Source organism: Fibrobacter sp. UWOV1 (genome assembly GCF_900142495.1).
Classification (GTDB): domain Bacteria; phylum Fibrobacterota; class Fibrobacteria; order Fibrobacterales; family Fibrobacteraceae; genus Fibrobacter.
This window is the reverse complement of sequence record NZ_FRBA01000005.1, coordinates 1-115,343: the sequence shown is the minus strand read 5'-3', so window position 1 is coordinate 115,343 and position 115,343 is coordinate 1. Positions and strand designations below refer to the sequence as shown.

General features: G+C 49.5%; 91 protein-coding genes, 2 tRNA genes and 1 pseudogene (1 of these 94 running past the window's edge). 72 read left to right on the top strand and 22 right to left on the bottom strand.

Annotated elements, in window-relative coordinates:
* Together BUC02_RS15685 and BUC02_RS08730 are read right to left on the bottom strand one after the other, a co-directional pair.
* Positions 1-1,100, bottom strand: partial view of an FISUMP domain-containing protein gene (locus BUC02_RS15685; protein ID WP_083564520.1) — the 5' portion only. The gene continues 16 nt to the left of window position 1, outside the view; 1,100 of the gene's 1,116 nt are visible here — the first part of the coding sequence; it begins with the start codon at positions 1,098-1,100; its stop codon lies beyond the left edge, outside the window.
* Positions 1,101-1,135: 35 nt separating this feature from the next.
* Positions 1,136-1,438: a hypothetical protein gene (locus BUC02_RS08730; RefSeq protein WP_073321431.1), complete on the bottom strand. Its 303-nt coding sequence runs from the start codon at positions 1,436-1,438 to the stop codon at positions 1,136-1,138.
* 180 nt (positions 1,439-1,618) lie between these two features.
* On the opposite strand from BUC02_RS08730, the gene BUC02_RS08725 reads away from it, so the two are divergent.
* The 6 genes from BUC02_RS08725 (at position 1,619) to BUC02_RS08700 (ending at position 5,892) form a co-directional block, all read left to right on the top strand.
* Entirely contained in the window at positions 1,619-2,200 is a 582-nt protein-coding gene (locus BUC02_RS08725) for an ATP-dependent Clp protease proteolytic subunit (RefSeq protein WP_073056695.1), read from the top strand.
* 21 nt (positions 2,201-2,221) lie between these two features.
* Entirely contained in the window at positions 2,222-3,142 is a 921-nt protein-coding gene (gene ftsY / locus BUC02_RS08720) for a signal recognition particle-docking protein FtsY (protein ID WP_073321429.1), read from the top strand.
* A 12-nt stretch (positions 3,143-3,154) separates the two neighbouring features.
* Positions 3,155-3,640 carry a hypothetical protein gene (locus BUC02_RS08715; protein ID WP_073321427.1) on the top strand — a complete coding sequence of 162 codons (486 nt, stop codon included), beginning with the start codon at positions 3,155-3,157 and terminating at the stop codon, positions 3,638-3,640.
* Positions 3,637-4,134 carry a thioredoxin family protein gene (locus tag BUC02_RS08710; protein WP_254794163.1) on the top strand — a complete coding sequence of 166 codons (498 nt, stop codon included), beginning with the start codon at positions 3,637-3,639 and terminating at the stop codon, positions 4,132-4,134. Before BUC02_RS08715 ends, BUC02_RS08710 begins: the two co-directional genes overlap by 4 nt.
* Complete coding sequence (locus tag BUC02_RS08705) at positions 4,131-5,282, top strand: glycosyltransferase family 2 protein (protein WP_073321425.1); 1,152 nt, start codon at positions 4,131-4,133, stop codon at positions 5,280-5,282. Before BUC02_RS08710 ends, BUC02_RS08705 begins: the two co-directional genes overlap by 4 nt.
* A 151-nt stretch (positions 5,283-5,433) precedes the next feature.
* On the top strand, positions 5,434-5,892 hold the full coding sequence (locus tag BUC02_RS08700; protein WP_073321423.1) for a hypothetical protein: 459 nt from the start codon (positions 5,434-5,436) through the stop codon (positions 5,890-5,892).
* A gap of 68 nt (positions 5,893-5,960) precedes the next feature.
* On the opposite strand, the gene BUC02_RS08695 is transcribed toward BUC02_RS08700, so the two are convergent.
* The gene (locus tag BUC02_RS08695; RefSeq protein ID WP_073321421.1) at positions 5,961-7,172 is read right to left on the bottom strand and encodes a hypothetical protein; all 1,212 of its coding nucleotides are present in this window, start codon (positions 7,170-7,172) and stop codon (positions 5,961-5,963) included.
* Between the two features lie 48 nt (positions 7,173-7,220).
* Positions 7,221-10,397 (bottom strand): transglycosylase domain-containing protein, encoded by a 3,177-nt coding sequence (locus tag BUC02_RS08690; protein WP_254794162.1) that lies wholly within the window; start codon positions 10,395-10,397, stop codon positions 7,221-7,223.
* Positions 10,398-10,615: 218 nt separating this feature from the next.
* Between BUC02_RS08690 and BUC02_RS08685 the strand changes: the two genes are divergently transcribed.
* The 3 genes from BUC02_RS08685 (at position 10,616) to BUC02_RS15680 (ending at position 12,409) form a co-directional block, all read left to right on the top strand.
* Positions 10,616-10,704 (top strand) — tRNA-Ser (locus BUC02_RS08685).
* Positions 10,705-10,914: 210 nt separating this feature from the next.
* The gene (locus BUC02_RS08680; RefSeq protein WP_073321415.1) at positions 10,915-11,751 is read left to right on the top strand and encodes a TIGR02147 family protein; all 837 of its coding nucleotides are present in this window, start codon (positions 10,915-10,917) and stop codon (positions 11,749-11,751) included.
* The gene (locus BUC02_RS15680; protein ID WP_139261083.1) at positions 11,741-12,409 is read left to right on the top strand and encodes a hypothetical protein; all 669 of its coding nucleotides are present in this window, start codon (positions 11,741-11,743) and stop codon (positions 12,407-12,409) included. The genes BUC02_RS08680 and BUC02_RS15680 overlap by 11 nt, the downstream gene beginning before the upstream one ends.
* Here BUC02_RS15680 and BUC02_RS16185 read toward each other — a convergent pair.
* The gene (locus tag BUC02_RS16185; protein ID WP_073321409.1) at positions 12,335-12,997 is read right to left on the bottom strand and encodes a hypothetical protein; all 663 of its coding nucleotides are present in this window, start codon (positions 12,995-12,997) and stop codon (positions 12,335-12,337) included. The two genes, BUC02_RS15680 and BUC02_RS16185, sit on opposite strands and share 75 nt — an antisense overlap.
* On the opposite strand from BUC02_RS16185, the gene BUC02_RS16180 reads away from it, so the two are divergent.
* The gene (locus BUC02_RS16180) at positions 12,969-13,724 is read left to right on the top strand and encodes an FISUMP domain-containing protein (protein WP_073321406.1); all 756 of its coding nucleotides are present in this window, start codon (positions 12,969-12,971) and stop codon (positions 13,722-13,724) included. The two genes, BUC02_RS16185 and BUC02_RS16180, sit on opposite strands and share 29 nt — an antisense overlap.
* Before the next feature lie 124 nt (positions 13,725-13,848).
* Here the strand turns inward: BUC02_RS16180 and BUC02_RS16175 are convergent, their stop codons facing one another.
* A complete protein-coding gene (locus BUC02_RS16175; protein WP_073321403.1) occupies positions 13,849-14,283 on the bottom strand; it encodes a hypothetical protein in 435 nt (144 codons plus the stop codon).
* A gap of 22 nt (positions 14,284-14,305) precedes the next feature.
* On the opposite strand from BUC02_RS16175, the gene BUC02_RS16170 reads away from it, so the two are divergent.
* From BUC02_RS16170 to BUC02_RS08615, 9 genes are all read left to right on the top strand, one after another.
* Positions 14,306-15,049, top strand: coding sequence for an FISUMP domain-containing protein (locus tag BUC02_RS16170; RefSeq protein WP_175549825.1), 744 nt, complete (start codon positions 14,306-14,308; stop codon positions 15,047-15,049).
* 584 nt (positions 15,050-15,633) lie between these two features.
* Positions 15,634-16,938, top strand: a complete 1,305-nt coding sequence (locus tag BUC02_RS08650) for an ATP-binding protein (protein ID WP_073321397.1) — start codon at positions 15,634-15,636, stop codon at positions 16,936-16,938.
* Positions 16,939-17,143: 205 nt separating this feature from the next.
* Positions 17,144-17,485 carry a hypothetical protein gene (locus tag BUC02_RS08645; protein ID WP_072798295.1) on the top strand — a complete coding sequence of 114 codons (342 nt, stop codon included), beginning with the start codon at positions 17,144-17,146 and terminating at the stop codon, positions 17,483-17,485.
* Between the two features lie 80 nt (positions 17,486-17,565).
* A complete protein-coding gene (locus tag BUC02_RS08640; protein WP_073321394.1) occupies positions 17,566-18,582 on the top strand; it encodes a glycosyltransferase family protein in 1,017 nt (338 codons plus the stop codon).
* Positions 18,583-18,584: 2 nt separating this feature from the next.
* Positions 18,585-19,748 carry a glycosyltransferase gene (locus BUC02_RS08635; protein WP_073321391.1) on the top strand — a complete coding sequence of 388 codons (1,164 nt, stop codon included), beginning with the start codon at positions 18,585-18,587 and terminating at the stop codon, positions 19,746-19,748.
* A 47-nt stretch (positions 19,749-19,795) separates the two neighbouring features.
* Positions 19,796-21,814 (top strand): LTA synthase family protein, encoded by a 2,019-nt coding sequence (locus BUC02_RS08630; RefSeq protein WP_254794161.1) that lies wholly within the window; start codon positions 19,796-19,798, stop codon positions 21,812-21,814.
* 36 nt (positions 21,815-21,850) lie between these two features.
* Positions 21,851-23,287: an oligosaccharide flippase family protein gene (locus BUC02_RS08625; RefSeq protein WP_073321387.1), complete on the top strand. Its 1,437-nt coding sequence runs from the start codon at positions 21,851-21,853 to the stop codon at positions 23,285-23,287.
* Between the two features lie 6 nt (positions 23,288-23,293).
* Positions 23,294-24,124: a glycosyltransferase family 32 protein gene (locus BUC02_RS08620; RefSeq protein WP_073321384.1), complete on the top strand. Its 831-nt coding sequence runs from the start codon at positions 23,294-23,296 to the stop codon at positions 24,122-24,124.
* Positions 24,125-24,149: 25 nt separating this feature from the next.
* On the top strand, positions 24,150-26,792 hold the full coding sequence (locus tag BUC02_RS08615) for an efflux RND transporter permease subunit (RefSeq protein WP_073321381.1): 2,643 nt from the start codon (positions 24,150-24,152) through the stop codon (positions 26,790-26,792).
* A gap of 149 nt (positions 26,793-26,941) precedes the next feature.
* Here the strand turns inward: BUC02_RS08615 and BUC02_RS08610 are convergent, their stop codons facing one another.
* The gene (locus BUC02_RS08610) at positions 26,942-28,975 is read right to left on the bottom strand and encodes an LTA synthase family protein (RefSeq protein WP_073321378.1); all 2,034 of its coding nucleotides are present in this window, start codon (positions 28,973-28,975) and stop codon (positions 26,942-26,944) included.
* A gap of 39 nt (positions 28,976-29,014) precedes the next feature.
* Between BUC02_RS08610 and lptC the strand changes: the two genes are divergently transcribed.
* From lptC to BUC02_RS08570, 8 genes are all read left to right on the top strand, one after another.
* Positions 29,015-29,878 carry an LPS export ABC transporter periplasmic protein LptC gene (gene lptC, locus BUC02_RS08605; RefSeq protein ID WP_254794159.1) on the top strand — a complete coding sequence of 288 codons (864 nt, stop codon included), beginning with the start codon at positions 29,015-29,017 and terminating at the stop codon, positions 29,876-29,878.
* The gene (locus tag BUC02_RS08600; protein ID WP_073321375.1) at positions 29,875-31,164 is read left to right on the top strand and encodes a hypothetical protein; all 1,290 of its coding nucleotides are present in this window, start codon (positions 29,875-29,877) and stop codon (positions 31,162-31,164) included. Before lptC ends, BUC02_RS08600 begins: the two co-directional genes overlap by 4 nt.
* A gap of 11 nt (positions 31,165-31,175) precedes the next feature.
* Complete coding sequence (gene lptB / locus BUC02_RS08595; RefSeq protein ID WP_073321372.1) at positions 31,176-31,913, top strand: LPS export ABC transporter ATP-binding protein; 738 nt, start codon at positions 31,176-31,178, stop codon at positions 31,911-31,913.
* Between the two features lie 2 nt (positions 31,914-31,915).
* Positions 31,916-33,541 carry an RNA polymerase factor sigma-54 gene (gene rpoN / locus BUC02_RS08590; protein WP_073321369.1) on the top strand — a complete coding sequence of 542 codons (1,626 nt, stop codon included), beginning with the start codon at positions 31,916-31,918 and terminating at the stop codon, positions 33,539-33,541.
* A 178-nt stretch (positions 33,542-33,719) separates the two neighbouring features.
* Entirely contained in the window at positions 33,720-34,037 is a 318-nt protein-coding gene (hpf, locus tag BUC02_RS08585) for a ribosome hibernation-promoting factor, HPF/YfiA family (protein WP_072979834.1), read from the top strand.
* 12 nt (positions 34,038-34,049) lie between these two features.
* A complete protein-coding gene (gene hprK / locus BUC02_RS08580) occupies positions 34,050-35,081 on the top strand; it encodes an HPr(Ser) kinase/phosphatase (protein WP_073321366.1) in 1,032 nt (343 codons plus the stop codon).
* Positions 35,074-35,991 (top strand): MlaD family protein, encoded by a 918-nt coding sequence (locus BUC02_RS08575; RefSeq protein WP_073321363.1) that lies wholly within the window; start codon positions 35,074-35,076, stop codon positions 35,989-35,991. The genes hprK and BUC02_RS08575 overlap by 8 nt, the downstream gene beginning before the upstream one ends.
* An 84-nt stretch (positions 35,992-36,075) precedes the next feature.
* A complete protein-coding gene (locus BUC02_RS08570; RefSeq protein WP_073321360.1) occupies positions 36,076-36,546 on the top strand; it encodes a TraR/DksA family transcriptional regulator in 471 nt (156 codons plus the stop codon).
* 108 nt (positions 36,547-36,654) lie between these two features.
* Here BUC02_RS08570 and BUC02_RS08565 read toward each other — a convergent pair whose 3' ends face one another.
* Positions 36,655-37,728, bottom strand: a complete 1,074-nt coding sequence (locus BUC02_RS08565; protein ID WP_073321358.1) for a glycoside hydrolase family 5 protein — start codon at positions 37,726-37,728, stop codon at positions 36,655-36,657.
* Between the two features lie 35 nt (positions 37,729-37,763).
* Entirely contained in the window at positions 37,764-38,054 is a 291-nt protein-coding gene (locus tag BUC02_RS08560) for a hypothetical protein (RefSeq protein WP_072798334.1), read from the bottom strand.
* 86 nt (positions 38,055-38,140) lie between these two features.
* Between BUC02_RS08560 and BUC02_RS08555 the strand changes: the two genes are divergently transcribed.
* Both BUC02_RS08555 and BUC02_RS08550 read left to right on the top strand, forming a co-directional pair.
* Positions 38,141-38,956 (top strand): menaquinone biosynthetic enzyme MqnA/MqnD family protein, encoded by an 816-nt coding sequence (locus BUC02_RS08555; RefSeq protein WP_073321355.1) that lies wholly within the window; start codon positions 38,141-38,143, stop codon positions 38,954-38,956.
* Positions 38,957-39,019: 63 nt separating this feature from the next.
* The gene (locus BUC02_RS08550; RefSeq protein WP_073321755.1) at positions 39,020-39,883 is read left to right on the top strand and encodes a GGDEF domain-containing response regulator; all 864 of its coding nucleotides are present in this window, start codon (positions 39,020-39,022) and stop codon (positions 39,881-39,883) included.
* Positions 39,884-40,123: 240 nt separating this feature from the next.
* On the opposite strand, the gene BUC02_RS08545 is transcribed toward BUC02_RS08550, so the two are convergent.
* The 4 genes from BUC02_RS08545 to BUC02_RS08530 form a co-directional block, all read right to left on the bottom strand.
* Entirely contained in the window at positions 40,124-40,753 is a 630-nt protein-coding gene (locus BUC02_RS08545) for a bifunctional 4-hydroxy-2-oxoglutarate aldolase/2-dehydro-3-deoxy-phosphogluconate aldolase (RefSeq protein ID WP_073321352.1), read from the bottom strand.
* 161 nt (positions 40,754-40,914) lie between these two features.
* Positions 40,915-44,112, bottom strand: a complete 3,198-nt coding sequence (locus tag BUC02_RS08540; protein WP_083564513.1) for a glycoside hydrolase family 9 protein — start codon at positions 44,110-44,112, stop codon at positions 40,915-40,917.
* 87 nt (positions 44,113-44,199) lie between these two features.
* Positions 44,200-45,405: an ABC transporter permease gene (locus BUC02_RS08535; RefSeq protein WP_073321347.1), complete on the bottom strand. Its 1,206-nt coding sequence runs from the start codon at positions 45,403-45,405 to the stop codon at positions 44,200-44,202.
* Positions 45,406-45,557: 152 nt separating this feature from the next.
* Complete coding sequence (locus BUC02_RS08530; protein ID WP_073321344.1) at positions 45,558-46,307, bottom strand: ABC transporter ATP-binding protein; 750 nt, start codon at positions 46,305-46,307, stop codon at positions 45,558-45,560.
* 150 nt (positions 46,308-46,457) lie between these two features.
* On the opposite strand from BUC02_RS08530, the gene BUC02_RS16670 reads away from it, so the two are divergent.
* Positions 46,458-48,824, top strand: coding sequence for an OmpA family protein (locus BUC02_RS16670; RefSeq protein ID WP_073321341.1), 2,367 nt, complete (start codon positions 46,458-46,460; stop codon positions 48,822-48,824).
* Positions 48,825-49,087: 263 nt separating this feature from the next.
* Here the strand turns inward: BUC02_RS16670 and BUC02_RS08520 are convergent, their stop codons facing one another.
* Complete coding sequence (locus tag BUC02_RS08520; RefSeq protein ID WP_073321338.1) at positions 49,088-49,498, bottom strand: GtrA family protein; 411 nt, start codon at positions 49,496-49,498, stop codon at positions 49,088-49,090.
* Positions 49,499-49,687: 189 nt separating this feature from the next.
* On the opposite strand from BUC02_RS08520, the gene BUC02_RS08515 reads away from it, so the two are divergent.
* The 11 genes from BUC02_RS08515 to BUC02_RS08465 all read left to right on the top strand — a co-directional run bounded on the left by BUC02_RS08515 (position 49,688) and on the right by BUC02_RS08465 (position 70,053).
* Positions 49,688-51,175 carry an acetyl-CoA hydrolase/transferase C-terminal domain-containing protein gene (locus BUC02_RS08515; protein WP_073321335.1) on the top strand — a complete coding sequence of 496 codons (1,488 nt, stop codon included), beginning with the start codon at positions 49,688-49,690 and terminating at the stop codon, positions 51,173-51,175.
* A 140-nt stretch (positions 51,176-51,315) separates the two neighbouring features.
* Positions 51,316-53,715: a histidine phosphatase family protein gene (locus BUC02_RS08510; protein ID WP_073321332.1), complete on the top strand. Its 2,400-nt coding sequence runs from the start codon at positions 51,316-51,318 to the stop codon at positions 53,713-53,715.
* 7 nt (positions 53,716-53,722) lie between these two features.
* The gene (locus BUC02_RS08505; protein WP_139261081.1) at positions 53,723-55,333 is read left to right on the top strand and encodes a histidine phosphatase family protein; all 1,611 of its coding nucleotides are present in this window, start codon (positions 53,723-53,725) and stop codon (positions 55,331-55,333) included.
* Between the two features lie 92 nt (positions 55,334-55,425).
* Positions 55,426-56,274 (top strand): hypothetical protein, encoded by an 849-nt coding sequence (locus BUC02_RS08500; RefSeq protein WP_073321326.1) that lies wholly within the window; start codon positions 55,426-55,428, stop codon positions 56,272-56,274.
* Between the two features lie 47 nt (positions 56,275-56,321).
* Positions 56,322-56,681 (top strand): biotin/lipoyl-containing protein, encoded by a 360-nt coding sequence (locus BUC02_RS08495; RefSeq protein WP_073321322.1) that lies wholly within the window; start codon positions 56,322-56,324, stop codon positions 56,679-56,681.
* A 13-nt stretch (positions 56,682-56,694) separates the two neighbouring features.
* Positions 56,695-57,855 carry a sodium ion-translocating decarboxylase subunit beta gene (locus tag BUC02_RS08490; protein ID WP_073056321.1) on the top strand — a complete coding sequence of 387 codons (1,161 nt, stop codon included), beginning with the start codon at positions 56,695-56,697 and terminating at the stop codon, positions 57,853-57,855.
* Positions 57,856-58,017: 162 nt separating this feature from the next.
* Positions 58,018-63,909 (top strand): GLUG motif-containing protein, encoded by a 5,892-nt coding sequence (locus BUC02_RS08485; RefSeq protein ID WP_073321319.1) that lies wholly within the window; start codon positions 58,018-58,020, stop codon positions 63,907-63,909.
* A gap of 196 nt (positions 63,910-64,105) precedes the next feature.
* Positions 64,106-64,960 (top strand): TIGR02147 family protein, encoded by an 855-nt coding sequence (locus BUC02_RS08480; protein ID WP_083564511.1) that lies wholly within the window; start codon positions 64,106-64,108, stop codon positions 64,958-64,960.
* Position 64,961: 1 nt separating this feature from the next.
* Positions 64,962-66,701 carry an FISUMP domain-containing protein gene (locus BUC02_RS08475; RefSeq protein ID WP_073321316.1) on the top strand — a complete coding sequence of 580 codons (1,740 nt, stop codon included), beginning with the start codon at positions 64,962-64,964 and terminating at the stop codon, positions 66,699-66,701.
* Positions 66,702-66,952: 251 nt separating this feature from the next.
* The gene (locus BUC02_RS08470) at positions 66,953-67,810 is read left to right on the top strand and encodes a TIGR02147 family protein (protein WP_073321313.1); all 858 of its coding nucleotides are present in this window, start codon (positions 66,953-66,955) and stop codon (positions 67,808-67,810) included.
* Complete coding sequence (locus tag BUC02_RS08465) at positions 67,807-70,053, top strand: fibrobacter succinogenes major paralogous domain-containing protein (protein WP_073321311.1); 2,247 nt, start codon at positions 67,807-67,809, stop codon at positions 70,051-70,053. The genes BUC02_RS08470 and BUC02_RS08465 overlap by 4 nt, the downstream gene beginning before the upstream one ends.
* 67 nt (positions 70,054-70,120) lie before the next feature.
* On the opposite strand, the gene BUC02_RS08460 is transcribed toward BUC02_RS08465, so the two are convergent.
* Positions 70,121-71,239: an AAA family ATPase gene (locus tag BUC02_RS08460; protein ID WP_073321749.1), complete on the bottom strand. Its 1,119-nt coding sequence runs from the start codon at positions 71,237-71,239 to the stop codon at positions 70,121-70,123.
* Positions 71,240-71,449: 210 nt separating this feature from the next.
* Here BUC02_RS08460 and BUC02_RS08455 point away from each other — a divergent pair, with 210 nt between their 5' ends.
* From BUC02_RS08455 to BUC02_RS08445, 3 genes are all read left to right on the top strand, one after another.
* Positions 71,450-72,313 carry a TIGR02147 family protein gene (locus BUC02_RS08455; RefSeq protein ID WP_073321308.1) on the top strand — a complete coding sequence of 288 codons (864 nt, stop codon included), beginning with the start codon at positions 71,450-71,452 and terminating at the stop codon, positions 72,311-72,313.
* Positions 72,303-74,087, top strand: coding sequence for a hypothetical protein (locus tag BUC02_RS08450; protein WP_073321305.1), 1,785 nt, complete (start codon positions 72,303-72,305; stop codon positions 74,085-74,087). The genes BUC02_RS08455 and BUC02_RS08450 overlap by 11 nt, the downstream gene beginning before the upstream one ends.
* Before the next feature lie 219 nt (positions 74,088-74,306).
* Positions 74,307-75,863, top strand: coding sequence for a hypothetical protein (locus BUC02_RS08445; RefSeq protein WP_073321302.1), 1,557 nt, complete (start codon positions 74,307-74,309; stop codon positions 75,861-75,863).
* 62 nt (positions 75,864-75,925) lie between these two features.
* Here BUC02_RS08445 and BUC02_RS08440 read toward each other — a convergent pair.
* A tRNA-His gene (locus BUC02_RS08440) sits at positions 75,926-75,999 on the bottom strand.
* Positions 76,000-76,080: 81 nt separating this feature from the next.
* Positions 76,081-76,446: a hypothetical protein gene (locus tag BUC02_RS08435; protein WP_073056119.1), complete on the bottom strand. Its 366-nt coding sequence runs from the start codon at positions 76,444-76,446 to the stop codon at positions 76,081-76,083.
* A 130-nt stretch (positions 76,447-76,576) separates the two neighbouring features.
* Between BUC02_RS08435 and BUC02_RS08430 the strand changes: the two genes are divergently transcribed.
* Complete coding sequence (locus BUC02_RS08430) at positions 76,577-77,524, top strand: ComEC/Rec2 family competence protein (protein ID WP_139261080.1); 948 nt, start codon at positions 76,577-76,579, stop codon at positions 77,522-77,524.
* Between the two features lie 387 nt (positions 77,525-77,911).
* Complete coding sequence (locus BUC02_RS08425; RefSeq protein WP_139261079.1) at positions 77,912-78,745, top strand: PDDEXK family nuclease; 834 nt, start codon at positions 77,912-77,914, stop codon at positions 78,743-78,745.
* A 24-nt stretch (positions 78,746-78,769) separates the two neighbouring features.
* Here the strand turns inward: BUC02_RS08425 and BUC02_RS08420 are convergent, their stop codons facing one another.
* Entirely contained in the window at positions 78,770-79,531 is a 762-nt protein-coding gene (locus tag BUC02_RS08420) for an acyl-[acyl-carrier-protein] thioesterase (protein ID WP_073321296.1), read from the bottom strand.
* Between the two features lie 50 nt (positions 79,532-79,581).
* Here BUC02_RS08420 and aroA point away from each other — a divergent pair, with 50 nt between their 5' ends.
* Genes aroA through dacB form a run of 3 tightly spaced genes read left to right on the top strand, consistent with a single transcriptional unit; the run spans position 79,582 to position 84,659 of the window.
* Positions 79,582-80,913, top strand: coding sequence for a 3-phosphoshikimate 1-carboxyvinyltransferase (aroA, locus tag BUC02_RS08415; RefSeq protein ID WP_073321742.1), 1,332 nt, complete (start codon positions 79,582-79,584; stop codon positions 80,911-80,913).
* A 34-nt stretch (positions 80,914-80,947) separates the two neighbouring features.
* Positions 80,948-82,519 carry an extracellular solute-binding protein gene (locus BUC02_RS08410; protein ID WP_073321294.1) on the top strand — a complete coding sequence of 524 codons (1,572 nt, stop codon included), beginning with the start codon at positions 80,948-80,950 and terminating at the stop codon, positions 82,517-82,519.
* 4 nt (positions 82,520-82,523) lie between these two features.
* The gene (gene dacB, locus BUC02_RS08405; protein WP_073321291.1) at positions 82,524-84,659 is read left to right on the top strand and encodes a D-alanyl-D-alanine carboxypeptidase/D-alanyl-D-alanine endopeptidase; all 2,136 of its coding nucleotides are present in this window, start codon (positions 82,524-82,526) and stop codon (positions 84,657-84,659) included.
* A 231-nt stretch (positions 84,660-84,890) separates the two neighbouring features.
* Here dacB and BUC02_RS08400 read toward each other — a convergent pair whose 3' ends face one another.
* Positions 84,891-85,361 carry a hypothetical protein gene (locus BUC02_RS08400; RefSeq protein WP_073321288.1) on the bottom strand — a complete coding sequence of 157 codons (471 nt, stop codon included), beginning with the start codon at positions 85,359-85,361 and terminating at the stop codon, positions 84,891-84,893.
* 55 nt (positions 85,362-85,416) lie between these two features.
* Here BUC02_RS08400 and dxr point away from each other — a divergent pair, with 55 nt between their 5' ends.
* From dxr to BUC02_RS16165, 8 genes are all read left to right on the top strand, one after another.
* Positions 85,417-86,565 carry a 1-deoxy-D-xylulose-5-phosphate reductoisomerase gene (dxr, locus tag BUC02_RS08395; RefSeq protein ID WP_073321285.1) on the top strand — a complete coding sequence of 383 codons (1,149 nt, stop codon included), beginning with the start codon at positions 85,417-85,419 and terminating at the stop codon, positions 86,563-86,565.
* Between the two features lie 104 nt (positions 86,566-86,669).
* Positions 86,670-87,935, top strand: coding sequence for an alpha/beta hydrolase (locus BUC02_RS08390; RefSeq protein ID WP_254794158.1), 1,266 nt, complete (start codon positions 86,670-86,672; stop codon positions 87,933-87,935).
* A 100-nt stretch (positions 87,936-88,035) separates the two neighbouring features.
* The gene (locus tag BUC02_RS08385; RefSeq protein ID WP_073321282.1) at positions 88,036-89,871 is read left to right on the top strand and encodes a glycoside hydrolase family 9 protein; all 1,836 of its coding nucleotides are present in this window, start codon (positions 88,036-88,038) and stop codon (positions 89,869-89,871) included.
* A gap of 139 nt (positions 89,872-90,010) precedes the next feature.
* Positions 90,011-92,959 (top strand): glycoside hydrolase family 44 protein, encoded by a 2,949-nt coding sequence (locus tag BUC02_RS08380; RefSeq protein ID WP_073321279.1) that lies wholly within the window; start codon positions 90,011-90,013, stop codon positions 92,957-92,959.
* Positions 92,960-93,107: 148 nt separating this feature from the next.
* Positions 93,108-95,093, top strand: a complete 1,986-nt coding sequence (locus tag BUC02_RS08375; RefSeq protein ID WP_073321276.1) for a glycoside hydrolase family 9 protein — start codon at positions 93,108-93,110, stop codon at positions 95,091-95,093.
* Positions 95,094-95,173: 80 nt separating this feature from the next.
* Complete coding sequence (gene rseP / locus BUC02_RS08370) at positions 95,174-96,553, top strand: RIP metalloprotease RseP (RefSeq protein WP_073321273.1); 1,380 nt, start codon at positions 95,174-95,176, stop codon at positions 96,551-96,553.
* A 36-nt stretch (positions 96,554-96,589) separates the two neighbouring features.
* The gene (locus tag BUC02_RS08365) at positions 96,590-96,955 is read left to right on the top strand and encodes an ACT domain-containing protein (protein ID WP_073321739.1); all 366 of its coding nucleotides are present in this window, start codon (positions 96,590-96,592) and stop codon (positions 96,953-96,955) included.
* Between the two features lie 37 nt (positions 96,956-96,992).
* Complete coding sequence (locus tag BUC02_RS16165; protein ID WP_175549824.1) at positions 96,993-97,130, top strand: hypothetical protein; 138 nt, start codon at positions 96,993-96,995, stop codon at positions 97,128-97,130.
* Positions 97,131-97,139: 9 nt separating this feature from the next.
* Here BUC02_RS16165 and BUC02_RS08360 read toward each other — a convergent pair whose 3' ends face one another.
* Positions 97,140-97,853: a hypothetical protein gene (locus BUC02_RS08360; RefSeq protein ID WP_139261078.1), complete on the bottom strand. Its 714-nt coding sequence runs from the start codon at positions 97,851-97,853 to the stop codon at positions 97,140-97,142.
* 82 nt (positions 97,854-97,935) lie between these two features.
* Here BUC02_RS08360 and BUC02_RS16415 point away from each other — a divergent pair, with 82 nt between their 5' ends.
* From BUC02_RS16415 to BUC02_RS08345, 4 genes are all read left to right on the top strand, one after another.
* On the top strand, positions 97,936-98,112 hold the full coding sequence (locus BUC02_RS16415; RefSeq protein ID WP_170930537.1) for a hypothetical protein: 177 nt from the start codon (positions 97,936-97,938) through the stop codon (positions 98,110-98,112).
* Between the two features lie 239 nt (positions 98,113-98,351).
* Positions 98,352-98,948: a zinc ribbon domain-containing protein gene (locus BUC02_RS08355; protein ID WP_073321267.1), complete on the top strand. Its 597-nt coding sequence runs from the start codon at positions 98,352-98,354 to the stop codon at positions 98,946-98,948.
* A 130-nt stretch (positions 98,949-99,078) separates the two neighbouring features.
* Positions 99,079-100,044 (top strand): Fic family protein, encoded by a 966-nt coding sequence (locus tag BUC02_RS08350; RefSeq protein ID WP_073321264.1) that lies wholly within the window; start codon positions 99,079-99,081, stop codon positions 100,042-100,044.
* 63 nt (positions 100,045-100,107) lie between these two features.
* The gene (locus BUC02_RS08345; RefSeq protein ID WP_073321261.1) at positions 100,108-101,439 is read left to right on the top strand and encodes a T9SS type A sorting domain-containing protein; all 1,332 of its coding nucleotides are present in this window, start codon (positions 100,108-100,110) and stop codon (positions 101,437-101,439) included.
* A gap of 30 nt (positions 101,440-101,469) precedes the next feature.
* Here BUC02_RS08345 and BUC02_RS08340 read toward each other — a convergent pair whose 3' ends face one another.
* The gene (locus BUC02_RS08340) at positions 101,470-101,715 is read right to left on the bottom strand and encodes a TIGR03905 family TSCPD domain-containing protein (RefSeq protein ID WP_073321258.1); all 246 of its coding nucleotides are present in this window, start codon (positions 101,713-101,715) and stop codon (positions 101,470-101,472) included.
* Between the two features lie 165 nt (positions 101,716-101,880).
* Between BUC02_RS08340 and BUC02_RS08335 the strand changes: the two genes are divergently transcribed.
* Complete coding sequence (locus BUC02_RS08335; RefSeq protein WP_073321256.1) at positions 101,881-102,486, top strand: DUF1349 domain-containing protein; 606 nt, start codon at positions 101,881-101,883, stop codon at positions 102,484-102,486.
* Between the two features lie 45 nt (positions 102,487-102,531).
* Here the strand turns inward: BUC02_RS08335 and BUC02_RS08330 are convergent, their stop codons facing one another.
* On the bottom strand, positions 102,532-103,617 hold the full coding sequence (locus tag BUC02_RS08330) for an ORF6N domain-containing protein (protein WP_073321736.1): 1,086 nt from the start codon (positions 103,615-103,617) through the stop codon (positions 102,532-102,534).
* A 415-nt stretch (positions 103,618-104,032) separates the two neighbouring features.
* On the opposite strand from BUC02_RS08330, the gene BUC02_RS08325 reads away from it, so the two are divergent.
* The 10 genes and pseudogenes from BUC02_RS08325 to BUC02_RS16160 all read left to right on the top strand — a co-directional run bounded on the left by BUC02_RS08325 (position 104,033) and on the right by BUC02_RS16160 (position 115,137).
* A complete protein-coding gene (locus tag BUC02_RS08325) occupies positions 104,033-106,720 on the top strand; it encodes a type I restriction endonuclease subunit R (RefSeq protein ID WP_073321253.1) in 2,688 nt (895 codons plus the stop codon).
* 9 nt (positions 106,721-106,729) lie between these two features.
* Complete coding sequence (locus BUC02_RS08320; RefSeq protein WP_073321250.1) at positions 106,730-107,686, top strand: DUF4062 domain-containing protein; 957 nt, start codon at positions 106,730-106,732, stop codon at positions 107,684-107,686.
* A gap of 12 nt (positions 107,687-107,698) precedes the next feature.
* Positions 107,699-108,820, top strand: coding sequence for a restriction endonuclease subunit S (locus BUC02_RS08315; RefSeq protein WP_073321247.1), 1,122 nt, complete (start codon positions 107,699-107,701; stop codon positions 108,818-108,820).
* Between the two features lie 10 nt (positions 108,821-108,830).
* On the top strand, positions 108,831-109,640 hold the full coding sequence (locus BUC02_RS08310) for a hypothetical protein (protein WP_139261077.1): 810 nt from the start codon (positions 108,831-108,833) through the stop codon (positions 109,638-109,640).
* 5 nt (positions 109,641-109,645) lie between these two features.
* On the top strand, positions 109,646-111,133 hold the full coding sequence (locus tag BUC02_RS08305) for a class I SAM-dependent DNA methyltransferase (RefSeq protein WP_073321242.1): 1,488 nt from the start codon (positions 109,646-109,648) through the stop codon (positions 111,131-111,133).
* 3 nt (positions 111,134-111,136) lie between these two features.
* Positions 111,137-111,955: a hypothetical protein gene (locus BUC02_RS08300; protein ID WP_073321239.1), complete on the top strand. Its 819-nt coding sequence runs from the start codon at positions 111,137-111,139 to the stop codon at positions 111,953-111,955.
* 41 nt (positions 111,956-111,996) lie between these two features.
* On the top strand, positions 111,997-112,746 hold the full coding sequence (locus tag BUC02_RS08295; protein ID WP_139261076.1) for a PIN domain-containing protein: 750 nt from the start codon (positions 111,997-111,999) through the stop codon (positions 112,744-112,746).
* A 158-nt stretch (positions 112,747-112,904) separates the two neighbouring features.
* The gene (locus BUC02_RS08290; RefSeq protein WP_073321233.1) at positions 112,905-113,966 is read left to right on the top strand and encodes a hypothetical protein; all 1,062 of its coding nucleotides are present in this window, start codon (positions 112,905-112,907) and stop codon (positions 113,964-113,966) included.
* A 186-nt stretch (positions 113,967-114,152) separates the two neighbouring features.
* Positions 114,153-114,991 (top strand): annotated as a pseudogene (dinD, locus tag BUC02_RS08285) (DNA damage-inducible protein D).
* Complete coding sequence (locus BUC02_RS16160; RefSeq protein ID WP_173346789.1) at positions 114,988-115,137, top strand: hypothetical protein; 150 nt, start codon at positions 114,988-114,990, stop codon at positions 115,135-115,137. The pseudogene dinD and the gene BUC02_RS16160 overlap by 4 nt, the downstream one beginning before the upstream one ends.
* The last annotated feature ends 206 nt before the right edge of the window (positions 115,138-115,343 follow it).

Sequence of the window (115,343 nt, the reverse complement as noted above, 5' to 3'; positions counted from 1 at the left end):
TCGCCTTCATCCATTACGCAACGGACGTAAAGGAACCCATATTTTGAGCTCGCTGAAGAAGTACTGAAACCATTGATCATAAACGCACCGCCCATTTTAGGTTTTTCTTTAAATTCATGGGCCATCCAAAACATGCTGTTTTGAGAATCATACGTTCCATCCCCATAAGGCAAGACAGACATTCCACTGGAATTCGTATTTTTTACATCCTTCCATACGGCACGAGACAACATAGTATAACTAGCATCGATTCCTCGTGGAAAAGCAAAATGTTTCCATTCGGTTTCGTTCATCACATGCCAACCTTCCGGACACACTCCCTGCACCTTGGCATCGTCGCCAAGTTTAACATTGCATTTTGAGTTATCAGCAACACCGACACTATCACACACTTTAGGAAGCCCCAAAGCCTCACTCCAAGTATAAAGTCCACCAAAATAATTGTCACAATACCAAGGATCATCGTTGTAACAACGTTTTTCCACTTTTGAATCGTCAAAAACAGTCGTTGTACTATCGATTATCGTATCAGCGTAATTCAGATTCTGAGTCATCACCGTAAAAGAATCAATGACAGTAGTGTTGCCACTTTGGACCTCCATATAGTATTGAACCGTCTTGTAAACCTTTCCATCACGAGGATCTTTAAAAGAACCATAAGTCACAGCCGGATTAAATACGCTATCCATGTTCGGATAAACCTTGGGTTTTACAACATTCACAGTAGAATCAAGAACCCATTCATTATCGTGGCAACGATAATAAAACACATTTAACCCCATTTCACTTATAACAGTATCACCTTCTTCACATTGTTTAAACAGAATAGCAGAACTGCTGCTAGAATTCCGCGCGCTACTACTCGACTCGACCACCGACGAGCTACTATTCTTTCCACTTACGGAGCTAGAAGAATTTTTTTCTGATACCGAGGAACTGGATTTTTTAGAATCTTTCTGAGAAGACGAGGATGCAGAACCATTGTCGTCATTGCTACTCGACGAGATTTCACCGATTGGATCGGGAGCGGAGCTACTTGATTCATCGCCACATGCTGCGAGCAGGGCTAAAAGAGACAATAACGCAAAAATCTTTTTCATGGAAGACCTCCTAGAATCCGAAAATTAGAAAAGTATTAATCTAGTTTTGTCGCAAGGTTCATCAGAGTTGCGAAATTGAGCTTGTTGCTCCTTGCGAATGCAAGAAAATCCTTTTCCTCTTTTGTGACGCGAATCTGAAATTTCAGCGGAGAGGCGAATTTCGTTTTTCTGCCCGCGTTTTCGCGCGCACCGCCGTGCCCGAACTTTTTTTCGTAAAGGGCAATGCCCGATTTTTTCAGATATTCTTTTTCCGAGATAATCTTTTCATCTGCAGCGACATCCGATTCTTTTTTCTTGAATACGAATCCTTCGGAATCTTTCACATAAACATACGGCATCTAAACCTCCTTCAATCGCTTTATGAATAATCTAATTTTAAAGTTTGAATTTGTCAACATATTCAAGTTTTGCGCCGGAATCATAAGCAAATCCTTTAAAATCCTTGCTTTACAAATGGGTGCGAAAAGACGATAATATATTGAATTTTCTAAATTATACCCGAACAAAAAGGATTTATTATGGCAGATTGCAACGAAAAGAAAGAGAACGCCCCTTCCGAGATCATGAAGAAGGCTGAAGAATTCCTTGCCTCTAAGCGTAAGATTTTCTTGTGGGGCGGTGTCGACGACGAAAGCGCCGAACGCATTGTGAAGGAACTTTTGTACCTGGATTCCTTGAACCACGACGACATCTATTTCTTCATCAACAGCCCGGGTGGCGTGATTTCTAGCGGCCTTGCCATTTACGACTGCATGAACGCTATCCAGAGCGACGTGGTCACGGTTTGCTGCGGTCAGGCAGCCTCCATGGGTGCGGTACTTTTGACTTCGGGTGCAAAGGGCAAGCGTTATGCATGGCCGAACGCCCGCATCATGATTCACCAGCCGCTCATTCACGGTGAAATTGTCGCCCCGGCAAGCGACATCCAGATTCAGGCCGAAGAAATGCTCCGTATCCGCAACATTACGGGCAAGATTCTTGCCGAAACATCTGGCCACACCATGGAAGAAATCGACCGCGACACCGAACGCGACAACTTTATGAGTGCCGAAGAGGCCAAGGCCTACGGCCTGGTCGACAAGGTCGAAAGCATCGTTTAACGATTTTACGGAAATTTTCGAATGGGACTTTTTTCTGCCATTAAGAGTGGCCTTGCCAAGACCCGCGACGCCTTGATGGGCGAACTCAAGGGTATTGTCGGTGCAGGCAAAATTACAGACGACACTCTTGAGGAACTCGAAGAACACTTGATCAAGGCCGACGTGGGTGTCGAAGCGGCGTTCCTGTTGACCGATGCGCTTCGTGAACAGGCGCTAGGCAAGTCGCTCACAACCGAACAGGTGCTAGGCATTATGCGTAGCGAAGCGGAACGCCTCTTGAAGGACCCGCCGCCGTTTGAACTCAAGGGCAAACCGCATGTGGTGCTTGTGATTGGCGTGAACGGCGCCGGCAAAACGACCACGATCGGTAAGCTTGCCGCACGCCTTAAAGACGAGGGCAAGAAGGTGATGATTGCGGCCTGCGACACGTTCCGTGCTGCGGCCATCGACCAGCTTGAAACCTGGGCGCAGCGTAGCGGTGCCGAATTCGTGAAGCACCAGGAAGGTTCTGACCCTGCGGCTGTGGCGTTCGATGCCTGCAATGCTGCAGTGGCCCGCGGCTGCGACGTGGTATTGATCGATACCGCCGGCCGTCTGCACAACAAAGACTACTTGATGGAAGAACTCAAGAAGATTGTCCGCGTGATCAAGAAGGTGAGTCCCGACATGCCGCACGACATGTGGCTCGTGATCGACGGCAATACCGGACAGAACACCATCAATCAGACGAAAATTTTCAACCAGAGTTTCCCGCTCACCGGCCTTGTGGTGACCAAGCTCGACGGTACGGCCCGTGGCGGCGCCGTGCTCTCGATTGCAAGCTCGCTCCAGATTCCTATCCGCTGGATTGGCATGGGCGAACGCATCGACCAGCTGGTTCCTTTCAGCAAGGCCGAATACGTGGAAGGCCTTTTCGAAAACGCTCTGGAAGAAAAGGAATAGTAACGGGACCTTATGAAGTTTAGCGAAAAAGAAGCAAACATCATAGTGGCCCCCGATCATGTCATGCCGGGCTTGTCCCGGCATCTCCTTTACGTTTTGATTTCTTTTGCGCTTTGTGGAAGTCTCTTCGGCTGTAGCGGCGAGGTTACGGTCGACCAGAAGTTCGTAGACTTGTTTGTCGAACTGCGCGTGGCCGAGATTACTTATGGCAAGGATTCCCCGATGGGTCGCCTGGTGCGCCAAGACGCTTTGAAGGCGGCGGGCTATACCCGCGAACAGTTCCTCGCCAAGACAGACGAAATCCTGAATGACGAGCGCCAGTGGGTGCCGTTCCAGAAGGCAGTAAATGCCCGCATCGATTCTCTGCTGACACCTCCGCAGGCCGCGACAGTAGATGCAAAAGAGGCTCTTCAAAAGGGTAATGGTCCAAAGGCGCGCCTGCCGAAGATTCCGGCGCCGCAAAACCAGATGCCCGCCCACAAGGGAGGTGTACATTGATTTTTCGCTTGTTGATGCTTGTAGCACTTTGCGTGTCGGTTACTTTTGCTGCCCCTCTGAACGATGCGGTGCCTGCCAAGAAGGCTGCTAAAAAGTCCATGGTACATTGGATGGGCTACAATGAAGCGCTTGAAAAGGCGAAGACGGGGCCGAAGCTGATTTTTGTGGATTTGTATGCGGACTGGTGCATTCCCTGCCGCGTGATGGATGCGAACGTGTACAGCGACCCCACGGTGGCCTCGCTTTTGAATACGCGTTTTTATGCCGTTAAGCTCAATGCCGACTCGCAAGATTCCATTGTGTGCGACGGTCAAAAGAAAACGGTGCAACGCTGCTATTTTGATGTATGGGAACTGAACGCGCTTCCGGCTTTTGTGCTTGTCGCCCCGAAGGGCATGAGCATTTTGACGGTGACCGATTCCATGTCACCGCAAGAGCTGCAATACATGCTGTACCAGTTTCTTGAAAAAGAGAAGGAGTGGATGTCTCGATGAACGAACAATTCCTTTTTTACGCTCAAATCGTTTTCTGGGTGATGATTTTTTTGCTAGTACATTGCTACTTGCTGTTCCCGATGACGCTCCCGTTCGTGAGTGAAATCTTTAAGCGCCGTAAGTCTCCAGAACAAGGTGACGTTGAACTGCCAACGGTGTCGATTCTGATTTCGGCCTACAACGAGGAGGCTGTAATTGAACGCAAAATCCAGAACATTCTAGAAATTGATTACCCCAAGGACAAGCTAGAAGTCTTGATCGGTGACGACGGCTCTGCCGACAAGACCGCCGAAATCGTTGCCCGCTATGCCGATAAGGGAATTACGCTGGTCAAGGCGCCCAAGAATGCGGGCAAGGCTGCCATGCTGAACCGCCTGAACAAAATTGCAAAGAACGACATCTTACTCTTCTGCGATGCAAACACGATGTTCTTCCCGAATGTGGTGCGCAAGCTCGTGATTCCGTTCCAGGACAAGAAAATCGGTTGCGCATGCGGTCACTTGATTCTGTCGGACAAGAGCGGTTCTACGCTGGGTCGCGGTGAAAGTTCCTACTGGGATTTGGAATCCGAAATCAAAAAGTTCGAAGGCATTCTTGACATGTTGATCGGCGGTAATGGCGCCCTCTATGCAATACGTCGCGAACTGTATACGGAACTGCCGGTCAAGAAGAGCGTCATGGACGACTTCTTCGTGACGACCAAGGTTCTTGAAAAAGGCTATTACTGCACGTTTGTGACAAGTGCTATCGGTACCGAGCAGACTTCCAAGGAATCGAGCGGTGAATTCCGCCGCAAGGTGCGTATCGGCCGCGCGAATTTTAATTTTTTGTTCTCTTACTTGCCGCTGTTGAATCCGCTGCATCCGTTGCTTGCTTACTTGTTCTTCTCGCACAAGATTCTGCGCTGGTTCTCGCCGCACATCTTGATTTTGCTGTTTGTCGCCAACGCTTGCCTGCTCACGAGCGGACTCTTCTACCAGATTTTCTTTGGCGTGATGACGCTTTCGCTGTTGGTGGCCGGTTTCAAGATTGTCCCGAGCGGTTACTACTTCCTTTCGATGAACTACGCCATGCTTAAAGGTTTCTTTATGGCCTTCAAGCCTGAAAAGAGCGGCGGTTGGGCCCGCGAAACCCGCAGCGACGAGTGATTTTAGTAGGAGGTAGACCGTAGTCGGTTAGAAGTGTCATTCTGAGCTATACGAAACTAAGAACTTTAGTTCTCAAGTTGAGTTATGCCCTTTGGGTAGTAGTGCAACGAAGTCGAAGAATCTTTAGTGAATTTTGAGTTATATTGTAGATATGAAAAAGATTTTCTCTGCTATTCTGTTTGCTTTTGCGTTTGCCGCGGTACCGGCAAGTGCCTTTACCATGGATGTGCAGGGTGGTGTCGTCAATCATGTGAGCGAAATCGGCAAGTTCAACTTGAACGTTTTCGGCCACTTTTGGTATCCCATTGACCAGATGCTCTTTTTCGGCATCGGCTCGGGCTATCAAGAAATCGACAACGTGAGCTTGATTCCGGTTTCGGGCAGTGTGTGGGTTCGCTTGCCCATCGGTAGCACGGCGCTCCCGGTAGCAACCGGTGACTGGGGCTATCTCTTTGGCTCGAACCATCAGATGTTCTGGCGTGCCGGCGGCGGCTTTGACATCAAGAACGGCGACTATTCGTCAATTATGTTGATGGGCGGCTACCAGTTCCTTGATCACGAAGGCAAAGGCTACGCCTACGTGCAAGCCGGCATATTAGTAGAATTGTAAAAACAATGTGCAATGACTGATGTGAAATGTGTAATTACTCATTTCACATCTCACATCCCACATCTGATTTACTTCCCTAATTCTTGTTCCAGGAACTTCTTGTTCTCTTCGACTTTCTGCTTCTGCGGATTGTCCGGATATTCTGTCAGGCACTTGTCCAGCGGGGCGATTGCTTCGTTCAACAGCTTTTTCTTCTTGGCCGCATCTTTTTGCTTTTGGGCCTTGGCGAATACCTGACTCGTTGTCTTGCGTTGCTTGGTGCAGAAGTTGTCTGCAAGCTTTGTGTAAAGCTCGTTGGCCTCTTTGCGTAGCTTGCTCGCCCTCAGTTTCATCAGAAGCTCCTTGGCTTCGTTGAACTTTTCTTTTTGCAAGAGCGTGTCGGCTTTGGCAAGAGCCTGTGCCGGGTCATGAGATTCCCAGTACTTAGCGGCTTCAGCATCGTTTGCTTGCGCAAGTTCGCGAATGTGGTCGATAAGCGCTTGAATATGGAGGTCGTTTTCAAAGTCGCGGTAACGCATCTGGAACGTGAGAGCCTGCTTTTCTGCTTCGGCAAATTGCGCCTGGTTGTCGGCTAGGTCCTTGATGGCGGCGTATTCTTTCTTTGCCTTGGAGAGCGTATTCTTGTAGGCAACCCCCTTCTGTGCCTTTGCCCACTGGGTCAGCGAATCGCCCGGAGCAAGAGCAATCAAACTATCGGCGGTTTCTGCTACAAGGTCGTAGTCGGAATTTGCACGGTTCATGTTTTGAATCTGGAATACCATCGGCTCAAAGGCTTTGGCCTTTTCGGCGCGAATTTTTCCGAATTCATTCAACATGGAATCGGCTTTAGATTCCCATTGTTCCCATAAGGGCTTGATTACACGGAAACGTTCCAGGTAAGCGCTTGCAGAATCGGTGTAGCCGGCGTTGTACAAGGTGTTGGCGTAATCAAAAATGCTCTGGACAATCGCGGGGATTGCGGTGTAGGGGTCTGCGATCGCGGCTGCCGTTTTGCTATTGCTAGCTGCGGGTTCGTGTTCCGGTGCCGTCGGAATGTTTTCCGGGGTGGCCAGGCGGTAGCCGTCGAGAGCCTGCGAATTGAAAATCGCGCCCGATGGGGAGCCCGGTTCCTGCGTGTTCAGATGCGATGTGTCGCTTGACAGCGTGCTGGGCTGCTCTTGCTCAGAAGAAGCGTTTGCAGAAACGTTAGTCGGTTCTGTTTCGGGAGCGGGTGCATTGCCCACGCAAGCCGTCAGTGCAAAAGCACTTGCTGATAACAAACTAAAAAACTTGATTCTCATTTTATTTTCTTCTTTCGCTAAGTTTTGCCGACTACTAACTGCTAACTATCAATCCGCTTCGATAGGCACAAAGGCGCTCTTGCTATCAAAGCCTTCAGGCAAATCCCAGTCGTCATCCTTGGGCATGGCGGCAGCCTTCGGCTGGGCCGGTTGTGCGGGCTGTGCGGGCACGGCCACGGCGGCGCCTTCCGAGGTAGTGCCTTCGGCAGGAGCACTCGGGGCGGCGCCGGCTACATTGGCAGAATCTGCGGGCGCGGCAGGTGCGGCGGCCGGCATGGGCAAACTGACCATGATTCCGTTTTCGGCGGCGGTTTCTGCAGCTGCGGCGTGTACCTGCGGCGGCGTGAATCCCGGAACCTCAATCCACGGGAGCGGGCGGCCTTGTTCGGCGCTACCGCCTGCGATAATGCTTCCGGTCATCGGGTCAACCGTCAGCTGGCCGCGTTCATTCGGGAGTATTAGCGGAACTTCGCCCGCGGCAAGCATCGAAATATCGAGGAAGTCAATCTTTTCAGGCAGTCCCAAAATATCGATTTCTTTCTTCGCAAAGTCTGCCCACTGCGGAAGGCCGCCGCTCGCGCCTGCAATACGCGTGCGGCCCGATTTCAGCGGCTTGTTGTCGTCAAAGCCCACGTAGCTGCCGATGGCAATCACGGAATCAGTAGAAATGCCGTTCTTCTCGTTCACGTAAGTCGGGAGTACACCGAGGAACGCCACGTTGCGGTAATCGTTGGTGGTACCGGTCTTACCGAGGGCGGGGTAGCGCAGCGTAATCGCTTTATCCGGCGAGGTCACCGTAATGTGGGTGTACTGGCTGCGGGCAGTACCGTTTACGAACACGGAATGCAACATCACTGCCATCTGCGAGGTAATCGTGTCGCCGAGCACCACCTTGCTTTCGCTCTTGTTTTTAAAGATCACCTTGCCGTCGCGGTTCTTGATTTCTTTAATGAAACACGGATCTGTCCAGTCGCCGTCTAGGCACTTGAACACCTTGCCGGTTAAAAGCGTCTGGTAGGCGGTAGAAATTTCGGCGAGCGTAATGTCGTTCACGCCGAGCGGCATACTGAACACTTTCTGCAACTTCTGCTTGATGCCGATTTCCTTGGCAAAACGTGCGTATTCGGCGAAGGCCAAGGAGCGTCTGTAGTCGGGCCAGTAACGTAGGTGTTCGGCATCCAGGTAATCCACTTCGCTGTCCACCGGCTCGATCATGGTCGAAAGGCGTTTCATGTCGGCAAGCGTAAAGTGGTTGAGCAATACCACGGAATCCAGCGGCGGGAGCACAATCGTCGGGTCAAGTTCTTGTGCCTGGCGTTCGCGCAAGATTTCGGAATAGCGTTTGTAGTTGTGCTTGATGAATCCGAGAGTTTTCGCATCTTTCTTGGACTGCTTCACGGCGATATCGTTAAAGGTTCCGTAGCGCAGGTTCAGCACATCGCGGGCCTTGTCGTCCTTTCCTTCGAGTCTGTAGCGTTCGGCAAGAGCGTCGCGTGCCTTGGTGAATTCGATTTCGCGCTTGGTGTCTTCTTTCAAAATCAGGCCGTACTTGTCACGCAGGCGTTCAAAGAACTTCTTGGTATCTTCGTCTTCGTGGCGGGCCATATCGTTCACGGCTGCAATGTCGTTGAATTCTTCGAGCGAAAGCTTGTCGAGCAAGTGCTCCAGAAGCCAAATACTTGCAATGTTTTCAGAACGTGTTGCAGACCAGGCAATGCTTACAACATCACCCTTGTTCTTGTGGTCCGGACGCGGAAAATAGAACTGATTGGTGAACTGGAAAACGTTGAAGTCGTTTTCAAGCATGTCCAGGTAATTCCAGTGGTACTTGAGGGCGAGTGCATAAAGAATTGGTTTCCAGCTAGAACCCAACTGGCGCACAGCCTTAAAGCTACGGTCGAATCCGGTGTTGTGGAATCCGCCCTGGCTTGCAATCACGTTGCCGTTCTGGATAGCGAACAGGGCGCCTTGCAGTACAGGTTCCGTTTCAATCTGGCAAGGGGCAAAGCCGTCTACAAGCTTATCGTCCATGATGCTCACCAAGAGGATTGCTCCCTTCTTGAGCTGTGGCGCCAGAATCTTGTTCACGTCGCCACCGGCCTTTTTCGCGAAGTCCTTGACCGATGCTTCAGAAACCATGCCCTTGAGCTGGCCGAAGCTGAGCGTCAATGCCTTGAGGCCACCCTGGTCGTCGACCATGATGCTGTCGACAGTGCCGTACAGGTAGTCGCCCTTGCGTGCGGTTTGGGCGCGGTTTGCAAACTGGGCCTTCGGAAGTACAAAACCACCGAGCTGCATCTGGAGCCCGCTGATGTTTGCCTGCAAAGCGGTCTTGGCTGCGTCCTGGCTGCGGGCGTCTACAGTCGTTGTAATCGATAGCTGAGCCTTGCGCCAGTCTTCGATACCTTCGGCTTCAAACTTTTTCTGGAAGAATTCGCCGTCCAGCTTTTCTTCGATGCGTTCAAGCATAGTGCTCACGCTAAAGCGGAAGTTGCCGTGGTTGAATTCCAGCGGCTTCGCCAGCGCTTCGCTCATTTCTTCTTCAGAAATGTATTTCTCTTCGACCATGCGGCCAAGCACGTATTCCAGGCGTTCCTTGCCGCGGGCGAGTGCTTTTTCGCGACGTTCGGCGCTACGTTGAATAAACGGGTCGTAGTTGAACGGGCCCTTTACCGAGCCTGCAATAAAGGCGCATTCGGCAAGCGTCAGGTCCTTGAGTTCCTTGTTAAAGAAGTACTGGGCTGCAATAGCGACCCCTTTACCGGTGCCCGAAACGTGGAACTGGTTCAAGTAGAATTCCAGAATGTCTTCTTTGCTAAAGTGCTTTTCCATGCGGAGCGCGTTAATGAGCTCCTTGCCCTTTTCCTTGATGCTGCGTTCTTCGCGACCGAAAATGTTTTTTACGGCCTGCTGGGTAAGGGTTGAACCGCCTTGGCGCATGTGGCCACTCTTGAGGTTCGAAATCATGGCGCGGGTAAAGCCGTAAATGCTGAATCCGGAGTGCGTCCAGTAGCCGGCGTCTTCGGCGGCAATCAGGGCGTTCACGATGTTTGCCGGAATGTCGCCGTAAGGCACGTACACGCGGTGGTTTGCGTCAAAGAAGGCGCCCAAAAGTTCTTCACCGTCATTATAATAGACGCGGGTTTCGCCCGAAAGCACTTGCAGAATGGTGGCGCGGTTGAATTGATTGTCGGGGTCCTGTGTCGGGAGTATCTTGAAGACCACGATATAGGCGGGAATGCAACAAATGAGGCCGACTAAAGCGAAAGCGGCCACGATTTTGAACAATTTGGAGAAGAGACGCATGTATAAAATTTAGAAAATTTGGTTTTTTGCTCCATGTAATGTAAAAAAAAGTGCCATTTTGGGGCTAAATTTGCCATTTTTGCGTCTTTACCCTTGAAAAATTACCGAATTTTATCTAAAATTTGTGTCCCCAAGATGGGAAGATGGCCGAGCTGGCCGAAGGCGCGTCCCTGCTAAGGACGTATAGGACTTAATCCTATCGCGAGTTCGAATCTCGCTCTTCCCGCTGCAAAGACCCTCTGGAGCAATCCAGGGGGTCTTTTGCTTTCCTAAAGTCAGGGGTGGTCACGAATAAGCTCCTTTAGGTGTATTCAAATCGTATTCAAATTTATGAAATTTAGAAAATGGTGTAAAAAACTTGTTTAATTGTAAAAAAAAAACGCTTTTTGTATCAAATTTATTGACATTGGGGAGCCTGTTGTATAGATTTAGACTTATGGCTCCTATTTTGCAATATCAAGATTTTCGTCGTTATCTACAAGACTTTTACGACTGGAAAAAGCGTACTTCGGCTTTTTCGTGGCGTGATTATTCGAAAATGGCGGGGTTTACCTCGCCGGTGTTCATGAAACAGGTTTGCGAGGGTAAGGCAAATCTCGGAAAGAAAGCGACCGTCAAGGTGGCTGATGCGTTTAAATTTACGGGGATCGAACGGGATTACTTTTTCAATATGGTCTTGTATGCACAGGCGAAGACCGATGACAAGAAACGTTTCGCTTATGCCGAAATGCAGTCAATCGCAAAGGCCAGTAAAGTAAACCTCATCGGGGCAGAGGCGTACAAGTATTATGATTCCTGGGTGCACCCGGTCGTACGTGAGTTGGCGCCTGCCATGCCGGGGGCTATGCCAAAAGAAATTGCGGGCAAGTGCGTTCATGAAGTTTCTGCGAAAGAGGTAAAGGACTCCATCGACTTTCAGGTTCATGCGGGAATCCTCAAAAAGACGGATGACGGCAATTATTCGCAGACAGATAAGCTGCTGGGTGGCGACACGCAGTCGATGTCTTTGGCCGTGCGTTCCATGAACAGGCAAATGGCCTCCTTTGCGGTAGATGCACTTGACCGTTTTGCTGCGGATGAACGCTATGTTGCGGGTGTTACCATGGGCGTTTCTAATGATGCCATTGCAAAAGTTGTCGAAGTCCTGAAAAAGTGCCGCGAGCAGGTTCTAGAAATTGTTGCGAACGATGACAAGGTAGATCAGGTGTTACGCCTGAATTTGCAACTGTTCCCTTTGACTCAAAAAATAGAAGGTGTGGGCGATGAAAAGTAAAATGTTTGGAAATGTTACGCTTTGGCTTGCTTTGTGCGGCACCTTGTTGGAACTTGCCGCATGTTCCGAAAAATCTACGGCGGGTGCAACTGTAGATGATAATTCTGTGGCAGAAATTTCTGCGGATGAAAAGCTGATTCTAGAACATCAAGTTGATTCTGTCAAGAACTTTGTTGATGGCATACCGGCAGATATTGACGATTATGAAAGGGATACTACCAGGTTCTGGTTCGAGATTAGGTTCAGCGGCGAACGGGAAAATTATTTCGCTTATGAAGAAGATAACCCTTATTCTTATTGCGATGTCAGTATATATCCATCGGAATATGGGGTAAAGGCGATAGGGTATATTCCGAATGGAATCGTTGGTTATGTTCAAACATTCTTCCTTACGGCTGATAGCGAAGGTGTCGCCTACCACGAAAAGCTAGACGGATCCTACTATGACGAGTATTCCTGCGAAAAATATTATGCTGATTTTGAGAAAAACTGCAATGCAGAAGGCTGGACGTTGTCCCGCCATTTGGTAAAATGTCAAGAATCCCCAGAACTGCATTTGACCTGTTCGTCTTCTGGAGAACGATTAACGGAAAGTCCAAAAGCTGTTTTGGAACGCTATGCAAAAAAAATGAAAAACTGGTACTTGGAGAATCGGTAAAATGAAAGCAATGCCACTTGTTAGATTCATTGGTCCAATTTTTTTGTTAGCCCTTTTCCTGTCGTCTTGCGGAGACGATGGGTCTGGCGTGTCTAATTCGGTGACAGTCGAAGAGTCGTCCAGCTCGATAAAGAACGAAGGTTCCTCTAGTTCAACCAAAACAGATGAATCTTCGAGTTCAAAAATACCTGATGAGTCGTCTAGTTCTGACAAACCCGTAGAATCTAGTAGCAGTATGGCGAAATCATCTTCATCAGGAATCAGCTCATCCAGTGTAAAATTGGCAGAATCTTCTTCATCGGAGATGAGTTCATCAAGTATAAAGCCGGAAGAATCGTCCTCGTCGGTAGAAAGCTCATCTAGCGTAAAACCTACAGAATCCTCGTCGTCGGAAAAGAGTTCGTCAAGCGCAAGGCCGGCTGAATCGTCTTCCTCGACAAAGGAGAGTTCGTCAAGCGCAAGGCCGGCTGAATCGTCTTCCTCGACAAAGGAGAGTTCTTCCAGTGTAAAATCGGGAGCGTATTCATCTTCAACGGAAAAGAACTCTTCCTGTTCCAAGTTGGAAGAATCGTCGTCTTCGACTAACAATGATCACTCATCCAGTTCTATTGTTTATTCTTCTTTTGAAGAGAGTAGTTCCTCAAATTATGATGAGAATAGTTCTAGTAGCTCTATTGGATGTATTTATGGAGAACCTATACACGATACACGAGATGAAAAAGATTATAAGACCGTGAAGATTGGAAATCAAGAATGGATGGCGGAGAATTTGAATTATAATTATAAAAAGGGAAAAACGGGCTCGTCTCGAAGTGTTTGTTTTGATGGGGAAAATGCTAATTGCGATGAGTACGGTCAACTTTATCCATGGACCGTAGCAATTGATTCCATTTTCTTGGATAGTGCTTATGGTATAAAATGTGGCTTTAATGAAAAAAATTGTTCATTGCCTTCAAAATGGAAAGGTGTGTGCCCAGAAGGATGGCACATTCCAACTAGAGCTGAATGGGATACTTTAACTTTGTTTGTTGAAAAAATTGGCAAGGCCCCCAAAATGCTAAAAAGTACTGAAAAATGGGTAGGAGAGAAAGAAGATACCAAGGGAATAGACGCAGTCTGCTTTTCTGCAATACCTGCGGGCAATAGGCAAAGTTATGAATACTATGGCTTAGGTAATAACACCAGATTTTGGACGGCAGATTTTCACAAGCCGGATGCTGCTTATAGGATAAGTATGTCTAGCAAAACAAATGATTATACTGTAGCATACGATGTTACTTATAATGCATACTCTGTTCGTTGTATAAAGGATTAATTATTTATCCAAGAGGAAAGAACATGGCAGATATAGATCAAACTGAAGACTTGGAAAATGGAGCCGTTGCGACGCCGCTATCTAAACCATATGAAAAAATAAAATGCAACATCACAATGAAAGATTAAAGCAAAAACAACAATTTATTAAGGATAAGTAAGATGACTACCCATATCCACCTCTCCCGTCCGAGCCGTTTCTCGGCTTTCAAGACAATCATCCTCTGCCTGCTGGCAGGGGCTACGTGCATGTCGTTTGTTGGGTGTGGTGGTGATACGGAATCTTCGACGAGTCCCGTAGACGAAATCACGTCGAGCACTTCCAATGAGGTTGTCGAGAGTAGCGATGGATCCGCCTTGTTATTGACATCCAGCAGCGAGAGCGAATCTTCGTCGAGCGAAAAGGCAATCGACGTCAGTTCTTCCAGCGACGGAAAAAACTCGTCGAGTTCCGGGAACGTTGAGTCTAGCAGTAGCGACAAGGGCGAAAAGTCGTCATCGAGCGAGGGGGCGGCTGGCAGCAGTTCGGCGAAGGTTGAAGATTCTTCAAGTTCTGCCAAGGTGGATGAATCATCGAGTTCGGTGAAAAGCGCAGAATCATCCAGTTCCGTAAAGGTTGAGGAATCTTCTAGTTCTGAAAAGAACGAGATATCCTCCAGTTCCGAGAAACCTGTAGAATCCAGCAGCAGCGAAAAGGTTGAGGAAAGCTCTTCAAGCGAAAAATCGAGTAGTTCCGCAGGAATTCCTTCAAAACTCTACGATTGTGAAATATATAAGTGTGTTACCACAACACACCTTAATCCAAATATTGACTATGGCGAATATTTGGATGTACGAGATTCTCAAGTGTACAGAACTGTGCAAATTGGAGAACAAGTTTGGATGGCTCAAAATCTAAATTGGAATACTAAGGGTAGTTACTGTTTGGCAAATGATTCATTAAACTGTAAGTCAAAAGGACATATGTATCCTTGGTCAATTGCGCAAAGCGCATGCCCAGATGGATGGCACCTACCGGATACAGCAGATTTTGCGTATCTAAAATTTTATGTAAAACAAAATAATGGTGGAATTGGGGTTGGAACAAGTTTAAAAAAAGGTGCTAATGATATTTTTGGTTTCTCGAGTTTAGTAAATGGAGGGTACCAAACAGGATCTAACGGACAATTTTCTGAGTCCGATAAAATGTTTTATTGGACAAACTCCGAAGACGCAGACAATAAAATATATGCACATGTTCGTTATTTGAAAAATTCATCAGAAAATTTATGCTACGAAACATTTAGAAAAACCTGGAGTCTTTCGGTTCGTTGCATCAAGGATTGAAAGAAGTTTAATTGATGTCAAAAAATATCCTTTTCTGGCCTGATGTTTACAAGGAACGGAATGTCAATAAATAGCCGCATAAGCGCCACCTGATTTCACACGGAGCGAATCTTGACAAAGACTCGCTCTTTTTTATGCCAAGACAAAGCGACGGCGAATGCCTGGCCACTAAGCAGTTATGACTCTTTCTCGGGTAGAAATGGAGATGCCCGATCAAGTCGGGCATGACAAATTAGTGGCAAAACAGTTAGCCCTAAGGCGGAGGAAAATGTGTCGTTGAGCGAACATTAGAGGCCGAAGGCCGAATCCATGTGAGCGAGACGAGCTCATTTCTGGAGCCGTGGGCTGCCTGATGTTGGGTTTTTAAGGGCAGAGCCCTTAGGCGAGGGGGTGGAGAGCAACGGAGTGCGAACCAGGGGGAAGCTTCCCCCGTTGTAAATCCAGGTGCACTAGAGTTCTGGAAATTGGGGCAGGAATATGTCCGGACTGTGTTTTCGTGCCAAAAACGCAAGTTTAACACAAAAAGTCCTATGAAAAATGTAATTGCAGTTGCAAAAGTCCTACGACTTTTGTATATTAAAGGCATGGAACGCGAATTTTTGAAAGATTTGGTCACCTGGAAAAACAGTAAACGCCGGAAACCCCTGCTTCTGACGGGCGTCCGCCAATGCGGCAAGACCCATACCTTAAAGGAATTCGGAGCAAAATACTTCGATAATGTATGCTATATCAACTTTGAGTCCAGCGCCAAGTTCGCTGCCATTTTCGATTACGACTTTGATGTAGAGAGGATTGTCCGGGAACTTGAACTGCTTACGCAAAGCAAAATTGAGGCTGGCAAGACGCTTCTGATTTTTGATGAAATTCAGGAAGCTCCGCGAGCAATCACTTCCTTGAAATATTTCTGCGAGAACAAGCGGGAACTCCATGTGACATGTGCGGGCTCTTTGCTCGGCGTTGCACTCCGCCGCGAAAATATCTCGTTCCCTGTCGGGAAAGTTAACCGCATGCAAATGTATCCGATGAATTTCAGGGAATTTTTGACTGCTTGTGGTGAAGAAAAATACATCGAACTTTTTGCCAAATGGCCTACCGATCGAACGCTTCCCGAAGTCTATGCAAAACCCATGGAACGCCTGCTGAAAGAATATCTTGTTGTAGGCGGAATGCCCGAAGCGGTAAACGAGTATGCAACCTCCAAGAACTTTGAAACCGTGGGCGAAATCCAGGATGAAATTCTTGCGGACTATGCGGACGATTTTTCGAAACATGCTCCTGTAAATGAAATTGAAAAAATCCGTATGATATGGGATTCTGTGCCCAAGCAACTTGCCAAGGAAAACAACAAGTTCATGTTTTCACATGTAAAGGACGGCAAAAGGGCGCACGAGCTGGAGGCCGCATTACAGTGGCTCAAGAATGCCGGGCTTATTCATTTGGTTGAACTTGTGCAGAATGCGGAGGTTCCCTTGTCTGCAAATTCGGATGCGACGAATTTCAAGGTGTACCTTTCGGACATCGGTCTGTTGGGTCGCAGACTTTCGCTGGGCTACAAGGACATTTTGATGGACGACACGCCCAATACGAACAAGGGTGCTGTTACAGAAAACTATGTTTTGAACGAACTGCTCTGTATGCAAAAGAACCCGTATTATTGGCGCTCGGGAAACAGCGCGGAACTTGATTTTCTCTTTGAGAATGACGGGAAAGTGGTACCTGTCGAAGTCAAGGCGGCGACAAACACGCAGGCGAAGAGCTATAAGCAGTTCTGCAAGAAATTTGCGCCGGCAAAGGGCTACAAACTTTCGCTCAAGAACCTCGCTGTAAATGATTGCGAAGGATGCTCAACGGTAAGTTTGCCGCTTTATCTGCTTTGGACGATCCGTTAATTTTGAAAGGATGAGGTGTGTTTTATGAAAATCATATATAGTGCTCTGAATTGATGAATAACTCTTAAATTATGCGAATCTGTGCCAAATATTCGCTATAATCTCAAAAAAATCCGAAAAAAAGACCACTTTAGGTCATTTTTTACTTGATTTTTCTATTTTCAGAATGGATATTATAGGAAAAGATTTTTCAAGGAGCTTAAAAATGAAAGCATCAAGTTTTTTTGCTGGTCTTGCCTTGGGCGCTGTTGCTGCTATTGCCGCCTCTAAAAAACTCAAGGCCATGTGCGACGACGAAGATGATTCTTGCGACAACGATGCCGCTCTCAAGGATGCCGAGGACACCGTCCAGAGCCTGCGCAACTCTGCCGACAGCTTGCTGAACGATCTCAAGACCCAGACCGAAGCCAAGCAGACTTACGCTGCCCAGTGCGAAGATCTTAAGGACCAGCTTGCAAAGAAAGACGCCGAAATCAACAACTTGAAGAATGTCTGCGACAAGCAGGCCGGCGAAATCAGCAAGCTCGAAGCCGCCCAGGCAGGCTAATTAACCGCCAGATTTTGCAATTTATCCGATTTCCGGCAAGGGAATCGGAGTTTTTCTTATAATAAAGGTATATTTGACCCATGACAAAGTACCTTTTTGTTCTGACGAGTTCCCCGAAGGATTTTTTCTGCGAACAGACGCTGGTGGCGATTGCGTCGCTCCGTGTCCATAACCCGGGCGCCTTTGTGACGCTCCTGACTGACGACAAGACGGCGGCGACTCTCACTGGCCCGCGCGCGGTCCTTAAAGACGCGGTCGACGAACTTAAGGTACTGACCCTCGACGAAAAGTTTACGCCCATGCTGCGTTCTCGCTACCTCAAGACGGTCATGCGCAATGTGGTCGACGGCGATTTCCTTTACATGGATTCCGACATTGCGATTGTGGGCGACCTCTCGATTCCCGAAGAATGGAAGGGCGGCATTTACGCGGTGCTTGACTTCCACACGAACCTCTCGAAGGCGATTAACCGCAAGAAGGTTTTGAACAACGCGAAGATGATGGGCTTCTCGCCGATTCTGAACGACGAAATCTTTAACGGGGGAGTGATGTATGCAGCAGACACTCCCGAAGCCCGCAAATTTTTTGAGACTTGGCACGAACTCTGGCTCTATTGCGTGTCCAAGAATTTCCCGTACGATATGGCAAGCCTCGCCGAGACGAACTTCAAGTTCAACTACATTACGCAAAAAATGCCCGGCGGTTGGAACTGCCAGCTGGCCTACGGTAACCGCTTCTTGCCCACGGCAAAGGTGCTGCACTTCTTCGGTTCGCGAATCATCGATACCCGCGGCCACAAGGTGCCTGCCAGCATGGACCTGTTCTTGCCCAAGATTTTGCGCAAGGACTTCTACACGAACCTGAAGAACATTCCGGTAAAAGTCAACGCCGACAAGAGCATTACGATTAACGAGTACTACGACGATGTGATTGCCCACGCCAAGGAAGAATTTGAATTCCAGACCCGTAAGGTGGGGGCGGCGGGCGCCTACATTATTCGCAGCTACGCCTTCGCCAAATCGCTCGCCTGGATTTATAAGAATGTATCGTTCCTCGTGTTCCCCTTGAGAGTGCTCGGAAAAATCCTCGGGAGGTAACGATGAACCTGCTTTTCAATCTGGTTGCGGTTCAGCCGATTCACAGTGCCAAGTTCCATGGCGGTGGCTCTTACGGCGAAGTGATTTTCTGGGCGCTGGTCAAGCGCGGCGTGCAGTTCAGCTGCGCCTACGATAGCCACAAGTATCTGGACCCGATGATTCTCGATGCCTGCAAGACGCAGAACATTCCGCTGTTCGACATCAACGAAAAAACGCCGCAGCAGATTATCGACGAAAACCAGATTGACACCTTTTACACCCCGCTTTATTCGCTCGAAAAAAAGTGGGATATTAATGTGAAGGATTTCGTGTTTACCTGGCACGGCGTGCGTGCACTTGAAATGCAGTACAGCTGGGCCGGTGTCGGTTTCGCCAAGAAACTCGGACAGAAGTTCGAAGCGCTGGTGCGTTACCGCGAAAGTTGGAAAAAGTACTTCTACAAGCCCAAGTACCAGGCGCTCGCGGCCCGCATGGCCGAAGGCAAAGCCCGTACCATTACAGTGAGCGAACACAGCCGCGCCTCGATCAAGTCGTTCTTCCCGGAACTTCTGGATTTGGAAATTCCGGTATTTTACAGCCCCATGACGGCATACGAACCTGAAGGATTCTTGCCGCCGGGAGTGGCTGCGAAAAAGTATTTCTTGCTCACGAGCGGTGCCCGCTGGGAAAAGAATAACCTGCGTGCGGCCAAGGCTTTCGATGAACTGGTCGGCATGTATCAGTCGCAGGGCAAACCGTTTGATTTCAAGATGGTCATTACCGGGGCGGCAAACCCCAAGGCCTATTTGCGCCACCTCAAGCATAAAGACCGCTTTGTGCTGCTCGGCTATGTCGAAAATAGGGAACTGGAATTCTTGCACCAGAACGCCTACGCTTTTGTATTCCCGAGCCTGAACGAAGGCTTTGGTTACCCGCCGGTGCAGTCCATGCGATACGGCGTGCCTGTGGCGGCAAGCGGTACGACATCGATTCCCGAGGTCTGCGGCGATGCGGTGCTGTACTTCGACCCGTATTCCGTAAGCGAAATCAAGAACCGCTTGGTGCAATTGCTTGATTCTAAGATTTATGAAGAGTATGCGGCCCGCGCGCCCAAGCGCTATCTTGAAGTGCATACCCGCCAGAATGAAGACCTTGAACATACCATTGATTTTATTTTAAAGCGTTAACCCAATGTCCTCCCGGCCTTGTGCCGGGATCTCCTTTGTTTGTAAAGATGAGTCTGCTTAATAAATTGAAGAACCTTCTGAAAAATCCTTACCTTGCGATGGCGCTTGTGGCCCTGGTGGTGCAGAGCGTACTGTTGATTTTCTTCTATAGCTTGCCTGATCCGCTCGGGCTCTCGATGTCCGAAATGTTCGAGGGCAAAACCCTCTGGCAGATTTTCATGGCTTTCGGTGCGGTGCTTGCGATGGCTGGCCTCTTCGGCTTTGCGCGCGCTCCGCGCGGTCTTGCGATTTTTTACGGGCTCTACTTTTTTGCCGCGGTAGCGGACTACGATGTTTTCCGCTTTTCGCACCAGCGTCTTTCTTTCTCTTTCTTGCGCACGTATTTCCATATTTCAAACATCACCGATGCCACGACGGTTTCGACTCTCGGTGGCGACATGCTCGGGACGGTGCTTTGGGTAGCGATGGTAGTCCTCTGCCTTGCGGGCGCAATTGCATTTGTAACCGTCTACTCGCTTAGGCTCCGTAAACAGCGCCGTACGCTCGTGCTTAGCAATCAGGGTGGCGCCTGGAAGAGCGCCTCCCGTAAAATTCCGGGAGCGATGTTCGCCATTGGCATGGCTCTCTCGCTCGTGCCGCTCGTGCTGTTCCTTACGGGCACTCGCGGCTGGATCGAAATCCCCGTGACGCACACGAAAGTGGACATGCGCTTTACGCTCGGCAAGCACACGCTGACGGCGCCAATTCTGCATATTGCGGCGGTAGAAACTTTTGAATTCATACACGACAACGCCAAAATCACCGAAGAATTGGTGAGTGATTTGGATGCCTTCTTGCCGAAGGATTTTGCGGCAGGCCGCAAGAATTCCCTTGAACTTCCGATGTACCGGAACGCTCCTACGCACGAATACAAGGCGAAAAAAACGTACAACATCGTGTTCATTATGGGCGAGTCGTTCAAGGGCCGTATCTTTAACAAGATGCTCGAAGGCGATACAGCCGTCGCGCCGAATATCTGGAAACTTGCAAACGGCGGCTACTATGAAAAAGATTCCGCCGGCAATTCGCTAGGTGGCGGTCTCTGGTTCAAGCATGCCTTTAGCGGTGGTTACCCCACGGTACGCGGCACTATGGCGACCTACATGGGGTTCCCCTCGCACCCGAACCGCGATGTGCCGAGTTTTTATGCTGCAAACAAGTTCAAGGGCTGGCCTGAATTTTTGACAAACTATCAGCGCGCGTATGCAACGGTTTCGAACCCGATTTTTGACCATACGCTGCCCTTTATCGAAAAGTTCTTCGAAAAAGATTGGCACTTGATTGGTGAAGAAAAAAGCGAAGGCACTGCCGACAGCTTGGGTGCAAGCCTCGCTATCGATGTGCTTGCCAAAATGCCGACCGATAAACCTTGGCAGATTTCTTTCAACACCATTGCGTCGCACATACCGTTCTACGGCTATCCCAGTGATTTTGCTGAAAAGCCTGACGACGCCATGGTTCGTTACCGCAATGCCGTTCGCTATACCGACAAGCAACTCGGCCGATTCTTCGATTCGCTTTCCAAGCGTCCCGATTTCAAGAATACGGTAGTCATTGTCTTGGGCGACCACGACACCCCTGTAGATTCTATCGATTACTGGGTGCCGCAACCGCTTGGCCTTTCGGCATCGCAGATCTTTATCGGAATTTTCTCGGCAGATTCCGCCTTGTTTAACGGACTTACCGTTCGCGAAGATGTGGCATCGCAGCTTGATTTGGGCCCGACGATTTTTGATATTGCGCAGGTGCGTGAACCGAACCATTTCTGGGGTTATGACTTGCTCGCGCAGGAACGCCCTGCAAGTCAACCGTCGGTGTTCTTCTCGCAAAACGCGTACTACTTGGGCTTCCGTGACCATGTGCTTACGGGCGGCCTCGAAAACGAAGATGTTTACCGAGCAGGTGTCGGCGGCGAAAGCCCTTATGCAATCACGACCGATGCAAATGATCTTGCGTGGAAAAAGAAAGCGGTGGGTGCTGCAAAAGTCGTGCGCTCTGTGCTGCGAAATGATATTATGATGCCTTAGTAAATTAGGTCCCAATTTTCTATATTGCGAGTAATTATGAGTAATCTGGAAGCAGACAGCAAGTTTTTAAAGAAGGCCGTGATTATCAACGTGGTGGGGGCGGTCCTCAAGGTTTGCGGCCCGCTTTTGACTTTTTTGATGGCGCGTGTTTTTGGCGCCGCTGAATTTGGCATTTTTGTCTCTGCGCAAACGCTTCTCTTGACCATTGCCCACTCGGCAACGCTTGGGCTTGATAAGGGCCTGTATTGGTACCTCCCGCAAAACAAGCTGAATGGCCGCCCGGCTTATGACGGCATCATGAATTCCTTCTGGGTGTCGGCACTGATTGCGCTTTTCTGCTCACTCGTGATTTTTGTGGGTTCCTTTACGCCCTATATTTCCAAGGAACTGCCTTGGTATGGTATTTCGCTTTTGTTCTACGTGGGCACATTTGTCTTTAGCACTGCTTCCGAAGGCAATCGCCGTCCACAAAACGCCGTGTTCGTAAATTCCTTCCTTACGGTAACGCTTGCCCCGGGAGTGTCGATTGCGCTACACTTCCTGGATATTCCCCATGCGCTTCCGTTGGGCTTGTTTGTAGGCCAGATGGCTGGATTCATTGTGCATTTTGTGCTGGTGCGCCGTCAGTTCCCCGACATGCCGCTTCACCCGGCCTTGCGCGTGCCCATGGTTCTTTTGAAGTATTCGCTTCCGCTGGGCTTTGGTGAATTCGTCGCTTCGTTCTTGATTCGTTCTGCCCTCTGGATGGTCATGCTGTTCCTTGGTCCCGAAAAGGCGGGCGCCTTCGGTATCATGGTGACGATTTCGAATGCTCTCCAGACGATTCACGTGGGCTTTACACCGATTTTGACTCCGGTTGTTGCCGGCATGGAAAAACAGCGCTTGAGCACGGACTTGAAATTCGTCTATAGCTATTGCGTGTTCATGGTGACGCTGATCCAACTTTTGATCGGTTTCTTTATCGTCTTGTTCCCGAGCGAAATCCTGAGCATTGCGGGTAAGGACTTTATCGTGCAGCCCGAAGCTTTGGGTATTTTGCTCTTGGTGCACTTGGGTACCGGATTTGGCGGACTTTCCGTACTTGTTTTGAAGGGTATGGGCAAAAGCCTTTACACGTTGATTATGGATACGATTTCCCTTGGCTTGACGCTTGGGATGGGCTATCTGTTGATTCCGAGATTCGGCCTTGTGGGGGCGGCGCTTGCCATGCTGAGCTCTACGCTGTTCTCTGCAATCGTCAATAACGGTTACCTTTACAAAATGGGCTTTAGGCTTTATTCGTCCAAGCTTATTTCGCAGGTGCTTTGGATTGTGGCCCTGGTTGCATTCTATATTGCCGTGAATACAGGGAAGTTGCCCATGGTGTTATGGCAAAAGATTGTCGCATATTTGGTGATTGTGGGCCTGCTTGGCCTTTACTGGAAACTCGTAAAGAAGTATTTTTCTGTAAGCGCTATTTCAAACAAAAAGTAAAAGACTATGATTCCCAAGAAAATTCATTACATTTGGCTTTCTAACGATCCGCTGCCGAAGCTTCCTCAGCTGTGTATTGAAAGCTGGAAACGTCATTGTCCGGATTACGAAATTATCCATTGGGACATGGCCAAGTGCGAACAGATTATCAAGAACGTTCCGTTCGTCCGCGAAGCGGTTGAACTCCGTAAGTGGGCTTTCGCAAGCGACTACATTCGCCTTTATGCGATTTCAACAGAGGGCGGTATCTACTTGGACAGCGATGTTTACCTGTACCAGAGTTTTGACAGGTTCCTCGACCACCGCTACTTTACGAATATCGAGTTTACGACTCATTTCAAGAGAAATAAATCTTGGAAAAAGTTGAACGAAGACGGCACCAAAAAGAACAAGGACGAAATTCCTTTGCCGGGCCTTGCTTTCCAGGCTGCTATTTTCGGTGGCGAAGCGAATCACCCGTTCTTAAAGAAGTGCATGTCGTACTACGAAAATCAGAAATTCGTTTTGCCGAACGGTAAACTGAATATCGAAAATATCGCTCCGTTTGTTTATGCGCACATGGCAATGGACTTTGGCTTTGTCTATAAGAACCAGATGCAGAACTTGAAAGACGATATGGCCATTTACCCGAGCAAGATATTCTTGCCCAGTTGCGACGATGTCGATTACAAACCCGTGGCCATTCATGTTACCAGCGGAAGCTGGCGACCGCTGTCCCACAGAATCGGGCGCTTCTTTAGGCGCTTGCCGATTATCATCCAAAAGTCTTTCAAGCCCAAGCAGACGATTGATGATGTCTTGAATAGTTACGAATCTAAAAAAGCAATAGAATTCTAATACACCTTTTTATTGAAATCCTGATATGGCTACAAAAAAGACGATTCCCGAAAGATTTTCCAATTGGTACATTCCGCTGATTTGCAGGCACCAGTACAAGGCACTTGCGTTTTACCTGATTTTGGCGCTACTTTTTGCGATTCCCATTTTATTCAAGCCGGGACTCAAGCTAGATGCCGACCTTTCGCACCTGCTGCCCGAGGGCACCCCGAGCGTGAAGGCGCTCGAGGAATCGTACCAGCGTTTCGGTTCCACCGACAAGTTCATGATCGCAATCCAGAGCGAAGACTTGAACTTGGTGGTGGCCCTGCAAGATTCTATTGCCGAATACATCCACAAGAATTGGGAAGGCGATTTCGTTTCGACTCAGGTCGATAACGACAACCAGTTCTTCAAGGATAATGCATTGCTTTACTTGCCGGTAAAGCATTTGGAAAATATCCGCGACAATCTGGAAGACTTGCAACTTGAAATTGGCCGCAAGAACGGCCCGCTTGTTGTGGATTTGCTGGGCGACGCCTTGACCGATTCGACAAGCGCAGGGGTTGACAGCGCCGCGTCTGCAGAAAATGCTCCCGCGAAAAAGAAACGCGTGTGGTTTGATGAAAACTTGCCGCAGGAATTGGGTCTCCCTGACGAAGCGGTGAGTGCCTTTGACGCATTCTTCAAGAAATCCAAGGGCGACACAATCGATGCGAAGGCCGCCTCGAACGAAGAGGTGGAATGGGATTCCAAGTCGACGATTCCTTCTGAACTCAAGAACCGCCTGGTCGGTTCGCCGCGCCCCGACAGCACTGGCAAGATTCTCTATAACGGCGTGGTGAACGCGAAGCTTATCAAGCCCTCTACCGACTATGAATTTGTGACGCATATCTTGGCCCGCACCGATTCCTTGCTTGCCTATTTCAGCAGCAAGACGTACCCGGTGCCGACCCGCTTTACGGTGGAAGGCACCTACGAGGGCCTCAAGGAAGTGGATGAAGTGGCCAACGATTCCGTTTTCTCCTTCGCCATCAGCCTGGTGCTTATCATCTTCCTCACCATATTCTTCTTCAGGAGCGTAAAGGGCCCGATTCTGGTGACTGCTTCGGTGCTGTACGCCTGCCTCCCGACGCTTGCGTTTACGGCTCTCTTCTACGGCAAGCTGAACCCCTTCACAGTGTTTGTGGCCTCCATCATCTTGGGCATCGGTATCGACTACTCGATTCATATCCTAGGCACTTCGCAGAAACTATTGCACAAGTACGCGACCTTAGAAGAAGTGCTGGAACATGCCCAGAGGAAAATGCTCAAGCCCTTCATTCTCGCAAGTTTCACGACAATTGCTGCTTTCTTGACTCTTCTCGCTGCGCACTTCCGTGGGTTCTATGAGTTCGGCGTGGTGGCCTCCGTAGGCGTATTCTTCAGCATGCTTACCTCTGTGCTTGTGCTCCCAGTCTTTATCAAGTGCATGGGTGGTATCCCGAAGGCTCCGGAAAATTCCCTGTTGCCCAAGTCCTGGGACGAGGCGAAAATCCTCAAGTTCTTCAAGTATGTGGCCTTTGCGAGCTTTGCGCTTGGTGCAGTTTCCATTTGGTTTGCACAGGATGTGGACTTCGAACACAACCTCCGTAACCTGCGTCGCGTCTCGACGAACGTATCGGCCTCGAAGAACAAGATTTCTACGAAGGTGACGCGTGCTACAGGTAAGGCGGTAACGTCGACACCGGCAGCCGTGATGGGAAGCAAGCCCGAACAGCTCGACAAACTCTACGATACATTGATGGTGCGCCTGCACGTGGAACACGATTCCACCCTCGGCAGTTTCCTTACGCTCAAGAGTTTCGTTCCGCCAAAAGATTCCCAGGAAGCCCGCCTCGAAATCATCGAAGAAATCCGCGACCTTGTAGAGGCCCGCGTGTTTGATCGTGCCGAGGGCGAAGATTCCGTGAATATTGCGAACCTGCGCAAGCTATCCTCTGTAGAGAAAACCTTTACCGCCGAAGATGTCCCGAGCTGGACTCTTGACCTGTTGCGAGAAAAGGACGGCAGCTATGGGAAAATCGGCTTTATCTACGGTGACTTCCCGAGCTGGGACGCCCACGCGTTGCACCGATTCCAGGAACGCTACGGCCATTGGAACTTTGACGGCGAAGACCTGCGCACCTTCTCTTCGCAGTTCATCCTCTCTGACGTGATTGATTCAGTAAAGCAGGATAGTTTCCGCTTGGCTCTGGTCATTATCCTCGTGATTTTCGGCACGCTGGTCATTTCTTTCCGCAAGCCGAAACTCTTCTTGGCAGGCTGCATTTCCTTTGGCATGGGAACACTCCTCACCCTCGGGCTTCTCGGGTTCCTCACCGACATGTTTGAATTCGGCAAGATCAGCATCTACAACGTGATTGTAATCCCGATGGCGCTCGGTATCGGAATCGACTCCACGATTCACATGATTACCTCGTGGATGAGCGACAAGAATCTGACGCTCCGTCAACTGATGGATACCACCGGCCGTAACGTGATGGCAAGTTCCACCACGACCATCGCGGGCTTTGTCGGGTTCCTGTTCACGACGCACCGCGGCCTGAAGGGCATCGGCGACCTCGCTTGCATCAGCATCGCGATGTTCCTCATTACGAGCATCATCTTTACGATGTATTTGTGCGGCACCTGGCTCAAGAAGAAATAGTCAAAGCCATAAGCATCGTCTAGCTGCGTTCTCGACCCACTCGCCGTATTTTTATACGGCTTCGGGGTCTGCGGCCTTGCTATACTCGCTTCTGACTTTGACTGTAGTTAAATTGTACAGCTTCGGTCCTGCGGCATCGCGTTTAGAATTTAAAGCCCGCGTTCGAGCGAGTAATCCGAAATCTTTAGCAATGTATCGAGGGTCGCGCTTAAGAATTTCTCCTTGGCGCGGCCTTCTTCATTTTGCAATTTGCCGGTGAGTTCGTTTTCTTGACGCAGGTCGCCGTCGGCAAAGATATGCGTTTCGTCCTGGGCGGGGTACTTCGCGATAAATCGGTAACCGTCAAGCCCGATGGCGGCATAACCCGAATACGCCCCGAGGGAAAGGCCTGCGAGTGGTTCCGGCACGGAATCGGCCATATGTTCGCGCAGCAAGTTGTGTCCCATGAAAATGTTGGGCACGGCAAATCCCGCAAGTTCAAGCACCGTGGGCGCAACGTCAATCTGCGCGGCAGGTGTCGTGTCACGGACGGCGTCAAGCCCCTTCCCGTGAATAAAGAACGGAATCCAGCTCACGTTCGAAAATCCGCCGCCATTCATGGTAGAAACGCCGTTTTCGCCCAGGGGGAATCCGTGGTCGGCCATGATGATTACGTAGGTGTTCTTGTACCATTCCTCGTTTTCGATCGAATGGAAGAATCGGGCGATTTGCCTGTCGGCGTAATTCATGGTCACGTTGATGCGCTCCTGCAACGGACGGTTCTTTTGCTCGTCGGTCATGCCCGCGGCAAAGTTGAACGGGTAATGGTTGGAACGCGTCATGAGGGTCGCGAGAAATGGCTTTCCTTCCTTGGAGAGTGTGTCGCGCACGTATTCGATCGCATGGTCAATAAAGGTGGAGTCGTCTTCACGTTCGCGGTTATAATGTTCGGCGGTGTACCACTTGGACATCCAAACGCCCAGATTATCCCAGGCGGGGTCGGCGGCAGACATGTAATGCGTGCTGTAGCCGTTTGTAGTCAAGACTTGCACAAAACTCGGGATGGTTACGTGGGCTAAATCAGTGGCTTGGGCCAAGCGGGAATGGTGCGGAATGCCGATGTGCGTCGAAAGCACGCCGCCCGTGGTCGGCACGCCGCTGGTATGCATGCGCATCCACACGTGGGAATGGGCGGCGAGCGAATCCATGAACGGAGTGGGCGAGGGCTGGAGTTGCGGATTCATGTAGCCGGTATTCCAACCGCGCTGCGATTCCATGAGCACCAATATAAAATTCGGCTGCATTTCGCGCTGGGCTTTGAGCTTTTCGCTTTGGAGTAGGGCCTGCATCGGTTCGCGATAGAGCGGCAGGTGGTTGCCTGAGTCGCTGTCCGTAAAGGTCCAATCGGAATCGCCTTCGATTTTTTGCCACAAATTCTGGTAAGCGGTGCGGTAATTGCCAAGCTCGGCATCCGTGAGGCCAACGATTTTCTTTGCAACAAACAAGTCATTATAGATTAGCGAAACAACCGGACGGAGCTTTGTCATGCGGGCGTTTCCAGTCCAGATAAAGTAAACAAACAGGTATGAGGCGATGTAGAAAATGAGCATCGCGATGACGGATTTCTTGACGTAGAATCCGTCACTGGGGCGGTACCACTTGCAAAGTAATCTGTAAACGCCGTAAGTCAGCGGGAGCATGAGCGCGAGCACTACAAACTGCAAGTACGGTACGGACAAATCGTTCGCTACGTAATCGTAGAAAACAATGATAGACGAAGTGTCTTTATAGGTGTCGACAAGTCCAAAAGTCAGGTGGCCGCCCAGGAAACGCTGGGTTTCGTTGTCGAGTAAGGTCAAAAGCAGAATCGCAGTGTGAAAAACGGCATAGAGTACAGTGGTGATTTTCACGACGACTGCTTTGAGTGTCGCCTTGCCGGCTGTAATGCGGTAAACAATGCCGCCCAGAATCAGGAACACCACGAGGGCGTTCACAATCCACAGAAAATCGATGCACACCGCATGGAAAATGAACCAGTCCGGCTTACTTACAAACGGGAATCCGTAGGGGTTGCTGCGGAATAAAAGCAGCACGCGCAAGATAATATGAGTGACCCACGCCGCAAGTGAAATCAGCACCAGTTTCTGAAAGGGGGCAACGCTTGCCGCCACTTTCTTCAAAAAGCCGAGAATAGTAAGTTTCATGTGTTTAAAATAGAAAAACAAATTATGTATATTTGGCCTATGATTCTTCAAAAGTGGGCGTTGATACCTTTATTGCTGACCGGTCTCATTGTGACCGCTTGCGAAGAAATTGAAGAAGAAAAGCCCTGGCTGCAGGTAGAGCGCCCCGAAATGCTTTTTACTGACACCACCCTCATGGATAGTTACGACAAGGGTGTGCTGGCCTGGAAACTCAAAACAGCCTATTTGGAACGCTGGAGCGACAAGGAAGTCGTGTTTGTGCGCCCGGTGCTGGTAGATATTTACGATTCTCTCGGAGAACGTACTGCTTTTTTGCGAGCTGATTCTGGCCGCATGGATTTGAAGTTTACTTACGTGTATGCCTACGGCCATGTTTACGCCCTTACGCCTAAGGGCGCCTCGGTGCGCTCGGACTCCTTGATTTGGAACAAGGGAGACAACCAGGTGACCACCGAAAGCTACGTACGCGTGGTGAGTGAAGAAGGCGACGTGTTACAGGGCCGCGGCTTTGTGAGCGACGCTCACATGGACAACTGGCGCATTCTTTCGGATGTGACAGGCATCTTTCAAGATGCAGCCCGCCGTTTAAAAGAAGAAGACAAGAACCAGGCCAAAGAAATCGAAACCCGCGACAGCGTGGAGGCGGCAAATCCCGCGCCCACTCCAACTCAGGCGGCTCCTACTCCGACGAATTCTCCTATAAATTCTGCGCCTGCTGCAAAGTCTGCTCCTAGCACGGCTCCTGCTTCGAGTTCGGCGACGCAGCCTGCTGAAAAGCCTGCAGAATCGGATTCCTTGAAGAAGGCGGCCACAAAGGCCGCTACCAAGATGGAAATGGACTTGTTCAAAAAGATCAAGAACCGGGGTGAACGCGCCAAAGCAAAGCAGAGGGATGCCGAATGATTTTGCGCCTTTTACCTCTGTTGCTTGCCGCACTGCTTGCGACAAGTGCCGCTGCGCAGACTTCGCCCTTGATCATGAAACATGCCGACAGCCTTGCTGTCGCCCGCAAGCGCGGAACGCTCTTGCTGCAAGGGCGAGTGCATTTCATTCACGACAGCATCCAGTTCCGCACCCAGCGCGCCTTCTGGAACAAGAATGACGAAAGCGTGCAGTGCAACGGCGGCTTCCTCTTTACGCACCCTTCGGGCTACATTAAGGCGGTAAACGGCTTGTACCGCAAAAAAGTCGGAATCGCGACCGCTTCGAGCGATGTACACGCCGGCGACTCGGCAAACTCCTACCTGTTCACGGGCGAATATCTGGAATATGACCGAGAAAACGAAATCCTTACCATGCCGCAAAAGCCCAAGCTTTACCAGTACGAAAAAATGAAAAGCGGCAAAATCGATACGGTGACGATTTCGGCCAAGCGCATTATCTACAACAAGAAAGATTCCTTCGCTCAAGCTTTTGATTCGGTAAAGGTCACGCAGAACGACATGGTCGTCACTTGCGATACGGGCTATTTCGACCGCAAGAACAACTGGCTCAGCATGAAGGGCCACCCGACTTGCGACATGAAGAATTACCACCTTACGGGCGATTCCATTTTCTTGGTGCTGGATTCTGCGGGCAAGTCTCTCAAGTCGGCACTCGTGATTCGCAATGCCCACGGCGTGCAGCAAGAAGATCCCAAGCGGGGCGCCCCCGGCAGTGTGACCGAAGCTTTTGGCGATACCCTTTACGCGCAATTCAATAACGACAAAATCGAGCGCCTTTACGTGAATCTGAACGCCCGCGGATTCTTCTACGAAACAGACCTCAAGGATTACCGCAACTTGATGGACGGCGATCGCCTAGACCTGTATTTCAATCAAGGGAAGATGGACAAGGCGGTGGTGTCGGGCAAGGCTCAGAGTACGTATTTCTACGTGAAAAAGGACCGCTCCGTTTCGGGCAAGAACGAAGCCGCCGGCGATACCATTCACATTCTGTTCGACGCTCAAAAGAACGCGGTCAAGTCGCTTAAACTCTTGGGCAGCGCAACCATGGCAAGCGGTCGCTACATTGACATGGAAAAGACGGAACGCCTCAAGAGAGAGGCTGAGGCTGCCAAGGCGGCAAATAAGGATATTGACAAAAAGAACGAATCCGACGATAATAAAAAAGCCGGTAACTTAAAAAGCAAATTGGATATAATGCGAAAAGCCCGTGAAAAGGCAATCGCACCGCCGAAAGATTTGTAAATTGGGAGAGTATGAAGAATCTTGTTAGTACCATACGCACGGAACACCTGAGAAAGGTCTATGGCGGTCGCCAAGTGGTGAGCGACGTGTCCATTCGCGTGTCGCAGGGCGAAATTGTCGGACTCCTCGGCCCTAACGGTGCCGGCAAGACGACTTCGTTCTACATGATCGTGGGCATGGTACGCCCGGAGTCCGGACACATTTTCCTCGATGACATCGAGATGACGGACAAGCCAATGTACAAGCGTGCGCGCCTCGGCATCGGTTACTTGCCGCAAGAAGCTTCGATTTTCCGCAAGCTCAGCGTCGAAGACAACATTATGGCAATTCTTGAAACGCAGAACATGAAGCGTTCCGAACGTAAGCGCCGCCTCGAAGAATTGCTTGAAGAATTCAAGATTACGCATATTCGCAAAACCAAGTCCATGAGCTGCTCGGGCGGTGAACGTCGCCGTCTGGAAATTGCTCGCGCCCTCGCAAGCGACCCCTCGTTCTTGCTGCTCGACGAACCGTTTGCAGGCATTGACCCGATTGCCGTGGCCGATATCCAGTCCATCATTTCGGGGCTCAAGGACCGCGGCATGGGTGTGCTCATTACCGACCACAATGTGCGCGAAACGCTTTCGATTACTGACCGCGCCTATATTATGTACAAGAGCCAGGTGTTGACAGAGGGCTCTTCGGAATATTTGGCGAACGACCCCGAAGCCCGCCGCATATACTTAGGAGATTCCTTCAGTTTAGGATAAATATGGATATCGGACTGCAAATAGGTACAAATCAACGACTGGAGCAAAATCTTTCGCCCCAGCTGAGGCAATTTGTAACCATTCTGCAGAAGAATTCCTTGGAACTCGATACTGCCATCAAAGAAGAACTGGAAAGCAATCCTCTGCTGGAACTCGATGACGCCGCTCCAATGGAAGAGCGCGAAGTCCACGAAGACGAACTTCCGGATTCCGGAGCCGAACTGCGCGAAGTCAAAGACGATTTTGACGACTACGATTCGGGCGACTATTCTAGCCTCGAAGACAGTGCCATGGGCGACAGCAGCCTTTTGGACGGTAGCAACGATATCAATTACGAACAGTACTTGAAAGACGGCTCCATGAACGAAGATGCGCCTTTCAAGGACTTGAATGTGGGTAACGATTCCGATGACGAATGGGACCGCCCCATTAAAGATCGTGGCAAAAGCCTGCAAGACCAGTTGCGCGACCAGCTTTCGCTTTGGTCGGGCACCCGCGAACAGCTGGAACAGCTTGCACAAAGCAATTGCTCCGAAAAGAAATTCCGTTCGCTGGTGGAATATCTGATCGATTCTCTCGACGAAAACGGCTTTTTGCAAGAAGTATCTGCCGAGGTGGCTCCGGTGCGCTTGTCGAGCGACCCTTACATCAACGAAATTGAATCCATGCTCCGTAACGAAGTCCCGCTAGAGGAATGTTCCTTGCCGGTGCGCGAGGCGGTGCATGTGCTGCAGGGCTTTAACCCGCGTGGAATTGGGGCCCGCAACCAGCGCGAATGCTTTTTGATTCAGGCTTATGCGCTCCCGCAATTTCCGCCGCTCGGCATCAAGATTCTCGAAGAATGCTACGACGATTTGCTTGCGCTCCGTTATGCAAAAATCGGAAAGTCCTTGGGCGTTTCGACCGAAGACGTGCAGCGTGCCGTTGCAAGCTTTGCAAAACTCAACCCGCATCCGGGTTTCCAACTTTCAAATTCTCGCGTGCAGACCGTTGCCGCCGATCTCAAGGTGATCGACAAGCATGGTCGCATGGAAGTCGAATCCGTGCGTTCTTCGATGCAAAAACGCTTGCGCGTAAACCAGACTTACAAGGCGATTCTCGACGACAAGGGAGCCTCCAAGTCCGATAAGGAATACGTGCGCACGCACCTCTTTAAGGCTGTCGAATTTATCAAGGCGCTCGATAACCGCTACACGACTATGGAACTCGTGATGCGGGCGATTTTCAAACGCCAAAAGGATTTCTTTACCAAGGGGCCAGCGTTCCTTAAGCCCATGGTGCAGCAAGACATTGCCGACGACATCAAGCGCGACGTGAGCACCGTGAACCGCTCGGTCAACGGTAAGTATGTCGACACGCCCTACGGCATTTTCGAACTCAAGCAGTTCTTTACTTCGGGTGTCAAGCAAGATTCCTCGCCCGATGGCGAAGAACTCAGCTCCGCAACCATCCTGGATGCCATCAAAAAACTCGTGGACGAAGAGGACAAGAAGAAGCCTCTTTCGGACCAGGCCATTGCAGACAAACTGATGGAACAGGGAATCAAGGTAGCGCGCCGTACGGTGGCAAAATACCGCGAAGAAGAGCTGCATTTATTGCCCGCCAGCAAACGTAAAAAACTTATATAATAGGCGGTTTTAGCTCCAAAAAGCCGAATTTTTGGCCATTATTCCAATTTGGAATAACTTTTTTTGAAAATTTTTGAAAAACCCTTTGTTTTTGAACAAAAAAAGATGTATATACTCTAGACGTAGAGCAAAAAGCTCTGCAATACATACGAAAACCCTTTTTAAGGAGGTTAATATTATGGATATTCAGTTCTCTGCTCGTCACTTTAATGCTTCTGCCGGACTCCAGGATCGTATTCAAGAAGAAATGGACAAATTAGCTCGATTCTATCCGAATATCACCAGTGCCTCCGTTATCCTTGACCATGAAGTTGAACATCAGCGCCATTGCGAAATTACTGTGAACATTACCGGCTCCCAGGTTGTAGCCTCCGCCGACGAAGAAAACATGGGCAAGGCAGTTGATGTAACCCTTGAACGCATCAAGGTGCAGCTCAAGAAGGCAAACGACAAGCAGAACGATCACCGTGCCCAGCCTGTTTCCGAAGTTGTATAACCGGTTGCAATCGTGGCTGAGTCTAGATTAAAAGACATAAAGATCCTGCACCGGGAACGTCTCCTGGTGCGGGACTTTTTTTTGCATTACGGCAGGGACCTGCAAATGGCCTGCCATTCTCCGGAATCTGCTTTGGACGCCCCTATTGCCGAAAGCGGTATTCACCGCCCGGGCCTTGCCATGGCAGGTTACACCAAGGTTTACAGTTCGCAGCAGATCCAGGTAGTCGGGCACACGGAATGGAACTACTTGGAATCGATTGGCCCCGAAGGCCGTGCGAAAGTCTTTGAGAATTTGTCTGTATTCAAGGCCCCGATGTGGGTGGTAACGCATTCGCAGATGCCGCACCCCGAACTCAAGGCCATGTGTGACCGCTTGAACATCCCGCTGTTCTCGACCACGCTTCACACGTATGAATTCAACAAGATCGCCCAGCGTATTCTTGAAGAATTCTTTGCTCCACATGCCATTATTCACGGAAGCCTGGTCGACGTCTATGGCGTCGGTATGCTTTATGTGGGCGACAGCAACGTGGGTAAGTCCGAATGCGTACTGGACCTCGTGGAAAGCGGACACCGCATGGTGGCCGACGACGTGGTCCACATCAGTAACGTGGGCCGTGCCATTATCGGACGTCCGGACCCCTTGATCAAGCACCACATGGAAATCCGCGGCGTGGGCATCCTCGATATCCGCTCCATGTTCGGTATTCATGCCATCCGCAAGGCAAAAAAGATCGAAACCATCGTAGAACTGCAACAATGGCAGCGCGACGGCGGTTACGACCGCACAGGCTTGAACGAGCAGGAAGAAGAGGTCATGGGGGTCAGAATCCCCAAAGTCGTGATTCCTGTGGCTCCTGGCAAGAACCTGACCGTGATTTCCGAGGTCATTGCCATGAATACCTTGATGAAATATAACGGTCAGAACGTGGCTCAGGACTTCAATGAGTCCCTAATGCAAAAGATTAAGGCCAAGGCCAAGGGCGAGTATGTCGATGATTTGTTAGATTTCGACAATCAAAACTGGTCTTACTATGAATAGGGTCACAAGACGCATTAAAGAGAACCTTTTTCCGTTTATCGTGTTCGCCATTATCGTGGCGTCATGTTCTGCGGCATGGTTCTTTTTCCATCCGTCTAGTCCGTTCCATGAACGTTATACCTTCGTGGTGTCTTACGATGCTATCGGTACGCTTTCTCCGGGGAACTTGGTTAAGGTGCGCGGTATTCCGTGCGGCCAGATTACCAAGGTGCAGCTGACCGACGATGCTGTCTTTGTGACGGTCGAAGTCCTTGCGGAAACAATCATTCCCAAGAACTCCGAGTTCCGCCTGATTACCGCAGGCCTGATGGGTGAACGCGAAATGTGCGTGCTTACGGGCGATTCCAAGGAACTTGTTCACCAGGGAGATACGCTGATTGGTCATTTTGATCAGGGTATGAGCGGTTTTGGCAAAAAGGTGGGCGCCATTATGGCGGACCTTGCCGAACTGAAGGATTCTGCCCGCTCGGTCATGGATTCTCTTTCGAACGGCCAGGCCGGCGAACAGCTGGATCGCGTTTCCAAAAAGGCCAAGAACGTTGTCCGCAAGACCAAGGTGAACGTGAACAGCTGGAAAACTCAGGTCGATTCGCTCCTGGATGAATGCGATCACAGCCTGGGTAATGCCCAGGCGGCCCTGGAGGCTATTGCCCAAACCGGTGCTGCCAAGGTTCACGACCTGGGAAGCCTGGTCGACCGTACCCGCAAACTGCTGGAAACGGTCAAGGCCCTCAAGGAACAGTCCACCTCCGTTTTGGGCAAACTTACGCAAGACGACAATACCGCCGGTTTGATTATTGGTCCGGATTCCCCGTTCAACAAGGGGTTGGATAAGCTGCTTCAGGACGTCGATGCCCTGCTGAATGACATCAAAAAGAGCGGTTTGAATATTAATATTGATATTTTCTAAAAAAAGTTTACCCTTTTCGCGAAAAAAAAGTTATTTATCACTTTATCGGTACAAACGAGTATAATCGCAACCAAGGAGAAAACCATGGCTGAAAAGAAACCTGTAAAAATGAGCGATGCTGACCTCAAGTTTTTTGAGGATATGTTGATTGAAAAACGTAGGCAGATTGTAACGGCGCAGACCGATTTTGACAAGACCGAAACGTTCAAGAATCAGGCGCAGGCGGGTGAAGGTGGCGAATCGAACAGTGCCGACCTAGCAACCGACTATAACGCTCTCGAAACGAACTTCTCCTTGGCTGCCCGCGAAGGCAAGTATCTGGTTTACCTCGAAGAAGCTCTCAAGCGCATCAAGAAGGGGACTTTCGGTATTTGCAAGGTTTGCGGCGAACTGATTCCGAAGGCCCGCCTGATTGCCGTGCCTACGGCCACCAAGTGCGTGAACTGCAAGGAAGAAACCAAGCGCAAGGAAAAGGAAGACAGCCGTCTTGAAATGGCGCGTATGCTTGCCGAAGCCCAGCGCCGCGAAATGCAGAAGCGCACCGCCGGAAAGTAATTCGGATTTCGGAATTCAGAGTTATTAAAAAAGCACCCAAACATTGTTTGGGTGCAATTCTTTTTTTTCCGAATTCCGAATTCCGAAATCCGAATTCTGAATTCGGGCTTACCCCTTGGCGAGCAGTTCCATGAGTTCACTGTCGAGGCGGTCGGCGTTGTCGTACTGCTTTAAGTTCTGGTGCAGCGATTCGCCCTTGGATACAAGGCCGAAGTCCAGGTTCTTGTAGTTCCAGTAGCTGTAGCCCACGTCGGCGTCGCGGAGTATTTCCATGAAGTCGCGCATCCAGGCGAGCTGGTATTTGCGGGCGACTTGCACGTATACGCCGAATTCATTGCAGGCGACGGGCAGGTCGTATTTTGCGCGGAAGTCGAGTGCGTTCTGGATGCTTTCTTGCAGGCGAGCCTTGTCCCACTTGCCGAATTCCACGTTGAGGCGGGTGGTGGCACCGGCCTCGGGAGCGGCGTAGTCGCCTGGCCACGGGCGTTCAATCTTGAAGAACGGATCGTTGATCCAGGCGGCACCCTGGTGCGTAAAGGTCACCGGGGTGTAGGTATGAAAGCTGTAGATGGCGTTGTCGTCGTCCATCGGGGTCAGGTACTTGAATTCGTGGGCGCTGTTCCACTTGTTGCTGCCGACCACGATCGTGTTCTTGGGAGCGTGCTTGCGGATTGCCCAGAAAATTTCATCTTTTACTTTGTCCCAAACCAGGGAGTCGGCCGCAGCGGGCTCGTTCAGGAGCTCCATCATCACGCGGGACTCGCCGCTGTAACGTTCGGCCATAAACGACCAGACCTTGGCGGTATCCTTGCGGGCGTCGGCACTTACAAAGAATGGCTGCTCCTGGTAAGAGCCGAGGTGAAAGTCGTGGCCCGGGCACTTGTGCAGGTCAAGAATCACGTACAGGTCATTTGCCAGAATGTCCTTGATGGCCTTGTCCAGCAGAGCGAAAACTTCTTCTTTAGGCTTGATCGTTCCTTCGTCGAACAAGTTGAAGTAGTCCACCGGCAGGCGCACGTGGTTGAACCCCGCACCGCGGATGCGCTTGAAATCGCTGTCCCCAAGGAATGTCTTGATGTGTTCAATGATCCCGGGAAACCCTACGGGATCTTTTTCCTGGATGCAGTCTACCTGACTGAACCATCCACCCAAATTCACTCCCCGCAGTCTTTCATTGATCATTGTATCATCCCTGTGTGCGAAAAGGCTGAATTGCCTTACTCGTTAACAATTGTCAGGTCTTCTTCGGCGATGTTCAAGCTCATGATCACTTCCATGTCATCCGGAAGATCCTTGAAATCAACAACCAGGCCGACCTTCTTCGATTCGTCCTTCTGCTTTTCGAACAGGACGACATCAAAAATCTTCATTCTTACCACCGCCTCTTGTGTGACGGGGATTTCCACAGTCATGCCCTTGCTAATTGGGCCTTCAACAATCTTGCCCTTGAACACCAGAGACGTCTGGTCGTCGCCGAGCGAGGTCTTCTTTACATGAAATACAGCCATTATACCTTAGCCATTTTTCGGTTATTCTTTGGTTATTTTATTTTTCGACCCTGTTGTAGGTCGTGGTGAAAAATTAACTTTTTTACATGGCTTTACGAGTTGGACGAATCCCTTTTTTGGTCTGTGCGCCGTTTTTTCATGACTTCCTTGGACGAGAGTCTGAATTTAGCGACGTGGAATTTGTGGATGGCCCTCCGAGTGCGCATTGTGCAGGGCTTAAGAATGGGTCAATCCATTTGTCTCCGGCGTCGTCGATTACGTTTGCGCAAAAGCCGGGAGCCTTTGTGCTTGCTCCTGATATTTGTACCTCGTGTTCGTTCGAGGTCCGCTCGGTAAAGCTTTTCTCCAAGGTGCCTATTGAAGATTTGTCACACAAGACGGTGTGCCTTACGGCGCAAAGCATGACGTCTATCAACCTGCTCAAAATCTTGCTGCAAGAACGGTTCGGTCTTTCGCCCGAATACAAGTCCGCGCCTTACGCCGCAAGCGATGACGCGTGCTTGCTGATTGGTGACCAGGCGCTCGAAGAAAACGAACGCCACCGCTTTGCTTACGATTACGACCTGGGCGCGCTTTGGCAGGACTGGCAACACGTGCCGTTTGTCTTTGGCGCATGGATTATTGCAAAGAGCGCTCTCGAACCTGGTTTAGAACAAACTTTACTCCGCTACCTGCAGGCGACTCGCGAAAGCATTGGACGGTTTCGCGAGAACCCTTCGAAATGCCTTGACCGTTGGCTTGCCCGGTACCCCGTCGATTTGCCGCGGACGGTCGTAGAAAACTACTATTCGGCGCTGGATTACAGCTTTACCGATGAACGCAAACGCTCGCTTTCGCTGTTTTTTGAGCATGCGGCCGCCTTGGGACTTATTAAACGGGTGCCTACCCTAGAGTTTTTGTAGACAAAGTCAAAAAACAATATTAATTTAAGGGAATCCCAAGGTTGTTTAATGGGAGGTTTTTCTATGGTTGAAGAAAAAATTCTTGTTGTTGACGACAATGAAGATATCCTGGACAAGACCAAGGATCTCTTGCAACGTGTCGGCTATAGCGTTGAATGCTGCAATTCCGGAAAAGACGCTCTGGATTACTTGAGCGAAAACAAGGTGGACTTGGTACTCTTGGACATCAACATGCCGAAGATGAACGGCTTCGATGTCTGCCTGCGTATTCGCCAACGCCATGCCCTTGACGACCTTCCGGTGATATTCCTGACGAACCGCGAAGATTCCGACAGCGTGACCAAGGGCTTCCAGGCGGGCGCGTCGGACTTTGTGAGCAAGAGTGCCATTGCCGAAATCTTGCTTGCCCGCGTGAATGTGCATATTCGCTTGGCCCGATCGTTGCGCAACCTCCGCGATATTTCTTTGACCGACGACATGACGGGTTGCTTTAACCGCCGTCATGGTATGTTCTCGCTGCGCGAATGGTTCTCGCGTTCCAAGCGTTACGGAACCCAGTTCGCCATTATTTATTTTGACTTGAATGGCCTGAAGGAAACGAACGACCGCTATGGCCATCAGGCGGGTGACTTGCTTTTGCGCTCTGTCTCGACATCAATCAAGGATATCTTGCGTGAAACCGACCAACTCTTTAGAATGGGCGGCGACGAATTCATGGTCATTTGCCCCGAAACAGATGTAAAGGGTGCCTTCGTTTGTGCAGAACGCATGGAGAAGATTGTTTCCGAAATCAAGATTGTCGATAAGCAGGCGTCCTTCGCTTACGGCGTTGCCCATTCCAGCGAAGACTACAAGGAAGTTGACGACATGCTGCACAGCGCCGACGTTTCCATGTACAAGATGAAACAGGAAATGCGTAAGAAGTGATGAGTGATGTGAGATGAGAAATGTGAAATGAGTAATTAAACATCACACATTACACATCCCACATTGTATGAGTGTCATCCTGAGCTATACGAAACTAAGAACTTTAGTTCTCAAGTTGAGTTATCCTCTTTGGGGAGAGTGAAACGAGTCGAAGGATCTAAAAAAATCCTGCTTAAAAGCAGGATTTTTTTGTTGTTTGATTTTCGTGCCTGAGTCATGCTGAACTTGGTTCAGCATCAGCTATTGAATGGACTTCAGAAGTTTCTTCAGGCGTTCGGCAATGGTTGCCCAGTCGCCTGCGGCCATAAGCTTCGGGTCGTAAATGCTTGCCCCGAACGAAAGCAGGTTTGCGCCGGCCTTCAAGTAGCTTGCGGCGTTCTCCGGGTTCACGCCGCCGCATGCCATCAGTGGAATGTCGCGGAACGGCCCGCGGAGAGCCTTGATGTATTCGGGCCCGCCCACGCAGTTTACCGGGAAAATCTTTACGGCGGTGGCGCCCAGGTCGAATGCCTTTTGCACTTCGGTGGGTGTCAGCGCGCCCGGAATAATCGGGATGCGAGCCGTGGCAGACAGGCGGATGATTTCGTTGCGCGTATTGGGCGTCACGATAAATTCGGCGCCAGCGGCAATGGCCTTCTCTAAATCGATGCCGTGGCGGACTGTGCCTGCACCTACGGCAATGCCGTGAGGCTTTGCCGCGGCCTTGAGGGCTGCAATAATCGATTCGGCGCTTGCGGTGTTCATGGTGACTTCGATTGCCTTGAGTCCGCATTCAACGGCGGTCTTGACGCAAGCTTCTTCTGCACCACGGGGAATGTCGCGGAGAATGCCCACGACCGGCATCGGTTGTAAAAATTCTAGCAGTTCCATGCCTATAGTATAGTAAAAGTAGGCAGTAGACAGTAGACGGTAGGAAGTAGACGGTAGGAAGTAGACAGTAGGAAGTAGACAGTAGGCAGTAGACTGTAAAATAAAAATGTAAAAGAAAAGCGCCCTTTCGGGCGCTGATTCTTTTAGTTCCGAACTCCGAATTATTTCACCTTGATGCTTTGGGTTGCAAGCGTCTTGCCGTTTTGTACGACTCTTGCAATCAGGGCGCCGCGGTGCGGAAGCTTGGCGAGGTTCACTTCGGCGCGGGTTCCGTAGAAGTCCTGGGCCATCAGCTGGTTGCCGAGCATGTCAAAGATCTTCACGGTCTTGGAGCCCTGTGCACTTGCTAGCACATAGAGCTTGCTCTTGTTCACCTGCATGCGAGCCTTGGCAATGGTTGTCTTCGGCGCAACAAAGCCTACGCGGTCGCTGGTGGTGTTGCCCGGACCGTAACCCCACAGGAGTTTGCCCTTGCTGCGGATAACGATGTACGGATCTTGAGGTGCCTGCTGAATATCGCCCTGATCCTTGTCCCATTCGGGAGCGCCGTCGTAAGCCGGGGCGTCCTTGGTTTCGGAGTGGGCGGTAAAACTCCAACTGTCAGTGACCTTGACCTTGGAGGGCGTGAGAAGTACTTCGCATTTGCCATCGACCTTGGTTCCAGAAGAAATTCCGATGTCAAGACGAAGCCTGCCGCCAAGGCCGATGGTGCCGATGCTGATGGCCTGCTCCCAGGTGTAGGTCTTTTTGTCTTTGTTGTAGGTGTCGTCGACCTTTTTCGGTGTACTCATGTTCTTTGTCATTGTTGTTATTGCGTCAGAACAAGGCTTGTCGAATCCTCCCATGTCCATGTCGTATGCTCGACAGATGTCAACAAGGAACATAGCTCCGCAAGCGTCAACATCTTCTTCGGTTGCATCAAAGTAAATGTAGGCTACAACGCTGTCAGCATCTTCAAGGGTTTCGTTATAGAAGTTGATGCTGAAATAATCCGTGCTGTCGGTCCAGAAATAATGGTATGCCGTTGCGTAAACTTCGTTGGAGAAGGGTGAGGTTTCCGTGGTCTTGCAGTTGTCGCACTTCTTTTCGTAGTAGTCGTTGCCGCCGTTGCTTACAAAGGTAAGGGCCGAAAGAAGTGTTGCGGAGGAATAAAGGCAAGTTTCTGATTTTTCCCAGTCTTTCCAACTCGTTTCGTTTTCTGGAACCAACGAGCTTGAATCGCCAGGAACAGTCCCACCAAAAAGGGCTCCTACGGGGCAATTATACTTGTAGTTAAAACCCGGAGTGTTCTTACCTTCGGGGTTAGAAGCACGGTGATGCGGGTGGGCGTCGTTCTTATCGCCAATGCCGTATACGAACGAAACGTCCCACGGATTCACGCCGAGCATGTAGTTCAGCTGGTTGATGCCGAGCTGGCGCATTTCGCTTGCCTTGAGGCCCGTACTTGCCATGGCCGGAAGCGTGACGCCCTGCTTTTCGATATCGGCGGCCACGTCGGCGTATGCCAAAACTTCAAAGATGTTTCCGGCTTGATAATGGTTGAAATTCCATTTCTGGTCGGTAAACATGGTGTACCAAGTGGGATTGTAGCTGACGGTGTTTTGTGTCCAGCTGATGTCCCCTTTGGGAAGAACGATGGAACCGGTCCCTGTGCCGCTTACATCGCCAAGGTTGGCAATCATGTCGGCAAGGCAGTCTTCGATGGCCGCGAGACGTTCATCTTCGGTAAGTCCATATTCAGATGTCGCCTTGGTCTTGTCGGCAAGAATTAACTTGTACAGAGCGTACAGCGCGAAACTATGGGCGTTTGCCCAGTTGGTGTTCTTTGGGTTTTTAAGCATGCCACTCGCATCGGCAGCGAACCAACCGCCACCAAAGAAGCCTGCGCCGTCGATGATTCGTTGACCTTTGAAAAGTTCCGTCGTGCGGATCATATCGTCGGCGTAATCCTTCTTGCCTGTAGCGTAAAGGAGGGCCACCGAGGCAAGCGCCAAGTCATCAAGGTATTCGTGGTTGTTGTTGTAGGCGGGAGTATCGAAGAAAGCCTTGTTGTTCTTGAAAGTCTTGCCTTGGGCCAAGTCCTTGGCAAAGGCGTACATCTTTTCGGCAACCACCAAGCAACTGTCTGCAAATTTCTTGTCGTACTTGGCGTAGTCCTTGGAGAGAATGGCGAGACCCGCGGCAATATCACTCGAGATGTTGGAGCCGAGTTCGCCAAGTCGGACCGTGCGTTCGGTAGGACCTCCGCGATGTTTGGCATTCACGTAATCCTGAGCTTCGGGGCGTCCCCACCAGCCGTGATCACTGCCGAAGCTGCCCACGGAAACGGGCATGTCGTCAACGACGCCCTTTGCAAATTCGTACGCTTTCAGGAAGAAGTCAGCACCATGCTTGGCCTCGCGCAAGACATCGGGCACGCCGTCGGTCTTGACAAATTCACCCTGATTGTAATCGTAGTGGTCCACGTCTTTACCGGGGTTGGTAGCATGCATCACGGCAAGGGTCATGAAGGCGTACGCCATGGTCTGCGATTCCTTCAGGTGATCGCCGCAATCGTACCAGCCACCAGCAAGGGAACCTGCCCTAGATGCGTCAAAGGAAGAGGTAGTATCTCCTGCCGTAGTAATCGCGCCGCCGCCGTCTTTGGTATGGCTCGGACCATGGAACCAGGATTCGGAGTTGCCGCTGCGCTGGATTCCGAAGAACTTGAGCGTGGCATCCTTTGCCATGGTGTAAACGTCGTCGCTCACAATGAAGGTGCTGGAAACTTCGTCACCGACCTTGATGCGCAGGCGCTTTTCGGTAGGTACGTTCTGCGGGATTTTGCCGACAAAGATATTGCCTTCAGGTCCGGTGATTTCGACCTTGTAACGCTTCAGGTCGTTTGTAGCGGCATCTGTACCAGCAATAATGGTCCAGTCGCTCTTGGTGGCCGTTTCGGTTGCGGTGAATGTTCCGGTTATCTTGGTGCTGAGCGACTTGCCGTCTGCATCCACGATTTCGAATTCAGTTGCCTTGCTGCCTACGAAGTAGAACTGGCGTTCCGTGTCGCTCTTGAGGTAGCCCGCCTGGTTCACGCGGATCGGCGAAATCTTGGTGTTGATGGCATCAAAGTAGGCCTGGTCCAGGGTGTCGGGCATCATCGCCCCCGCCTTAAAGCTTGCGGGCGTTGCGGGAATATTCAGAACGCCAATCTTCTTGGTGACCGTCGTGTCAAAGTTTTCGAACACCTTCGCGTCCCAGCTCAAGGGCCAGGTCGGGCGAATCAGGTCGTATGGCGTGGTAGCGGCAAAAGCTGCAGATGCAGAAAGAGCGGCCAAGGTAGAGGCTATAACCCCTGTCGACTTTTTAAGATGCATATCATTCTCCGGTTATACGGAAGAAATATAGCATCCCTCGTTTTTTTTGCAAGTAAAATGTAAGTTTTTTGTGACCTGTATTACATATTATTCGAATCGTAGCGCTTCGATGGGGTCCAGGCGACTAGCCTTACGGGCCGGGTACCATCCAAAGAACACGCCAGTAGCAAAACATACGCCAAAGCTCACGATAACGCTCGTGATGGACACGCTCATGGGCCAGTTCATGGCAATCTTGACCGTCTCGGAAGCGGCAATGCCAAGGGCGATCCCGATGGCGCCGCCAAGCAGGCTGATGATGACCGATTCAAAAAGGAACTGCAACAGAATGTCGCGGCCGCGTGCACCGATAGCCATACGCAGGCCGATTTCCTTGGTGCGTTCGGTCACCGACACGTACATAATGTTCATGATACCGATGCCGCCTACAAACAAACTAATTCCTGCAATCGCGGTCAGCACCAGCGAGAGCATGTCCGAGGTACTGGTGACCATCTGGATCATTTCTTCTTGGGTAAAAACGCGGAAGGGGTCGGTGGGCTTTGTCCAGCTGCGGCGTTCTTTGAGGATTCCCATGATTTCTTCGGTGGCTTGCGCCGCGTAGCCCTCGCCAATAGAATTCGCGTAAATCTGGCGGATGTTCGTGGTGGCGTTGAATCGCTTCATCACCGTCTGGTAGGGTGTAAAAATCACGTCGTCGTTGTCTTGCCCGAAATCGCCGGAGCCTTTCGCCTTTAGGGTACCGATGACCTTGAGCGGAATGCTCTTGTAGCGGATAGTTTTGCCGATGGGGTCGCCTTCGGGGAACAGGTTTTTCACGACAGTTTGGCCAATCACGCAGACTTTGGCCATGCGGTCTGCCTGGTCGTCGAACATGACGCCGTCTTCGATTTCGTAGTTGCGGATTTTCAGGTAGTCGGCCGATACGCCGCTCAAGGCCGTGGGGGAGTTGTTGTTGCCTACAATGGCCTGCCCGCCTACGGTTATCATGGGCGAGACTCCGTTAATGTAGGTGGCGTTTTCGCGGATAGCGATGACGTCGGCTTCTTCGAGCGATTCGGTGGATTCCATCTGCACGCCGCCGCGACGGTCGCGGTTCGGCATGATGATGATGGCGTTCGTGCCCATGGCGGTCATCTGTTCCTTGATCGATTTTTTGGAACCTTCGCCCATGGCGACCATGGTGATGACTGCCGCGACACCGATCACGATGCCGAGCACCGAAAGGAAGGTGCGCATGCGGTTACGCAACAAGGCGCGGAGGGAAATTTTTATGAGAGTTAGTGGGGACATAGACAGTAGGAAGTTAGAAGTAGACAGTAGGAAGTGGTTAGGTATGAGGTGTGAGGTCGGTCGCTACGCTCCCTTTGAGGTATGGGGCTCTTTTTTGAAATGCTCAGAGCGCAAAGCGCGACCTCGTTGCTCAAAGCACCGTAGGTGCGACCTCATTCCTCAAACTCCTCCGGGGGAGGGAGCGCTTCGAAGGCGGCTTTGGCGTCTTGCACGGTTTCGTTCTTGACGTCTTTTTTAAGGAGGCCGTCGCGTAGTGTAATGGTGCGCCCGCTAAAGGTCGCGATGTCGGGTTCATGCGTCACGAAGGCGATGGTTTTTCCTTGGCGGTTCAGCTCCTGGAAAATCATCATGATTTCGTAACTGGTGCGCGTGTCCAGGTTTCCGGTGGCTTCGTCGGCGAGGATAATCACTGGGTCATTTACGAGCGCGCGGGCGATGGCGACTCGCTGTTGCTGGCCGCCCGAAAGCTGGTTGGGCAAATGGTTCATGCGGCTTTCGAGTCCGACCATCTTTAATGCCTCGATAGCGCGGCGGTGGCGTTCCGCTGCCGAAATTTTGGAATTGTACAAAAGCGGGAGTTCTACGTTTTCGATGGCCGTGGTACGGCTGAGCAAGTTGTAACTCTGGAACACGAATCCAAGTTTCTGGCTGCGGATGCGGGCGAGGGCATCGCGCTTCAGTTTTTCGGTGTGTTCCCCGTCCAGAATGTACTGTCCGGAGGTCGGTTTGTCCATGCAACCCAGAATGTTCAGCATGGTCGACTTGCCCGAACCGCTGGTACCCATGATGGTCACGAATTCACCGGGATAGATGTCAAAAGAAACTCCACGCAGCGCGTGGACCGTTTCTTCGCCCATTTTAAAGTCACGGCGGATATTTTGTATGGATAAAATCGGGTTCATAAGCGCTATTTTGATGCCTAATATAAACTTTTGGTTGCATTGCGCAAATTTTGTACGCGTTTTCGGGTGTGAGCGGCGTCACATTGGGCCCTGCTATAGCAAAAATACTACATTGAGGACAAAATGTAATAAAGACATGCGAGGGATACAATGAAAAAAATCATTGCTTTGTCACTAGTCGCTGGCGGTCTTGCCTTTGCCCAGTCCGGGCTTCAGGGTGGAACTTCCGGTATACATCAACACAACGCTTACACGTTGGGTCAGTGGGGTATCGAACTCGGTACGGGCGGCGATATCTCTACGGACTCTTGGTCCCAGTCCCGTGGCGGCGTGGTCAATCAGGGTTCGCAGGAACGCTTGTTCCATAGGAATGCAGGTTCTCTTAGCGGTAATGTTCACGCTGCAATTGGTCTGAAGGATTTCATCGACCTCGGTGTGGCTCTCCCGCTGTACTATGACCATGCCAACTTGAAGGGCGATGGCGAAGGCGATCTCTGGAAAGCTAGCCGTGGCGACCTGAACGTTTGGTTGAAGGCCGGCCTCATTGGTGACTCCAAGAGCTTCTTTGGCCTCGCTATCCAGGGTGATGTCTATTTCCCGACCGGTGATGAAAACGTGGGCGTCCGTCCGCGTCATGCCTGGTACTTGAATGACGATGGTGGCAATACCAACCCGTATACCTCTGGTGGATTTAACTATGCTGGAACCGTGGTGCTCTCCTTGAACTTCGGCGCACTTGGTGTACCGGTCTTGTGGAACACCCATGCAAGCTTCGTTTATGCCGACAAGGGAACCAATACCTTGGTTTATGGCACGGGCTTGAACGTGATGCCGACCGACTGGATGGACATCTTCGTTGAATACTCCGGCGAAATGCGTATCGAAGAAGGTTCATACCGTCGCGACCCGATGGACGACCCGATGCTCCTGACTCCAGGTTTCCGTTTCCATCTGCCGTGGCACATCGACTTCGCTTTGGGTGCAGACATTGCCTTCCGCACTCTTGCTAACCTCGGTTACGACATTGACGAAGAAATGAAGAATGTCAGGGAACACACCATCCATCACGACAACACGACTGGCCCGGTTAGCTACGGCTATGCTCCGACCCCGACTGTCGCTGTGACTGCAGCCCTCACCTGGCGCTTTGGCGGCAACGTCAAGGATGTGCAGACCGACGGCGATGGCGATGGCGTACCGGATGCCAAGGACCAGTGCGAAAAGACTCCGGCCGGCGCAGTGGTTGATAGCCTCGGTTGCCCGCAGGATTCCGACAAGGATGGCATTTTTGATGGCCTTGACAAGTGCCCGAACACTCGCGGTGGCGCAAGCGTTGATTCTCTCGGTTGCGAACCGGACTTCGACAAGGATGGCGTTCCTGATGCTCTCGACAAGTGCCCGAACACCGCCGAAGGCGTGAAGACTGACTCTGTCGGTTGCCCGCAGGATACCGACAAGGACGGCGTGTACGACGGTCTCGACAAGTGCGAAAATACGCCTGCGGGTCTTCCGGTCGACGAAACGGGTTGTCCGGCTGATGCTGACAAGGACGGCGTTGCCGACGCATTCGACAAGTGCCCGAACACTGCTGCTGGCCTCGCTGTTGACACCCTCGGCTGCCCGGCTGACGCCGACAAGGATGGCGTGCCCGATGCTATGGACAAGTGCCCGAACACCAGCGAAGGGGCCCAGGTGAATGCTGAAGGTTGCGAAGGCGACTTCGATGGCGACGGTATTCCGGATGCCAAGGACCAGTGCCCGAACACCAAGCAGGGCGTGGCTGTTGATTCTACGGGTTGCCCGGCTGACGCCGACAAGGATGGCGTGCCTGACGCTCTCGACAAGTGCCCGGATACGAAGGCCGGCTTGAATGTTGACAATACCGGTTGCCCGCTCGACTTCGACAAGGACGGCGTGCCTGATGGTATTGACCAGTGCCCGAATACTCAGCAGGGCGTGCCTGTTGATTCTCTGGGTTGCGCTGCTGACGCTGACAAGGATGGTGTTTACGACGGTCTTGACAAGTGCCCGGATACTCCGAAGGGTGCTGCCGTTGACACCGCTGGCTGCCCGGTCGACAGCGACAAGGACGGCGTGGCTGACTTCCTCGATAAGTGCCCGAACACCCTCGAAGGCGTGCGTATCGACAAGAAGGGTTGCCCGCTCAACAAGGCTGAAGACTTGGAACAGTTGAAGAAGGGTATTAACTTCCAGAGTGGCTCCAAGAAGCTCACCAAGGCAAGTTACAAGACCCTGAACAACATCGTGAAGCTCATGAAGAAGTTCAGCACCGCTAACATCGAAGTCCAGGGTCATACCGACAATACGGGCTCCGAAGAAACCAACAAGCAGATTTCTCAGGATCGTGCCCAGGTGGTGGTGGATTACTTCATCCAGAACGGTATTTCTTCTGACCGCGTTCGCGCCGTGGGCTTCGGCTCCGACAAGCCGATTGCCGACAACAAGACGAAGAAGGGCCGCTCCAAGAACCGCCGTGTTGAACTCGTACCGTTCTAATCGGAATTCTTGAAAAAAAGTGCAGCTCCGCTGCAAAAAAAGGGTCGCCGCAAAGGCACCCTTTTTTTGTATGAATAAAACCAACACCGAAATTAAAATTTCCTTTAACTCCGAATTCTGAATTATCACAACTCCGAACTCTGAACTCCGAATTCTGAATTATCTCAACTCCGAACTCTGAATTCCGAATTATCGTAACTCCGAACTCCGAACTCTGAATTCCGAATTATCGTAACTCCGAACTCTGAACTCTGAATTCCGAATTACCTAAACACCCACTTCTTATACAGCGTAAAGCTTGCAACGACGTACACGCCGTTCGCGACAATGTTTGCAAAAAAGCCGGGTTTCATGAATTGCGAAATGAAGTCGGTAAACGGTTTGCACCAGGCGGTGTTCAAAACGTAGACGGAGGCTTCGAGCGTGACAAAGTTCAAGGCGTAGGCCGCAAGGAACACGATAATGAATCGGATGACTTCGGTGCGTTTTTTGTTATGGCTCTTGAAATTCCAGATGCGGTTCATCAAGTAGCTGTTGATGGCGCCGAAAATGAACCCGAGAAAATTCGAAAGTTCCAGGTTCCAGTCGAGCATCTGGTGCATTATCCAGACCGAGGCGAGGGTAATGAGCGTGTTCATGACGCCAATCAAGTTGTATTTGATAAAATGCTTCACGTGGAAAAATATACAATTCGGATTTCGGATTTCGGAATTCGGAAGTGACAAAATCTCTGAATTTTGAATTTCGAATTCGGAAGTGACAAAATCTCTGAATTTCGGATTTCGGAATTCGGAAATGATAAAATCTCTGAATTCTGAATTCCGAATTCTGAACTAAGATGTCTTTTTATCTAATTTTATCGTATGAATTGGTTTGATTCTAAAAAGTGCTCGGCGGTCGATGCCGCGGCAATGATTAACGATGGTGATGTGTTGGGAGTGTCCGGTTTTACCTTGGCGGGTTACCCCAAAGAGGTTCCGACGGCTTTGGCTGCACGTGCCGAAAAGTTGCATGCCGAGGGTAAGCCTTTCAAGGTGACGCTTTTTTCGGGCGCGTCGACTGGCGACAGCTGCGACGGGGCTTTAGCCCGGGCGCAGGCGGTGTCGCTTAGAATGCCTTACCAGAGCAATCCGAGCTTGCGCAAGGCGATTAACGCGGGTCAAATCAAGTATATCGATGCCCACCTCGGCAAGATGGGCTACCTGGTGCGTACGGGCGCTGTGCCTGCGCCGACGGTCGCGATCATCGAAGTCTCGGCCATATTGAGCGACGGTCGCGTATGCCTTTCGACCTCGGGCGGAAACTCGGTGACCTACCTTGAGATGGCGCCCAAGATCATTCTGGAATTGAATACGCGCCTGGGCGATTCCTTCATGGGAATTCACGATACCGCGCTCCCGGAACTTCCGCCGCATGCAAAACCGCTCCCCATCTATAGCGCCGGCGACCGTGTGGGTTCTGAATTCGTGAAAATTGACCCGAGCAAGGTGATTGCCGTTGTCGAAACATCTCGCCTCGACGAAGTGAATCCGTTCGTAGAACCCGATGCCGTCTCCAGAAACATCGGCGAACGCATTTTGGATTTTATTTGCCATGAAGAAAGCAAAGGCCGCCTCCCCAAGGGAATGGCCTTCCAGAGCGGCGTAGGCAAGGTGGCAAACGCAGTCCTTAGCGCCATGTCCGACGATAGTCGCCTTGGAACAATCGACCTTTATACCGAAGTCATTCAAGAAGCTGTGTTCCCGCTTTTAAAGAAGGGCAAACTCGGCGTCGCTTCGGGCACGGCTCTTACTTTGTCTGAAAACGCACAGAAAGAATTTGTGGAAAACGCCGCCGAATGGAAAAAGCATTTGGTACTTCGCCAGCAAGAAGTGAGCAACAGTCCCGACGTGATTCGCCGCGTGGGTGTGATTTCGATGAACACGGCGCTCGAAGCCGACATCTTCGGTAACGTGAACAGCAGCCTTGTTACGGGCTCTGCCATGATGAACGGAATCGGTGGCGCGGCAGACTTTGCCCGCAACTGTTACCTTGGCATTTTCTTGACGCCCTCGGTCGCCAAGGACGGCGCCATCAGTTCGATTGTGCCTTACGTGAGCCATGTGGACCAGACGGATCACGATACCATGATTTTCGTGACGGAACAGGGTCTTGCCGACTTGCGTGGGCTTGCTGCCGAAGAACGCGCCCGCTTGATTATCAAGAATTGCGCGCACCCGGATTTCCGCGAACCGCTCACCGATTTCTTGGAATATAGCCTCAAACATGCGAAGGGCTTGCACATGCCCCTGGCCTTGGAAAGGGCTTTCGAAATGCATTCGAGGTTCCTCGAAACCGGGAAAATGCGCTAAAAAGTTCCGTTTTTGCAGTTTTTCCGTGATTAGACGCTTTGCCCTCGCGCAGGTGGGGGCGATTGGCAGATTCTATTGGCTTTTTCGTTGAAAAGAAAGTAGTTTCTTATTATATTGCGAATAGTTTTTAGGATCGACGAATGAATCGCCTGTTTTGGATTATAGTCTCTGTATGGTTCGCCTTCTCTATGCAGGCGTGTTCCGGTAGTTCGTCTTCTTCGAACGAGGAAGTTGACCCTGACGAAATTGGAGACGAATACGGTGATGACGATGATGATGGCGATGGCCACAGAGGTCGTTCAAGCGGTTCCCGCTGGGAAAAGCGTTCCAGTGGCGTTGTGCAGAAAGATTCTTTAGGCCGCCCGATTTCGAGTGCGGCAGACCCGGATAAACCGGGCGAACCCGGATCAACGACATCTAGTTCTTCGACAGGGCCCGTTATTGGTGTTGAAGAACCGGTTATTGAAGACACCACAGCCGTGGTCGATGTGGAAGCCTTGCCGGAATGTACCGCCCAGAGCGAGGGTGAATCCTTCTTGGTCAAGAGCGAAAATATTCTGTATTTCTGCCTAGCGGGTGAGTGGGTTCCTTCTGAAGAAGTCTCCCAGAGTACGGGTATTTCTTGCCGCGATGGCAAGATGTACACGGGAGCCGAAGACGAAGATGACAGTGGCTCGAGCACGGGCGGAAGCACCTCGCCTTGGGGAAACTTTGGCGGAGGTAACTCCGTTAATACGGCCGCTGTCGATACGGCTGAACCGCGTATAGTGGGCGCACACTTGGTGGGTGTCGCTGAAAAAGGGCCGTTCCGCTACGGTACATCCATTAAGCTGATCGAGCTTGACAGTACGCAACATCTGGCTGATTCCAAGCGTACCCACAAGACTTGTATTTTGAATGGCGATGGCAACTACAGCTTTGATAGCGTAGACTACGTGTCGCCCTATTTGCGCGTGAAGGCGAACGGTTATTACCGCAGTGAACTGACGGGCGGACTTTCTCCCAAGCCGGTGACACTCGAAGCCGTGGTCGACGTGACTGAAAAAGATACGGTGAATGTGAATATTCTGACCCACATGGAAGCGGGTCGCGTGCTCAAGCTTGTAGAAAACAGCGGCAACAACCAGCCGATCCGTAAGGTCAAGGCTCAGGCGCTGCGCGAAATTCTTTCGAGTTTCGAAATCCAGTGGGACAAGTCTTCCGGCTCCGGCAGCACCGGTGGCGGCTTTGGCGGCTGGAATTTTGGTGGACAGCAACAGCAGCAGCTCACGACCGATGGCCGTTTTGCCGAAGATATTGGACTCTTTGACGGCGACGAATACAGTGGCGCCTTGCTTGCTATTTCTATCATGATGCAGCGCAAGGGCTCGGGCTCCGAGATGACTTCTTATGCCGCAGGCATTGCTGACCGCATTAAGGGTAACGGCAACTGGGACGACAACAACGCCAAGGCAGACCTTGCCGACTGGCTCATGGTGCTCGATACCAGCGGTTCTTACGCGACGATTCGCAACAACATTGCCAGCTGGAATATGGGCGAGGTGCCGGCCTTTGAAAAGCACTTGAAGCGCTTCTGGTCCAGGGCCTATAACTTTGGCGATTGCGGAACTCACAATGCCGATACGGTCAAGTGCATTACGAACAGCTTGAGTGCCTATTTTTGCGGGGGTGGCTACGATCAGCCTGGCCCGACGGTTCGCTTTATTTGCGATGCCCAAACGCATGAATGGCGCGCCGCTACCGCTGTCGAAAAAGACACCTACGGCTACGGCAAGGGCGAATACCCGGGCCAAATCAAGAACGGCCGTGTCGATAAAGAAAAGTATTATGTCTACGATGACGCAACCAAGAAGTGGCGTGTCGCTACAAGTGACGACATCCAGGAATTCGAAGATCTCGAAGACGTGTACAAGAGCCTGCAGCCGGGCGAAAAGGTCATCTTCTTCTTGCGCCATGCCAAGCGTAGCGACGATACCGGCAAGAAGGGGCATTTGACCGATGACGGTAAGACCCAGTCGCAGGATGTGGGCGCCAAGCTGAAGGGCGAAGACATTTATTTTGCAAACTCGACCTACACTCGAAGCATGGAAACCTGTGAAAATATTGCTAAGGGTGCCGGGGCTAGCTATTCTGAAAATACGATTGAAGCGCTTGATGGCGAATGGTACGTGAAGGACAACAGCAAACTCGAACAGTACAAGAGCAACAATGGCGGCGGCTGGGTCGTGGCTTCTGAATATGCGTACAAGGGCTCGTACTCTGATGCGTTCTACGACCTTCAAAATTACAGCGAAAACTTTATTACCGAAATTATCAAGCCTGAATTTGCGAACGTGAAAAAAGTGGGTGTGTTCATTTCGCACGACATGTTTGTGGTTCCGCTGACGGCGTACTTCACCGACAAGAAGGTGAACCTGCGCTACTTTGATACCAAGCAATGGATCAACTACCTTGCGGGCCTTGCAATCATCATGGGGAAAGACGGAACCATTCGTTATGTTCCGGTGAGGGGACTAGATTCCGGAACCATGACGATGTAGGTCGCGTATGAGAAAAAAATGGTGTGTGGAATGTTTGGGTGCTGCCCTGGCAGCAGCCCTGTTCTTGTTTGGATGCAGTGCAGAAAATAATGGCGGTGTTGCAAATGGTGGCGAATCTGCAAACGGGGACCCAGCAGAGGTAAAGCCCGATACTCAGGCGGTTCAAGTGGTCGAACCGATTGATGCGCCGCTCTATGTCTTTGAAATTCTAGAAGAACGTATCGCCGCGGCTGATTCTACCGATTCGGTCAAGGTGGCCCATATAGTGGATCTTTTGGCGCGCCCCCGTGTAGAGCAGCACTTGATGAACCATGTTCCGTTAGATTCTGCCGTGGAACGCGCGAAGTACGAAACGCTTGCGGCCTTTGGTGTAGATTCCCTGCAGTATGCGATGGATTCTAACGCCGTGCTGCTTGCCATTGCGGCAATGATGCAGAACCGCTTGAGTAAAGAAGAATCGCAGAATTTTATTGGCTCTTTGGGCGAAGACCTGAAGGGCGATGGCGTATGGAATGACCCTAACTGGAAAATCCAGGTCGCCGACTGGATTGTAGGGCTCGATAGCAACTGGCGCTACGGCGAAATTCGGAACAACGTAACGTCGGCCTACGGCGGGAACGTACCGAACTTCGAAAGTTACATGCGCGGCTTTATTCCGCTCGCTTACGCCTTTGAACCTTGCACCGATGCAAATGCAGGAACGGTCGTTCATGTGAACCAGGGCCAGAGCGCTTATTTTGCAAATGATTATGAAACGTCGGACCATTCGGCGGTACGCTTTATTTGCGATGCGAATGGATTCCAGTGGCGCCTTGCGCAACCTATGGAAAAAGATACGGTAGGCTTTGGCCCGGGCGAATACGACAAGGAAATCCGCGAAGGCCGCGTCATCCATGACAACTATTACATTTTCGATACAGGCGCCTGGCGACTTGCTACCCCGCAAGAGGCCGATGGCTTTACCGACTTGGTCGAAGTCTATGCGAACTTGGCTGCCGACGAAAAGGCCGTGTTCATTATCCGCCACAGTGAACGCACCGGCGAGACAGGCGCAAAGGGCCACTTGACTGACAACGGAAAAAAGTACGCCCAGGATTTGGGAAAGCGCCTTGCTGCCGTGAATCAGGAAAAATTCTACTTCGGCTATTCGGGTTACACCCGCACTCAGGAAACCTGCGAAAACATTGCCGCGGGTTATGGTCAGTCGAAATACGATTTAGAAGTGCTTGCCGGGCTCGATGGCGATTGGTACATGAAAGACAGCTTGAAATTTGAAAGCTATTCGAACTCCGATGGCGGCGGCTGGGTCGTGTGTTCCAAGTATGCCTTTTTAGGGGCTTACCCGGATGTGTTCTATGATTTGGAAACGCGAAGCGAAGAATTGCTGCAGAATGAAATTTTGGCGAATTTGGGCAAAATGAAGCGGGTGAACTTCCTGGTTACGCATGACTATCTGGTGGTCCCGCTGCTTGCCTATGTAACGAACGGGCACGCGAATGTGCGTTTTTACGAAAAATGGAAATGGGTGAATTACATGGCCGGCGTGGCCATGATTATCTCCGCGGACGGCTCGGTGCGATATATTCCCGTAAAAGGCCTCGAAACCGGGGTGATGTAGCTTTCGGCGGCACTAACCAAGCGCCGCTTTTTCTAAATTTTCACCGCTGATTTTTACAAAACAGAAACCCAAAAGAATGGATTGAATCCAATATGAACGAAACACAGACCAATGCACCCGAAGCTCAGGTGGCTCCCGCCGCTCCGGCCCAGGATGTGCAGCAGCCGGCTCTCGTTGCACCGCAACCTGAAGCAAAGGTGAAGGGCAAGTTCGACGAACAGCTCGGACTCATGCTCCCCTCCGATGCCGCCCAGGTTCAGGAGCAGCTTTCTATGCCGGGTATGAATGACGACATGGTTTACAAGATCGTGGAAACCCACGCTGGTAACCATTCGGTTCTCTATAAGACCTACGATCAGGCAGTCCTTGCACGCGACGTTCGCGATTCTATCGAAAACGCCGGCGGCCACAAGGTGTTGCCCATCGCCAAGGCCAAGCTGGGCTCGACCTACTGCAAGGGCGAATTTTCGACCGAACAGGGTTGTAAGGGCGACTCCGACACCTTCGGTATCGGCTCCCTGATCGAATTCCAGGCAACCGGTCTTATCGTGGTGATGGTGGTTATCGTGGGCCTCACGGTGCTCTGCTACCTCATGAACTTCATCATGGCCAAGCTCGGCCTCAACAAGGACAAGGCTCCGGCACCTGCAGTTAAGGCTGCCCCGGCCGCCGCTCCCGCCGCTGCAGCACCCAAGACCATCGGTCCTGCCCACTGCGACTGGGATCCGAACGCAAAGAGCGTCCATCCGGGCTTCACCAACAAGCAGCTCCAGGCTTTCCTCGGCATTGCCGCCGTGGCAGCCCTCGAAGAACACCCGGGCATGAGCAACGACCAGTTCCTCGCCCTCGTGACCGCAGCGGCGACCCAGGCTATCGGTCAGCCCTGCCGCGTGACTGCTTACAGAAACATCAACTCTCCTGCTTGGACGATCGTCAAGTAAGGTAAACTTTTAAAACTCAACAGGCTTTTAAGCCAGGAAATATCAAAATGAAGAAAACCGTCCGTATCAGTTTCGAAGGCAAGACCTACGATGTCGAAGTAGAAGTTCTTGATTCCAATGCCGCCGTTGCCGCCGCTCCTGCTGCAGCCCCCGCTGCCGCTCCGGCTCCTGCCGCCGCTCCTGCTGTTGCCGGTGGCACCGAAGTCAAGAGCCCGCTCGCTGGCTCCGTGTTCAAACTGAAGGTCAAGGTCGGCGACACCGTTGCTGCCAACCAGGAAGTGGCTATCATCGAAGCTCTCAAGATGGAAAACCCGGTCGTCGCTCCGTGCGCCGGCACCGTGAACTCCATTGCCGTCAAGGAAACCGACACTGTCGTCGACGGCCAGACTCTCATGACCATCGCCTAAGAGGTACAGATAAATGAGTTCTCTTTTAAATTCGGTCGTTGAGTTCGCAGGCGACACCGGATTCGCATACGTCACCCCTTCGATGATCGTGATGTGGATCGTGAGTTTCGTCCTGATGTACTTGGCGATTGTCAAAAAGTACGAGCCGCTGCTGCTCTTGCCGATTTCGCTCGGCGCACTGGCGGTGAACATCCCGAGTGCGGGATTCTACGATGGTGGCTGGAGCATCGAAGGTATGTTTACCCCGACGGCCGGTCTCTATTACTACATCAGCCAGGGTATCCACCTGGAACTCTTCCCGCCCATCATCTTCTTGGGCGTGGGTGCCATGACGGACTTCGGACCGCTTATCGCTAACCCGCGTACACTGCTCCTCGGCGGTGGCGCTCAGTTCGGCGTGTTTGCGACCATGTTCTGCGCCGTGGCATTCGGTGGCTTTACTCTCGGTGAAGCAGCCTCTATCGGTATCATCGGCGGTGCCGACGGTCCGACCTCCATCTTTACTGCAAACAAACTAGCAAAGCACCTCATCGGACCTATCGCCGTGGCAGCTTACACTTACATGGCCCTCGTTCCGCTGATCCAGCCGCCTATCATGCGCCTCATGACCAACGACAAGGAACGCAAGATCCGTATGAAGGCTCTGCGCAAGGTGTCCAAGGCTGAACGCATCGTGTTTGCCGTGATGGTGATGATCGTGTGCATCCTCGTGGTGCCCGATGCTTCTGCTCTTATCATCATGCTCATGCTCGGTAACATCTTCAAGGAAGCCGGCGTTGTCGAACGCCTGGTGAAGACCTCTTCCAACGAACTCATGAATATCGTGACTATCTTCCTCGGTACTTCCGTGGGTCTCACGATGTCTGCCGACATCTTCCTCCGTCCGCAGACTCTCATGATTATCGCTATGGGTGTGGTGGCCTTCGGTTTCTCGACCGCTGCAGGCCTCTTCCTTGCCAAGATCATGAATAAGTGCACTCCCAACAACCCTGTGAACCCGCTCATCGGTTCTGCTGGCGTGTCCGCCGTGCCGATGGCTGCCCGTGTTTCCCAGGTGGAAGGTGCCAAGTATGACCCGCAGAACTTCCTCTTGATGCACGCCATGGGCCCGAACGTGGCCGGCGTGATCGGTACCGCAGTCTGCGCCGGTTACATGATTTCCAGACTCTCGTAGTCAGAGTGTCATCCTGAGCGAAACGCCGTAAGGCGTGGAGTCGAAGGAACTAAAACAGAATATAAGGGAAACCCTCGGCAATCGCCGGGGGTTCCTTTTTATAGGGCATTGTATTACGGGCGGGATTAATGTATATTTTTGTTAAAATAAGCGAGGAGAATTATGAAATTTAGGTTTGTTGTTTCGGCCGTATTGTCGTTGCTTGCGATTCAGTCTTTTGCCGCAAAAGGCACCATGGTGGGTGACGGTTCTGCAGAAAAACCCTTCCTGATTGAAGACTATGAAGACTTGAAGGCGATAGGTACAGGCGCCTATCTGTATTCTTCGGATTATGCTTTGGCAAAGGACATCGATGCCTCGGCTTCCGCCCATGAGATGTGTGATGGGGGCTCCTGCAATGGCTTTATCACAATCGGTAAGAATAAGGATGCCTCTGGCAGCACTTATTTTAAGGGCAATATCGATGGGCGAAACCACACAATTAGCGATTTGAATATTTGGCTTCCTTGCGAAGACGATATAGGCTTTATTTCGGTTTTGGATGGAAAAATTGCTAATCTGAAATTTGAACGCCTTAATGTAACGGGACGCGTTTCTCAATCGAGATATGTGGGCGGTGTTGTGGCATTGCTTCATGGTTCTATTGAAAATGTGCATGTGACTAACGGCTTTGTTCAAGGCCAACTTAATGTGGGTGGTATTGCTGGTAGAATTTATGGGAGCTCGGTCCTGAAAAATGCATCGTTCCAAGGTGAAGTCGTTGGCGATAAGCATGTCGGTGGGCTTGTTGGACAATCTAATGGAAATATCCTTAGTGTTTCTGCTTCGGTGAATATCAAGGCTACAGGTTATGATATCGGTGGAATTGTTGGCTACATAGAAAATTCCAGCTTCGTTAGGAGTGCTTTTTCGAGAGGAACGATTGTTGGCGAAGCGGCGAGCGTTGGCGGTATCGTCGGATCATCTGACAGGGGCTATGTTTTAGAGTGTGTTTCGATGATGGACCTGATGCATTCGCACCTTGGTAAACTTGAGTCTGATATCGGTGGAATTGTCGGTGAAAATTCGGGCAAAATTGAACAGTCTTATTTTATAGGAAATGTAGAAGGATTGTGGAATGTTGGTGGTGTTGCTGGATCAAACGATGATACGCTGAGAAATGTCTATGCGATAGGTAATGTAAAAGGTGATAGTGCTGTTGGCGGCTTGGTGGGTGAAAATTCGGAATATATAGAAAACAGCTACACGGCAAGTATTGTTCATGGAGGCATCACTGTTGGAGGCCTTGTCGGTAATAATTATGGAGAGACGGAATATTCTTACTGGGATACCGAAATTTCGGGGCTCGACACGAGTGCTGGCGGCATAGGACTTACGACGTCCCAAATGATGACTTTCTCGTCTTTTTCGGGTTGGGATACTCTAGGCTACAAGGAATATGAATATATCCAAAAGGACCCTTGCGATGGAATTGTTTTGGATAGTGGCTGGTGCTATCGAGCAACAGATGGATTGGTCCATTATTGGAGTATTGACGAAGGCAAGTCTTTCCCCTATTTGACTGTCACTCCGCATGTGACAAAAGCGCTTGTTCCGATTGCAACTCCGACTGCTGTGGCAAAATGGCAAGAGTCTCCGAAGGTGGCCTCGCTCTTAGAAGTAAATGGCAAACTGGTGGGCGAATGGCTTGATTGGATAAAGACGAATGATTCGAAGGATTCTCTTTATTATGGTTACCGAATCGGTATGATGAATGGTAGTGATACCATTTGGGGGACATCGAGTTACGTGGCCGTACCGAATAAGATTGAAATTTCGACTCTTGATGAACTTAAGAAGATTGGTTATGATCCCGCCTATCCGTTGGCAGGAAATTACGAACTGACGGCCGATATCAATGGCTTGGGCTCCGATTTTAAACCCATTGGCGATAGTGTCCATGTGTTCTCTGGCTCGTTTGATGGTAAAAATCACACCATCAAGAATATGCAGATTGGTAGTACCTATCGAGATTTTTCCGGCTTGTTCGGCTATGCGGAAAAAGCGGTCATTAAAAATTTAAAGCTTTTGAATATGAAGATAGTTGGTGATTGGTATGTTGGCGCCTTGGCTGGTGCTGTGAACTATTCCCTTGTAGAAAACGTGGTCTCGCTTGATGGTGATATTCAAGGATCAATGAATGTGGGCGGCTTAATCGGTAAGGCCGGCGGAAGCGAAATCAATATTGTAGGTACCACGGGTAAAGTGAAGGGTGAAGAAGAAGTGGGCGGCTTGATCGGCTCCACGGGTTCAATGATCACGAATGCGTTCTCGGTCAATGTTGTTAAAGGTTTTGAAGATGTTGGTGGGGCCGTTGGTTACTATACGGGCTCGCTCTCGTTTATCAAAAATGTGTATTCGGCAAGCCTTCTCAAAGGTCGAAACGATGTCAAGGGCTTGGTGGGGTACCCTCACTTGAATGCGCTGACGAATTGCTACTTCGACAGCACTATTACAGGACATTCTAGTGAAGAAGGCAGAACCACTGCCGAAATGTTGATGAAGAATACATATGAAGGGTTTGACTTTGAATCAGTTTGGAATATTCAGGAAGGCGTTTCTTACCCGTACTTCAAGGGTATGGACCCGATTTTGCCGGGAACGCTTATAGATGACGGCTCTGTTAATGTGCTTGCCGGCGCTGGCACAGAAATGCGCCCCTATAAGATTAGCAGTTACCATGATTTGAAATATATCGGAAAATATGAATACACGACAGACCTTTACTATATGCTGACGTCAAATATTGATGCGAGTGACTCCCGTAGGGAATCCTGCAATGGCGATGGCACGATCTGTAAGGGCTTTGAACCGATACAAAACTTCAAAGGCGTATTTATCGGCAACAAGAAGAAGATTTCGTATTTGTGGATTTCCCGCGAATCAGAAGACAATGTCGGTTTGTTCGGCTCGCTTGCGTCAACAGCCAAGGTTTCGGGTTTGGTTGTGGAATCGGTTAACATTCGCGGAAAGGACCATGTGGGTGTCATTGCAGGTGAAGATGCCGGAGCTACCTTGGATAGCATCTACGTGGCCGGAAACATTGCTGCCAATGATTATGTAGGTAGCATTGTCGGTTCCAAGACTTCGGGCTCCATTGCGCATAGCGCATCGAAGGGCTCTGTTGCAGGTAATGAGTTTGTCGGGGGTATTGCAGGCTCGATAAATAAGGCTACAGTTTCTGACTGCTATTCTATGGATACGGTGTCGGGCAAGTCGGATGTCGGCGGTCTTTTCGGCTTGGCAAAGTCTGCTGCGGTGAGCAATTCTTATGCCGCGGGCGATATCAAGGCCACTTCTAAATTGGGTGGCTTGGCTGGCGAAGCCTCTGCTTCGACATTTACCTCGGTGTATTACGACAGCTTGTTCTGGGGCGTGAACGTGACTGCTGCGGGCAATCTTCGCACAACGCAACAGATGGTCAATCCCGAAAATTACAAGAACTGGGATTTCAAAAACACTTGGCAAATTGCCGCAGATACGAGCTACCCCTATTTGAAATGGATTGGCGTTAAGACTACTCCGGATCTCTATCGTGATTCTTCAATGTTGCGTATGGCGGGTTCCGGAACTGAAAGCGATCCGTTCTTGATTAAAACATATGGGGACCTGAAGTCAATCGGTTTTGGAAAGTATAAACTTTCTGCAGTGTATCGCCTGAAAAATGATATCGATGCTTCTGTATCCAAGAATGAGGTCCTTCGATACGGTAAGGGCTACGGATTCAAGCCGATTTGCAAAGTATGGTCGGTTCCGTCAAATATTGTAACCGATGGCAGATTTGAAATGGATGATTCGGGGGTGTTTACCGGAAAAATTCATGGCGGTGGTCATTCCATCAAGGGTCTTCGCATAGATTACAATGCAAACTATACGGCCTTGGTTGATTCATTGGGTGAATCTGCTGTAATAGACAGCTTGACTCTGACAGACTTTACGGGATCTTCCAAACACCTTGCATCGATTGCTATCGGCTCTCTTGGCTTGGTAAGGAATGTTTCTGTTAAAGGTTCGTTGAAGGCTGAAGGAAGTGCGGTTGGCCTCGTTTATAACAATTACGGTAAAATCGAAAACAGTTCTTTTGAAGGTAGTGTTCTTGGGCTTGAATCGAGCTATAAAGGCGAAAATGCTGGGTTGGTGTTCTTGAATAAGGGCTCCATCAAGAACGCTCGCGTTGATGTTGAAGTGACAAGCCTTCAAGGTGGCGCCGGCGCCGTTATTCAAAATAATGAAGGAGCTGTTATCGAAAATGTGCTTGTGAATGCCAAGATGACTATTGGTGGAAAGTATTCTGGAGGCGTTGTCTCGAAAAATTATGGGGAATTGGCAGCTTGTTCCGCTTCTGTGAATATTGTGTCGAAGGGCTCCTATGTTGGCGGGCTTATTGGGTATAATGCCATGACGGACCTTAAGAATTTGGGGGTCTCAGGGCGTGTTGAGGGTGACCAGTATGTAGGAGGCTTGCTTGGCTACAACTACTCGGGAAATCTTTCGAATTTGCATGCTTCTGTAGATGTTACTGGTAGGCAGTTTGTGGGTGGCTTGATAGGCTATGGCAGGGATCATCTGGGTGATACGATTTCGTATTCCTACGCGACAGGAAATGTGACGGGAACGGAGTTTGACTCCAACAAGGTTGGACTTAATTTTTCCGATGAAAACTCTGTTGGCGGATTCATTGGTGGAACAAGTTATGTGCGTATCCATGATTGCCATGCGACAGGAAACGTCAAAAATGGTAGCGGTTTTGTCGGGTCGACTACGGCCGTGATTTGGGATTGCTATGCTGAAGGTGACGTTACGAATGGTGCCGGTTTTGTAGGCTATTTATCTACGAATGGAATAAGAAATTGCCATGCAAGTGGAACTGTCCATAATGGATCTGGCTTTATTTTGGATATGTGGGGCAGTTCCGAAATTGATATGTGCTATGCAACAGGTGATGTATATATTGATGCCGAAGAAAGTGTCTTTAGAGGAGCTGGATTTGGCGAGTTCAATTATGGAACCATTACAAGGAGTTTCGCCACGGGCAATGTGTATGTCACGGGTGAAAAATTTAGGGACCAGATGACGACTCAGGCCGGCTTTATTGCGGAGAATTATGGTGATATCAACCGATGCTTTGCGCTTGGCAATATAGAAGGCGGTGATTCGGCGGGAGCCTTTGTTGGAGGAAACTACAACTTGGTGCGAAATTCCTACGCGCTAGGAAAAGTGAAGAGAGTCTTTTCGAATGACACGACTCCGATTGAGGGGCTCCTTGTTGGATGGAATGAAGCCGATGTCTTGGTTTCTTATGCGGTTGGCTCGGCTATGAATAATGCCGGTGACAAGAAAGAACTTTCTGATGCGGAAATGCGTAAACGGGAATCGTTCGATGGCTTCAATTTCAATACGATATGGTATATCAAGGAAGGCGAAAGTTACCCGATGCTACGTGAAATGCCCAATGTTCCGTATGTGGGCAAGGTTAGCCTGAATTACGGCAAGGGCGGTATTACGGCAAAGCATGTCGTCGGAGAGTTGCTCAAGGGGGCAATCGTGGCGGATACTTCGTATGCCTTGGTTATTGAAGTGGATTCCGCGAGCAAGGCTCTGCTCGATTCGCTTGAAAAACTGGGCAAGAATGCTGGTGGCGAGTATGTTGTCGATTTCCGAGTCGGTGTTGCTATCGTGGGCGATACGCTCTGGAGCAGGACAGCCAGCGTTGAACTCACCATTGAAAAAACGACGGGTGCCCGCGTTCGCAATGTCGTGGTGATGCATTCGCTCGGTGCTGCGTTCCGCGACGCTCATGTGGCTCTCCACTTCGGAATTCCTGACGCGGGTGCGGTAAAGTTCTTGCTCATGGATATGCAGGGCCGTATCGTGAAGGCCTTTGACCTGGGACGCCGTGCAGCGGGAGAGTATTTCGAAACTGTCGCTGCCGAGGGAATCGTTCGCGGTCGCTATATCGGTGTGCTGCAGGTGAATGGCCGTGTGACAGACAAGGTAATGCTGCTGAAAAAATAAAGCGCAACCTTTGAAAGAGAATTGAAGGCTCTCGCAAAATGCGGGGGCCTTTTTGTTTTATAGATGGATCTATTTTGTTTTATGAAATTGAAATTTCTTTAGATTGATTTTAAAACTGTCGAAATTTGCTAAAATTCGCCATTTTTGTTTTAACAAAAATGTTGCACGGCCGCCCGCATAAATCTATCTTATAGTCATGATGAAATCAGTTATTGAATACAAAGACTATCGTGAGTACGTACTCGACTACTACCGCGAACGCAAGCGCACGTCGGCTTTTACCTGGCGCGAGTTTGCAAAGATTGCTGGTTTCGCATCGGGTTCATACTTGAAGCTTGTTTGCGATGGCAAGACAAGGCTTCGGGAGGAAGGAGCAAAGAAGACGGCCTTGGCAATGGGGTTGCTGGGGTTTGAGTTCGACTACTTCGTCTTGATGGTTCGATACGAAAGCGCAAAGACGGACCGGGAAAAGAAAAAGTGTTTCGAAGAAATGGAAGCATTGAGTTCGGCACACCATGTGAAAATTCTCGGCAGTGAAATGTACACGTTCTATGAAACGTGGAAACATTCCGTGGTCCGTGAGCTGGCGGTTGCCATGCCGGGCGCAAAACCGCACGAAATCGCGAAGGCTTGCAGGCTGCCTATATCGGCTGCCGACGTGAGCAACAGTTTGCGTTTCCTTTTGAATGCGGGATTCTTGACTGTGGATGCGAAGGGCCATTACCAGCAGACGAATCGTTCTCTCACCACGGGGCGCCTGAAGGTTGTCTCGGTGGCGGTGCATTCGTTGCTGCGCCAGATGGGCGAATTCGCGCTCGAGGCTTTGGACAAGTTGCCTATTTCGGAGCGCCACTTTAGCGGCGTTACCATGGGCATGACTGCCGAAAGCTACGAGAAGGTCATCGAGGAACTCACGGAGTGCCGCAAGCGCATCGTGTCGATTGTCTCGGCTGACAAAAAGGTGGAAAAAGTTTGCCGCTTGAACATGCAGCTTTTCCCGCTATCTGAAAATTTAAATTGTGACCCGACTGATTTGGGTAAAGGAGCTTGAAATGATTCACTTTCTTGACGAGAAGAAAACGGGGCTTGTCTTGGCGCTTGCTTTGGGCGCGTTGCTCACGGCATGCTCCAATATGGAAACCTCTGGTACGAGCGAAGAAGCGGAAGGCATTATCGCCATTTCGGACAAGAAGATTGTCGGCGTGTCGCAGAAGGGTCCTTTTGTAAAGGGTTCTGAAGTGACCCTTAGGGAAACTTCGAAAGACGGAAGTTTTGAACCTACAGGCAGGGAATTTACCACCAAGACTGTCAGCGACAAGGGCGATTTCAAGTTTGACAATATCGATTTGGAAAGCCAGTACGCGCTTCTTTCTGTAGAGGGGCACTATGAGCGTGAATACACGGGTGAGGCATCTAGCTGCCCGATGCGTCTCGATGCCGTATCTGATTTGGAAAAACGCGAAACGGTAAACATCAACCTCTTGACTCATTTTGAATACAAGCGTGTCCTGAATTTGGTCAAAGAAGGCAAGTCTTTCGCCGAAGCCAAGAAACAGGCTGCAAAGGAAGTCCTCGGCGCATTCGGTGTCAAGATTGATATATCTTCTGCAGAAGACTTGAATATCTACAATTCAACAGATGGTGATAGAACTCTCTACAATATCAGCCGAATCATCGACGAGCAGCCGGAATGGAATGCTTGGCGCGACTGGTATAATGCTGTAGATGATCTCGATTGCTCCAAGTTGCAAGAATACATTGACGGATATGCCAACGATTTCGCAGACGACGGCGTTCTCGCGGATTCGATCATGCAGTTCCTTGCTGGCGAAGGCTATAGCTCTGCCAAGGAATGGAGCAACATGATGGATGTAGACGAAGATGATATCAAGAGAAAGGACGAGGCTAATCCGGATGATCTCAGTATCCGTTTCTTGAAAAGCGAATACGACTTTGGCATTCTGGTGTTCCTGAATTACATGGACCTTGAACTCTGTACTGCCGACCTTTGGGGCGAATACAGAAAGTTCGATAAGGCTATCGATATTGACGGTAATCATCTTGAATCGGGCTACTTCCTTTGCAATGGGTATTATTGGGATTTGCAGACAAAGGGATATATCGATTCTCTCAAGATTCCGGTTGATCACAAAACGGGAACTATGACCGACCCGCGCGACGGACATAAGTACAAGACCGTGAGCTTTGAATACGAAGGGAAAAAGTATGAATGGATGGCCGAAGAACTCAAGTATGAATCTGATGGACTCTATACTTGGACGGAAGCCATGCAAATTGATAACAAGTACATGACGGATGTCGTTGACGACAGCTTAATCGGTGAAACTCACCAGGGAGTTTGTCCTGAAGGTTGGCATGTGTCCAGTACCGAGGATTGGAGAGCCTTGGTGGATTATGTCGGCGACGTTAAAAACTTGCTTAACGAAAACTGGAGAACTTCTGATATAGACGCGGCCTTTGGAAAAGATTTGATTGGCGTGTACTACAACAAGTTTGATTTTAACCTTATGCCGGTGGATACGGTGTACTTGGAAGTCTATTACCATTCTTACAAGCAAGGTTCTTACCGTATAAGCGTGCCGGATGAAGACGAGGCTGCTTACTATCAGCTCTTGCTTGAAATAATTGATGATGAAGAAGAACGCGAAGAAATTGAAAGTTATCTTACTCCGACGCCGATAGGTGACTATTATGTGGAAGTCTCTCCCTACGATTATCGTGTTGAAGAAGAACCGCTAAAAGAAGCTTACGTGCGTTGCGTGAAGAACTAGGACAGACAAAGTGAAACACATTTGATTCCCTCAAAATTTGGACCCAGGAGTGTATGGGCTGGGGGATGGTTAGGGAAGAATCCTGCGGAATGATCTGCAGGATTTTTTTGTGTTCTAGGGCATGTTCCTAGAATATGAAATCATGTTCTAAAAATACTTAATTTTTGTGAATTTAATAGAAATTGGTAAAATTTAGCTAAAAATGCTAATTTTATATTCTATTTAGACCAAATGAATCTATATTTGTAGTCATGAAGGAGATCATAGAATATACGGATTACCGTAAGTATATCCGGGACTACTACGAAGAACGCAAGCGCAGTTCTGTGTTTTCGTGGCAGAAGTTTGCCCTGGATGCCGGATTTTCGTCGGCGGTGTTCCTGCAGTATGTCTGCGAAGGGAAAAAGAATTTGAGCGTCGGCTCGGCGGGCTCGGTGGCAAATGCCATGGGGCTTGTCGGTTTCGAGTACGAATACTTTGTCTTGATGGTATCTTATGCGCATGCAAAGAGCAACGAGGCTAAAAAGGCTGCGTTCGAGGAGCGTTGTGCGCTGGCGAATGCTCACAAGGTTCGTGTGCTGGGTGACGAAGAATTCAAGTATTTCAAGTCCTGGAAAAATTCCGTAATCCGTGAGTTGGCGCCGCACATGCCCGGCGCAAAGCCGTTGGAAATTGCCCATGCCTGCAAGCCGAAGATTTCGGCGGCAGAAGTTTCCGAAACGCTCGATTTTTTGGTGAAGGCGAAACTCCTGAAGAAGGACAGGAGTGGAAACTACCAGCAAACGGACAAGACGATTAAAATGGCGCCTGTGGAGGCCGTGCCGCTGGCGGCTCGCGATTTGCAGCGCCAGATGGGTGAATTTGCCCTTAAGTCCATTGATTTGCCGATTTCGGAACGTATGATGTCGGGTTATACGCTTGGGCTTACGCGTCGTGCGTACGAACGCATCAAAAAAGAGACGGAAGATTATTTCCGCCGTGTGGTGGCGATTGCAACAGAGGACGATGAAACGGAACAGGTCTACCGCCTGAATGTGCAATTGTTCCCGCTGAGTGAACGACTTGAACCTAAAAACGAGACGATGAATAAAAAGGGAGAAACGAAATGAGGAGAGAGAAGAATCGCAATTTAGGGACGCGCCTGGTGTCGATTTGTGCGCTTGCGTCTATGGCATTCTTGGCTGCATGTTCCAGTTCCGACGACAAGAGTGTTGCCGGCGGCGCTTCGGGGGATGCGGGCATTATCGCCGTCACAGACTGGGAAGTTGCGGGCGTGTCGCAGAAGGGTCCGTTCGTCACGGGTTCTGCCGTGACTGTGCAGGAACTTGACGGTATCACGCTCAAGCAGACGGGCAAGAGCTTCAAGGGCACCATCAAGAGCGACAAGGGCGACTTTGCCATCAAGGACATCAATCTGGAATCGCAGTACGCGATCCTCGAGGCCTCGGGCTACTACCGCGACGAGATTTCGGGCAAGAAATCCGCAGCTCCGGTGACACTCCGTGCACTGACCGACCTCAAGGACAGAAAGCACGTGAACATCAACCTGCTCACGCACCTGGAATACGAACGCGTGATGTACCTCGTGACCGAGAAGAAAAAGTCTATTGCCGAAGCGAAGGAACAGGCCGAAAAGGAAGTGCTCGCGACGTTCGGGATCGAGGGCGACTTCGCGGAATCCGAAGATTTGAACATCTTCGAGACGGGCGACGGAAATGCGGCTCTGCTTGCGATAAGCGTGCTCTTGCAGAGCGATGTCGACGTGGCCGGGCTTACCGAACGCATGGGCGAATTCAGCATATCGCTTGCGGAAGGCGGCAGCTGGGACGATGCCGACGCGAAGACGGCAATCGCGGACTGGGCCTGCGATGTGGATTTGAAGGGCTCGCTTTCGAAGGTGCGCAAGAACGTGGAAGGTTGGAAGTACGCCGATACCGTGCCCGCATTCGAAAAATACGTGACGAACTTTTGGTGGGACAATTACGGCCTTGGCGTTTGCAATACGAAGCGCGAAAACGAAACCAAGCGCAACATAAACAAACTCAGCAATCTGTACAACGAATACTTTGTCTGTGAAAAGGGCCGCTGGATCATTCCGGGTGATGATGCAAAATCTTCCAGTTCTGTGGAATCGCCGAACTCGTCGTCCAGTTCCGAAAATCCGCCTAGCAGTTCGTCCATCGATTCGGGAGAACCTGTTTTCGGTGAATTGACGGATGCCCGCGATGGTCGTGTCTACAAGACTGTGAAGCTCGGGTCGCAGGAATGGATGGCGGAAAACCTGAACTATGCCGCCGAAGGCAGTCTCTGCTACGAAAATGACGAAAAGAATTGCGAAAAATATGGCCGCCTCTATAACTGGGAAGTTGCCTTGGATACATCGAACAGGGGATGTGGCGACAACTTCTCCGGGTGCAGGCTCCGTAGCGATTTCCATCCCCGTGAAGGAATATGCCCCGATGGCTGGCACGTGCCGGAACACGCAGAATGGGACACGCTGTTTGCGTATGCCGATGCCCATGGCGAAGGCGAAAGCGCCGCGGATGCTTTGCAGGCGTATTACCGGGACGATTATCTCGAGAAAACTTATTCCTCGGATCGCTTCGGCTTCAATGTGGTCCCTGCGGGCGTGTTTAATGGCAATGAATTTTCGGGGCTTGGAACTTCGACGGAATTCTGGACGGCCTCGATAGAAACGACGGATTGGCTGAGCTATATTTCGATTACTCCTTCGACAATCCATTTCGTCAAGGGTTCCGGATCCAATGTGTATATGACGCATATCAGCCATGCCGTTTCCGTCCGCTGTGTCAAGGGACAGGGCGGGAAAAGGAATGGCTATGATTTTGATGCCCCGCGATATGAAGTGGACTTACCGGAAGAAGTCGACTTTATTCAGGATTATGTTTCAGATAAGCGGCGTGTATCGTGGAATGATGATTCGCTTATGACATTCTGGTGTGTCCGTCATATAACGGACTCTGAGGATGTTCTAATGAAAAATTGGGACTATTCGACGTATGTATCCGTTTCAAAAGAGAATGCTGCCAAGGATAGCCTTGAACCGTTCAAGGACATACTTTTGGAAAATGGTTTTGCCTACAAGAGATTGGATTCAGTCAGCCAGCAAACTTACAACGGAGGGAATGACATTTTCTTTATTAATCAGGTGGCGACAAGTGATTCAAAGGTTCGTCGCGAATATTATGAAAAGGAAACCGCTAAGGCGAGGTACATAATTGTGGTTCTTGTTGGAGCGAATATTGCTAATGCGAATATCATGGGCGAGGCGACAATTTATAGGTATGGTTACTCTATAGAAGTTCATACTTATTATAAGCAAAAATCGTAATGTAGGTAATAGGGCCTCGCTAGGAGTGAAAAGATGCCTCGTTAGAAAACTAGCGAGGTTTTTCTGCTTAAAGCGTCTCCATCCAGCGGGACATGAATACGTTGTACACGCTGTAGCTTTTCCCGCTTAAGTCGCTTTGCTCTAGCAGCAGTTCCTTTTCGACAAGGGCAGTGAGAATTTTCTTTGCGGTGGCCGCGTTTCCGATTTTGTATTTCATCAAGAAATCTGCTGCGGTCGGCTTTTTGACTTCGCCTTCTTTGGCGACTGCGACGAGGTATTTCCACTGTTTCTCGGTAATCAGATTGCGACGCTCTATGAAGTTTGTTGTTTCGAACCGAAGAATTCTGGATGCGACGTTTTTTACATCTTCTAACGTAATCCTTTGGGATGAATCCGCAAAAACCTGGTTGCAGACGAATTGAGTGTAATAAGTGTGCCGTTTTGTCCAACCCAAGATAAAATCGACGGCGTCGTCGTCAATGGATTTGCCTGCCTTTTTGAAGAGACCTGTAATAAATGCCTTGTATTTATCTGCATCTATACGGTTGATATAGATTGTTCTTGAACTTTCATAAAAAGGTTTCTTTGCGTTGGTAAACATGTCTGCCATTAAATGTTTTTTGCTTCCGCAGAAAATGAATTTTACATGGTGTAATTGTTGGATGTATGTCCGCAGTAGGGCTTCGGTATTTGTTTCTTTGAATTCTCTTATTTGTTGAAATTCGTCAATAGCAAAAATGATTTGCGTTTCTTGTTTTTCAAGAAAATCAAAAATGGATTTTAGTGTAGGATGTTTTTGTGAGTCTGTTTGGAATGAAAGCGAAACCTGTGGGCTACCGGAAATGGGATCGTAACTGAGTGTGGGCCTTGCGTTTTTAAGGGCGTTGAAGAATTTTTTTATTATGGACTCGCTTGTTACGGCATTAACGATTGCTTCGGAAAGAATCTTGAGAAAATCATCTAGGTTTTGAGCTGAGAAAATATCTGCATATATGCAGGTGCATTTTTTCTCGCGGAGGTCTTCAAATGTTCTGAAAATTAGGCCTGTTTTTCCGTAACGTCTAGGCGAAATGAGTGTCACGTTGGAGCCATTCGTTAAGAGAGAGACGATTTCTTTGAGCTCCTGTTCGCGGTCGCAGAACAGTTCCTTTGATGTGTAGGGCTCTAGCAAAAACGGGTTTTTCACGATGACCTCACTATACTTTTGGTAATATACCTTTAGTAATATACTAAAAGTATAGTGAAATGTCAATAGGATGGCGGTCCCGTGTTCCAGGAATACAGGTTGTGTTCTTGAAAATGCTGAAATTTTAAAAATTTTGCAGAATTAGTAAAATTTGAATAAAAATAGCGAATTTGTATCCCAATGCTAACAAATTAGACTATATTTGTAACCATGAAGGAGATTATAGAATACACAGATTACCGCAAGTTCATTCAGGACTATTACGATGAACGTAAGCGTACTTCGGCGTTTACCTGGCGAGACTTCGCTCGAGATGCGGGGTTTTCGTCGGCGGTTTATCTGAAGTATGTCTGCGAGGGGAAGAAGAACCTGAGCGTAGGGGCTGCAGGTTCCGTAGCGAGTGCTATGGGGTTGGTGGGGTTTGAACACACGTACTTTGTGCTGATGGTTTCGTACGCGCATGCGAAGGGGGACGAGGCGAAACGGGCCGCGTTCGAGGAACGCTGTGCGCTTGCGAATGCTCACAAGGTGCGTGTGCTAGGGGTCGAAGAGTTCAATTATTTTAAATCGTGGAAAAACGTGGTGCTGCGAGAACTTGCGCCAAATATGCCCGGCGCAAAGCCGCTCGAAATGGCTCATGCGATAAAGCCCGCGATTACCGCTGCCGAAGTCACGGAGACGCTCGACTTTTTGGTGCGGGCAAAGCTCTTGAAAAAAGACAAAAACGGAAATTACCAGCAGACGGACAAGGCGATTTCGATGGGCTCTGTAGACGCCGTGCCTGTGGCTGCCCGCGATTTGCAGCGCCAGATGGGCGAATTCGCCGTAAAGGCAATCAATTTACCGCTTTCGGAACGCGACATGTCGGGCCTTACCATGGGCCTCACCCGTAAATCTTACGAACGTATTCGTAAGGAACTCGCAGATTGCCGCCGCCGAATTATCGCGATTGCCTCGGAAGACGACGAGACGGAACAGGTTTACCGATTGAATTTGCAACTGTTCCCGCTGAGTGAACCTTTGGCAAAAGAAAGCAAGACTTCAGTTAAGAAGGAAGGAGACAATGAAAAATAACTTGTGCAAGACGGCCAAGAAAAACTTGGCCTTTGCTTCTGCATTTATAGGCATGTCGCTCTTTGCTGCATGCTCCAGTACCGATGACAAGGGCGTTGCAGGCGGCGTCTCGGAAGATGCCGGCTTTGTGGCCGATGTGGAGGGCGTTGCCCAGAAGGGCCCGTTCTTGAAGGGGACTGCCGTGACGGTGCGCGGTGTCGACTGTAAGACGCTGGAATTTACGGATCAGTTTTTTGAAAGTTCGATCAAGAGCGACAAGGGCGACTTTGCTTTCGATAGCATTGCTCTCGATGCGTCTTGCGCGGTTATTGAAGTTTCGGGTAAGTACTTGAACGAAGTCTCGGGCAAAAAGACGAAGAATGAATTGACGCTGCGTGCGCTGACCGACCTCAAGGATCGCGATAACGTGAACGTCAACTTGCTCACGAACCTGGCATACGAACGCGTGATGCACCTCGTGAAAGAAAAGAACAAGTCCTTGGCCAAGGCAAAGACCCAGGCCGAAAGCGAAGTGCTTGCCGCCTTCGATATCAAGGGCGACTTTGAAGAATTCGAAAACCTGAATATCTTTGAGTCGGGCGACGGTAACGCCGCACTCTTGGCGGTAAGCGTCATGATGCAGGGCGACACCGATGCGGACGGACTTGCAAAGCGCCTCGACAAGTTTGACGATTCCTTTGCCGAAAGCGGCAAGTGGAAAGATTCTACGACCAAGGCCGAAATTGCTGAATGGGCCGCCTCTGTCGCCGCAGACGGCAAGCTTGATTCCATTCGCAAGAATATCGAAAGCTTGAACGACGGCGAGAATGTGGCCGCATTCGAAAAGTACATTCCTGTCGTCATCCCCGATACGGCCGAAGAAGAATCTTCTTCTAGCGATGAATCTTCGTCTTCTGTCGAAGTGTCGTCTTCCAGCGACGTCATTACAAGTTCCGAAAGCGAGCCTAAGATTGACTCCACGAAGCAATCGAGCAGCAGTAAGCAGGATTCGCGCGACAGCGTTGTAACTTCTAGCAGCAGCGGGGCCGTTGCCGATACGGTGCTGTCTAGTTCTGCAAAGGCGGATAGTTCCGCGAAGGCGGATTCCCTGGAGCGCGATACGATTAGATCCTCGAGCTCTTTTGTAGAGGATACTTCGAAAACGGATATACAGGATTCCGTAAAAAGAGATTCCTCGGTTTATGATTCGATTGATCCTGCAATTTACAGGATGATCGATTCCATAAGGTCCACCAGGCGAGAACCGTCGAACCCTGTTTCTGTAAAGGATTCTGCAGCTTGCGCTGATGAAGACTTTCCTTGGGAATTGGAAAACTTGTTAGGAAACAGCGTGGAAAGATTGGCCCTTCGTTGCGATGAAGATACCATTGTCGTCAATTGGAGAATCCGCCACACGACTAAAGAATATGAGGATACTCTTCTTAGAAACTATGTGTTGGCGGCGGACGAAGATCAAGAAGCGACCGACAGCCTGACCAGATTTAGAGAGGAATGGCTGGATACTACTTACGGGTACGTAGCCGTTCGCAACTTTGAATACAGCAGAAATGACCTGATGGAATTCTTGTGGGGCTATTCATATACGGATGTGGATGCGGACATCTCTCGGATTGGTGATAAGGTTCGTGTTTACTATTACTCGAAAAGGTTGAAGAATTTTGTATATACGGTTGTCGCTTACCCGATGACGGAAGTGATAATGGAAACTAGTAGTGTGCGCACAATACGTTATGGATTTATTCTGGATGTATACAGCTACTACATAACAAAGTAATTTCTCCTCACTCTCAAAAAAGCGGCCCTGCCAGAAATGGCAGGGTTTTTTGTATTCCTGGAATACTTGCTTTGTATTCTAGATTATTAAATTTTTAGTATTTTCTATAAAAACTGTAAAATTTGAAGAAAAACGCTAATTTTGTGTTCCAATAGCTTAAAATCTACCTATATTTGTAAGTGTGAGGGATGTGAAAAACACTCCAACAAAGAAGGGAAAATGAAAAAGAAAAACAAATGGTATGAAGTTCTTGGCGTGGGCCTGTTGTCTGTTTCGGCAATGTACCTCTGCACGTCTCTGGTGGTAACGGGCTGCTCCAGCGAAAGCAGCAGTGTTGCCGGGGAAGACTTGGAAGAATATATCGAGGACGTGGAATCCGGCGGCGACGAGGGCGCTTCTTCGTCTTCGGTTGCAAGCAAAGATAAAAAAGGGAAGTCTTCGAGTTCCGAAGAAGTTGCAATATCGTCAAGCTCCGAAAAAGCGGATTCTTCTAGTGTCGAAGAATATGCAATTAAGAATATGACTTTAACTGGCGTAGCGCAGAAAGGCCCGTTCGTTGAATCTATAGTCGAATACAGGGAACTTAATTGCAAAACGTTAAGAATAACAAGCAATGGGTATGTTTATAAAGGTAGTGTGGAAAATGGAGTGTATAATCTTGAAAATCTCAACACGATTTCTCCATGTATTGAAATCAGTGTATGGGGCAAATATCTAGATGAACATACTGGGAAAAAGTCGAACAAAGACATTCGACTACACGCCTTTGTTAATTTGGAAAAACGTAGCACCGTGAATATTAACGTGTTTACGCAGCTTGAATACGACCGCATAATGTATCTTGTGGAAGAAAAGAAAATGCCTGTGGCAGAAGCAAGGGCTCTGGCGAAAAAGGAGATCCTTGCGCTGTTTGATATTAAAGACGATGTCGGTGATTTTGCTGATTTGGATATCCTTAAGCCTGGAGATGGCAACGCAGCACTTCTGGCTGCAAGTGTGCTCTTGTCGGCACAGACCAATTTAGACAAGAAAGCTTATCTTACTTATAGCATAGACTCGTTGGGGGATTCTTATGCTAAAACGGGTGAGTGGGATAACGAAATGAAAACCAAAATTGCCAATTGGGCTAAATCAGCCAAGGCAAACGGTCAACTGGAAACGATTCGCAAAAATGTGGCCGCGTGGAAAAACGTAGAAGCGGTTCCCGAGTTCGAAAAATATGTAGAATCATTTGGCGAAAAATACTCCAACCCAGAAAATGAGGAATCTTCAAAGGAGTCATCTCATCCGAAGGAATGGCACGAACTTCATGACCTTGTTTACCATTATGTTCTAGAAGAAAATACTCCTGAAACCTTGGATAAAGGATGTTGCAAAGGAATTGATCGAGAAGATGAAGAAACGAATTTAGAAGAATACTTGATGGATCTAGATGCCTTTAAAGCAGAATATAATTTTGATGACAAAAGTAATATGAGTGACATAGCTCGTTTGGGGAGTTCCAAAGTGAGGAATGATGCTAGAATATGGGATGGCGATGAATGGGACGATCCTCGATATCCGAACGTTCATTATGAAGTCTGGCTAGACACGACGTGTGTAGGGGAAGCATACGAGTATGATTCGGATAAGATTAGTGCTGTTGCAGGATATATGATTCGATATACTGTTGGGGTGGCTCCGGATGTTGAAGTACATACTGTTCTTATAGAGTTCCACATCAAGCTCAATGCGCTTGATATACCCTACATTCCCCCGAAGAAAGAAGACGACTAAAGCTCTTTTGTCTCCTCACTAAAAAAAAGAACCCCGCTAGGAAACTAGCGAGGTTTTTTAAGGGTGGGTGACCGGACTCGAACCGACAACATCCAGAATCACAATCTGGGACTCTAACCAATTGAGCTACACCCACCATGATTGTGAGCCCAAATATAAAAAAGCCACCCCGATTTTCAAGGGTGGCGGTCCAATTTTTTACGAAAAAGCCCGATTTTTAGTCGTTTTTCAGTTTGGAAATGATACGCAGGTAGTTTGCGCGCTTGAAATCGTTGCGGTGTTCTTCGCAGAAACGGGGGTAAATGTACTGCTTCGGGAACACGCGGATAGTGAACATCTCGTTGCAGCCTTCGAGGCAGCACTTGAAGGTGAGGTCCATGGATTCCGTGTAGTTGTGGCGGAAGATGATGTTCTTGGACTCGATGTTGTCCACGTCCTTCTTCTGCTTCTGGCGCTGCTTGATGTCGCGGTGCAATTCGCAGTACTTGGCGATCGGGTGGCCCCAGAATTCGCGGCCGCAGCCGGGTTCCTGACAGACTTTCAGCTTGATACGCTTTTTCTTTTTGTACTTGGGTAATTGCATAAAAAACCTCGGTTTAAGGGTAAATATAGTAAAGTTTGCCGTCTTTTTCATTTTTGGGGGTAAAATCAGACAGTTTTGCCGATTTTGGCGTATAGGAAAGAGAGGCTTTTCCAAAAAAGGATGTCGTCGTATGTTCGATAAAATGCTCGTTTCTAGAAATCCTGTGCGTCAAAACGCGAATCGGTGGATTTATTTGTGGGTGCTGTTCTGTGCGGCGCTTTGGAGCGTGTTTTTTGGCATGCTGCTGTCGGGCTGCACTTATGACAGCGGCTGGGACGGCGAGCCGGTGCCGGTGCGAATCACGTTTATGGATGTGGGGCAGGGGCTCGCGGTGCTCCTGGAGCATGAGGGGCGATATGCCCTGTACGATTCCGGGCCCGATTCGGCGGGGCTTGCTGATACGCTTGCGTCGAGAGGCGTCAAGTCGCTCGACTGGGTGCTGGTGAGCCATTTTCACCGGGACCACGGCGGTGGGTTTATGGAAATGGGCGCGGCAATCGAGTCGGGGCGGCTCAAGGTCGGGCGCCTCTTGGTGGGGCTGGACACCGCGGTGGGCTTCGTGAGCGATAGCGTTTACACGGTGGCGCGGCGGTACAAGATTCCGGTAGATACGCTGGAACGCGGCGACACGGTGTACTTTGCCGAGGGGCTAAGGCTCGAATGCCTGTGGCCTGTAAGCTACGGGCGCTTTGGCGAAAATCGGGCGAGTGTGGTCCTCATGGGCTCTATGGTCGGTTCGCAGGCGGGGCGTGAAAGCGCATTCTTGCTTACAGGCGACCTGGATACCGCGGGCGAAAACCGCTTGATGGAACTCTCGCGCGACTTGTCTGCAGACTTACTGCAAGTCGGGCACCATGGTTCCGCGGGCAGTAGCGGGCTTCTGTTCCTCGCGCGGGTGGCCCCCAAGTATGCGGCAATCGGGGTCGGTAAAAACAACCGCTACGGCCACCCCAAAGACGAGGTGGTCAACAAGCTCCGGATTGTCGCGGGCGATTCTGCTGCAATCTACCGCACCGACCTGCACGGGAGTTTCGGCTTTGAAATGTGGCCAGGAGTCGGGCTTGTTCCGGAGAATTAGGCTCTGGAAGGCGAAATGGTGGTAAAATGAAGGCGAAATGGTGGTTGTACAGGCCAAAGAGATGTGAAATGTTTCTTTAGCCTGTACAAATCGCGCTTAGGGAGGGGTGTTGTTGTAAAAAAGGAGGCTGCGTACAGGCCAAAGAGAAGTGGAATGCTCATTTGGCCTGTACAAATTGCAAGGAGAATGGATGAAATGTCTTAAAAATGCCTTGGCGTACAGGTTAAATGAGTGGTTTGCGCTTGCGTGGCCTGTACGCCGTCGGAAAAAAAAAGCGTGAATTTGTTTGAAATCGTGGATTTGTACAGGTTAAATGTCTCTTTGTGGCTCATTTAGCCTGTATTCACCCCCCCCCATAGATTCGTAATTTCAAAGAGGAAAATGCAAATGAATGAAATTTTGAGTGTCGCAAATGTTCTGCCGGTACTTCAAACGGCAGCGGACCAACTTCAATCGTTGATTTCTGCAAAGGAAAAAGCTTTGAAGAAAGCTCCGGCGGGTCGCCTTCGCCTTTCAAGAAGAAAAAATCAAGTTCAGTGGTTTCATGTAACAAAGGGAACAACTGTACATGGAAAGTATATTCCGGTAAATGAAATTGGGCGGGCGAAAGCCCTTGCTCAAAAAGAATATGACCAGAAAGCCTTGCCCGAATTGAAAAAGTGGCGGCTTTTAATTGATTCCTTTTTGAATCGTTTCCGACTGCAGAATTTGGAAAACCTGTACGCTTGTATGCACGAAGGCCGTCAGAAACTGGTGACGCCTGTATATGAGTCAGATGAAACTTATATTGCACAATGGCTTGCCGGTGTATATGAGGGCAAAAAAATTGAGGATGATGTCCCTGAAATTATGACTCTTCGCGGCGAACGGGTGCGCTCGAAATCCGAGGCAATGATTGCGGATACATTGTATAGACTGAAAATCCCTTACAAGTATGAATGTCCCTTGGCCATTAGGCATAAAAAGGGAACGTCTCGCAATACGATGACGGTATATCCTGATTTCACTTGCTTAAATGTTCGTTTGCGGCAGGAATTCGTGTGGGAACATTTTGGGATGATGGATGATGCGGATTATTCTTCGCAGGTGGCGTGGAAGGTGACTTGTTTTGAAGGCAATGGGTATTTTCTAGGAAAAAACTTGATCGTGTCAATGGAATCTTCTGAAATCCCGCTGGATGCAACGAGAATTGAAAAGATTGCTATGCAGTATTTGCTTTAAATTAGGGCTTGTTGTTCCCTGGAATTATTCCCTGAAGCCTACGCGGGCCTGAAAGTGGCAGCGGTTCGTGGTGGGGCTCTTTTCCATGTCGGCGTTCATGCCGAAGAATACGACGTGATGGTTCGTATCCTTGAAGCGGATAATGTTTACGTTCGCACCGAGCGGCACCTGGTTCACGAAGTTCAATTGCAGCGAGCGAATGCCGCGTTCCTTGATTTCTTCTTTGCTCAGGCAATCAAGAATCCATTCCACGTAACGGCAGTGGTTTACATGATGGTTCAAATCTAGGTCGCTGTTGCGGGCATGTTCCGTATAAACTAATTGCGGGTCTTCACCCATGGGCAAAACCGAGAGCATTTCGGGCATGGCGCTCTTTTCAAGCTGGATGGGGAAGGGATACGGACTGTTTGACGGCGGTTCTGCAAAGCCGGTCTTCAGGTTCACGAGAATCCAAGAAGACGTGCCTTCGGCCAAGGCGCGACCTTGGCTATCGACAACGGCGTAGTCCTTCAAGACAACTTTGTCTTTGTAAATCTCTTTGATCCAGGTGGAAACGCGAAGGTCTTCGCCCATGAGCGGAGTGTGATTGATGCGGACCTTCATGCGCGTGATGGCCGAGGTGTAGCCGGCCTTGATCATACGCCACAGGCCAAATCCGCCGCGTTCGGCGTCAGCGATGGCGGCCTCTTCCATAAACTGGAACAGGCGCGAAAGCTTGAGTCTGCCATATTCGTCACAGTCCGAAAAGCGTACGGTGAATTTGAGTTCTGTGATTTCGCTCATCATTTAATGCTCCATAAAGTCTAATAGCTTATTTAATTTATAAATTTATGACCATGGATACACCCTTTATTCGCCCTAGTCATATTCAGATTCCTGCTTTGTCGTCTTATAACGGAGAACTTCGCGTGCCGGGTTCCAAAAGCATTACCAATCGAGTGCTCTTGGTGTCTGCCTTGGCCGAAGGTACTACCCGTTTGCATAACTTGTTGAAAAGCGACGATACGCGCTACATGGGCGAGGCCTTGAAGGCGCTCGGGGTCAAGGCCGAAATGACCGAAGACTTTACCGAAGCCGTAATCGAAGGCAACGGGGCTCCTATCGATGCTCCGTCGGTCCTGATGGAAAACGACAACTACGTGGCAGGTCTCTATCTGGGCAATGCGGGCACGGCCATGCGCTCTTTGTGCGCGGCCTTGGCTCTCGGTCGCGGCGTGTTCCACCTGAGCGGTGAAGAGCGCATGAAGGAACGCCCGATTCGCGACTTGGTCGATGCGCTTCGCTCGCTTGGTGCCGACATCGACTACATGGAAACCGAAGGCTTCCCGCCGGTATGTATTAACGCCCGCGGTTTAAAGGGCGGCTCAGTCTCTGTCCGCGGGAACATTTCGAGCCAGTACCTGACGGCGCTTTTGATTTGTGCCCCCTATGCAGAATCCCCGCTCCACATTCATGTGGAAGGCGAGTTGATTTCGGCTCCGTATATTCTCTTGACGCTCGATGTCATGAAACAGTTCGGTATCGAAGTCAAACATGCCGATCTGAAGGAATTTTATGTGCCCAAGGGCGTGTACAAGACCCCGGGCGACTACATGGTCGAAGGTGATGCAAGCTCGGCCAGCTATCCGCTGGCTGCCGCCGCCATTGCGGGCGGCAAGGTGCGCGTGCTCGGTGTGGGTAGCGATTGCCGTCAGGGCGATATCGCTTTTGTCGACGTGCTCAAGAAAATGGGCGCAAACATTACCATGGGTCCCGACTGGACAGAATGCTCTGGCACGGGTGGCAAGCTCAAGAGCCTGGGCGAATTCAACGCGATCGAGATTCCCGATGCGGCCATGACGGTTGCGGTGCTCGCCCTGTTCGCCGACGCCCCCATGACCATTACGGGCATTGCCAGCTGGCGCGTCAAGGAAACGGACCGTATTGCGGCCATGGCGGCTGAACTGCGCAAGGTGGGCGCCGAAGTCCGCGAAACGACCGATTCCATTACGATTACGCCTCCGGAACACTTGCAACCTGCAACAATCGAAACCTACAACGACCACCGCATGGCCATGTGCTTCAGCTTGGTCGCCTTGGGAGGTGTTCCGATCAAGATTATGGATCCGGCTTGCATTAATAAGACGTATCCGCGCTACTTTGAAGACTTTTTGAGAATTGCCCACTAGCTGACAACGGTGAATTAGTATTTTAGAGAAAACCATGAAGAAGCGTATTTGCGGCATAGCTTTATTTGTGATGACACTCGCCTTGTGCGGGATTGCTCATGCTATGCCGGAACTGAAGGCCATGCCGACACCTCCCGATACGCTTGTGCTTTGGGTGATGGACCAGGATATCAATGCTGGCGCCGCTCTCCAGAAACTCATGAAAAAGTACACGCGCCAAAGCGGAACTCCGGTCAAGATTCGGTTCGTGGATTGGGGAGTCGCCTTCGCCGAACTCAACAAGGTCTTGGTAACCGAAGCTGGCCCGGGGACCGATTTTCCGGATGTGTTGCAGCTGGGCTCGAGCTGGGTGCCGTATTTTGCCAAGGCGGGCATGATTAACCCTGTCACAGAATTGTTAGACGCTGTCGATACAAGTCGCTTTTATCCGGAGGCCATGAAATCTGGCCATATCGGTCGCGATACTCTGGTGTACTCGATTCCGTGGTTCCTCGACATTCGTGGATTCTTCGCGAACGAACGCATTTGGTTGGAACTGGGGCTGCATGATTCCGAAATCGAAACTTACCCGCAGTTCTTTGGAGTGCTCCGTGCCATTTCGGAAGCCAAGGTGACTAACCGGCAAGATGTTGAGGTGGTGCCGTTTGAATTTGGCGTGAAGGACGACTGGACGGGCTATCAGCAGATGTCTCCGTTCCTCTGGAATTACGGCGGTGACTTCGTTGCAGAAGTCGATAGCGGTTACCGCAGTGCCCTAGCAGACCCATTGACGCTGGTGGGACTTTGTTTTTATTTGAAATTGTTGCGCGACCATGACGTATCGCCGTACAACCTCAAGGAAAATTCGGCCCAGAGTGCAGACCGCTTTGTGCGTTCCGAACAGTTGATGATTTTTGGTACGTCTGAATTGATCCGCAAAATTGAATTCGATACGGAAATGGGCGGCTTGAGAGATAGCCCGCTCGCCAAAGACGGCTTGATTACGGTGACCGGTCCCAAGGGCCCGTACGGCAATTTCTCGTTTGTGGGCGGAAGCCATTTGACGCTCCCGAAGAACAGCAACCCGATTAAGCATGCAAAGGCCCGCGACTTGTTTCTGTTCATGCTCCGTGCAGACAATATCGATTTCTATTCTAGACAGTGCGGCTTCATTCCGCCCGACAAGAGCTTGATTCGAATCTGGATGCAGGATCCTCGCTACAATCATTTGATTGACGGTCTCGAAAATCATGGCCGTAGTAGCCAGAACATTCCGGAATGGAGCGAGATCGAAATGACGGTGAACAGCATGGTGTCTGCCATTGCGAGTACATTGCTCAAGCAAGATTCTTCCGTGAACGAAGAAATTGCGAGTCACGTGTTTGATGCTCACCAGAAAATCAATGGCATTTTGGGGTACAAAGACCCCGAAACGGAATCCGCTGTAAAGCACCGTATTCTTGCGGCTTTGGAAACCCCGGTCGAAGAAACCAAGTACGAAAAGGGTTTCGGTTCGGTCAGCGTGCAGCCTGAATTTAGCTTGCGGCTTATTGTGGTGATTTCTTTGGGAGCTGTTGCGGTCGTGTTATTGTTGGTGTTCTCTATTCGTCGGTTCCGCAAGCGCTAGAATTATGCGAAATATTTTTGCCTTAATTGGATTCTTTACAACTGTCGCTCTTGCCAATTTTCAATTGGATTCATTCCAGGTGTACGTGGATTCGGTGGTGCCTGGCGCCCGTTACGGACTCTCGATACGATCGGTTAAAACGGGCCAAGAATTAGGTAACATTCGCGGAGATGAAAAGTTTACGCCTGCAAGTACGCTCAAGACTTTGACGACTGCGGCGGCGGTTCACTACTTGCCGCTCGATTACGCGCCCAAGACCGAAGTTTCTCTGAACGGTAGCGTGCGCAAAAAGACTTTTGTCGGCTCTATCAATGTCCGCGGTGCGGGCGATCCGAATTTTTCGGGCCGCTATTACGCAGACCCGTTCCACATGCTGTATGCAATGGCCGATTCCATTCATGCCTTGGGCATAGATTCCGTTTCGGGCAAGATTAATTTGGATTCCAGCTATTACAAGGGGCCGTGGCGCGCTGAACACTGGCGCAAGAATTTTTATGATGCGTGGTACGGTGCCGAAATTGCACCTCTCGGATTTAACGACAACTGCACCATGATTCGCTTTAAACCGGGCACAAAGGTGGGCGAGCTGGCCCGTGCCGAAGTGGTGCCTGACGTTGGCTATGTCGTTTTGAAAAATGAAATGGTGACGGTTCCGGGTAAAAAGCGCAAGTGGACTTGGGCGCTCGATTCTGCAAAGCCCGAAATCACGATAGGTGGCGCCATCGGTATCGGCGTGGATTCCAGTCAGCTGGTGCTCCCGGTACGTAACCCGATTGCGTACTTTAAGGCCGCCTTCATTCACTCTCTCAAGGAACGCGGAATTGCCTTCAAGGAGCAGCCCAATGTGCAGGAGGGAATCCAGATTGCCTCTTATACATATTCGGCGGCACCGTTCCTCAGCATTCTCGACGAAATCAATCAACGCAGTCAGAACTTGCATGCCGAAACGATCTTCCGCAATTTGGGCGCCCAAAAAACAGGTGTCGGAAGTGTTGAAAGCGGCCGCGCGATGGAAATGAAATTCCTTGCCGAAATGGGGATCGATTCTACCGACTTCGAAGTCTGGGACGGTTGCGGACTTTCGCCCAAGAACAAGGTGAAGCCTTCTACCGAGACCAAGTTGCTTGCAAAGATGGCGCGCCACCCCAAGGGTAGCTACTACATCAACAGCTTTGCGGGCCCCGGAATCGGTACCGGCGGCAAGCGCATGCTTGATTTGCCGTACCCCTGGCTCACTCGATTCAAGACTGGCTTTATCGGCGAAGTCCACGGCCTGGTAGGCTACATTTATACGCTCGATGGCGATACCCTTGCGGTGGCCATGTACTTGAACGAAACGGGCAAGAATCCTGACGCGCAACTCAAAGATGCGCTCGATACTTTGTGGACTCGTCTCGTTTATCGTGCAAATGACAGTTACGCTTCGTTCATGAAAATGAAACAGATGTGGCTCGGTGCTCAAAATGTGGCAGGACTTACCGCAAGGCTCGAATATTTCTCCCGCCTCATGAAGGGAACCCCATACAAACTTGGCCCCATGGGCGAAAGCTATCTGGATTCTATCGAAAACAAACCGCTGGTGTACATGGATTCGGTCGACTGCGTGACGTATTTGGAACATGTTCTTGCGATGGCCTTGTCGCCGAACGAAAACGAAATTTTCAATATGCTCCAAAAGATCCGCTACAAGGACGGTAAAATCGGTTACGTGAACCGCAAACATTACCTGCTGGCCGACTGGGTGAGCGATAGCAAGTTTGCTCGCGTGATGCAGGTGCCGGGCGATACGGTCGTAAAACGCACGTTGCCCAAGCAGAATTTCTTCAAGGCGAAAAAGATCAAGTACGAAACTCCGGATGCTCCGATGGACTTGCGCTACTTGCCTTACAATCGTGCGGTAGAAATGGCTTCAAAACCTTATGCCGGCCCTCTGATGGTGACGGGGGTTGCCTTTGTCGCAAGTGCAAATGACTTGGATGCGACGCATACGGGCTTCGTGATTTTCCGCAACGGTGAACTTCCGAAGCTGCGCCATGCTGCGTGGAAAAAGCACGTGGTTGAACTTTCGCTGAAAGACTACCTGGCGAGCCGCAAGGGCAAGCTTCCGGGAATTACGCTGTTCGAATTCCTGAAACAATAAGTCGAGTGTTCTTTCTTTGTCATGCCGGGCTTGACCTCAATAGCCACTTGCAGCTTTGCTGCTTAGAGTACCTTGGCATAATACTAACCGAACAAAGTTCGGAGTATTATGAAGCCAAGTTACATCGGTGGCTGTGTTGTCATAATAAATTGGTTGCGGCACTAAAGTGCCGAGCCACACAGAGGATATGATCCTCGGCAACGGGGAGTCATCTCCTTTTATAAGTCGCGATTATTCCCCTAAATCAAACGCAAGAATCGCGACGAGTTCGTGCTCGCCCGCGTTAGTGTGCTCGCCGCCTTCATCACCCTGCGGCTCCTTTTCGAACAAAGTCCATGCATCCGGCATCCAACCGTAGGTGGCCATCGTGAGTTCCTTGCCAATGGCAATTTCGGCGGCTTCTACCTCTTCCCAGCGCACGGGACCTGTGGGTGCCTTGTAATAGCGCAGCATTCCGAGCGCTTCCATCGATTCTGGATAGTTGTCCACCAGCTGGTAAACGCAGTCCTTGTAGCTTTCGCCTTTCAGACGGATCACGCGGTAAAGGCGCTTGTGACCCAGGAATTTAGAGAGGTCGCCGTGGTGAACGTCAATCTTGGAACCTTGCCCGAAAAACGTCATGAGCTCGCGGAAAATTTCCGAATCCTCTTCCATGAACGGGGAGAGCTTTTTAATCAGGGCGTTAACTTCGTTTGCGAGCATGTTTAAATTATAGATATTTTTTATCTTTTTAGCTGTATAAAAAAGAGGCTTCAAAATGAAAAACGTAGTTCTTCTCGGTGCGACCGGTTCTATCGGTACTTCTAGCGTCGATGTCATCCACCAGCATTCCGATATCTTCAATCTTTACGCTGTTGCGGCCAACAGCAGTGTGGCCAAAGTTGCCGAAATCGTGCGCAAGTACAAGGTCGAACGCGTGTGCATGTTCGATCCGAATGCTGCGAAGGAACTTGAAAAAGAAATCGGTATGAAGGTGCTCGCCGGTATGGAAGGCCTGTGCGAACTCGCCGCTGACCCGAAGGCCGATATCATCATTAACTCGTTGATGGGTGCCGTAGGTTGCCTCCCGACGATTACTGCTATTGAACACGGCAAGCATGTGGCTCTTGCAAACAAAGAAACAATGGTCATGGCAGGCCCCGTCATTTGGGACAAGCTTGCCGAAAATCCGAAGTCCTTCATCACGCCGATCGATTCCGAACACAGCGCAATCTTTCAGTGCCTCGAAGGCGGCAAGCGCGAACACGAAGTGGAATTCCTCGAAATTACGGCATCCGGTGGCCCGTTCCGCGAATGGCCCGTTGAAAAGTTTGAAAACATCACCGTGGCCGATGCCTTGAATCACCCGGTGTGGAGCATGGGCAAGAAGATTACCATCGACTCTGCTTCCATGATGAACAAGGGTCTCGAAGTTTTGGAAGCTCACTTTCTCTTCCACATTCCATACGACCAGATCAAGGTGGTGGTTCACCCGCAGTCCATGGTGCATTCGCTGGTGCAGTTCCGCGACGGTTCGCTGATGGCCCAGCTCGGTGCTCCCGACATGCGCATTCCGATTCAGGTGGCGCTCACGTGGCCCGACCGTCTGCCGCTCGATACCAAGCGCATTGATCTGCCGACGCTTGCGAAGCTGACCTTCTTTGAACCGGACTTCAACAAGTTCCGCTGCCTTGCCTTGGCTTTTGAAGCGGGCCGCCGCGACGGTATCGTGCCTGCCATGATGAATGCTGCAAACGAAGTTCTCGTTGACACCTTCCTCAAAGGGAACCTCAAGTTTACGGATATCCCGCGCCATGTGGAAACCATTATGGCCGGTGCCCCGAACGTGACGGGTCACCTGACGCTCGACCAGGTGCTCGAAGCCGACGCCGAAGCCCGTCGCCTGACACTTGACCTGATTAAGTAAGTTGTAATCTTGTACAACAGAATTTTGAGTCGCTCCGGAATGGGGCGACTTTTTTGATTTATATTACTTTATGGGCATTTTGCCTGTTTGGAAAAGGATTGAGTATGAATAAGATTGTGGTGGCGACCTGCCTCGCGGTAGCGGTTTCTGCGTTTGCGCAAGGTTTTGGCGGTCAACAAGGCCAAGGCAAAATGGAGTATTCCGAAAAATTCGCCGACTTGAATTACGCGGGCGATAGGGAGACATTCCATACATTGGATATCTACCTGCCCAAAGAAACAAAAGATGCTTATCCGGTAGTGATTCACACTTACGGTAGCGCCTGGAGCATGAATAATATGAAGGGCTCCGCTGACCTGAATACGATTGGGTCGGCGCTCGTGAAGGCCGGATACGCGCTTGTGACTCCGAACCACCGTTCTGCAAGCGATGCCATTTACCCGGCGCAGTTGCATGATCTTAAGGCCGTAGTGCGCTTTATTCGTGGTAATGCAGCGAAATACAAAATCGATACATCGTTTATCGCTATGTCCGGATTTTCGTCGGGCGGACATCTCTCCAGTTTGGTCGCTACAACCTGTGGCTTGAAAGAAGGCAAGTCCGGTTCCGTAACGGTGGACTTGGTGGGCTCCCTGGGGGAGTTCACCAAGTTCAGTAGCTGTATCGATGCGGCGTCGCTTTGGTCGCCCCCGACCGATATTTACACCATGAATCCTATCAATAACTTCATGGGCAGCGGAACTTACGAAGGTGCTTTTATCGGAGCCGAGCGCGAAGGCAACAAGGATAAGTGGATGGTAGCCAGTTCGCCGTACTATGCCAGCGAAGACGACCCGCCTATTATCTTGTTCCATGGAACATCGGACCAAATTGTAAACAAGGAACAAAGCCAGGAACTTTATGATTCTCTGAAAAAGCATAATGTCGTGACGGAACTTGTTTCGGTGTCGGGAGGAACCCATGGCGGCAACGAAATGTATGTCGACGAAAACTTGAACAAAATGATCAGTTTCTTCAATACGGCTCGCGAAGCAAAATCGCAGATTGTCGAACCTTTGGATACGGCGAAGGTTGATACCTCCGTAGCGGATACCTCGGTTACCGATACTTTGGATAACGATTCGATGCAGACTCGCTTGCCTTCGAACTGGAAACAGCTGGCTCATGTCGGCTTGGTCGGTAACAAGCTGGTGGCCTTCGGGAATGGGGGCGAATACCGTTGCGCCATTGTCTCCATGAACGGTTCTGTAACCTGGCGGGGCGATTTTCGCGGGGCTTTGGACCTGTCCTGGCTGCCTTCCGGGACGTATGCCATTGTTGTTTCATTCCCGTCTGGAATACAAAAAAGCTTGAAATTTGCGAAAAAATAACACAATGGGTACACTTGTGTCCAATTTCTGGCGTAAGAGAACTCTCTTACGCCTTTTTTGGGGTATATTTGTAGCTACATAATTCATTAAGGAGTCCGAGATGTTGAAATTTGGCTTGAAACAGTATGCCGCTGTCGTACTTTCTCTTACGTCGGCGGCTTTTGCTGCCACAGCGTACATTAACCAGATTGGTTACCGCGTAGGTGATGCCAAGGAATTTACCCTGGCTGACGGTAACGGCGATGTTGAAATTGTGGACGCAAGTGGTGCGACCGTTTTGAAGGTGACTCCGTCTGCGGCTTCGAATTGGGAACCTAGCGGTCAGAACGTGCAGTTGGTCGATATCTCGGACTTGAACACTCCGGGCACCTATTCCATTAAGGTGGGTGGTCAGGAACTTCGCAAGGACCTCAAGATTGCGGCCAACACTTATGAAGACGTCACCAAGGCATCTTTGAAGTGGTATTACTACCAGCGTGCCTCCATGGCTTTGGAAGAATCTTACGCCGGTCAGTGGAAGCGTGCCGCCGGTCATACCAATGCAAGCGTGCAGCTCCATAGCTCTACCGGTGAATCCGGTTCTATCAACTCGACCAAGGGCTGGTACGATGCCGGTGACTACGGTCGCTACATTGTGAACTCGGGCATTACCACTTACACGCTTCTTTCGTTGTTTGAACACTTCCCGGACTATTTCAAGACGCTCAAGTGGAACATCCCGGCCGATGGAACTCTTCCGGACTTGCTCGCCGAAATCAAGTACAACTTGGACTGGATGCTTACCATGCAGGCCTCCGATGGTGGCGTTTACCACAAGCTGACTTCTCTCGGATTCCCGGGCGACGTGATGCCGGCAGACGATATCGATCCGATTTACGTAATCGGCAAGGGTACTGCTGCCACATTTGACTTTGCCGCAGTGATGGCTGTAGCCGCCCGTGTGTACAAGCCGTTCGATGCAACTTATGCTAGTAAGTGCCTCGACGCTGCCAAGAAGGCTTATGCCTGGGGTGCGCAGAATTCCAACAAGGCCTTCAAGAACCCGTCCGATGTGGCTACGGGTGAATATGGCGACAACTGGCTCGAAGACGAAAAGATGTTTGCCGGCACGGAACTCTTCGTGTCTACCGGCGATGCAACTTACAAGCCGAGCAAGGCTTCCGCAAACGTTCCTAGCTGGGCTGATGTCGGAGGCCTTGCAACTTATGGCCAGGCTACACACGCTACCGAATTCGGTGCCGAAGCTCAGGCTGCAAAGGATAGCTTGCTCAAGACAGCCGATGACTTTGCAAATCGTAGCACTAAGGGCTTCGGTGTCGTGATGGCTAAGAACGACTTTGTGTGGGGCTCTAACGCTGTTGCTGGCAACCAGGGCGTATGGCTGTTGCACGCCTACTACCTGACTGGCGAAGTCAAGTACTACCAGGCTGCAGTCAAGGTGCTGGATTACCTGCTCGGTAAGAATCCGCTCGACATGTCTTTCTTGACTGGTTTTGGTACAAAGTCCGCCAAGAAGCCGCACCATCGTCCGAGTACCTCTGACAAGGTGACCGCTCCGATTCCGGGAATGATTGTGGGTGGCCCGCAGCCCGGTGGCGAAGACATCGGTTCCGAATCTTGGGAATGCAAGGACTATAGAACCGGATTCCCGGCAACCTCTTATGTCGACAACAACTGCAGCTACGCTTCGAACGAAGTGGCTATCAACTGGAATGCCCCGTTTGCATACCTCGCTGGCGCTATCGAAGCAATCAACCACGGTTATGCTCCTAGCTTTGCTGCCGAAGGTGTTGCCCGCGGTACCGATGCAATCAAGCCCAAGGTCGCTCGCAGGGCTTACGCCAAGCAGGGCCCGCAGCTCCGCTTTGTTGACCAGAAGCTCTATGTCGAAAAGAACGGCAAGCGCTTCAACCTGAAGGGTCATCAGGTTAAGTAGACAGTAGACGGTAGGCAGTAGACAGATACCGCGCCGAATTTGAATGGTTTGCCCCTGACTTGTTCAGGGGCATTTCCTTTTTCTTCCTACTTCCTACTTCCTACTTCTAACTTCCTACTATATTTGTTTTGAGGTTTTTATGAAAAATCATTTTGTATTTGCTGCCGCAGCGGGGCTTTCGCTTTGTGCTTCCGCGTTTGCCGCCCAGAATGTCATCAAGGTCGATGACTTGCATCCGGGTGTCGTTATCAATAAAGAAAACATGATGTCTGCGGACTTGGCGATTTGGAATCCGCCGAGCCGTTATTACGACATGACTTCTGCTTTGGTCGATGGCGGTTACACGCTGTTCCGTTTCCCGAATGGCAGCCTTTCCAATGATTACCACTGGAATGGTATCGGTAGCTACGATAGCACTGGCCTCTGGACCGCCGACGAAACCAAGTGGGCGCGCGGTTTCTTGGGCGAAACGATTTACCGCGGCACCACCAAGGACAACTACGGCTTTGTGCGTCGCAGTCACCTGGCCGACGGCAATATGGAAACCATGTGGTGGGGCGAAATCCTGGACCCGGTGGACCCGCCTTGGGTCGTGGTGGAATTTCCGGAAAAGGTCGATGTTGATTCGTTGGAAATCGATTGGGGAACGCTTCGCCCGAAGGCTTTTGAAATCGCCTACTGGACCGAAGATTACGCCGAATATCCGGGTGTGCACCAGGCGCTCGAAAACAAACTGAAACTTGAAAAAGTGGTCAAGGTGAATGGCGCGACCACCAAGTACAAGTCTAAATTCCGCAGCCGCTATGTGGCCATTCGCTTCAAGACTGCTGATTTGCCTAGCAAGGGTGTGCAGATTCGCGAGATGAAACTTTATAGCGGCGAAACCGACTTGCTCGGCGGTAACAACTACAAGTTCTACGCGATGTCTACCCGCAATGGCGACAAGGCCCGCACCGATTGGACCGACATCAAGTGGGATTTTGAAGAATTCATGAAGTACATCCAGACGCTTCCGAACGCAAAAGCCGTTATCTGCGTGAATGCGGGAACCGGAACTTCGAAAGAAGCTGCCGCCTGGGTGCGTTATGCAAATAAAGTAAAAGGCTACAACATTAAGCAGTGGCAAATCGGCAACGAACTCGACGGCGAATGGGAAGAATCCGGCCCGATTTCGGCAAGGCATTACGCCGCACGATTCCTGGAATACGCCCGCGCCATGAAGGCTGTTGATTCGACAATCGTTCTGCATGGCCCGCTGTTCAGCACGCATAAAATGCTGCAGAAGGGCGCCGGCTTGCTCGATGGCAAGTACTGGATGGAAGAATTCTTGCGCATTGTGGGCGAGGCCGAAAAGAAAGACGGCAAGCGTTACCTCGACGTGGTGGACTTGCACAATTACCCGTACTGGACGCCCAACGAACCGAAGCCTGCCGATATGCTCAAGGCCATGCTCGATGTGGGCCCGAATATGGATACGCTCAATGTGTGGATGAAACGCCATCTCGAAGGTGAACGCGGCGTATTCCTCTCGGAATTCAGTACCTGCGTGCAGGGCTTTAGCCTGCTGATGGATTATCCGCAGGCCGCTGCCGTGGCAAGCATCTTTGCTCAGCATGCCATGCGTTTTGGAAATCGCTTGCAGGTGCTTCCGTGGGATGCCTTCGGTAATTTGTTCAAAGGCCCCGATGACACTTGGGGAACCATTAGCATGACGGCCCTCGCCAAGGAAGGCTCCTGGAATTATTGGAAGTCTCTGGAGCCGACGGCGGAATACTACGGCATTTACATGACCTACATGGATTTCCTTGAAAACGGTTATGCGGTGTTGCCTGTAGAATCGACGAGCCCCGATATTGAAGCCTACGCAATCGGCAAAGGTGATTCAGCCCGTGTGATGATCGTGAACTTGAGTGATGCCCCGCAGGTGGTGCAGATTGACCGCGCAAGCGTCAAGGGCAATTCTAAAGAAGTCGGCAAGGGCGACCTGGTGCGTACACAGGTCGAAATCTTTGGCGAAGATCAGTTCAAGTGGGTGGGCACTACGCAGAAGGCGTATCCGTACCCGAAAATGGGCCCGAGCGGCCGCCGCATTAACCCGAGCAAGAGCAAGGACATTACGGTGCCGCCGTTTGGACTTGCCGTCGTGCAAGTCAATCCGAAGGTGGTGGGCTTGAGCGAAGCGACCAAGGCGCAGGCCGCGAAGCCGAAGTTCTTGGCAGCCTCTCTCGAAAAAAAGGTCCTGATGGCAGGCGATACGATCGACTTGTTCGTGACGGCAATTCAGGAAAATGGTCAGCTTACAAACGGCGCCGTGACGGTTGGCAATTGGGGCAAGCGCGGTATGGTCTTGCAGAACGCCGTTCCCGATGACGGCAAGTGGAACGCTTCTATCGAAAGTTTCCATGTGCAAATCCCGATTCCCGAAGATGTGTATCCTTCTGCTCGCGAAATCCAGGTGACGGTTCAGGGCTTGGGCGGCAAGGTCTCGGTGCTCAGGATTCCGTTCCGCGTTCGCGGCGCTTACCGTACCACGCACGTGATGCAGAACTTTGATAACGGCCTCGATGCAGTCGACTGGTTCCCGGTCGCTAACGGCGACAACGCAACGACTATCGGTGCAAAGGTCTTTAACGGAGCGCCTCCGCACGGTGGCTTTATCCGCCACGACTTTATGATCGAGCAGCCACCTACGCAGGGCTGGCCGAACTTTGCGGGCGCCTACTACGTGATTCCCGAAGAAGTTCACAATTCCGTGGGTATCGTGTTCGACTACGCCACGAACCATAGCAATCCCGATGGCTATTTCGAAGTGCAAATCGCAAGCGAACAGGTCAAGGATTACGATGAATTCATGATCCGCCTCAAGAACACTCGCGGCTCCTGGATGCGTGACACGCTCATCTGGGAAAATATGAAACAGGAAGGCTGGGGCAAGACTATTCCGCAACTCGACCCGAAGCAAATCAAGAACTTCTCTTGGCGCGCTCGCCATAGCGGCACGGGCTACATTAGCCTCGACAACATCTACCTGCTCGGCGAAGATGGTGAAGAGGTGCCGATGCCCCGCGGCCTCCGCCGGTTGAGATAATTGAATCCTCGGGTTAGGAATATTGCCCGATACAATTGATACATTGTTGCCTGTAAACGCGCTTTTGTAGGACCGTTTGCAGGCTTTTTTCTTTATATTACTCTTGCACGCGCGTTGGTGACGCGTTTTCTCGAAAGAGAGGGATGTCGTGGAATACAAATTTTTTGCTTTAGTCGCAGTTTCTGCGTCTGTTTTGGCGTCTTCGGCCTTTGCCGCTAACGCTTACATTAACCAAGTGGGTTTCCGCCCTTCCGATCCCAAGGAATTTTCGCTTGTCGGAGCCTCTGGCAATGTTGAAATCCAGGATGCCTCTGGCAAGACTGTGCTTACGGTAACGCCTGGCGCCGCCTCGTTCTGGGATGCAAGCGGCCAGAATGTACAGCTGGTCGATATTTCAAAATTGACCGCCGAGGGCAAGTACAGCATTAAGGTGGGCGGCCAGACACTTCGCCAAGATCTGGTGGTCAAGAACAATACCTTTGCCGACGTTTACAAGGCTGCTATCAAGTGGTTCTATTACCAGCGCGCCTCTATGGCTCTCGAAAGTGCATACGCGGGCAAGTGGGCTCGTGCTGCAGGCCATACGAATGCGACTGTCGAACTTCATAATTCTACGGGCGCTTCGGGCACTATCAATTCGAGCAAGGGCTGGTACGATGCCGGCGACTACGGACGCTATATCGTGAATTCGGGCATTACCACCTACACGCTCCTTTCGCTTTACGAACACTTCCCGGAATTTTTCAAGACGGCCAAGTGGAATATTCCTGCCGATGGAACTTTGCCGGATTTGCTCGCCGAAATCAAGTACAATTTGGACTGGATGCTTACCATGCAGGCCAATGATGGTAGCGTTTATCACAAGCTAACCTCTCTTGCTTTCCCGGGCGATGTGATGCCTGCGCAAGACAATGCAAAACTTTATGTTATCGGTAAGAGTGCCGAAGCCGCACTTGACTTTGCCGGTGTGATGGCGGTTGCTGCGCGCGTGTACAAGCCGTTTGATTCCAATTACGCCGCCAAGTGCCTTGATGCAGCCAAGAAGGCTTATAGCTGGGGCTCTTCGAATATGAGCTACCACTTTACCGCAAACCCCTCCGATGTGGCGACGGGTGCGTACGAAGGCAACAACGCGGCAGACGAAAAACTTTTTGCCGGCACGGAACTTGCCATTACCACGGGCGATAATTCTTACAAGCAGAATGGCTCTTCGGAATATGTGTCGTACTGGGGCGATCTTTCGGGCGTTGCCACTTATGGCAAGGCGACGCATGCATCTGTGTTTGGCGATGCAAACGAAGCCAAACAGAAAATCTTGGGCACTGCAGATGGTTTCGTGAACCGTACCAAGTCGGGCTTTGGCGTGGTGATGGCGAAAGATGACTTTGTGTGGGGCTCCAACGCCGTGGCCTCCAATCAGGGCGTATGGCTTTTGCATGCCTATTACCTCACCGGCGACGAAAAGTATTACACCGCAGCGCTCAAGGTGCTTGATTACTTGCTCGGCAAGAATCCGCTTGACATGTCATTTGTTACAGGTTACGGCACGAAGTCTCCCAAGATGCCGCACCACCGCCCGAGTACTTCGGACAACGTAGAAGATCCGATTCCGGGTATGCTTGTGGGTGGCCCGCAGCCCGGTGGCGAAGACGTTGGCTCTGCTGCCGAATGGAAGTGTGCCGATTACAGAACTGGCAATGCGGCGACCGCTTATACCGACCAACGTTGCAGCTACGCAACGAACGAAGTCGCTATCAACTGGAATGCACCTCTTGCTTACCTTGCTGGCGCTCTTGAAGCTCTGAACGCCGGTTATGCACCCTCGTTTGCCGCCAATGGTGTTGCAAGAAAGTCTACTGTATCTTCATCGAGCTCCTCGGCAGTTTCGTCTAGTTCTCAGGTGGCTTCAAGCTCATCTGTCGCTCCGGCATCCAGCTCTTCGGAATCGCTCGCTTCGAGTTCGTCGCAATGGAATCCGTGGGTTTCGAGCAGCTCCATGACTACGGCTATTCACGAAACTTTGCCCGCCGGCATGCAAAACAAGGCTGCTCCGCGCCTTCGCCAAAATGGTCATAAGCTCTATGTCGAAAAGAACGGCAAGTGCTTTGATCTTCTCGGCAACAGCATCCGTTAATCGGCGATTTTACAACACTCGTACTCCTAAATGCCGCACTAGCGAAAGTTGGTGGCGGCATTTTTCTATATTGGCTTGCGATGGAATCAATATTCAGTAATGTCTTGATGTTTGTGCTCGGCCTGTTGGGCTTGAGCTTCTTGGTGACCATTCACGAACTCGGCCACTTCTTGGTGGCCAAGTGGAATAATGTCAAGGTCAATACGTTCAGCGTCGGTTTCGGCAAAAAATTGATTCGTTACCGTCACGGCGAAACGGAATACTGCATTTCGGCAATTCCCTTTGGCGGTTACGTGGCCATGGCGGGCGAAAATCCGGACACGCTCAAAGAAGGCCAGGTCCCGGACGAACGTGATTTTGTGGCGAAATCGGTTGGCGCTCGTGCGTCGATTGCATTTGCGGGCCCATTCATCAACATTGTATTTGCCTTTATCTTGTTGATGGTTCTTTACATGGTCGGTGTCGAAGAACCGGCGACAAACGACTTGATTGTTGGTTTTGTGGCGAAGGATTCTCCGGCGCTTGCCGCAGGTATTGAACCCGGTGATACCATTACCGAAATCAATGGCAAGCCTACTCAGGGCTGGGACGATTTCCGCGAGCAGATTGGCGTAAGCCTTGGGGCGAGCGTTCCGCTTACTGTGCACCGTGGTGGCGAACCGCTAACGATTACGGTTGTCCCCGAAGAACTCGTGATTCCCGCGCAAGATTCTACTAGCTCCGAAATTGCGATGGGAATTGGCGACATTGGCATTTACCCGCGCAACCGCGTGATTGTACGCTTGCCTCCTGTAGCGGGCTCTGCAGCCGAAAAGGCGGGCCTTGCCGTGGGCGATACCATCTTTGAAATTAACGGCGAACATATTTCCCGCTACGAAGAAGTGGTGCGCATTATCGACGGCAGCAAGGGCGAACCCGTGAACATCACCGTTATTCGCAACGGCGATACGCTTACCAATTCGCTCACGCCGGTTTACAACGAAGATTACAAGCGCTACATGGTCGGCATCCAGATGGGCTATGTGCTCTTCCGCGAAACGAAGATTGTGCGCCGCGGCCCTGTCGAAGCCTTCACGAAAACTTGCGCCACCAGCTGGAAAATGACCACGAGCATCTTCCGCTATTTCAAGCGCATGTTCCAAGGCCATGTCAAGGTCGATGCCTTCTCCGGTCCGGTTTCCATCGTGGCCGTCATGGGTAACGTGTGGATGAGCGGCTTCCAGGACTTTTTGATGTTGCTCGCTCTTATTAGCATAAACCTGGGTGTAATGAACCTGCTTCCGCTCGCGATTACCGACGGCGGCCTCCTCATGTTCCTCGGTATCGAAAAACTGCGCGGCAAGCCGCTTTCCACCAAGACGCAGACGGTCATTCAGAATGTGGCTGCCGCGTTCTTCATCAGCTTCTTCGTGTTCATCACGATTCTTGACTTTAGCAAGCTCTCGCTGTTCTTGAAATAAGGTGGCCTTATCAAGTTCGGGCTTGTGTCTTACTTTATGAAACTAAAGAAATTGGATCACAAACTAACTGTCTGTAAAGTAGCGGACGTTAGTGATGTCGATACGGGTAAGGATTTTTATTTCATTGGCAAGACCGACGAAGAAATATCCCTCGTATGCAAAACAGATGATGTACCCCAAAATACTATTGAACGAGATGATGGATGGCGAGGATTCCGTATTCAGGGTGTACTTGATTTTTCTCTTATAGGTATCCTTTCGAAACTCTCGGCTATTCTTGCAGAAAATGGCGTTGGAATTTTTGCGATATCCACTTTCAATACGGATTATATCCTTGTGAAAGCCGAAAATTTCGAGAAAGCGCTGAAAGTCTTGTCTGATGCGGGATATGACGTGGTGTGATAAAGCCTCAAAAAGCAGGTTCCCGCATCGCATTACGATGAAAGTAAAATCTTTCATCTCCGCGGTGCTTATCGACTACACCAAGCTCGGCCTGAAACACCGAATCATGATGAAGCTTTTGTATTCGAAGGTCGTGAATCTCGACACCCTAGAACCGCTTGTGAAGGCGCTGTAAAAAAATATTTCAGTTAAACAAGCCTTTAAAGCATTTTGAAAAATCATCATAGTTGATTTTCCCGAGGGCCGTGTAGGTATGCCCTTCAATGGGTTCGTCAGGCAGGTTCTGTTCGGACAGGCATTCATCTTCCGTAGCGTCAAACAGTTCGGCGAGGAATGTACAAGACTTGCCGTCTGCAGTAACCTTAAAGGGATAGCTCATTTTTTTCTCATTGTGTACGGGATTGATTAGGGAGATTTCAAAAGATTTCCCTTTTCTCGTAAAACTGATGGAATTGTTGGTCCGCACAATATCTTCGCAGGGATCGCAGAATTCATACAGTTCATCATCGGTCAAATGGTTTTCGTGAAATTTGCCAAACATCAGGTTCCAATCGGGGGCCCAGGTGTCTCCTCCTTGATGGGGGTGTCTAGTTCCATCTTGTTCTGCGGCGATATCCTGCATCATCAAAGTTAATGCGTCGGTGCTCGTGACTGGAGCATTTTCCTTGATGGAATACTCCCATACCGCCGAGAGACCCGAGATGTTAAGATACTCCGGGGTGAAAATTTCACTTTCGTCTTCCAGCAAAATCCATCTGCCGCCGAATTTGCTTCCGTCGTTAGTTTGTCGCAAGTAGGTCTTCACGATTTCGGATGGATTGAAAAAGAACAGCGTGTCCCCCGAAAGTCGATAACTGTAATATTCCGTGTAATGGTCCATCTGGGGGTCCCATTTCAATTTTCCTTTTTCGATATAGCACATGCCGTTGAAATGGTAATACAAAACGGAATGGAGAGTGTCGAATACGTAATAGCGTAAAATGTCTTTCGTAATAAGGGGGCTGTTTGATATTTTCTCTTCATTCTTTGCTGGGGACCACGAATTTCCCGGTAAATCTTCTGTTTCCTCGCTTGAAATGGTGGGCGTTGAGCAACTACTCAGAAAAGCGCATGACAACGCTACGAGTGATAGAATGACAAAAATGGATGCGCTGTAGTGATTTTTCATAAACACCAAAAATATAAGTTTTGGTGCCGGGATTATTTCTCGGATTCTGATTATCACTGCGTATTTGCAATCAGATGGTCTTGTATGACAGAGCCCGCCACCGAAACCGCAGCCAGAAAGCAGTTGGAACGCAATGACGCCGCAGTTTTGAAAAAAAAATACGATTTAGCTTGACAAATTCTCTCAAATAGTATACATTTGTGCAAGTAAGCGAATAAAGGAGAACTTATGGAAATGAAATTTTGTCAAAGCTGCGGAATGCCGCTAACGCCAGAAATCCTCGGCACCAACGCCGACGGCAGCAAGAACGAAGAATACTGCATCTACTGCTACAAGGACGGCGCATTCACCGGCGACTTCAACATGGAACAGATGGTTGAATTCTGCTCGCAGTTCGTCGATGAATTCAACAAGAATACAGGCAAGAGCCTGACCCGCGAAGAGTACAAGGTAGAACTGCGCAAGTACTTCCCGACACTCAAGCGCTGGCGCCTCCCGGCAGATCAACTTCCGCACGCCACCTCGCCCATGAAGCAGAAGTTCATTGAAGAAGTCAATGCTCTCGGTATCAAGGACATGCCGAAAATCGACAACCTCTTTGTTCTGCAGGGCTCGTTCATCAACCAGGAATACAAAATCAACGGCAACAGCGTCAAGCTATTGGACGATAACGCAAGCTACTGGGGCAACCAGGTCGAAAAGCAAAACGCCGAAGGCCGCTGCTTCGGAATCGCTTGCGACGAACGCTACATTCTCGTGAGCGAATACGGCAAGAACGGAGCTGACGCCGAAATCGTCGTATTCAAGAAATGGAAGAGTCTCTAAAAATTCATTTTGGCGGTGTAAATCTGCAAATTCTGCTAAAAATGGCGGTATAAATTGCTGTATGGCGGTTTAAACTGTTGATTATGGCGGTATAAAATTATATATTAGGTGTATAAATCGAGGTTTTTCGATGATTTCACCGTATTTGAAAATTGCTGCCGATAACAATAAGGAACTTCTGTCGTTCCGCCCGATTCCCAAGGATACGCTCAAGTCTCTGCGGGAATTCTACCGCGTGGGACTCACTTACACGAGTAACGCCCTCGAAGGCAACAGCCTCACCGAAACCGAGACCAAGGTCGTCATCGAGGATGGGCTCACTATCAACGGGAAACCTCTGCGAGACGTGTACGAAGCCGTTGGGCATGCCAAGGCGTACGATCATATTCATAAACTCGCAAAAAACAAGACTCTCGAAGAATCGGACATACTGATGCTGCATCGGCTGTTTTACCAGCAGATAGATGCGGACAAGGCCGGTATTTATCGCAAGGTGCCCGTCGTAATTAGCGGGAGCCGTTACCCCGTTACGCCGCACTTGAAAATTCGAGCCGAGATGAAGAAGTTCGTCGCGTGGTTCAACAAGAACGAATCCAGGATGAATCCCGTGGAGTTCGCCGCGCAAGTTCACAAAAAATTCGTGTTCATTCATCCCTTTGTCGATGGTAACGGACGCGTGGCGCGATTGCTGATGAACCTTGCGCTGCTTCGCGGCGAGTACACCATTGCGCTGATTCCTGCCATTAGGCGCATGGAATACGTGTCGGCCCTGGAGGCGGCGCACATCGATGACAAGGTTTTTGTGGGCTTTATCGCCGATTGCGTAGTTGCGACGCAGACGGACCTGTTGCGACTGCTGCGGAATAATCTGAAACCGAAAAAAGGTGCCGTACGCCACCGCGAAACAGGTGAAAACCTCTCCGAACGAATCCTATCCGAAATCCGCGCGAACCCAGGGATTAACACGCCTGCACTGGCCTCGATGCTCAACCTGTCCCTGCGAACAACGCAGCGCCATTTACAAGCTTTGACCGAATCGGGTAAGATTAAATTTAGGGGAGCCCGGAAGAACGGTGGGTATTATTTGGTCGGGTAATTCGCTTCTGTTCCGTGCAAAATAACTATATTGTGTGCAAAAAGGGGAGAAGTAAGCCTGATTATGTATAAGATTATTGTTTCCATAATTGCCCTATTGGCTATGACGCAAACCGCCATAGCCCAATTCAATACTCACATAAGCCATAGGCTCATCAGCGGAAAGTCGGTGCAAACAGTAAAAGCGGGAGACTTCATCGAACCTGTCGTTTACGAAATTACGGAACTCAATCGAGTTTATGATTTTTATATCAATTACCCGGTAAATACAACGGTCAAGACGCTGGGACTGAAACTGGATTGCGGCACACTGCCAAGCAGTAAAGCCGAGTGCACCATATCCGGTCGCATTCCGGCTAACACCCCCGGGCACGAATACGAAATGTCATTTACCGCAGCTGGGAATTATGCCCATGAATACCTGCAAATCACAACCGGTATAAACGTCACCTCGTTAAATGAACAAGTGGAGCATGTCAGCGGAAGCCTTGACCAAACAGTTACCGCAAGCGATGAGATTGAACCCATTGTGTTCGGTTATACAGAATTGCTTAAAGCAAATCTTTCTGGCGTGCCTGAGGGAATTTCGGCAAAAATAGACGACGAATCTGCTATAATTACAATTTCGGGTGCCACGGGCCAGGACCATCCCGATGGCGATTTTAATTATAGACTAGCAGCCTACATTACGGAAAAAGATTCCATCGTCTTTAACGGCACAATTTCTGTCAAACACAAAAAGTTCACAACGACATTAGTCGCTATCGAAAACGAAACGCAAGATGTCGTTGCAGGCAACGCGATTAAACCGATCGTGTTCAGGTATGCCCACATGCAGAACGCGACCGTTGATGGGATTCTCGAAGGCTTCGAAGTCAATCAGGATAAAGAAAAGGATCTCGTCATTATCACGGGAACCGTTCCTCAAGATGTTGGTGACCATGTGCTGACCATAACCGTAACCGCACAAGGCAACGACAATAACGCCGAAGCTAAAGCCTCCGTCAACATTTCGGCAAATCCCGACTATTCTTCTAGCTCTGTCTCTAGCAGCAGCGAAGTTTCCCCAAGTTCGTCTTCTGTAGCATCAAGCAGCAGCGCCGCGGAGTCTAGTAGTAGTGAAGCTGCCGAAAGTTCTTCAAGCGAACACACGACCGCAATTTCTGTTGTGCAAAACGTCTTCAATGTAAGTTTCGTGAACAACGAATTGAGCGTCACTCTTGCACGTGTGCCCAGTGCGAAGTTGCAGATATTCGACATGATGGGCCACCTGCTCGAAACCCTCGATGTAGGCGCTTCGACTACAATCAACCTCGGCCACCTGCCGCGCGGAACACTCCTCCTTAGAATTTATGGCCAGGGTTTTGCCGAAACAAGACAGATTGTTGTCAAATAAAGTAAACGGACTGCCCGTATAATTAAGATATTACGCTTCTTTCCCGAGCACGGCGCGGGCGAGCTGGTCGGCGCACGATGTGGGCTTCCCGCCACAGGTGTTGCCCATGAGCTTTGCCGCGATATCTTCGGCGCTCATGCCTTCGCAGAGCTTTGCTATCGCCTTCAGGTTGCCGTTGCATCCGCCCGTAAAGCGGATGTTCCTGATTTTATCTCCGTCGCGCGTGAACTGGATCGTCGTCGCGCAAACGCCTCTGGTCTTGAAAGTCTCTTCCATAATAAACTCGTTGCAGGTTTGTTTGTAGTCATCCTCGACCGTCAGGGAGGGGATCCATTTTTTGATAAATATAGAATGTCTTGGCGCTGAGCGAGATGACTTGGCAATCTCTAGCTGTTTTTATAGATTATAGCAACAAAGCGCGTCAATTCAAAGGCCACAGAAATGTTTGATATTTCTAAAATGAAATGGGTCAGGGAACCCCGGAACTACAGCATCAATCAGGAATGCGTCGAAATTGTGACCGCCCCGCATACGGACCTTTGGCAAAGGACCTACTATCATTTCAGAAACGATAACGCTCCGGTTCTGCAGATGGAAACAGAAGAAAAGTTCTTTTCCTTTGTCGCCAAAACCGATTTTTCCGAAAGTCGTCATCGCTTCGACCAGTGCGGGGTGGCGCTGTATCTGGATTCGGAAAATTGGCTCAAGGCGTCGGTCGAATATGAGAATGAAAAATTTCAGCACCTGGGTTCTGTCGTGACAAACCGCGGGTATTCAGACTGGGCGACGACCGCGATTCCTGCAGATGTAAAATCCATGTGGTATAGGCTCAGTAGGCGCGAAGATGACTACTGCATAGAATGTTCTCGAGACGGGGTGCAGTTTTCTCAAATGCGGATTTGCCACATGCTCGAAGGAGCCGGAAAAATTCGGTTTGGCATATATGCATGCAGCCCGGAAAATTCCAGCTTCACGGCTCGATTTACGGATATGCAGGTGACGGAATGCGCATGGAAAGCGCACGACGGCCAACAACCGGATGCGTAAACGTAATTCGAAAATGCCCCCTTGAGGGTGTATGGATGCGCGCCCTTATTCCCCCTCTCGCAGTAGCCTCTCGAACAGTGCGCGATACACAACGATATCTTCCAGTTGCATGATGGTCGTGATCTTGTTGCCGGCATCTTTGGAGGATGCCCCGCAGTGGAAAAGTTTCTCGGTGTCGGTCCCGAAATCCAGATAGATGTACCTGTCGTGAAATACGTTCCCCGTGGCACGAACATCGCCAAGTTCAACATCCGGGCGTGCGGCCCTGAAGTCCGCCAGCATGCTCTCGGTCAGGCGGGCGCGTCCGTGCTGCTCGCTGAAAATCTGGACCGAAACATCCTTCGCCACGCACCGCAGCAAGTCGAGTGTTTTTACATCCAGGTAGTCGTCCACAATCAGCACCGACTTCTTCGCCATGCCGTAAATCTGCGTGTAGGCGACATCGGCCTCCAGCCGCTGCCCGTTCAGAATCAAAAAGTGTTTGAAAGTGCTCGGATCAACGAGATTTACCATGACCTTCTGGAGAAAACTCTCGTTTCGCTCCACCTTGTTCGAAAGCGTGCGGACATCTGTGGCAATCTCGGCGATATCCCGCGTGTTCTGGCTTGTCTGCGTCGCCAGGGCGACCATCCCCGCAGAAACATCCGGCGTGTTTTCCGCCGCAATGTAGTCCTTCATCTGCTTGAAAAGACGGATAAGGGCCATACTCTGTTGTACTGCCATATCACCTTTCAACACAGTCATAAGCATATAAATGCCCTGTTCTGTAAAAACGAAGGGATTGGAACGGCTCATTGTGCTGATATTTGCGGTGCAATTTTTGCACCGCAAATCTTTAGCGTCATTAGCGTCTGAAATTGCGGTAAATTTTTTTGACCGCAATTCCTCAACTTCCCTTTTGGTCAGCTGAAATCGGAAATCCTCCGCAAAACGTTCAATATTGTTCTTGACTTGTCTGTTAAAATCTTTCGTGCTATACCCGTAAATCTCCGCCAAGTCGGCATCGAGCATGACCTTTACCCCGCGGATGGTGTATATCCGCGACTTGAGCAAATCCTCGTCTATCAGGGAAAATTCGGGCTTTTTCGGCGCGACGGCCCCGGCCACACTGGCCGCAACATCTTTCTTCATCGTCAACTCCTCTGGCATACAAGCGTCAAAATGCCAAAGACTATACACTTGTGCACTGAATATAGATTCAAAAATCCAGTTTGTCAATAGACCCGCGAGTTTTTTTTTGAAAAATATTTTGGTGGGGGAGGTCTCCCCCTCGCTTTCCTTCGCCAACCATAGGTCCCAAGGTCCCTGAGCTTGTCGAAGGGCCGCTACCCCTTCTAGCGGGGACACCCCGCAACGCCCCGACTGCAAAAAAACGGGAAATGCCCCACAAAAAACGGGATTTGACTATCAAAAAACGGGAAATGCTCTGTAAAAACGGGATTTGCTCCTTAAAATCTTGGGATTCAAACGCAAAAACCTTGGCATTGGGGAGAAAACCTTGGGATTGGTTGAGTTTTACGTGCGGAATTAACTTATATTTCCAAATATGACGCCAGAAGCGAAGGCACGCGAAGAAATTGACAAGAAACTAGTCCAATCGGGCTGGGTTATTCAAGATGTCAAGGAGGTTAACCTCATGGCATCTCTTGGCGTTGCCGTGCGTGAGTTCCCGACCGATTCCGGGCCTGTGGATTACGCCCTGTTTGTAGATGGGATTCCCGTTGGTGTCGTAGAGGCCAAGCGCGAAGAAGCGGGCGAAATTTTGACTTCTGTGGAATCGCAATCTGCACGCTACGCCAACAGCACTTTTAAGTGGATCAAGAACGAATACAAGATTCGTTTTGCATACGAAGCGACGAACAAGTTGACCCGCTTTACCGATTATTGCGATGAAAAATATCGCTCCCGTCGCGTTTACAGTTTCCATCGCCCCGAGACTCTGCAACTGTTGTTGAAGCAGCCCGACACGATTCGCAACAACTTAAAGAAATTGCCTGCCTTGAATACGGAAGGTTTCAGAAAATGTCAGGTAACGGCAATCAACAATTTGGACAAGTCTTTTGCCGAGAATAGGCCCAAGGCTCTTGTGCAAATGGCGACGGGTGCGGGTAAGACTTTCACGGCAATTACTGCCGCTTATCGGCTTTTGAAATTCGGCAAGATGAAACGCATCTTGTTTCTGGTCGATACGAAAGGCCTAGGTGAACAGGCTGAACGCGAATTTTTGGCATACCGCCCGTCAGATGACAACAGGTCTTTCTCCGAGTTGTACGAAGTCCGTCGCCTAAAGAAATCCTCTATTCCAAAGAGTGCGCAAATTTGTATTTGCACGATTCAGCGTATGTTCTCCATTTTGAAAGGTGAAGAACTTGATGAATCTGCCGAAGAAGTTCATTTTGACGAATTTGCGGCTGCGGACAAAAATCCCCCGAAGGAAGTCATTTACAACAAGGAATATCCGCCGGAATTTTTCGATTGCATCATCGTTGATGAATGCCACCGCTCCATTTACAATGTCTGGAAACAGGTTCTCGAATATTTTGACTCGTTCATTATCGGCTTGACGGCAACGCCCGACAAAAGGACGTTTGCATTCTTTGATGAAAACATCGTGAGCGAATATACTCGCGAACAGGCGATTATAGACAACGTCAATGTGGGCGAAGATGTCTTTGTGATTGAAACCAAGGTCGGCAAGAACGGCGGACATATCCTGAAACAACAGGTGGAATGCCGTGACAGGATGTCTCGCGAAAAACGCTGGAAACAGCTTGACGAAGAGGTGGATTATCAGCCGTCCCAATTGGATAGGGATATTGTCAACTTCAGTCAAATCCGGACGGTAATCAAGGCGTTCAAGGAAAGCCTCTCGACGGTTCTATTCCCGTGCCGCAAGGAAGTCCCCAAAACCTTGATTTTTGCAAAGACCGACAGCCACGCCGACGATATTGTGCAGATTGTTCGTGAGGAATTTGGCGAAGGCAATGAGTTCTGCCAGAAAATCACTTGTCAGGCTGACAAGGCGGAATCCATACTATCGTCTTTCCGCAACAGTTATTACCCGAGAATTGCTGTAACGGTGGATATGATTGCAACGGGAACGGATGTCAAGCCCATTGAATGCCTCATCTTTATGCGCGATGTCCGTAGCCGTAATTACTTTGAGCAGATGAAGGGTCGCGGAACGCGAACCTTGAGCAAGGACGACTTGCAGAAGGTGACTCCGTCTGCTACGGAGAACAAGGACCATTTCGTGATTGTAGATGCAGTGGGCGTGACAAAAACCAAGAAGACGGATACACGCCCGCTAGAAAGAAAGCCGACCGTAAGCCTGAAAGAACTGATGATGAATGTGGCGATGGGCGCAAAGGATGCCGACACCTTGACTTCCCTTGCAAACAGGCTTGTGCGTTTGAATTCCCAGATGACTGAAGATGAACGGACTGGATTCAAGAAATATGTTTTGAAATCGGCAGGGAGTCTTGCCGAAAATCTCTTGAATGCGTTTGACGAAGATTACCTGCAAGGGAAAGACCAGCAAGAAGTCGTCCGCGAGGCGGTGAAACCATTCTACGACCCCAATGTCCGCCAATATATCGAAAATATCCGTCGCGTTCACGAGCAGGTCATTGACAATGTGAATCTCGATAGTGTAGAATTTGCAGGCTTTGATACGGACCAGGAAAAAGCCGCCGATATGGTGATTGCGAATTTCCGCGAGTTTATCAACGAGAATAAGGACGAAATCATTGCCTTGCGGATTATCTATGACCACGCTTATGCCGACCGCCCGATGGTCATTGAAAAACTCAATATGCTTTATGACAAGCTTACCGCCAAGCATGTGACTGCGGAGCGTCTGTGGAACTGTTACGCCATCAAGAATCCTGAAAAGGTGAAGAAGGGCGTGAAAGCGAAGATTGTAGATTTGATTTCCATTATCCGCTACGAACTGGGTTTCTCCGAAAACTTGGCCCCGTTTGCCGATCGCGTCAATTACAATTTTATGCAGTGGACTTTAAAATGCAATGCCGGAAATATTCACTTTACCGATGAACAGATGAAATGGCTCCGTTTAATCAAGGAACACATCATTTCTTCGCTGAGTGTTGAGCCTCGCGATTTGGATTATAGCCCGTTTGACGGAATGGGCGGCTTGGGCAGGTTCTTCGAACTGTTCGGCGAAAATTACGAAACCGTATTACACCAAATGAGTATTGAATTGGTGGCATAGGAGGTTTAAATGTCAATTCCAAGAGTGTTTATCAGCTCCACATATTATGACTTAAAACAAGTCAGAACTATTATTGGCGATTTCATTCGAAATATAGGTTATGAACCTGTGATGCATGAGCGATCCGATGTCGCATATACGCAGAATGTTCCTTTAGAAAAAGATTGTTATACAGAGCTGAGTTCATGTGACATTGTGGTTTGTATTGTCGGAAATCATTTTGGATCAAAATCGCTTGCAAATGATTTTTCAATTACAATGAATGAAATTCGCCATGCAATAAAAACACAGAAAAAAGTATATGTTTTTGTTGCCAACAATGTTTATATTGAAAATGAGACTTATATAAAGAATAGGGAGTCTGGTAATTTTAAGTCTGCTTATACGGATGATTTGAAAATTCATGAATTTTTAGCTGATTTGCGGGCGAAAGTGACAAATCATGTTATCCTGCCTTTTGATACAATTGACCAGATTGTAGAAACCTTAAAAAAGCAGTTTGCAGGATTGTTGCAGGCTTTGCTTCAGAAAGAAGCCAGTTTGACGGAAGGAAAAACGATATACGATTTGCAGGAAACAGTTTTGCAGATAAAAAAATCAATTGCCGAATATGATGAGAAAAAAGCGGAATTCTTTTTAAAATTTGATAGTTCCATTTTTTCTTGCAATGGAGTCTTGTTTGCCATAAAACGGTATCTTGGCTTGTCTCAATGTTCTTTCTTTGCAAAAGATGTTAATGCTTTAGATGAATTTATGACGTTAGTCGGATTCACAACAGAAAGTCCTATTGAAGTATCCTTTGACTGTAATCGGTATTATGTAAAACAAGAGGGGAAAATAAAGAAATCCTTAAAAATTTTGGATGGTGCTGTTAATCCTGATGGGACATTCAAGGATTTGAGGCCTTTATCTGAAGTGGAAAAGTTTGTCCTGTGGGAAGAGGATGACGAGGATTTGCCGTTCTGATATATGAATAGAATGAATTGGACAATTCAAAAATGGAAAGATGTTTTATCCATTGTTAATGGGAAAAACCAAAAAGAAGTTGTTTCTGATGACGGAGCCTATCCTATTATTGGTAGTGGCGGCGAAATTGGAAGGGCGACAAATTTTTTATGTGAAGCTGGTTCGACTGTTGTAGGTAGAAAGGGGACAATAAACAATCCTTTTTTTGTTGAAGAACGTTTTTGGAATGTTGATACCGCATTTGGCATTCAACCTGGAGAAAAATTAAATCCAAAATTTTTGTTTTATTTTTGTAAATGTTTTAATTTTAAAAACCTAGACAAATCTACGACTATTCCAAGTTTGGCGAAGACTGATTTGTTGAATATAGAAATGCCTGTTCCCTCTCTAAAAGAGCAAAGGCGGATTGTAAATAAGATTGAAGAGCTTTTTTCTGAATTAGACAGTGCCGTTGAAACTCTTAAAAAGACCAAAGAACAACTAGCCGTCTATCGCCAATCCGTCTTGAAAGAAGCGTTTGAATCTATCACAGAAACTTCAATCCTAGTAAATCTTGCAGAGCGCATCTTTGATGGACCTTTTGGATCTAATTTAAAAAGTATTGATTACATAAATGAAGGAATTCGCGTTGTCAGGCTTGAGAATTTAAAAGAAGGCTGGTTTGATGATAGTAAACAGTCTTTTGTTTCTAATGAAAAATATGAAACAATAAAAAAACATACTGTTTATCCATCCGACTTAATTATGTCAACTTTCATTTCAGATTCCATAAAAGTATGTCAAATGCCGGAATACATAAAATTTGCAGTAAACAAGGCGGACTGTATTGGAATTCGTTTGAAAGAAGATGTTGTTGAAAAAAAGTATGTCTTGTATTATTTATTATCAAGAAAGGCGTATGTAGATTTGGAACATCAAATCCACGGAGCAACAAGACCAAGAGTAAATACAACACAAATAAAGCAACTTGAAATTCCGATATGTTCTAAAAAAGAACAAAAGAAAATCGTATCTCAAATAGAATCAAAGTTTACCATTTGTGAAAATATTGAAAAAACAGTAAATGACGCTTTAATCCAAGCCGACGCAATGCGTCAGAGCGTTCTCAAAAAAGCCTTTGAAGGAGACTTATAAGGAGGTGAATATGTCCGAACTTATGCAAATGCCTATAATACAATTTTTACTTCTTGTTGGGGGGATAATTGGCATTGTTTCTTTTATTTACGTTCTAAAAACTAATCCAAAAAAGCAAATAGCATACACGCGAAAGTATATGCCTATTATAAATGCAAATTATGTAAAGAAAATACCTTTATTACACATATATTATATGTCTAATAAAATTGAAAGTCTTGAAATAACAAACTTTATTTTTTGGAATTTAGGAAACCAAACTATAAAAAGAGACGATCTCGCTAGGGCGTTGACGATAAAAAGTTCTAATGGAATAGAAATTTTAACTGCGGAAATATTGTATGGCAATCATAAAGAGAATCAAGTGAAAATAATATCACAAAACAAAGATGAAATTGAATTAGATTTCTTTTTTTTGAATGTAAAAGATGGTTGCGTTGTTAGAATTGTTCATACAGGAGATTCTAATAACTTGCAATTAGATTGTGACTTTGTTGGTGACGCGAAAATAAAGTGCATAGAATCTGAAAAAAAAGACCTGCTGGATGATAATGGGCTGTTTTTTAAATCTCTAGAAATTGCATTTCTCGTGGGAATGGTTTGTATGATGCTTTTTTGCTTTTATAATGCCTATATGTTTTCTGAAAAGTATTTGACGGGTTATCAAATTAATAATAGCGAAAATTTGGATAAAGCAAATGTAGTTTTCAATTTCATATATAGCACTATTATGTGCTTTATGTATGCGTATGTGGTTAATTGTCGATATGATTTAAAGATTCCTAAAGAATTAAAGAAAAACGCGTCTCAAAGGGTTTAGTTTTTATGTCTGAACAATCTTCTTCTATCGTTTCCAAAGTCTGGAGTTTGTGTGGCCCGTTGCGTGATGACGGTGTTTCGTATGGCGACTATCTGGAACAACTTACATATTTGATTTTCTTGAAAATGTCGGATGAGTATTCCAAGCCGCCTTACAAGCGCGATACGGGTATTCCCAAGGGCTATGGCTGGTCCGATATGGTCTTGCTGAAAGGTTCTGAACTTGAAAACCAGTATAAGCTCACGCTCGAAAAGTTGGGTGAGCAGGGCGGTATTTTGGGCAAGATTTTCAAGGGTGCCACGAACAAGATTAGCAAGGCCGCGATTCTTGCCCGTGTCGTGTCCATGATCGACAGCGAAAAATGGGTTTCGATGTCTTCGGATGTGAAGGGCGAAATTTACGAAGGCCTGCTCCAGAAAAACGCAGAAGACGTCAAGAGCGGTGCGGGTCAGTATTTCACGCCGCGTCCGTTGATTCGTGCTATGGTTAAGTGCCTCCGCCCCGAACCCATGAAAACCATTGCCGACCCCTGTTGCGGTTCCGGCGGATTCTTCCTTGCTGCACAGGAATTCATCGCAGACCCGAATAATTACACGCTTGACCGCAAGCAGAAGGAATTCCTCAAGAACAAGACTTTCCACGGCAACGAACTGGTGACGAACACCTTCAAACTTTGCCTGATGAATCTGTATCTGCACAATATCGGCGACATCTACGGCGAACTGCCTGTAACCCAGGGCGACGCCTTGCTTACCGATCCCGGCATCCGCGTCGATTACGTGCTCACCAACCCGCCCTTCGGAAAGAAGTCGTCCATCACATTCACCAACGAAGAAGGCGAAAACGAAGACGAAGATTTGGTCTATAACCGCGAAGATTTCTGGGCGACAAGTTCCAACAAACAGCTGAACTTTATCCAGCATATCAATACTATTTTGAATGCAAACGGCAAGGCCGCCGTCGTGCTGCCCGACAACGTTCTCTTTGAAGGCGGCGTTGGCGAAACCATCCGCCAAAAGTTGCTCTGGACAACCGACCTGCACACGATTCTTCGCCTGCCCACGGGCATCTTCTACAAACCGGGCGTCAAGGCGAATGTGCTATTCTTCGACAAGAAACCCGCCAGCAAAGAAATGCAGACCAAGGAAATCTGGATTTACGATTTCCGCACCAACATCCATTTCACGCTAAAGCAGAATCCGCTTTCCGACAAGGATTTGCAGGACTTTATCAAGTGCTACAATCCTGAAAACCGCTTTGAACGCAAGGAAACCTACAACGAAAAGAAAAATCCCGAAGGCCGTTTCCGCAAGTTCAAAGTCGAAGAAATCCTGAAGCGCGACAAGACAAGCCTTGACATCTTCTGGATAAAGGACAAGTCTTTGGCTGACCTCGACAATCTCCCTTCTCCCGACGAACTCGCCGACGACATCATCGAAAACCTCCAAAGCGCCCTGCAAAGCTTCCAGGAACTGAAAGGGAAGTTGGGGTAGGCTATGAATATTTTTGAAATGCTGGCAAAAAGAAATATTCGTCCTACGGATGAGTTTAGGCGACTTGTAAAGTTGTTTAATGGCGAATGGGACAAAGGTTTATATAGAAAAGAATCGCTTAAGGATGTTGTTAATGGTTGTTTGCCGTTATTGCCTATTCGGCAATCTTTTTTAACTGTAGATGAGGTCTTGACAGAACTGAATATCTCGGAAAACACCCCATATGGTGTAGAATGGGAAACACTTTTTAAATATTGCGAATTACTAAAAAATTTAATCAATCAGGCTCAAATTTATATTAGAAAAAATGAAAATGCTCCATCTATAGCTCGAGTTATTGTTGATAACATCAAAGTAATTCTAGAAAAGACGAACCACGAATGGGCCCAAATAAAAGAAGGCTATATCATTGTTGATAAGAATCCAGCAACGACAGAAGCCATCGAATGTCTTGAAGAGAAAAATGCTGATTTAGCCCTAAATATGATAGAGTATAACCGCGTACTACTAAAGGGAAATCTTCAAAGAAAACGTGAAATTCTTGTGGCTCTTGCGGATTACACGGAACCAATGAATAACGATTTTAAAGGAACTCAGTATGCTGCTTTGTATAGTGATTCTAAGTTCTTAGTAAATGCTATTGACATAAGACACAATAATTCTGGTAAGGGTGATTTGCCCGAAAAGGCCAAATCGTGGACTTCGCAGGAAAAAGAGGATTGGTACGATAAAACGTATCAAGTGCTTTTGACCGTGATTTTAACTAGAAAGCACATAGATGTGTCAAAAGAAATTCAGGATTTGAAACTGGCTAAAAAATAAAAAATCTGATTAATACCTTAAAAGCGAATAGGGAACTACAAATGCCCACCCCTAAATTTCCCATATCCCATGTCCTTGTGGATTGCGAAAATGTCGGGCTGAACGGCCTGACCGACCTAGTCGTGAATACGGACGGCTCTCCGCTGAAGTTCGTGCTGTTCCACAATTCCACGAACAAGATAAACCTTTCGCTTACGCAGCTGAAGGATTTCGGCTACGCCCTGAATGAGGGCCGCGTCGAACTTGTGGAACTTGCGATTCCCGAGAAGATGACCAAGAAACAGGCCGAAAACGCGCTCGACTTCTACATCGCATTTTACATGGGCCAGGTGATGCCCCGCGAACCGTTCAACAGCCATTGCGTGATTCTTTCGAAAGATCACGACTACGACCCGCTCGTTCTGCACGTGCAAAAGCAGTTCGGAGAAGACCGCTGCGAACGCGTGGAATCGTACGAGGAACTGGCGAAACGCCTGGGGCTAATCGCGAAGCCTCAAGAAGCGAAAAAGGTCGCTGCGCCTAAGAAGCCCGCTCCGCAACCGGCGAAGCCCACGAAGAAGGCTGTGCCACAAAAGGCATTTGACTTGCAAAATGCTCTTGAAAAGGCAAAGGCAAATCTGAAGGGCATGTCAAAGAATCCGCCCACAACCAAGGCTAAATTGCAGAAGACGCTAAAGAACTGGTTCACTGCAGAAAAGCTGACCGACGCAAATGTCCAGAGCCTGATAGACTCCCTCCAAACCGCAGGCTTCTTGGAACTCTCGAAAACCAATCAGGTCAAGTATAAATGATTGCGGTAAAAAAACATGAATAACTCATTTTGTCACTTTGTGTCAAGTCGATGGAGCTATATTTAGGTGGAATAGAAATCCTGAACGGCGATAAATTCAAAAATCGGCGATAAATCGGCGATAAATACTGAGAACGGCGATAAAAGTGGCGATAAAAAATGATGTCTGATGTCTTTATCATAGGTGCCGGTTGCAGTGTCCCGTATGGGTTCCCTACGGGCGCTATGCTGATGGAGAAGTTGAAAAATTTTGACTATGGAACGAAATTTCCTAGAAAAAATTATAGCGATGGTGATATTTTCCTAGTTGACTTGTATCAAGAACATTTCGGTTATTCAAGTACAGATAATAAGATAGAGTATCAAAGCGACTATGCGAAAGTTTTGCCATGTCCAGAGCATGAAAAATTATATAATCAATTGATGGATGCGATTGTTCTTCCGTTTTCTCGAAGCGTTCGAAATTCAATGATGGTTTCGACAGATGAATTTTTGAAGAATCGCTTAGGTCAAAAGCAAAACGAACAAGCTGATTTCGGAAAACGTCTGATAGCTTACGAAATCTTGAAGGCGGAACAAGCGTCACGGCTTTGGAACATTGACTGGATTCAGCATTTGCTTTCTCGAATTGACCAGCAACCCAATTGGAAAGAAATCCTGAAACAAACTGTGTTTCTTACCTTTAATTATGACCGCGTCTTGGAATATTGCATCTTCTTGTATCTGACATCCGACAAGCAATATGCTGATGCTGACGCTCATGCTTTCATAAAAGAAATGCAAATATTTCATGTCAATGGCTTTATCGGCTCTCTTGAGGAAATTCCCTTTGGTGCTGTAGAAAATGGCAAGTATCAAGAAATTGCCAAGGGTATGGAAACTGTCTGGGAAAAGCGCCAGAATCGCGATGAATCCGAAAAAGAAAAGTATCAAGGATTCCTGAAAAATGCGGAGCGAGTCTATTTTATGGGATTCTCTTATATTCCGGATAATCTGGAATCTATAGGAATTCCTCGTGGTGCAGAGATTATTCGAAACGCAAAGGTCTATGCCACGGCCATGGGCTTGTCTCCTCAGAACCGTCTAAGAATTTCGTCGTATCTGGATCTCAAGGACTTTGAAAAAAGAAATGAACCAGAACCAATGCCCGAGATAGAAAACCGAATCCTCAAGGACGCAAGTGCGGTTGACCTGATTCTTGATTATTATACGCTTGCGTGATAAAGTGCAAATCAAAAGTAAAACCAGATGTAAAATTTCCTTAAGCCCCTTGCCAACTTTGGCAATATTAGGTACATTACACTCATGCGCGTCATTCCGTAGAAAGGAATGATGCGCTTTTGCTTTATCTGGCTTTGCCGTAATGCGAGGGCGTTCCTAGTAAAAACAATAAACGCAGGAGGCCCTATGGCTAAAAAAGAGGTTATCACTTATTCTCAGCAGACGTTCGAGAATATCAAGCACACCGACGAAAATGGAACTGAATTCTGGTATGCAAGGGAATTGCAAAAAGCCTTAGAATATACCGAATATGGCAAGTTCTTACCCGTGATAAAAAAGGCTATCGAAGCATGTCGGAAAACCGGCTTTGATGAAGAAAACCATTTCGCCCACGTGAGCGAGATGGTCAATATCGGAAGTGGTGCAGAAAGAAAAATGGATAGCTACAAGCTTTCCCGTTACGCTTGTTACCTGATTGTGATGAACGGAGACCCCCGCAAAGAAGTGATTGCCCTGGGTCAAACATATTTTGCTGTTAAAACCCGGCAGAAGGAAATTTCGGACTCTGCGGCACAGCTTTCGGAAGACGAAAAGCGCTTGGCGATTCGTGACGAAGTGACCATTCGCAACAAATTCCTTGCCAGTTCTGCAAAGGCGGCCGGTGTTGAAACGCCCGTGGATTACGCCGTGTTCCAAAATCGTGGCTACCAGGGACTTTACAACGGGTTGGGAATGAAGGATATTCACAAGCGCAAGGGACTCAAGAAAAACGAACAGATCCTGGACCACATGGGGGCTACCGAGCTTGCGGCGAACCTGTTCCGCATTACCCAGACTGACGACAAACTCCGTCGTGAAAACATCAAGGGGAAGGAGCAGGCAAACGAAACACATTATGCCGTAGGTAAAAAGTCCGCCAGACGATTGCTGAACTTGGCGGAACAATGCCTGAAAATCTCCCCACGCCCAAAATCAGTGCCAAAAAGATGAAGCAGGAACGCAAAAAAGCCATTGTGAAAAAATGAAAAACTACGGCTCCCATTTTGTTGGCGCCAACAAAATGGTTATGTCATTAAAAACAGGGATTTTTGCTAAAATTGGAAAAATGGGCAAAAATGTCGTAAAAATAGTTGGAAAAACGGACAAAATTAGTTGTTTTAAGGTTGGATAAACGGAAAAACTGACCATCACTGAAAAAGGTTGACACTTTTTAGGTGATTTTACTGACCGGGTTGACAGTTTCACTGTTTTGGTTTACACCATTTTCCCGGTACAACTGATCCGGTTTACAGTTCAACCGACTGGGTTGTCACCGCCGACCGGACCTCCTTCCTCCAAAGATATCTTTTTGCCTGCCTCGCGACGTTCGCGTGGCGT

Excerpts from the sequence above, each read along its gene's own strand:
- BUC02_RS08730 (WP_073321431.1), bottom strand. The coding sequence starts at position 1,438 with ATGCCGTATGTTTATGTGAAAGATTCCGAAGGATTCGTATTCAAGAAA.
- BUC02_RS08725 (WP_073056695.1), top strand. The coding sequence starts at position 1,619 with ATGGCAGATTGCAACGAAAAGAAAGAGAACGCCCCTTCCGAGATCATG.
- ftsY (WP_073321429.1), top strand. The coding sequence starts at position 2,222 with ATGGGACTTTTTTCTGCCATTAAGAGTGGCCTTGCCAAGACCCGCGAC.
- BUC02_RS08715 (WP_073321427.1), top strand. The coding sequence starts at position 3,155 with ATGAAGTTTAGCGAAAAAGAAGCAAACATCATAGTGGCCCCCGATCAT.
- BUC02_RS08705 (WP_073321425.1), top strand. The coding sequence starts at position 4,131 with ATGAACGAACAATTCCTTTTTTACGCTCAAATCGTTTTCTGGGTGATG.
- BUC02_RS08700 (WP_073321423.1), top strand. The coding sequence starts at position 5,434 with ATGAAAAAGATTTTCTCTGCTATTCTGTTTGCTTTTGCGTTTGCCGCG.
- BUC02_RS08695 (WP_073321421.1), bottom strand. The coding sequence starts at position 7,172 with ATGAGAATCAAGTTTTTTAGTTTGTTATCAGCAAGTGCTTTTGCACTG.
- BUC02_RS08680 (WP_073321415.1), top strand. The coding sequence starts at position 10,915 with ATGGCTCCTATTTTGCAATATCAAGATTTTCGTCGTTATCTACAAGAC.
- BUC02_RS15680 (WP_139261083.1), top strand. The coding sequence starts at position 11,741 with ATGAAAAGTAAAATGTTTGGAAATGTTACGCTTTGGCTTGCTTTGTGC.
- BUC02_RS08650 (WP_073321397.1), top strand. The coding sequence starts at position 15,634 with ATGGAACGCGAATTTTTGAAAGATTTGGTCACCTGGAAAAACAGTAAA.
- BUC02_RS08645 (WP_072798295.1), top strand. The coding sequence starts at position 17,144 with ATGAAAGCATCAAGTTTTTTTGCTGGTCTTGCCTTGGGCGCTGTTGCT.
- BUC02_RS08640 (WP_073321394.1), top strand. The coding sequence starts at position 17,566 with ATGACAAAGTACCTTTTTGTTCTGACGAGTTCCCCGAAGGATTTTTTC.
- BUC02_RS08635 (WP_073321391.1), top strand. The coding sequence starts at position 18,585 with ATGAACCTGCTTTTCAATCTGGTTGCGGTTCAGCCGATTCACAGTGCC.
- BUC02_RS08630 (WP_254794161.1), top strand. The coding sequence starts at position 19,796 with ATGAGTCTGCTTAATAAATTGAAGAACCTTCTGAAAAATCCTTACCTT.
- BUC02_RS08625 (WP_073321387.1), top strand. The coding sequence starts at position 21,851 with ATGAGTAATCTGGAAGCAGACAGCAAGTTTTTAAAGAAGGCCGTGATT.
- BUC02_RS08620 (WP_073321384.1), top strand. The coding sequence starts at position 23,294 with ATGATTCCCAAGAAAATTCATTACATTTGGCTTTCTAACGATCCGCTG.
- BUC02_RS08615 (WP_073321381.1), top strand. The coding sequence starts at position 24,150 with ATGGCTACAAAAAAGACGATTCCCGAAAGATTTTCCAATTGGTACATT.
- BUC02_RS08610 (WP_073321378.1), bottom strand. The coding sequence starts at position 28,975 with ATGAAACTTACTATTCTCGGCTTTTTGAAGAAAGTGGCGGCAAGCGTT.
- lptC (WP_254794159.1), top strand. The coding sequence starts at position 29,015 with ATGATTCTTCAAAAGTGGGCGTTGATACCTTTATTGCTGACCGGTCTC.
- BUC02_RS08600 (WP_073321375.1), top strand. The coding sequence starts at position 29,875 with ATGATTTTGCGCCTTTTACCTCTGTTGCTTGCCGCACTGCTTGCGACA.
- lptB (WP_073321372.1), top strand. The coding sequence starts at position 31,176 with ATGAAGAATCTTGTTAGTACCATACGCACGGAACACCTGAGAAAGGTC.
- rpoN (WP_073321369.1), top strand. The coding sequence starts at position 31,916 with ATGGATATCGGACTGCAAATAGGTACAAATCAACGACTGGAGCAAAAT.
- hpf (WP_072979834.1), top strand. The coding sequence starts at position 33,720 with ATGGATATTCAGTTCTCTGCTCGTCACTTTAATGCTTCTGCCGGACTC.
- BUC02_RS08575 (WP_073321363.1), top strand. The coding sequence starts at position 35,074 with ATGAATAGGGTCACAAGACGCATTAAAGAGAACCTTTTTCCGTTTATC.
- BUC02_RS08570 (WP_073321360.1), top strand. The coding sequence starts at position 36,076 with ATGGCTGAAAAGAAACCTGTAAAAATGAGCGATGCTGACCTCAAGTTT.
- BUC02_RS08565 (WP_073321358.1), bottom strand. The coding sequence starts at position 37,728 with ATGATCAATGAAAGACTGCGGGGAGTGAATTTGGGTGGATGGTTCAGT.
- BUC02_RS08560 (WP_072798334.1), bottom strand. The coding sequence starts at position 38,054 with ATGGCTGTATTTCATGTAAAGAAGACCTCGCTCGGCGACGACCAGACG.
- BUC02_RS08555 (WP_073321355.1), top strand. The coding sequence starts at position 38,141 with ATGGCTTTACGAGTTGGACGAATCCCTTTTTTGGTCTGTGCGCCGTTT.
- BUC02_RS08550 (WP_073321755.1), top strand. The coding sequence starts at position 39,020 with ATGGTTGAAGAAAAAATTCTTGTTGTTGACGACAATGAAGATATCCTG.
- BUC02_RS08545 (WP_073321352.1), bottom strand. The coding sequence starts at position 40,753 with ATGGAACTGCTAGAATTTTTACAACCGATGCCGGTCGTGGGCATTCTC.
- BUC02_RS08540 (WP_083564513.1), bottom strand. The coding sequence starts at position 44,112 with ATGCATCTTAAAAAGTCGACAGGGGTTATAGCCTCTACCTTGGCCGCT.
- BUC02_RS08535 (WP_073321347.1), bottom strand. The coding sequence starts at position 45,405 with ATGTCCCCACTAACTCTCATAAAAATTTCCCTCCGCGCCTTGTTGCGT.
- BUC02_RS08530 (WP_073321344.1), bottom strand. The coding sequence starts at position 46,307 with ATGAACCCGATTTTATCCATACAAAATATCCGCCGTGACTTTAAAATG.
- BUC02_RS16670 (WP_073321341.1), top strand. The coding sequence starts at position 46,458 with ATGAAAAAAATCATTGCTTTGTCACTAGTCGCTGGCGGTCTTGCCTTT.
- BUC02_RS08515 (WP_073321335.1), top strand. The coding sequence starts at position 49,688 with ATGAATTGGTTTGATTCTAAAAAGTGCTCGGCGGTCGATGCCGCGGCA.
- BUC02_RS08510 (WP_073321332.1), top strand. The coding sequence starts at position 51,316 with ATGAATCGCCTGTTTTGGATTATAGTCTCTGTATGGTTCGCCTTCTCT.
- BUC02_RS08505 (WP_139261081.1), top strand. The coding sequence starts at position 53,723 with ATGAGAAAAAAATGGTGTGTGGAATGTTTGGGTGCTGCCCTGGCAGCA.
- BUC02_RS08500 (WP_073321326.1), top strand. The coding sequence starts at position 55,426 with ATGAACGAAACACAGACCAATGCACCCGAAGCTCAGGTGGCTCCCGCC.
- BUC02_RS08495 (WP_073321322.1), top strand. The coding sequence starts at position 56,322 with ATGAAGAAAACCGTCCGTATCAGTTTCGAAGGCAAGACCTACGATGTC.
- BUC02_RS08490 (WP_073056321.1), top strand. The coding sequence starts at position 56,695 with ATGAGTTCTCTTTTAAATTCGGTCGTTGAGTTCGCAGGCGACACCGGA.
- BUC02_RS08485 (WP_073321319.1), top strand. The coding sequence starts at position 58,018 with ATGAAATTTAGGTTTGTTGTTTCGGCCGTATTGTCGTTGCTTGCGATT.
- BUC02_RS08480 (WP_083564511.1), top strand. The coding sequence starts at position 64,106 with ATGATGAAATCAGTTATTGAATACAAAGACTATCGTGAGTACGTACTC.
- BUC02_RS08475 (WP_073321316.1), top strand. The coding sequence starts at position 64,962 with ATGATTCACTTTCTTGACGAGAAGAAAACGGGGCTTGTCTTGGCGCTT.
- BUC02_RS08470 (WP_073321313.1), top strand. The coding sequence starts at position 66,953 with ATGAAGGAGATCATAGAATATACGGATTACCGTAAGTATATCCGGGAC.
- BUC02_RS08465 (WP_073321311.1), top strand. The coding sequence starts at position 67,807 with ATGAGGAGAGAGAAGAATCGCAATTTAGGGACGCGCCTGGTGTCGATT.
- BUC02_RS08455 (WP_073321308.1), top strand. The coding sequence starts at position 71,450 with ATGAAGGAGATTATAGAATACACAGATTACCGCAAGTTCATTCAGGAC.
- BUC02_RS08450 (WP_073321305.1), top strand. The coding sequence starts at position 72,303 with ATGAAAAATAACTTGTGCAAGACGGCCAAGAAAAACTTGGCCTTTGCT.
- BUC02_RS08445 (WP_073321302.1), top strand. The coding sequence starts at position 74,307 with ATGAAAAAGAAAAACAAATGGTATGAAGTTCTTGGCGTGGGCCTGTTG.
- BUC02_RS08435 (WP_073056119.1), bottom strand. The coding sequence starts at position 76,446 with ATGCAATTACCCAAGTACAAAAAGAAAAAGCGTATCAAGCTGAAAGTC.
- BUC02_RS08430 (WP_139261080.1), top strand. The coding sequence starts at position 76,577 with ATGTTCGATAAAATGCTCGTTTCTAGAAATCCTGTGCGTCAAAACGCG.
- BUC02_RS08425 (WP_139261079.1), top strand. The coding sequence starts at position 77,912 with ATGAATGAAATTTTGAGTGTCGCAAATGTTCTGCCGGTACTTCAAACG.
- BUC02_RS08420 (WP_073321296.1), bottom strand. The coding sequence starts at position 79,531 with ATGATGAGCGAAATCACAGAACTCAAATTCACCGTACGCTTTTCGGAC.
- aroA (WP_073321742.1), top strand. The coding sequence starts at position 79,582 with ATGGATACACCCTTTATTCGCCCTAGTCATATTCAGATTCCTGCTTTG.
- BUC02_RS08410 (WP_073321294.1), top strand. The coding sequence starts at position 80,948 with ATGAAGAAGCGTATTTGCGGCATAGCTTTATTTGTGATGACACTCGCC.
- dacB (WP_073321291.1), top strand. The coding sequence starts at position 82,524 with ATGCGAAATATTTTTGCCTTAATTGGATTCTTTACAACTGTCGCTCTT.
- BUC02_RS08400 (WP_073321288.1), bottom strand. The coding sequence starts at position 85,361 with ATGCTCGCAAACGAAGTTAACGCCCTGATTAAAAAGCTCTCCCCGTTC.
- dxr (WP_073321285.1), top strand. The coding sequence starts at position 85,417 with ATGAAAAACGTAGTTCTTCTCGGTGCGACCGGTTCTATCGGTACTTCT.
- BUC02_RS08390 (WP_254794158.1), top strand. The coding sequence starts at position 86,670 with ATGAATAAGATTGTGGTGGCGACCTGCCTCGCGGTAGCGGTTTCTGCG.
- BUC02_RS08385 (WP_073321282.1), top strand. The coding sequence starts at position 88,036 with ATGTTGAAATTTGGCTTGAAACAGTATGCCGCTGTCGTACTTTCTCTT.
- BUC02_RS08380 (WP_073321279.1), top strand. The coding sequence starts at position 90,011 with ATGAAAAATCATTTTGTATTTGCTGCCGCAGCGGGGCTTTCGCTTTGT.
- rseP (WP_073321273.1), top strand. The coding sequence starts at position 95,174 with ATGGAATCAATATTCAGTAATGTCTTGATGTTTGTGCTCGGCCTGTTG.
- BUC02_RS08365 (WP_073321739.1), top strand. The coding sequence starts at position 96,590 with ATGAAACTAAAGAAATTGGATCACAAACTAACTGTCTGTAAAGTAGCG.
- BUC02_RS16165 (WP_175549824.1), top strand. The coding sequence starts at position 96,993 with ATGAAAGTAAAATCTTTCATCTCCGCGGTGCTTATCGACTACACCAAG.
- BUC02_RS16415 (WP_170930537.1), top strand. The coding sequence starts at position 97,936 with ATGTCTTTCGTAATAAGGGGGCTGTTTGATATTTTCTCTTCATTCTTT.
- BUC02_RS08355 (WP_073321267.1), top strand. The coding sequence starts at position 98,352 with ATGGAAATGAAATTTTGTCAAAGCTGCGGAATGCCGCTAACGCCAGAA.
- BUC02_RS08350 (WP_073321264.1), top strand. The coding sequence starts at position 99,079 with ATGATTTCACCGTATTTGAAAATTGCTGCCGATAACAATAAGGAACTT.
- BUC02_RS08345 (WP_073321261.1), top strand. The coding sequence starts at position 100,108 with ATGTATAAGATTATTGTTTCCATAATTGCCCTATTGGCTATGACGCAA.
- BUC02_RS08340 (WP_073321258.1), bottom strand. The coding sequence starts at position 101,715 with ATGGAAGAGACTTTCAAGACCAGAGGCGTTTGCGCGACGACGATCCAG.
- BUC02_RS08335 (WP_073321256.1), top strand. The coding sequence starts at position 101,881 with ATGTTTGATATTTCTAAAATGAAATGGGTCAGGGAACCCCGGAACTAC.
- BUC02_RS08330 (WP_073321736.1), bottom strand. The coding sequence starts at position 103,617 with ATGAAGAAAGATGTTGCGGCCAGTGTGGCCGGGGCCGTCGCGCCGAAA.
- BUC02_RS08325 (WP_073321253.1), top strand. The coding sequence starts at position 104,033 with ATGACGCCAGAAGCGAAGGCACGCGAAGAAATTGACAAGAAACTAGTC.
- BUC02_RS08320 (WP_073321250.1), top strand. The coding sequence starts at position 106,730 with ATGTCAATTCCAAGAGTGTTTATCAGCTCCACATATTATGACTTAAAA.
- BUC02_RS08315 (WP_073321247.1), top strand. The coding sequence starts at position 107,699 with ATGAATTGGACAATTCAAAAATGGAAAGATGTTTTATCCATTGTTAAT.
- BUC02_RS08310 (WP_139261077.1), top strand. The coding sequence starts at position 108,831 with ATGTCCGAACTTATGCAAATGCCTATAATACAATTTTTACTTCTTGTT.
- BUC02_RS08305 (WP_073321242.1), top strand. The coding sequence starts at position 109,646 with ATGTCTGAACAATCTTCTTCTATCGTTTCCAAAGTCTGGAGTTTGTGT.
- BUC02_RS08300 (WP_073321239.1), top strand. The coding sequence starts at position 111,137 with ATGAATATTTTTGAAATGCTGGCAAAAAGAAATATTCGTCCTACGGAT.
- BUC02_RS08295 (WP_139261076.1), top strand. The coding sequence starts at position 111,997 with ATGCCCACCCCTAAATTTCCCATATCCCATGTCCTTGTGGATTGCGAA.
- BUC02_RS08290 (WP_073321233.1), top strand. The coding sequence starts at position 112,905 with ATGATGTCTGATGTCTTTATCATAGGTGCCGGTTGCAGTGTCCCGTAT.
- BUC02_RS16160 (WP_173346789.1), top strand. The coding sequence starts at position 114,988 with ATGAAAAACTACGGCTCCCATTTTGTTGGCGCCAACAAAATGGTTATG.